Source organism: Sinomonas sp. ASV486 (assembly GCF_030908215.1).
Taxonomy (GTDB): Bacteria; Actinomycetota; Actinomycetes; order Actinomycetales; family Micrococcaceae; genus Sinomonas; species Sinomonas puerhi.
The window spans coordinates 1-113,478 of sequence record NZ_JAVFJK010000011.1 but is presented as its reverse complement, the minus strand read 5'-3'; the positions used below and the strand labels follow the sequence as shown (position 1 = coordinate 113,478).

The 113,478-nt window shown below is 69.3% G+C and carries 104 protein-coding genes and 1 pseudogene (1 of these 105 only partly in view); 47 read left to right on the top strand and 58 right to left on the bottom strand.

All coding sequences use genetic code 11. The features are described from left to right. Together RBS60_RS15690 and RBS60_RS15685 are read right to left on the bottom strand one after the other, a co-directional pair. Positions 1-61, bottom strand: partial view of a hypothetical protein gene (locus RBS60_RS15690; RefSeq protein WP_307958519.1) — the start only. The gene continues 314 nt to the left of window position 1, outside the view; only the first 61 of its 375 coding nucleotides appear in the window; it begins with the start codon at positions 59-61; the stop codon falls past the left edge of the window. Between the two features lie 114 nt (positions 62-175). Beyond that, positions 176-1,432 (bottom strand): FAD-dependent monooxygenase, encoded by a 1,257-nt coding sequence (locus tag RBS60_RS15685; RefSeq protein ID WP_307958518.1) that lies wholly within the window; start codon positions 1,430-1,432, stop codon positions 176-178. Between the two features lie 153 nt (positions 1,433-1,585). On the opposite strand from RBS60_RS15685, the gene RBS60_RS15680 reads away from it, so the two are divergent. Next, positions 1,586-3,814, top strand: a complete 2,229-nt coding sequence (locus RBS60_RS15680; RefSeq protein WP_307958517.1) for a LuxR C-terminal-related transcriptional regulator — start codon at positions 1,586-1,588, stop codon at positions 3,812-3,814. Positions 3,815-3,835: 21 nt separating this feature from the next. Here the strand turns inward: RBS60_RS15680 and RBS60_RS15675 are convergent, their stop codons facing one another. After that, on the bottom strand, positions 3,836-5,059 hold the full coding sequence (locus RBS60_RS15675; RefSeq protein ID WP_307958516.1) for an NAD(P)/FAD-dependent oxidoreductase: 1,224 nt from the start codon (positions 5,057-5,059) through the stop codon (positions 3,836-3,838). A gap of 144 nt (positions 5,060-5,203) precedes the next feature. Between RBS60_RS15675 and RBS60_RS15670 the strand changes: the two genes are divergently transcribed. Further along, positions 5,204-7,429 carry a LuxR C-terminal-related transcriptional regulator gene (locus tag RBS60_RS15670; protein ID WP_307958515.1) on the top strand — a complete coding sequence of 742 codons (2,226 nt, stop codon included), beginning with the start codon at positions 5,204-5,206 and terminating at the stop codon, positions 7,427-7,429. On the opposite strand, the gene RBS60_RS15665 is transcribed toward RBS60_RS15670, so the two are convergent. Beyond that, positions 7,411-8,706, bottom strand: coding sequence for an MFS transporter (locus RBS60_RS15665; protein WP_307958514.1), 1,296 nt, complete (start codon positions 8,704-8,706; stop codon positions 7,411-7,413). The two genes, RBS60_RS15670 and RBS60_RS15665, sit on opposite strands and share 19 nt — an antisense overlap. A 173-nt stretch (positions 8,707-8,879) precedes the next feature. Here RBS60_RS15665 and RBS60_RS15660 point away from each other — a divergent pair, with 173 nt between their 5' ends. Next, positions 8,880-9,320, top strand: a complete 441-nt coding sequence (locus RBS60_RS15660; protein WP_307958513.1) for a hypothetical protein — start codon at positions 8,880-8,882, stop codon at positions 9,318-9,320. A 77-nt stretch (positions 9,321-9,397) separates the two neighbouring features. On the opposite strand, the gene RBS60_RS15655 is transcribed toward RBS60_RS15660, so the two are convergent. From RBS60_RS15655 to RBS60_RS15620, 8 genes are all read right to left on the bottom strand, one after another. Continuing rightward, positions 9,398-10,534: a DUF2891 family protein gene (locus tag RBS60_RS15655; protein ID WP_307958512.1), complete on the bottom strand. Its 1,137-nt coding sequence runs from the start codon at positions 10,532-10,534 to the stop codon at positions 9,398-9,400. A gap of 16 nt (positions 10,535-10,550) precedes the next feature. Further along, on the bottom strand, positions 10,551-11,522 hold the full coding sequence (locus tag RBS60_RS15650; RefSeq protein WP_307958511.1) for a DUF979 domain-containing protein: 972 nt from the start codon (positions 11,520-11,522) through the stop codon (positions 10,551-10,553). Then, on the bottom strand, positions 11,519-12,235 hold the full coding sequence (locus RBS60_RS15645) for a DUF969 domain-containing protein (protein ID WP_307958510.1): 717 nt from the start codon (positions 12,233-12,235) through the stop codon (positions 11,519-11,521). Before RBS60_RS15645 ends, RBS60_RS15650 begins: the two co-directional genes overlap by 4 nt. A gap of 744 nt (positions 12,236-12,979) precedes the next feature. After that, complete coding sequence (locus RBS60_RS15640; RefSeq protein ID WP_307958509.1) at positions 12,980-13,657, bottom strand: GntR family transcriptional regulator; 678 nt, start codon at positions 13,655-13,657, stop codon at positions 12,980-12,982. Positions 13,658-13,713: 56 nt separating this feature from the next. Next, a complete protein-coding gene (locus RBS60_RS15635; RefSeq protein WP_307958508.1) occupies positions 13,714-15,486 on the bottom strand; it encodes a biotin carboxylase N-terminal domain-containing protein in 1,773 nt (590 codons plus the stop codon). Next, on the bottom strand, positions 15,479-17,260 hold the full coding sequence (locus RBS60_RS15630) for a carboxyltransferase domain-containing protein (RefSeq protein ID WP_307958507.1): 1,782 nt from the start codon (positions 17,258-17,260) through the stop codon (positions 15,479-15,481). The genes RBS60_RS15635 and RBS60_RS15630 overlap by 8 nt, the downstream gene beginning before the upstream one ends. Then, positions 17,257-18,012: a 5-oxoprolinase subunit PxpA gene (locus RBS60_RS15625; protein ID WP_307958506.1), complete on the bottom strand. Its 756-nt coding sequence runs from the start codon at positions 18,010-18,012 to the stop codon at positions 17,257-17,259. The genes RBS60_RS15630 and RBS60_RS15625 overlap by 4 nt, the downstream gene beginning before the upstream one ends. Before the next feature lie 82 nt (positions 18,013-18,094). Next, positions 18,095-20,749 carry an ATP-dependent DNA ligase gene (locus tag RBS60_RS15620; protein WP_307958505.1) on the bottom strand — a complete coding sequence of 885 codons (2,655 nt, stop codon included), beginning with the start codon at positions 20,747-20,749 and terminating at the stop codon, positions 18,095-18,097. 186 nt (positions 20,750-20,935) lie between these two features. Here RBS60_RS15620 and RBS60_RS15615 point away from each other — a divergent pair, with 186 nt between their 5' ends. Then, positions 20,936-21,523: a tail fiber protein gene (locus tag RBS60_RS15615; protein WP_307958504.1), complete on the top strand. Its 588-nt coding sequence runs from the start codon at positions 20,936-20,938 to the stop codon at positions 21,521-21,523. A 127-nt stretch (positions 21,524-21,650) separates the two neighbouring features. On the opposite strand, the gene RBS60_RS15610 is transcribed toward RBS60_RS15615, so the two are convergent. Continuing rightward, positions 21,651-21,845, bottom strand: a complete 195-nt coding sequence (locus RBS60_RS15610; protein WP_307958503.1) for a CsbD family protein — start codon at positions 21,843-21,845, stop codon at positions 21,651-21,653. A gap of 473 nt (positions 21,846-22,318) precedes the next feature. Here RBS60_RS15610 and RBS60_RS15605 point away from each other — a divergent pair, with 473 nt between their 5' ends. Continuing rightward, complete coding sequence (locus RBS60_RS15605) at positions 22,319-24,127, top strand: hypothetical protein (protein ID WP_307958502.1); 1,809 nt, start codon at positions 22,319-22,321, stop codon at positions 24,125-24,127. Between the two features lie 100 nt (positions 24,128-24,227). Here RBS60_RS15605 and RBS60_RS15600 read toward each other — a convergent pair whose 3' ends face one another. Continuing rightward, positions 24,228-24,764 carry a flavodoxin domain-containing protein gene (locus tag RBS60_RS15600; protein ID WP_307958501.1) on the bottom strand — a complete coding sequence of 179 codons (537 nt, stop codon included), beginning with the start codon at positions 24,762-24,764 and terminating at the stop codon, positions 24,228-24,230. A gap of 165 nt (positions 24,765-24,929) precedes the next feature. Here RBS60_RS15600 and RBS60_RS15595 point away from each other — a divergent pair, with 165 nt between their 5' ends. The 7 genes from RBS60_RS15595 (at position 24,930) to RBS60_RS15565 (ending at position 32,886) form a co-directional block, all read left to right on the top strand. After that, positions 24,930-25,868, top strand: coding sequence for a Ku protein (locus RBS60_RS15595; RefSeq protein WP_307958500.1), 939 nt, complete (start codon positions 24,930-24,932; stop codon positions 25,866-25,868). Between the two features lie 164 nt (positions 25,869-26,032). Next, positions 26,033-27,106 (top strand): extracellular solute-binding protein, encoded by a 1,074-nt coding sequence (locus RBS60_RS15590; protein ID WP_307958499.1) that lies wholly within the window; start codon positions 26,033-26,035, stop codon positions 27,104-27,106. 2 nt (positions 27,107-27,108) lie between these two features. Beyond that, positions 27,109-28,236: an ABC transporter ATP-binding protein gene (locus tag RBS60_RS15585; RefSeq protein ID WP_307958498.1), complete on the top strand. Its 1,128-nt coding sequence runs from the start codon at positions 27,109-27,111 to the stop codon at positions 28,234-28,236. Further along, a complete protein-coding gene (locus tag RBS60_RS15580; protein ID WP_307958497.1) occupies positions 28,233-30,059 on the top strand; it encodes an iron ABC transporter permease in 1,827 nt (608 codons plus the stop codon). The genes RBS60_RS15585 and RBS60_RS15580 overlap by 4 nt, the downstream gene beginning before the upstream one ends. A 3-nt stretch (positions 30,060-30,062) precedes the next feature. After that, complete coding sequence (locus RBS60_RS15575) at positions 30,063-30,944, top strand: glycerophosphodiester phosphodiesterase family protein (RefSeq protein WP_307958496.1); 882 nt, start codon at positions 30,063-30,065, stop codon at positions 30,942-30,944. Positions 30,945-30,987: 43 nt separating this feature from the next. Next, the gene (locus RBS60_RS15570; RefSeq protein WP_307958495.1) at positions 30,988-32,043 is read left to right on the top strand and encodes a LacI family DNA-binding transcriptional regulator; all 1,056 of its coding nucleotides are present in this window, start codon (positions 30,988-30,990) and stop codon (positions 32,041-32,043) included. A gap of 51 nt (positions 32,044-32,094) precedes the next feature. Continuing rightward, positions 32,095-32,886, top strand: a complete 792-nt coding sequence (locus RBS60_RS15565) for a class III extradiol ring-cleavage dioxygenase (protein ID WP_307958494.1) — start codon at positions 32,095-32,097, stop codon at positions 32,884-32,886. 124 nt (positions 32,887-33,010) lie between these two features. Here the strand turns inward: RBS60_RS15565 and RBS60_RS15560 are convergent, their stop codons facing one another. Then, the gene (locus RBS60_RS15560; protein WP_307958493.1) at positions 33,011-33,313 is read right to left on the bottom strand and encodes a hypothetical protein; all 303 of its coding nucleotides are present in this window, start codon (positions 33,311-33,313) and stop codon (positions 33,011-33,013) included. A 280-nt stretch (positions 33,314-33,593) separates the two neighbouring features. Between RBS60_RS15560 and RBS60_RS15555 the strand changes: the two genes are divergently transcribed. Continuing rightward, positions 33,594-33,806 (top strand): hypothetical protein, encoded by a 213-nt coding sequence (locus RBS60_RS15555; protein ID WP_307958599.1) that lies wholly within the window; start codon positions 33,594-33,596, stop codon positions 33,804-33,806. A 140-nt stretch (positions 33,807-33,946) separates the two neighbouring features. Here the strand turns inward: RBS60_RS15555 and RBS60_RS15550 are convergent. From RBS60_RS15550 to RBS60_RS15525, 6 genes and pseudogenes are all read right to left on the bottom strand, one after another. Further along, a pseudogene (locus RBS60_RS15550) lies at positions 33,947-34,069 on the bottom strand (D-erythrulose-4-phosphate isomerase 1); the annotation flags it as partial. Between the two features lie 53 nt (positions 34,070-34,122). After that, positions 34,123-35,196 (bottom strand): cytochrome P450, encoded by a 1,074-nt coding sequence (locus RBS60_RS15545; protein ID WP_307958492.1) that lies wholly within the window; start codon positions 35,194-35,196, stop codon positions 34,123-34,125. Between the two features lie 200 nt (positions 35,197-35,396). Then, a complete protein-coding gene (locus RBS60_RS15540) occupies positions 35,397-36,425 on the bottom strand; it encodes a PDR/VanB family oxidoreductase (protein ID WP_307958491.1) in 1,029 nt (342 codons plus the stop codon). Between the two features lie 101 nt (positions 36,426-36,526). After that, entirely contained in the window at positions 36,527-37,291 is a 765-nt protein-coding gene (locus RBS60_RS15535) for an IclR family transcriptional regulator (RefSeq protein ID WP_307958490.1), read from the bottom strand. A 193-nt stretch (positions 37,292-37,484) separates the two neighbouring features. Next, positions 37,485-38,396: an NAD(P)-dependent oxidoreductase gene (locus RBS60_RS15530; RefSeq protein WP_307958489.1), complete on the bottom strand. Its 912-nt coding sequence runs from the start codon at positions 38,394-38,396 to the stop codon at positions 37,485-37,487. Beyond that, complete coding sequence (locus RBS60_RS15525; protein WP_307958488.1) at positions 38,389-39,702, bottom strand: SLC13 family permease; 1,314 nt, start codon at positions 39,700-39,702, stop codon at positions 38,389-38,391. Before RBS60_RS15525 ends, RBS60_RS15530 begins: the two co-directional genes overlap by 8 nt. A gap of 277 nt (positions 39,703-39,979) precedes the next feature. Between RBS60_RS15525 and RBS60_RS15520 the strand changes: the two genes are divergently transcribed. After that, the gene (locus RBS60_RS15520) at positions 39,980-40,462 is read left to right on the top strand and encodes a MarR family winged helix-turn-helix transcriptional regulator (protein WP_307958487.1); all 483 of its coding nucleotides are present in this window, start codon (positions 39,980-39,982) and stop codon (positions 40,460-40,462) included. A 144-nt stretch (positions 40,463-40,606) separates the two neighbouring features. Here RBS60_RS15520 and RBS60_RS15515 read toward each other — a convergent pair whose 3' ends face one another. From RBS60_RS15515 to RBS60_RS15500, 4 genes are read right to left on the bottom strand one after another with little or no spacing between them, the layout of a single operon-like run. Continuing rightward, positions 40,607-41,101 (bottom strand): ribose-5-phosphate isomerase, encoded by a 495-nt coding sequence (locus RBS60_RS15515; RefSeq protein ID WP_307958486.1) that lies wholly within the window; start codon positions 41,099-41,101, stop codon positions 40,607-40,609. Beyond that, positions 41,098-42,867: a dihydroxyacetone kinase family protein gene (locus RBS60_RS15510; protein WP_307958485.1), complete on the bottom strand. Its 1,770-nt coding sequence runs from the start codon at positions 42,865-42,867 to the stop codon at positions 41,098-41,100. Before RBS60_RS15510 ends, RBS60_RS15515 begins: the two co-directional genes overlap by 4 nt. A 37-nt stretch (positions 42,868-42,904) precedes the next feature. Then, entirely contained in the window at positions 42,905-43,678 is a 774-nt protein-coding gene (locus RBS60_RS15505; protein WP_307958484.1) for an SDR family NAD(P)-dependent oxidoreductase, read from the bottom strand. A 20-nt stretch (positions 43,679-43,698) separates the two neighbouring features. Further along, a complete protein-coding gene (locus RBS60_RS15500; protein ID WP_307958483.1) occupies positions 43,699-44,559 on the bottom strand; it encodes a sugar phosphate isomerase/epimerase in 861 nt (286 codons plus the stop codon). A 216-nt stretch (positions 44,560-44,775) separates the two neighbouring features. Here RBS60_RS15500 and RBS60_RS15495 point away from each other — a divergent pair, with 216 nt between their 5' ends. The 4 genes from RBS60_RS15495 (at position 44,776) to RBS60_RS15480 (ending at position 48,892) form a co-directional block, all read left to right on the top strand. After that, positions 44,776-46,119 carry an MFS transporter gene (locus tag RBS60_RS15495; RefSeq protein ID WP_307958482.1) on the top strand — a complete coding sequence of 448 codons (1,344 nt, stop codon included), beginning with the start codon at positions 44,776-44,778 and terminating at the stop codon, positions 46,117-46,119. Positions 46,120-46,154: 35 nt separating this feature from the next. Further along, a complete protein-coding gene (locus RBS60_RS15490; RefSeq protein ID WP_307958481.1) occupies positions 46,155-47,096 on the top strand; it encodes a transketolase in 942 nt (313 codons plus the stop codon). Beyond that, positions 47,093-48,100 (top strand): transketolase C-terminal domain-containing protein, encoded by a 1,008-nt coding sequence (locus RBS60_RS15485; protein ID WP_307958480.1) that lies wholly within the window; start codon positions 47,093-47,095, stop codon positions 48,098-48,100. Before RBS60_RS15490 ends, RBS60_RS15485 begins: the two co-directional genes overlap by 4 nt. Positions 48,101-48,211: 111 nt before the next feature. Continuing rightward, positions 48,212-48,892: a GntR family transcriptional regulator gene (locus RBS60_RS15480; RefSeq protein ID WP_307958479.1), complete on the top strand. Its 681-nt coding sequence runs from the start codon at positions 48,212-48,214 to the stop codon at positions 48,890-48,892. Positions 48,893-48,912: 20 nt separating this feature from the next. On the opposite strand, the gene RBS60_RS15475 is transcribed toward RBS60_RS15480, so the two are convergent. The 9 genes from RBS60_RS15475 to RBS60_RS15435 form a co-directional block, all read right to left on the bottom strand. Next, positions 48,913-49,326, bottom strand: a complete 414-nt coding sequence (locus tag RBS60_RS15475; RefSeq protein WP_307958478.1) for a hypothetical protein — start codon at positions 49,324-49,326, stop codon at positions 48,913-48,915. Beyond that, positions 49,323-51,017 (bottom strand): radical SAM protein, encoded by a 1,695-nt coding sequence (locus tag RBS60_RS15470; RefSeq protein WP_307958477.1) that lies wholly within the window; start codon positions 51,015-51,017, stop codon positions 49,323-49,325. The genes RBS60_RS15475 and RBS60_RS15470 overlap by 4 nt, the downstream gene beginning before the upstream one ends. Beyond that, complete coding sequence (locus RBS60_RS15465) at positions 51,014-51,289, bottom strand: hypothetical protein (protein WP_307958476.1); 276 nt, start codon at positions 51,287-51,289, stop codon at positions 51,014-51,016. Before RBS60_RS15465 ends, RBS60_RS15470 begins: the two co-directional genes overlap by 4 nt. Positions 51,290-51,408: 119 nt before the next feature. Then, positions 51,409-52,179, bottom strand: coding sequence for a prolipoprotein diacylglyceryl transferase family protein (locus RBS60_RS15460; RefSeq protein ID WP_307958475.1), 771 nt, complete (start codon positions 52,177-52,179; stop codon positions 51,409-51,411). A gap of 88 nt (positions 52,180-52,267) precedes the next feature. After that, positions 52,268-53,122, bottom strand: coding sequence for an SDR family oxidoreductase (locus RBS60_RS15455; RefSeq protein ID WP_307958474.1), 855 nt, complete (start codon positions 53,120-53,122; stop codon positions 52,268-52,270). 68 nt (positions 53,123-53,190) lie between these two features. Next, a complete protein-coding gene (locus RBS60_RS15450) occupies positions 53,191-54,789 on the bottom strand; it encodes a succinic semialdehyde dehydrogenase (protein WP_307958473.1) in 1,599 nt (532 codons plus the stop codon). A gap of 316 nt (positions 54,790-55,105) precedes the next feature. Continuing rightward, positions 55,106-56,353, bottom strand: coding sequence for a S8 family serine peptidase (locus RBS60_RS15445; RefSeq protein ID WP_307958472.1), 1,248 nt, complete (start codon positions 56,351-56,353; stop codon positions 55,106-55,108). A 23-nt stretch (positions 56,354-56,376) separates the two neighbouring features. Further along, complete coding sequence (locus RBS60_RS15440) at positions 56,377-56,679, bottom strand: hypothetical protein (protein WP_307958471.1); 303 nt, start codon at positions 56,677-56,679, stop codon at positions 56,377-56,379. Positions 56,680-56,937: 258 nt separating this feature from the next. Further along, complete coding sequence (locus RBS60_RS15435) at positions 56,938-57,678, bottom strand: DUF981 family protein (RefSeq protein ID WP_307958470.1); 741 nt, start codon at positions 57,676-57,678, stop codon at positions 56,938-56,940. 116 nt (positions 57,679-57,794) lie between these two features. On the opposite strand from RBS60_RS15435, the gene RBS60_RS15430 reads away from it, so the two are divergent. Next, positions 57,795-58,421, top strand: coding sequence for a TetR family transcriptional regulator (locus RBS60_RS15430; protein ID WP_307958469.1), 627 nt, complete (start codon positions 57,795-57,797; stop codon positions 58,419-58,421). On the opposite strand, the gene RBS60_RS15425 is transcribed toward RBS60_RS15430, so the two are convergent. Beyond that, the gene (locus RBS60_RS15425; protein WP_307958468.1) at positions 58,399-58,704 is read right to left on the bottom strand and encodes a YciI family protein; all 306 of its coding nucleotides are present in this window, start codon (positions 58,702-58,704) and stop codon (positions 58,399-58,401) included. The two genes, RBS60_RS15430 and RBS60_RS15425, sit on opposite strands and share 23 nt — an antisense overlap. A 268-nt stretch (positions 58,705-58,972) precedes the next feature. Between RBS60_RS15425 and RBS60_RS15420 the strand changes: the two genes are divergently transcribed. After that, entirely contained in the window at positions 58,973-59,203 is a 231-nt protein-coding gene (locus RBS60_RS15420; protein WP_307958467.1) for a hypothetical protein, read from the top strand. A gap of 3 nt (positions 59,204-59,206) precedes the next feature. Here RBS60_RS15420 and RBS60_RS15415 read toward each other — a convergent pair whose 3' ends face one another. Next, entirely contained in the window at positions 59,207-60,040 is an 834-nt protein-coding gene (locus RBS60_RS15415) for an SDR family oxidoreductase (protein ID WP_307958466.1), read from the bottom strand. Positions 60,041-60,134: 94 nt separating this feature from the next. On the opposite strand from RBS60_RS15415, the gene RBS60_RS15410 reads away from it, so the two are divergent. The 3 genes from RBS60_RS15410 (at position 60,135) to RBS60_RS15400 (ending at position 64,499) form a co-directional block, all read left to right on the top strand. Continuing rightward, positions 60,135-60,338 (top strand): hypothetical protein, encoded by a 204-nt coding sequence (locus RBS60_RS15410; RefSeq protein WP_307958465.1) that lies wholly within the window; start codon positions 60,135-60,137, stop codon positions 60,336-60,338. Between the two features lie 102 nt (positions 60,339-60,440). Continuing rightward, positions 60,441-63,563 carry a DUF3427 domain-containing protein gene (locus tag RBS60_RS15405; protein ID WP_307958596.1) on the top strand — a complete coding sequence of 1,041 codons (3,123 nt, stop codon included), beginning with the start codon at positions 60,441-60,443 and terminating at the stop codon, positions 63,561-63,563. A gap of 24 nt (positions 63,564-63,587) precedes the next feature. Next, positions 63,588-64,499, top strand: coding sequence for an HNH endonuclease signature motif containing protein (locus RBS60_RS15400; RefSeq protein ID WP_307958464.1), 912 nt, complete (start codon positions 63,588-63,590; stop codon positions 64,497-64,499). A gap of 75 nt (positions 64,500-64,574) precedes the next feature. Here the strand turns inward: RBS60_RS15400 and RBS60_RS15395 are convergent, their stop codons facing one another. After that, complete coding sequence (locus RBS60_RS15395) at positions 64,575-67,148, bottom strand: hypothetical protein (RefSeq protein ID WP_307958463.1); 2,574 nt, start codon at positions 67,146-67,148, stop codon at positions 64,575-64,577. Between the two features lie 136 nt (positions 67,149-67,284). On the opposite strand from RBS60_RS15395, the gene RBS60_RS15390 reads away from it, so the two are divergent. From RBS60_RS15390 to RBS60_RS15375, 4 genes are all read left to right on the top strand, one after another. Further along, on the top strand, positions 67,285-67,938 hold the full coding sequence (locus RBS60_RS15390) for a hypothetical protein (protein ID WP_307958462.1): 654 nt from the start codon (positions 67,285-67,287) through the stop codon (positions 67,936-67,938). Positions 67,939-68,104: 166 nt separating this feature from the next. Then, a complete protein-coding gene (locus tag RBS60_RS15385) occupies positions 68,105-68,737 on the top strand; it encodes a GntR family transcriptional regulator (RefSeq protein ID WP_307958461.1) in 633 nt (210 codons plus the stop codon). A 234-nt stretch (positions 68,738-68,971) separates the two neighbouring features. After that, positions 68,972-69,232, top strand: coding sequence for a hypothetical protein (locus RBS60_RS15380; RefSeq protein WP_307958460.1), 261 nt, complete (start codon positions 68,972-68,974; stop codon positions 69,230-69,232). Positions 69,233-69,369: 137 nt separating this feature from the next. Beyond that, positions 69,370-70,785: an MFS transporter gene (locus tag RBS60_RS15375; RefSeq protein WP_307958459.1), complete on the top strand. Its 1,416-nt coding sequence runs from the start codon at positions 69,370-69,372 to the stop codon at positions 70,783-70,785. Positions 70,786-70,860: 75 nt separating this feature from the next. Here RBS60_RS15375 and RBS60_RS15370 read toward each other — a convergent pair whose 3' ends face one another. After that, on the bottom strand, positions 70,861-72,216 hold the full coding sequence (locus RBS60_RS15370) for an MFS transporter (RefSeq protein WP_307958458.1): 1,356 nt from the start codon (positions 72,214-72,216) through the stop codon (positions 70,861-70,863). 667 nt (positions 72,217-72,883) lie between these two features. On the opposite strand from RBS60_RS15370, the gene RBS60_RS15365 reads away from it, so the two are divergent. The 4 genes from RBS60_RS15365 to RBS60_RS15350 all read left to right on the top strand — a co-directional run bounded on the left by RBS60_RS15365 (position 72,884) and on the right by RBS60_RS15350 (position 77,883). Beyond that, entirely contained in the window at positions 72,884-74,344 is a 1,461-nt protein-coding gene (locus tag RBS60_RS15365) for a cytosine permease (RefSeq protein WP_307958457.1), read from the top strand. A 225-nt stretch (positions 74,345-74,569) separates the two neighbouring features. Further along, the gene (locus tag RBS60_RS15360; RefSeq protein ID WP_307958456.1) at positions 74,570-74,749 is read left to right on the top strand and encodes a hypothetical protein; all 180 of its coding nucleotides are present in this window, start codon (positions 74,570-74,572) and stop codon (positions 74,747-74,749) included. A gap of 179 nt (positions 74,750-74,928) precedes the next feature. Further along, a complete protein-coding gene (locus tag RBS60_RS15355; RefSeq protein ID WP_307958455.1) occupies positions 74,929-76,602 on the top strand; it encodes a serine hydrolase in 1,674 nt (557 codons plus the stop codon). A 9-nt stretch (positions 76,603-76,611) separates the two neighbouring features. After that, positions 76,612-77,883 carry a serine hydrolase domain-containing protein gene (locus tag RBS60_RS15350; RefSeq protein ID WP_307958454.1) on the top strand — a complete coding sequence of 424 codons (1,272 nt, stop codon included), beginning with the start codon at positions 76,612-76,614 and terminating at the stop codon, positions 77,881-77,883. On the opposite strand, the gene RBS60_RS15345 is transcribed toward RBS60_RS15350, so the two are convergent. Beyond that, positions 77,880-78,365 carry a hypothetical protein gene (locus tag RBS60_RS15345; RefSeq protein WP_307958453.1) on the bottom strand — a complete coding sequence of 162 codons (486 nt, stop codon included), beginning with the start codon at positions 78,363-78,365 and terminating at the stop codon, positions 77,880-77,882. The two genes, RBS60_RS15350 and RBS60_RS15345, sit on opposite strands and share 4 nt — an antisense overlap. Before the next feature lie 246 nt (positions 78,366-78,611). On the opposite strand from RBS60_RS15345, the gene RBS60_RS15340 reads away from it, so the two are divergent. Together RBS60_RS15340 and RBS60_RS15335 are read left to right on the top strand one after the other, a co-directional pair. Further along, complete coding sequence (locus RBS60_RS15340; RefSeq protein ID WP_307958452.1) at positions 78,612-78,908, top strand: hypothetical protein; 297 nt, start codon at positions 78,612-78,614, stop codon at positions 78,906-78,908. 34 nt (positions 78,909-78,942) lie between these two features. Next, positions 78,943-79,770 (top strand): phosphotransferase, encoded by an 828-nt coding sequence (locus tag RBS60_RS15335; RefSeq protein WP_307958451.1) that lies wholly within the window; start codon positions 78,943-78,945, stop codon positions 79,768-79,770. 153 nt (positions 79,771-79,923) lie between these two features. Here the strand turns inward: RBS60_RS15335 and RBS60_RS15330 are convergent, their stop codons facing one another. The 3 genes from RBS60_RS15330 to RBS60_RS15320 form a co-directional block, all read right to left on the bottom strand. Continuing rightward, positions 79,924-81,891 carry an FAD-binding monooxygenase gene (locus tag RBS60_RS15330; RefSeq protein WP_307958450.1) on the bottom strand — a complete coding sequence of 656 codons (1,968 nt, stop codon included), beginning with the start codon at positions 81,889-81,891 and terminating at the stop codon, positions 79,924-79,926. Positions 81,892-82,165: 274 nt separating this feature from the next. Next, the gene (locus RBS60_RS15325) at positions 82,166-82,615 is read right to left on the bottom strand and encodes a PaaI family thioesterase (RefSeq protein WP_307958449.1); all 450 of its coding nucleotides are present in this window, start codon (positions 82,613-82,615) and stop codon (positions 82,166-82,168) included. A gap of 98 nt (positions 82,616-82,713) precedes the next feature. Beyond that, a complete protein-coding gene (locus tag RBS60_RS15320) occupies positions 82,714-83,469 on the bottom strand; it encodes an NAD(P)H-binding protein (RefSeq protein ID WP_307958448.1) in 756 nt (251 codons plus the stop codon). A 90-nt stretch (positions 83,470-83,559) separates the two neighbouring features. On the opposite strand from RBS60_RS15320, the gene RBS60_RS15315 reads away from it, so the two are divergent. The 4 genes from RBS60_RS15315 to RBS60_RS15300 all read left to right on the top strand — a co-directional run bounded on the left by RBS60_RS15315 (position 83,560) and on the right by RBS60_RS15300 (position 88,546). After that, on the top strand, positions 83,560-84,780 hold the full coding sequence (locus tag RBS60_RS15315) for an MFS transporter (protein WP_307958595.1): 1,221 nt from the start codon (positions 83,560-83,562) through the stop codon (positions 84,778-84,780). Between the two features lie 76 nt (positions 84,781-84,856). Next, positions 84,857-85,594, top strand: coding sequence for a GntR family transcriptional regulator (locus tag RBS60_RS15310; RefSeq protein WP_307958447.1), 738 nt, complete (start codon positions 84,857-84,859; stop codon positions 85,592-85,594). Between the two features lie 164 nt (positions 85,595-85,758). Then, positions 85,759-87,183, top strand: coding sequence for a cation:dicarboxylate symporter family transporter (locus RBS60_RS15305; protein ID WP_307958446.1), 1,425 nt, complete (start codon positions 85,759-85,761; stop codon positions 87,181-87,183). 10 nt (positions 87,184-87,193) lie between these two features. After that, complete coding sequence (locus tag RBS60_RS15300) at positions 87,194-88,546, top strand: adenylosuccinate lyase family protein (protein WP_307958445.1); 1,353 nt, start codon at positions 87,194-87,196, stop codon at positions 88,544-88,546. A 77-nt stretch (positions 88,547-88,623) separates the two neighbouring features. Here the strand turns inward: RBS60_RS15300 and RBS60_RS15295 are convergent, their stop codons facing one another. Then, positions 88,624-89,334: a response regulator gene (locus RBS60_RS15295; RefSeq protein ID WP_307958444.1), complete on the bottom strand. Its 711-nt coding sequence runs from the start codon at positions 89,332-89,334 to the stop codon at positions 88,624-88,626. Further along, positions 89,331-90,923 (bottom strand): sensor histidine kinase, encoded by a 1,593-nt coding sequence (locus RBS60_RS15290; RefSeq protein ID WP_307958443.1) that lies wholly within the window; start codon positions 90,921-90,923, stop codon positions 89,331-89,333. The genes RBS60_RS15295 and RBS60_RS15290 overlap by 4 nt, the downstream gene beginning before the upstream one ends. A 173-nt stretch (positions 90,924-91,096) precedes the next feature. On the opposite strand from RBS60_RS15290, the gene RBS60_RS15285 reads away from it, so the two are divergent. The 3 genes from RBS60_RS15285 to RBS60_RS15275 all read left to right on the top strand — a co-directional run bounded on the left by RBS60_RS15285 (position 91,097) and on the right by RBS60_RS15275 (position 94,026). Then, the gene (locus RBS60_RS15285; protein ID WP_307958442.1) at positions 91,097-91,933 is read left to right on the top strand and encodes an ABC transporter ATP-binding protein; all 837 of its coding nucleotides are present in this window, start codon (positions 91,097-91,099) and stop codon (positions 91,931-91,933) included. A gap of 26 nt (positions 91,934-91,959) precedes the next feature. After that, positions 91,960-92,859 (top strand): ABC transporter permease, encoded by a 900-nt coding sequence (locus RBS60_RS15280; RefSeq protein WP_307958441.1) that lies wholly within the window; start codon positions 91,960-91,962, stop codon positions 92,857-92,859. Between the two features lie 63 nt (positions 92,860-92,922). Beyond that, positions 92,923-94,026, top strand: a complete 1,104-nt coding sequence (locus tag RBS60_RS15275; protein WP_307958440.1) for an ABC transporter substrate-binding protein — start codon at positions 92,923-92,925, stop codon at positions 94,024-94,026. 104 nt (positions 94,027-94,130) lie between these two features. Here RBS60_RS15275 and RBS60_RS15270 read toward each other — a convergent pair whose 3' ends face one another. The 6 genes from RBS60_RS15270 to RBS60_RS15245 all read right to left on the bottom strand — a co-directional run bounded on the left by RBS60_RS15270 (position 94,131) and on the right by RBS60_RS15245 (position 99,108). Then, on the bottom strand, positions 94,131-94,742 hold the full coding sequence (locus tag RBS60_RS15270; protein ID WP_307958439.1) for a hypothetical protein: 612 nt from the start codon (positions 94,740-94,742) through the stop codon (positions 94,131-94,133). A gap of 140 nt (positions 94,743-94,882) precedes the next feature. Next, the gene (locus tag RBS60_RS15265) at positions 94,883-95,881 is read right to left on the bottom strand and encodes an aldo/keto reductase (protein ID WP_307958438.1); all 999 of its coding nucleotides are present in this window, start codon (positions 95,879-95,881) and stop codon (positions 94,883-94,885) included. Between the two features lie 80 nt (positions 95,882-95,961). Continuing rightward, entirely contained in the window at positions 95,962-96,834 is an 873-nt protein-coding gene (locus tag RBS60_RS15260) for an SGNH/GDSL hydrolase family protein (protein ID WP_307958437.1), read from the bottom strand. A gap of 102 nt (positions 96,835-96,936) precedes the next feature. Next, entirely contained in the window at positions 96,937-97,302 is a 366-nt protein-coding gene (locus RBS60_RS15255; protein ID WP_307958436.1) for a MerR family transcriptional regulator, read from the bottom strand. 514 nt (positions 97,303-97,816) lie between these two features. Continuing rightward, positions 97,817-98,464, bottom strand: coding sequence for a trimeric intracellular cation channel family protein (locus tag RBS60_RS15250; RefSeq protein ID WP_307958435.1), 648 nt, complete (start codon positions 98,462-98,464; stop codon positions 97,817-97,819). A gap of 23 nt (positions 98,465-98,487) precedes the next feature. Beyond that, on the bottom strand, positions 98,488-99,108 hold the full coding sequence (locus RBS60_RS15245) for a TetR/AcrR family transcriptional regulator (protein ID WP_307958434.1): 621 nt from the start codon (positions 99,106-99,108) through the stop codon (positions 98,488-98,490). Between the two features lie 80 nt (positions 99,109-99,188). On the opposite strand from RBS60_RS15245, the gene RBS60_RS15240 reads away from it, so the two are divergent. Together RBS60_RS15240 and RBS60_RS15235 are read left to right on the top strand one after the other, a co-directional pair. Further along, positions 99,189-99,536 carry a cytoplasmic protein gene (locus RBS60_RS15240; protein WP_307958433.1) on the top strand — a complete coding sequence of 116 codons (348 nt, stop codon included), beginning with the start codon at positions 99,189-99,191 and terminating at the stop codon, positions 99,534-99,536. A 64-nt stretch (positions 99,537-99,600) separates the two neighbouring features. Next, the gene (locus tag RBS60_RS15235) at positions 99,601-100,704 is read left to right on the top strand and encodes a glutamate--cysteine ligase (protein ID WP_307958432.1); all 1,104 of its coding nucleotides are present in this window, start codon (positions 99,601-99,603) and stop codon (positions 100,702-100,704) included. 105 nt (positions 100,705-100,809) lie between these two features. On the opposite strand, the gene arfB is transcribed toward RBS60_RS15235, so the two are convergent. After that, positions 100,810-101,265, bottom strand: coding sequence for an alternative ribosome rescue aminoacyl-tRNA hydrolase ArfB (gene arfB, locus RBS60_RS15230; protein WP_307958431.1), 456 nt, complete (start codon positions 101,263-101,265; stop codon positions 100,810-100,812). A gap of 135 nt (positions 101,266-101,400) precedes the next feature. Between arfB and RBS60_RS15225 the strand changes: the two genes are divergently transcribed. From RBS60_RS15225 to RBS60_RS15210, 4 genes are read left to right on the top strand one after another with little or no spacing between them, the layout of a single operon-like run. After that, positions 101,401-103,149, top strand: coding sequence for a dihydroxyacetone kinase family protein (locus RBS60_RS15225; RefSeq protein ID WP_307958430.1), 1,749 nt, complete (start codon positions 101,401-101,403; stop codon positions 103,147-103,149). Positions 103,150-103,179: 30 nt separating this feature from the next. Further along, positions 103,180-103,638, top strand: a complete 459-nt coding sequence (locus tag RBS60_RS15220; protein ID WP_307958429.1) for a ribose-5-phosphate isomerase — start codon at positions 103,180-103,182, stop codon at positions 103,636-103,638. A gap of 2 nt (positions 103,639-103,640) precedes the next feature. Beyond that, complete coding sequence (locus tag RBS60_RS15215) at positions 103,641-104,459, top strand: triose-phosphate isomerase family protein (protein WP_307958428.1); 819 nt, start codon at positions 103,641-103,643, stop codon at positions 104,457-104,459. Then, the gene (locus RBS60_RS15210) at positions 104,452-105,174 is read left to right on the top strand and encodes a GntR family transcriptional regulator (RefSeq protein ID WP_307958427.1); all 723 of its coding nucleotides are present in this window, start codon (positions 104,452-104,454) and stop codon (positions 105,172-105,174) included. The genes RBS60_RS15215 and RBS60_RS15210 overlap by 8 nt, the downstream gene beginning before the upstream one ends. Positions 105,175-105,278: 104 nt before the next feature. Here the strand turns inward: RBS60_RS15210 and RBS60_RS15205 are convergent, their stop codons facing one another. From RBS60_RS15205 to RBS60_RS15180, 6 genes are all read right to left on the bottom strand, one after another. Further along, complete coding sequence (locus tag RBS60_RS15205) at positions 105,279-106,649, bottom strand: MFS transporter (protein ID WP_307958426.1); 1,371 nt, start codon at positions 106,647-106,649, stop codon at positions 105,279-105,281. A gap of 224 nt (positions 106,650-106,873) precedes the next feature. Beyond that, positions 106,874-107,641, bottom strand: coding sequence for an SDR family oxidoreductase (locus RBS60_RS15200; protein ID WP_307958425.1), 768 nt, complete (start codon positions 107,639-107,641; stop codon positions 106,874-106,876). Positions 107,642-107,661: 20 nt separating this feature from the next. Beyond that, positions 107,662-108,639 carry a 3-hydroxyacyl-CoA dehydrogenase family protein gene (locus RBS60_RS15195; RefSeq protein WP_307958424.1) on the bottom strand — a complete coding sequence of 326 codons (978 nt, stop codon included), beginning with the start codon at positions 108,637-108,639 and terminating at the stop codon, positions 107,662-107,664. Between the two features lie 9 nt (positions 108,640-108,648). Then, positions 108,649-109,584 carry a sugar phosphate isomerase/epimerase family protein gene (locus tag RBS60_RS15190; RefSeq protein WP_307958423.1) on the bottom strand — a complete coding sequence of 312 codons (936 nt, stop codon included), beginning with the start codon at positions 109,582-109,584 and terminating at the stop codon, positions 108,649-108,651. A gap of 134 nt (positions 109,585-109,718) precedes the next feature. Continuing rightward, positions 109,719-110,657, bottom strand: a complete 939-nt coding sequence (locus RBS60_RS15185) for an NAD(P)-dependent oxidoreductase (protein WP_307958422.1) — start codon at positions 110,655-110,657, stop codon at positions 109,719-109,721. Between the two features lie 45 nt (positions 110,658-110,702). Then, the gene (locus RBS60_RS15180; protein WP_307958421.1) at positions 110,703-112,193 is read right to left on the bottom strand and encodes a four-carbon acid sugar kinase family protein; all 1,491 of its coding nucleotides are present in this window, start codon (positions 112,191-112,193) and stop codon (positions 110,703-110,705) included. Between the two features lie 158 nt (positions 112,194-112,351). On the opposite strand from RBS60_RS15180, the gene RBS60_RS15175 reads away from it, so the two are divergent. Continuing rightward, entirely contained in the window at positions 112,352-113,071 is a 720-nt protein-coding gene (locus RBS60_RS15175) for a FadR/GntR family transcriptional regulator (protein WP_307958420.1), read from the top strand. A 29-nt stretch (positions 113,072-113,100) separates the two neighbouring features. Here RBS60_RS15175 and RBS60_RS15170 read toward each other — a convergent pair. Beyond that, the coding region (locus RBS60_RS15170; RefSeq protein ID WP_307958419.1) for a hypothetical protein at positions 113,101-113,478 on the bottom strand (378 nt) is incomplete at its 5' end.

The following is a 113,478-nucleotide window of genomic DNA, read 5'->3' as shown; positions in this document are numbered from 1 at the left end:
GGGCGGCGTAGGCAGGGGTGTCAATGGTGACGGGCGCGGTTTCCTTGCGTGCGCTTGGCATGACCGGCTCCTTTCGTGTGTGGCGGGCTCCAGGTCCGCCGGTTCTTTTTACCTTCACGGTAGGTTTGGGCGGCGTTCGCAACATCCGCAGAACTACTGAGCCGCAACGGAGCCGTCAGGCCAGCCCGCGCTGGCCTGACGGCTCAGCCGGCAGGTGCTGGGAGGAGCCGCGGAGCATGTCGGGGCCGGTATCCAGGAGACCTGAGAGTGCGAGTGCCTGACGCTCGCCCGCACCGAAACGTTCCGCGAGACGCACGCCCAGGTAGACCAGCGGTCGGAACGGCGCGGGAGGGAACATGATCCGACTGATGCGATTCGTGACGTCGATGACCCGCGCCGCGACTGCGCGACGGTTCGAGGCGTACGAGTCGAGGAGCGCGTCAGCCTTGTCGGGCTGCGCGGCTTCCTCGGCATCGAGAGCGCCTGCAATTGCGCGGGCGAGATACCATCCGTCGCGGATCCCGAGATTCATGCCCTGGCCGCCCGCGGTGCTGTGGACGTGACCAGCGTCCCCCGCGAGCAGCACACGGTCCGCCCGGAACCGGTCGGCGAGGTGATGCCGGATCCGGAGGTGGGTAGAAGCGACAACCTCATCGACGCTGATCTGGGGACGGTCCGAACGACGCGGTGACCACCGGGTATCGATAAGACTCTGGATGGCGTCGGCAGTGGGAGCTGTGTGACCCTCCGGGAGGTTCGCGACCACTCGGAGCCTGCCCTGAGGAAGCGGTACGAGGGCAAGCATGCCGCCCGGGCCCGTGAGGATGATCGCTCGATCGCGCAGCTCGTATCCGGGGGCCACGACGTCCGCGAGCGTCAAGTTCTCTGCATCTCCGCTGGATGCGCCGGTATCGGGGTACGAGATCCCCGCGGCTCTGCGTACTGTGCCGTGCATTCCGTCTGCGCCGACGAGATACCGCCCGCCAAGAGACGCTCCGCCCTCGAGCAGGGCAGCCGAGCCGCGATGGTCCTGCACCACGCCCATGGCGCGGTCCGTGACGAGGCGCACGCCGAGCTCCTGGGCGCGCGCTCGGAGGATGGCCTCGGTCCGAGCCTGCAGAAGGGTCACGGCAAACGGGTAGGGGCCGGGCAGCGCAGTGAAGCGCGCCGTGGTCAGCACGTGCCGAGGCGTCCGCGTCTCCATGCTGTCGATCGTCGCAGCCTCGGCCACGATGGCGTCGGCACAGCCCATTGTTGAAAGCACCCGGAGGGTGCCGCTGTGCATCATGACCGCGCGTCCACCAGGTCCACGATCGCCACCAGAATCGACGACGATCGCCGTGCGCCCCATAAGCGCAACCCCCACGGCGGCTGCGAGCCCCGCGGGCCCGCCGCCCACAACCACGACATCTGCGTCTGGCTGAGCATTCATGACTGGCTCCCTTCCTCTGGCGAGGGTTGCAGACCCTCCGACCCTTCGCCTTCACGGTAGGTTTCGGGGCCGACCGCAACATCCGCAGAACTACGGAGCCGGTACGGAGACGCCCGCCTAGACACTGCATGAGGGTGCGCACATACTGGGCGCATGGCCACGCGGAATACGACGTCGGCCGCCATGACCGCGCTCGCCGCGCGGATTCCGGTTCCCGCGAGCAGTTTCATCGGTCGGGCCGAGGAGCTTGACGCCCTAGCCCGAGCCCGCGATGCGACCCGGGTCGTGACCCTCGTAGGCCCGGGCGGGGCCGGCAAGACGAGGATCCTGCTCGAGTCCCTGCGGCGCGACCCGCCGCCGCCGGAGCGCATCGCGTTCGCCGACCTGTCGGGCCTGCCCGCCGGGGCGCCCCTAGCGCCAGCCGTTGCGGAGGCGGCTGGCCTCCGAGGGATCACTTCGACGGAGGCAGTTGCCGCCGTAGTGTGGTGGCTCGACCTCGGGGGCGAGTCCATCGTCGTCCTGGACAACGCGGAGAGTATGTTGGGCGAGGCCGCCCGCCTGGCCTCTGAGCTCGTTGAAGGCACCGCCGCCGCACGCATCCTGGCCACCAGTCGGCGGCCCCTGAATGTCGCGGGGGAGCGCGTGGTCAGCGTCGGGCCGATGTCCGCCGAGGATGTCGAGGCACTCTTCTGGGAGAGGGCCCTCGCCGTGCGCTCATCGCTGCCCGACTCGCCCGCCTCCCGGGCGTCCGCCCGCGAGCTGTGCGAGCGCATCGACAGGCTGCCGCTCGCCATCGAGCTCGCCGCGGCCCGCTCGCTGGTCATGGCCCCGGCCGAACTCCTCGCGGAGCTTGAACGGGGCATCGACGCCCTCGGTGAGGGACCCACGACGGCGCCCGCTCGCCATCGCAGCCTCCGCGCCACCATCGAGGGGAGCGTCGGTGCCCTCGACGGGCGTGGGCGCGAGGTGTTCGAGGCGTGCGGGATCTTCGCGGGGCCGTTCAGCGCGAGGGCCGCGGCCGTCGTCGCGCACGCCTCGCTCGGAGACCTGGAGGACCTCGTGTCCCGGTCCCTCCTCCAGGCGTCCTCCGAGCCGGCGGGACGGACGATCTTCCGGATGCTCGGGACGCTGCGCGAGTACGCGACAGAGTCGCTCGCGGCGGCCGGGCGCCTCGACGCCGTGCGGGAGGCCCATCTCGCGTGGATGGTGCAGGAACTCGGCGGGGAAGGGTTCCCGAGCGTCGCGGACCGCCTCCGAGCCTCGCACCGCGACGATGCCCTCCCGGATCTCCGCGCCGCCCTCGACTTCGCCCTCCGGGCAGACCCCGCTGCCGGACTCCGCCTCATGGCCTCGACCGAGGAACTGTGGCGCCTCGTGGCGGCGGACGAGGGCGCGGCCCGGGTTGACGCGTTCCTCGATGCCTACCGGGCCCCGGACGAGGTCCGCGCCGGGGGTCTCGTCGCGGCGACCTGCTTGAGCCTCGTGAGACAGGACGCGGAGTCGATGCGCACTCGGTCCGCGGAGGCCCTCGATATCCTCGACGCGCACACGGAAGCGGCCGGCGCTGTCGAGATCTTCCGTGCTGCTGGGCTCGCCTACGCTGGGGAGGCCGAGCGGGCGGAGGCGGCCGCTCGGCGTGCCCTCGAGGCCTTCGCCGCCGTCGGGGATGAGGCCGGGCAGGCACGCGCGCGCGGAATCCTCAGCGCCGCTGCCCTGTTTGCGGGCAGGGCGGAGGAAGCTGTCGCAGGGTTCGCGAGCGCCCTCGAACTCGCCGCCAAGGCTGGCGACGTGTGGGGACAGGGCCAGATCCTGACCCACTGGGGGATGGCGGAGCACGCGCTCGGCCGCACCGCGTCGGCTCGCGCGAAGCTGCTCGCGGCGCTCGACCGCTTCGGTGTGATCGGCGATGTCGTCGTCTATGGCAGCGCCCTCGCTCAGCTCGCAGCCCTCGACGTCCGCAGAGCGCCCGCGGCGGCGGTCCGCGCGGCAGCCTCTGCTGCCAGACGCCAGGGCGGCAGCGGACGATACGACGCCCGGACCCTCGCCGACATCGCGGGGGTCAGGACGGCCGCGGCCGCACTCATCGGGGAGGGCCCGGCACGGCAGGCCTGGGACGAGGGCGAGCGGATCACCTTCGCCGATGCGGCTGCCGGACTGCGGGCGCTCGACGCCGGCGCCTCCCGTGGCGGGCTGCTCACCGCGCGCGAGCTCGAGGTCGCAGAGATGGTGCGGCGGGGCCACACGAACGCGTCGATCGCTCGGCGCCTCGGGATCTCGGAGAGGACCGTGGAGAGCCACGTCGCGCACGCTACGGCGAAGCTGGGGATCCGCAACCGGGTGGCCTTGGCTGGCTGGGCAGCCGACCACCCGGTCGGGGGCTGAGGGTGGTTCGAAAGAGCGGCTTCACACTCCAGTTGGCGATGAAGCACGGCTCAGGAGCTGCGGCCCGCGGTCCAGGAGCCCGGACAGGCCGAGCGCCTGGCGGGCAGGGGCGGGCGTCCGGGCGGTGATGCGCATGGCGAGGTTCCGAAGAGGCCGGACGGGCGGGGGTGCGAAGAGCATGCGGTGCATCCGGCCAGTTGCCGCGATGACGCCTTGGGCTGCTGCACGCCGGTTCGTCGCGTAGGCGTCCAGAAGGGCGCTCGCCCGCTCGCGCTCCCCGGCCTCGTCGGCCTGCAGCGATGCATCGATCGCTTCGGCGAGGTACCAGCCGTCGCGTATTCCGAGATTCATCCCCTGGCCCCCGACCGGGCTGTGGACGTGGCCCGCGTCTCCGGCGAGAAGCACACGTCCCACCCTGAACCCCTCCGCAAGATGGTGCCGGAAGTGGAACCGCGAGGCCCATTCGAGCTCGTCGACGATGATCCGGCCGGAGGATCCGCGGCGCGGGAGAGGGCCGCGTGAGTCGATGAGCTCCTGGATGGCCGAGAGGTCCTCGGCCCGCTCGCCGTCGCGCACACTGGCGAGCACGCGCAGCCTCCCGTTCGGCAGGGGGATCAGCACCAGCAGTCCGCTGCCCGGGTAAGCGTTCAGGTGGACTCTGTCCACGGAACCCGAGGCGACGACGTCGGCGAGCACCATGTTGGCGTCGTCGCCCCGGGCCGACCCCGTGTCCGGGAACGTGATGCCCGAAGCCTCCCGCACCGTGCTGTGCATGCCATCGGCCCCGACCACCGCGCGGCCCTCGAGGAACCCGCCGACGTCGAGCGCGACTGCTGCCGCGCCCTCGTCCTGATCGACGCCGGTGGCGTGGGCGGTCACGAAGCGGACGCCCAGCTCCTCGGCGCGGCGCCGGAGCGCTGCCTCGGTGCGCGCCTGATGGATGGAGGCGGCGAAGGGGTAAGGCCCCGGAAGGGTATCGAAGGGACTGTGGGTGAGCAGCCCGCGCCGGCTGTTCATGCGCATCGAACGCAGCTGCACCGCTTCACTGAGAATCGGTGCGGCGCAGCCGGCCTTCTCGAGCACGGCGAGCGTTCCCGCGTGGACCACGAGGGCCCGCGAACCCACGCTCCGGTCCTCGCCCGGATCGACGACGGTCGCCGAGCGCCCCCTGAGGGTGAGGGCCACGGCCGCGGTGAGTCCGGTCGGCCCCCCGCCCACGATCACTGCATCTGCTGAGGCGTCCACGGCGCGTCCTTCCTGATGACATTGGCTTGCGGTGGTGCCTTCACGGTAGGTTTCGTGGCTCGGCCGCCGCATCGGTGGAAGTACTCAGGGGGTACTCAGGCCGCGCACTGGACACCCGTTCTCGGCCCCGCCGATACTGTGGGAATGGACGTGGGAGCGCCGCCGGAAGCACCCGAGGTGCCGATCGTTGGGCGTCTACCTGCTCCCGCGAGCAGCTTCATTGGCCGTACTGCAGAGCTTGCCGCCGTCGCCGAAGCCCGCAGCCTCAGCCGACTCGTGACCATCACGGGTCCAGGCGGGGCGGGGAAGACGCGTCTCGCGATCGAGGCCGTGCGGTCGGACGCCGCCGCGCGGACGGTCTTCGTGGACCTCACCCGCATCACGGACGGTGGATCCGTGGGGCTCGCCGTGGCGAATGCCGCGGGGATTCGCGCCGCACGGCGGACATCGGCGCTCGGCTCCATCCTGTGGTGGCTCGAAGCCGACGGCGAGGCTCTGCTCGTCCTGGACAATGCGGAGCACGTCCTCGCCGAGACCGCGGCGCTCGTCGTAGCCCTCCTCGAAGGCGCCGCCACGTGCCGCATCCTGCTCACGAGCAGGCAGCCCCTGCGGGTCGCGGGTGAACGGGTGGTCCCCGTGGGGCCGATGCTCGATGATGAGGCCGCGAGCCTCTTCTGGGAGCGCGCCCTTGCCGTCCGCGCGGCGCTCCCTGTCACACCGGCGTCCCGCGCGGCTGCGGCCGAGCTGTGCGAACGCCTCGACCGACTGCCCCTCGCGCTCGAACTCGCGGCCGCCCGCATGGCGGTACTCACCCCGGCCGAGATGCTCCCGATGCTCGATCGCCGCTTCGAACCGCTCGCATCTGGGCCGCCGACGGCGCCGGCACGCCACCGGAGCCTGCGCGCCTGCATCGCTTCGAGCGTTGAAGCCCTCAACGGGCGGCAGCGGGAGGTCTTCGAGGCGTGCTCGGTCTTCGCGAGCCCCTTCGACGCCCGTGCTGCGGCTGCCGTCGTCGATGCGTCGCTGACGGATCTCGAGGATCTCGTATCGCGGTCCCTGCTCCAATCGGAGACGGACCCGGAAGGCCGCACGACCTTTCGGCTCCTCGAGAGCCCTCGCGAGTTGGCGAGGGAGGGCCTCGACGCGAGCGGGATGGTCCCGGCCACGCGGCGGAGGCACCTCGCGTGGATGGTGGCCGAGTTCGGTGGGGCGCAGTACCCGACGATCGCCGAATCGTCCCGCTACGCGACGCCAAGCTACAGGCTGCCGGAGCTCCGTGCGGCCCTCGACTATGCGTCCGAGGCGGATCCGGCATCGGGTCTTGCCCTCATGGCGTCGAGCCGTGACCTCTGGTTCCGCGTAGCGCAGGACGAGGGCCTCCTCCGTGTCCGCGCGCTTCTGGACAGGTACCCTCGCCCGGACGCCGTCCGGGGCGGCGGCCTCGTCACCGCGGCGCTCCTGCACAACGCCAACCAGCAGACTGACCTGGCCCATGCCGCGAGTCGAGAGGCGCTGACGATCTTCGAGCCGAACACGCTCGGCGCCGCCATGAGCCACTACCTAGGGGCGGTGTCATGCTTTCTGTCCGGCGACGTCCACGGAGCTATCGACTCAGGGACCGCAGCCGTCGAGGCGTTCACCGCGGTGGGCGACGATCCGGGACGGGGACGCGCGATGAGCACGCGCGGCACCGCATTTGTGATCGGCGGTCGACCCGCGGAGGCAGTGCCGGCGCTGCTCGAGGCGCTCGAGGTCTCGGAGTCGGCGGGTGATGGGTGGTCGCAGGGCCAGATCCTCACTTACCTTGGCATTGCCGAGTCAGACCTTCACCGGGATTCCTCGGCGCGGGCATACCTGGCAGGCGCGGTCGAGCACTTCTCCCGGGTCGGAGACATCTCGCTCCTCGGCATCGCCCTCGCACGGCTCGCGGCCATCGAAGTGCGGCGGAATCCACTCGGGGCCGTGCGGGCCGCTGCGTCCGCGGCCCGCCGCGAAGGTGCTGGTGGCCGGTACCACGTGATCACCCTCGGCGACATCGACGCCGTGCGCTCGGCTGCCGAGCGGGAGGCCGGTGCCGAGGCCGTGGCCGCGGCGTGGCGCGAGGGCGAACGGCTCTCGATGGCCGACGCAGCGGCCGCGCTCCGGGCGCACGACGGCGGGCGCTCGCCTTCCGCTCTCACCCCGCGCGAGCTCGAGGTCGCCGAGCTGGTCCGGCGCGGGCACACGAACGGGTCGATCGCCCGAAGGCTCGGCGTCTCCGAGCGGACCGTGGAGAACCACGTCGCGCACGCGACAGCGAAGCTCGGCGTGCGCAACCGTGCGGCCCTTGCCGCCTGGGCCGCGGAGCGGGATCACGCGACTGGCGGCTGAGCCCTTCTCGACGCAAGGCGGTGGTGAAGCAGGAGGGCGCCCAGGCCGACGGCCGTGACTGCGCCGAAGGCAATGGTGGTCGCGGAGATGCCGAAGGCGTCCGCACCCCACCCCAGCAGCGTTGCGCCGATAGGGGTCGTTCCCGCCATGAGGAGCACGAACAGGCTCATGACGCGTCCCCGCAGGCGATCCGGCACGATGGCCTGCAGTGACGAATTCGCGGTGGTCGTGTACACCGTCCCGCTGATGCCGGCGACGGCCATGAGCGCGAGGCTCGCGGGATAGGACCGTGAAATGCCCAAGGCGATCAGCACGAGGGCGAGGACCGCCCCTGCGGTGACCATGCGACGTCGTCCGCCGGGCCCGAGGAGGATCAATCCGGCCCCCGCGACGAGCGAGCCTGCACCGAACGCTCCCATGAGCGCCCCGAAGCCGACCGCTCCGACGTCGAGCAGGTCTTGGGCCATGAGGGGCGCCGCGACCGGCCAGTTGAAGCCGAACGTCCCGACTACCGCGAGCGAGGCCAAGACGAAGACGACGGCGGGCGTGCGGCGCGTGTAGGTCAGGCCCTCCCGCAGGGCGTGGTGCCCCGGGCGCTGGCCCGCCGGCGCGTGGAGTTCAGCCGGACGCATGAGCAGGAGTGCGGCCAACGAGGCGGCGAAGCTTGCGGCGTTGATGAGGAAGACGCCCGCGGCGGACAGCTCTGCGAGGGCGACACCGCCGAGGGCGAACCCGATCATGCGCGTTCCGTTGAACTGGAGGCTGTTCATCGCCACCGCGTCGGGCAGGAGATCGTGGCCCGTGAGTTCGGGGAGGAACGCCTGCTGCGTCGGGTTGTTGAATGCATTGGAGAGCCCGAGGACGACGGCCAGGACGGCGAGCTCCCAGATCTGCGGGGTACCGAGCAGGGTCAGGATGCCGAGCACGAGGGCCTGGAGCGCGGCGAGGCTCTGGGTGGCGATGAGCAGCCCGCGCTTCGGGAGGCGATCTGCCACGACCCCGGCCGGAAGGGTGAAGAGCATCATCGGCAGGAACTGCAGCATGGTGACGGTGCCCAAGATCCCCGGGGAGTGGCTGATCTGGAGGACGAGCCACGCCATGGCGACGGTCTGCATCCATGTTCCCGTGCCGGAGACCAGCTGGCCCGTCCAGAAGAACGCGAAGTTGCGGACGCCGAGAACCCTCACCATGTCACGGGGGTGCCTTCGGGTTGCTTCGCCGGCCCCTGCCGGGGCGCCGCGAGGCTTGCGCCAGCCACCCATCTGGGATTCGTCCACCCTCGCATGCTAGGACCGTTGCGAAGGATCCGCTCGGGGCCAAGGGCCCCGTGCCGGCTACATGCTGCACATGAGCGGGACCTTGGGCTCTTCGCAGTCGGCGTCCAGCCGCGCATCCTGAAAGTGGAGGCCCGCCCGGGCGGGCGGTCCCTCCGCTGGAGGAGGTGGCGACGATGCGGTCGTTGATGTGGAAGCTCCGGATCGCCACGCTGTGGGTGTTCTACGCAGTGGGAATGGTCCTTCTGTTCATCTTGGTGCTCATGGAACCGGGGTCCGTCGACCAGCTGAGGACCGGCCGGATCGCAGAGATGGCGGTTGACAGCCCGATGACGCTGATGATGCCCGGGTTCGTGCTCATTCCATTGGCTTTGGCGTTCCTGACGTTCGTTCTCACGGACACCGTGGCCCGCTGGGTCAACGTGGTCGCGGGCGCGTTCTTCGGCGCCATGATGGTGTGGGACGTCTTCGAGCACTGGGGCGCCGCGGTCATCGCGGCTCCGGTGGTGTCTGAACTGGTGGCGCTCGCTGGGATCCTCGTCGTCGTGATGGCGCTGATGAAGCCCAAGGAGGAGCTCGCCGAGGCACGGCATACCGACAAGGCGCTCGCAGCATAGGGGCTCGGTCGGAATGAGATGACCCCCAGGCCGATCTGGCCTGGGGGTCATCCCTGTTCGGGTACACCTGATGACGGTCAGGCTGGGTCGAGGGCGCCGATTGATTCTGCCGCGTCCCACGCGAAGCTCGCGAGCCAGTGCGTGGACATGAAGTCGCCGCTGTCGAGGCCCCTGAGCCCGGCCTTGAACAGTGGTCGGACAGCCGCGGCGAGCACGGCCTCGGGTGAGCCCGCGGCGGGAGCCGGGCTGCCGCCGTCGTGCGTGCCGCCCGCTCGCCCCGATCGGAGCACAGCCACCACACGCGCGAGCTGTCCTGAGCGGGTCAGGTTGAGGCCGTGGAGGTGGACCATGTAGCCGTCGGTCTCGTCGGTGACGCCCACGGGTGTGAGCATCCGCGAGCCAGCGGCCAGGTTGGGCAGGAACCGGTCGAGCCAGGCGGCGAACTCGGCGGGAGAGAGGACCCGGGCCATCAGGTCGGCCTCGCTCAGGCCGGCGGACAGGAAGTCCTGGCCGGAGAGCTCCCACTCGGCGGCCCAGCCGGCGTCGTCGGCGAACCAACGGCGGGCGGCGGCCTCGCAGGCCGCTGCGGCGTCGTCCCGTCCCAGCGTCCGGAACGCGTCCACGAGCCACGCGAGGCCGAACGCCGAGTTGGTGTGAAGGCCGTGCCGCACCGGGTACTCCGCCTTGTCGAGCCACGCGACGACGAGCCCCTCGACCGTGTCCACGCATCCGCCGAGGTGCACCGCCCAGCTGCGCACCTCGGCGTCGTGCGAGACGGCGCACGCGGCGGCGAGGCGCACGAGCCACGCCCACCCATACGGCCGCTCCCACGTGGGGTTCGCCGCGAGGTAGGCGGCCTCAACGGCGAGCTTCTCCTGCGTGAGGTTGGCGCCGAGCGCGGTGCGGAGCTGCTCGGCCGCCTCGGACTCGAGCTGCCCCGAGCCCAGCACGCTCACGCCGAGCCAGTGCATGTGCACCGACGAGTGCCAGTCGAACGAGGTCCCGAAGGCGGGGTGCAGCTCGCCGGGCATGGCCGTGTCCTCGGCGGATCGCCGCACGTGGTGCGCCGAGTAGGGATAGGGCCGTGCGAGGTTGTCTAGCACGACGGCGGCACAGCGGCCCGCCGCATGCGGGAAGAGGCCGTCAGGGAACGGGCCCTCGGGTAAGCGGTCCGAGGGGGACGGCGCGGTGGGCACGCCGGGGGAGTCGCCCATGGGGAGATCCTTCCGTCTAGTGGAACGCGAGGAAGTACATGAGCGCGACGTTGACCGCGAGGAGCGGCACTGCCGTGCCGATCTGGGCCGTGATCACGCCGTACTTGTTCTTCATCTCGAGCAGCGCGGACGGGACGAGGTTGAAGTTCGCCGCCATGGGCGTGCAGAGCGTGCCGCAGAAGCCCGCGAGCATGCCGATTGCGAACACGATCGCCGGGTCGCCGTGGAACTCCTGGACCAGGACCGGCCAGCCGATGGCCGCCGTCATGATCGGGAACGCCGCGAAGCCGTTGCCCATGAGGATGGTGAAGAGGAACATGCCCAGGCAGTAGACGAGCACACCCGCGAAAAGCGAGCCCTTGGGCATGACGGTGGTCGCGAGCGTGCCCACCGCGGTGCCGACGCCGGCCTTCGTGAACAGGATGCCGAGGGTTGAGAGCATCTGCGGCAGGAGCGCGGCCCAGCCGATCGACTCGAGGAGCCGGCGGCTCTCGATGACCGGGTTGAGCTTGTTCTTCGGCTTCAGTAGCACGACGGCGAGGACGGCCGCCACCACCGCCCCAATGGCCAGGGCCACGAGGGTCGTGTTCTTGGGATCGAGGATTGGGGTGTTGCCGATGGTCAGGGCCGGGGCCGCCAGCACGAGGACCACGGTGACCACGGGGATGGCCAGTGCGGGGATGAAGAGCCTGTTGCCGAACGTGGCTGCGTACGCGACGCGCTCGGTGGGGCTGGAGGTCTTGGCCGGGCCGTGCTTGAGGCGCCCCGTGGCGGCGATGGCGACGAGGACGAGGACTGCGACGCCCAGAATCCACGCGGGGGCTGTGCCTGCCTGGACCCAGGTGCCGAAGAAGAAGCAGAGCCCAAGAAGGCCCCAGAAGGACGAGGCTCCCCAGCGGTGGGGATGGTTCTCATCCCGTGCAATGAGCGATGCCCAGCCAATGAACAGGGCTCCGATGAGCCAGTAGACGGCTTCGACGTTGATCACAGTGCGCCCTCCGCCGCTTCTGCGGCCTCGTCGGTCTTGGTGGTGTTCGCGTACTCGCGGTCCAGGGCCCGGTCGAGACGCAGGAGCCGGAAGCCGTGGATCAGGAAGGCCGCGATGGCGGTCGGGATGGCCCAGACGGCGAGCTGGAGCGGCTCGAGGTGCAGGTGATAGGTCGTGTCCACGAACGTGGTGATGAGCAGGATCGAGCCAACGGCCACGAAGACGTCCTCTCCGAAGAACACGCCCACGTTGTCCGCCGCGGCGGAGTGGCCCTTGATCTTCTCCTTGACCTTCTCGGGCACGTGGCCGTAGCGGCGCATCGCGGCGCCCTCGGCCATCGGGAAGACGAGCGGCCGGACCGTCTGGGCGTGGCCGCCGATGCTCGTGAGCCCGACGGCCGCGGTGATCTGGCGGATGGCGAGGTAGGCCAGGAGGACTCGGCCGGCGGTGAGCCTGGCGAGCTTGCCGATGAGGTTCTTGGCCTGTTCCTGGAGGCCGAAGTACTCGATGATCCCGATCACGGGCAGCACTGCCGCGAAGATCGTCACCGAGCGGCTGCTGGCGAAGCCGGAGCCGAACGCATCAAGGATCTGGATGGGATTCAGGCCACCGAGGAGGGCGGTGACGATGCCCGACACGGTGACGACGACGAGGGGGTTCAGTCGGATGGCGAAGCCAACGATGACCAGGAGTACCCCGATGAGTACAAGCATGATGATCCGTTCCGGTGTGGGACTGCACGGGTCCTGCGTAGGTCCTGCGACAGGGGGTGTAGCGTGCGCCGCGCGACGCTGTGACCTAGAGCATATCTTTTTGTTCAACAATCACGCAAGGGCTTGTTGAACAATCGTGGGGTGCGTCCCGTCCGACCTCCGCAGCTCTCGAGCGGTCCGGCGTGCGATGCGTGAGGAAAGCGCGATTCATGCCGCTGATTGAGGTTAGAGCTGGGGAATGGTGCAGCTGTCACCCGACGACGGCCCGCGGCTGGCGCGTGGCCGGAGTCCTGCATCAACGTCGCACTGGCACCCTCGCGTTGCACGGCCGGTCTTGGGGTGGGCGCCCTGCGGATCCAGCCACGCATTCGGGCTCGTGACCCTGATTCGGATCCTAGGTCGTGTTCGGGCAGATCCCGCATACCGAGCTCCCCAGCTTTCGAACAGCCTGAGGCGCGACACGCCGACAATATGCGCGACACGTCGTGGATTGAAGCCTAAAGCGGGGGAGGGGCGCACGGGGGCGGATGGGCGCCGCGACGGGCGGGGTGGGCGTCCGCAAGGGTAGGGAGGTGACTCCGCAAGGGTAGGGAGGTGGCTCCGCAGCGGTGGGAGGTGGCCCCGCGACGTGGGGAGATGACCCCGCAAGGTTGGGAGGTGGCCCCGCAACCATGGGACATGACCCCGCAACGTGGGGACGTGACCCCGCAACCTTGGGAGGGCGGGGAGAAGTCCGCTCGACGCTCAGGCGGCGATGGCGGCGAGGAGCTGTTCCTCCGCGCGGTCGAGGTAGGCGGTCATGGCGCTGGCGGCCTCGGCGTTCTTCCCGGCCTCGAGGAGGCTCAGGATCTTCGCGTTCTCTTCGATGTAGGGTGCGTGGAAACGCGTGTCGTCCGCCATCGTGGCGAAGACCAGGCGCATCTCCGCGAGGACCTGCCCCATGAGGGTGTCGAGACGTTCGCTGCCCACGCGGGCTACGAGCTTGCGGTGGAATTCCTGATTGGCGTTGGCCATCCTGGGCACATCGCCGGCGACGGCGGCCTCGCGGGCCGCGCGCACGATGTCCTTGAGGGGGTCCGCGGGCGCCGCGGGACCCCACAGGAGGGCCGCCGGCTCCACGAGGCGCCGCACGCGGTAGATCTCCCGGATGTCCTCGGAGGTCGGGTGCGAGACGAACACCCCGCGGTTGGGGATCCGCGTCACGACGCGCTCGGCGTGCAGGGTCGCGAACGCCTCGCGGAGCGTGTTCCGGGACACCCCGAGGGCCTCGCGCAGTGCCTCCTCGGCAAGCTTGGCGCCCGGCGCGAGGAGGCCGTCTGCGATCGCCTGCCGCAGCCGCTCTGCGACCCACGTGCCCGTTTCGGCGTGCTTCGTGTTCTCGGCTGCGGTGCGCAGGCTGTCCAGAACCCCCTCGGTTGTCATGGATCTACCCTATCGACGCGAAGCTTCGGCTCGGCCCAACCACCGGTTCCCCCCGCTCAACCGGCGTGGATCGTCGTCAGGACGGTGCCGGGCACGACGGCGTCGCCCGCCGCCGCGGCAGGCTCACCGACCGTCCCGGGCCGATGCGCAGCCACCGTGGTCTCCATCTTCATGGCCTCGAGCACCACGATGCCCTCGCCCGCGGCCACCGCAGTGCCGGGAGCCACGAGCCACTTGACCACGGTCCCGCCCATCTCTGCGGTGAGCTCTGCGCCGGTGACGTCCTCGCCCGAGGAGGCGGCGCCGTCGTGCGCGGCGTCCGAGGCTGCGGAGCCGGAAGTGGCCGAGGCGAGGCCCGCGAGCAGCGATGCCGGCAGGCCGAGCGTGATCCGCTTGCCGTCGAGATCGATCGCGAACGTGCGCCGGCCCGCGTCCTGAGTGCGGGGTGCCGTGAATTCGGGGCTGGCCGCGAGCTCGTCCATGAACTCGGATTCGATCCACGTCGTGTACACGCTGAATTCATCGGCATCGCCATCGGCGCTGAACGCCGGGGAGTCGACGACCGCCCGGTGGAACGGCAGGACCGTCGCGAGGCCGCGGATCTCGAACTCGGCCAGCGCGCGACGAGCCCGGCGCAGGGCCTGCCGGCGGTCGGCGCCCGTGACCACGAGCTTGGCCAGGAGCGAGTCGAACTGCCCCGGAATGGTCGATCCGTCGCGGACGCCGGAATCGACGCGGATCCCAGGGCCTGTCGGGGCCTCGAACCGCTCCACGGTGCCGGGAGCGGGCAGGAAGCCGCGGCCCGGGTCCTCGGCATTGATGCGGAACTCGATTGAGTGGCCGCGGGGCTCCGGGTCCGTCAGGATGGGAAGCACGCCGCCGGCGGCGATCCGGAGCTGGGCAGCCACGAGGTCGATCCCCGAGGTCTCTTCCGTGATCGGGTGCTCCACCTGGAGGCGCGTGTTGACCTCGAGGAAGCTGATGGTGCCGTGCGCATCGAGGAGGTACTCGACCGTGCCGGCGCCCACGTACCCCGCCTCGCGGCAGATCGCCTTGGCGGATTCGTGGATGCGCGCCCGCTGCTCCGTGCTCAGGAACGGCGCGGGGGCCTCCTCGACGAGCTTCTGGTGCCGCCGTTGGAGGGAGCAGTCGCGGGTGCCGACGACGATCACGTTGCCGTGCGTGTCCGCGAGGATCTGGGCCTCGACGTGCCGCGGGCGGTCGAGGAACTTCTCCACGAAGCACTCCTCGCGTCCGAACGCGGCGCGGGACTCTCGCACGGCGGAGTCGAAGGACTCGTCGATCTCCTCCATGGTCCTGGCGACCTTGAGGCCGCGGCCGCCGCCGCCGAAGGCCGCCTTGATCGCCACCGGGAGGCCATGCTCCGCAACGAACTGGCGGACTTCTGCCGCATTGGCCACGGGCCCGTCGCTGCCCGGAGCGAGCGGCGCGCCCGCCCGCACGGCGACCTCGCGTGCACTCACCTTGTCCCCGAGGAGACGGATGGTCTGGGGCGACGGGCCGATCCAGGCGAGTCCGGCGTCGAGCACGGCCTGGGCGAACCGGGCGTTCTCCGACAGGAAGCCGTAGCCGGGGTGGACCGCGTCGGCGCCGGACCGCTCGGCGACCGAGAGGATCTTGGCCATGTCGAGGTACGTCTCCGCCGGCGAGGTCCCGCCCAGGGCGTACGCCTCGGTGCACGCGGTGACGTGGACGGCGTCGGCGTCCTGATCCGCGTAGACGCCGACGCTCTCGAGGCCGGCGTCGTCGCAGGCTCGGGCGATGCGGACGGCGATCTCGCCGCGGTTGGCGATGAGGACTTTACGCATGAGAGGTTCCTTCGGAGCTGGTCAGGGGGACAAAGCGCACCGTGGCGCCGGGAGGGAGTTGGGCGGCGAGGTCGAGGTCGGCGCTGGCGACGACGCCGATCACCGGGTATCCCCCGGTCACCGGCGCGTCGGCGAGGAACAGCACCGGCAGGCCGTTCGCGGGGACCTGCACCGAGCCGCGTGCTGTGCCCTCGCTCGTGAGCTCGCCCTCGCGGGCCCGCTCGAGGGGAGCGCCGTCGAGCCGGAGCCCGACGCGGTTCGACTGCGGCGTGACGGTCCATTCCTGCCCGAAGAACGCGCGGGCCGAGGCATCCGTGAACCAGTCCTCGCGGGGCCCGGGGAGCACACGCAGCACGGTGGCGCCGCCCACGGCCCCGCCCGGAAGCGGACGGGGGACCTCGGGGAGGCCGACGACGTGCGCGCCGAGCATCGGCCGGATGCGGAGCGTCTGGCCCTCCGCGAGCGGGGCAGGGCCGATCCCGGAGAGGGAGTCGGTGCTCGCACTGCCGAGGACCAGGGGCGCGTCGATGCCGCCGCGTACCGCGACGTACGCTCGCAGCCCCTCGGTGGCGATGCCGAGGGTCAGCGTCTCGCCAGCGAGGAGCGCGAACGGCGTGTCCAGCGGCGCCTCCCTCACAGTTGAGGGGTCTTTGGCGCGCGCTTGAGGGGTCTCTGGTCCGTCCGCCCCCGCGGGTGCTCCGGGCTCGACGACCGCGGCGGGGGCCGCCGTGATGCGCAGCGGAACCCGGGCGCCCGTGACCGCGAGGACCTGGTCCGACGCGGCGCGCAGCTCGAGTCCCCCGAGGAGGACCTCGAGTGCGGCGTCGCCGGGCGCGTTGCCCGCGATCCGGTTGGCCTGCCGCAGCGCGCCACGGTCGAGCGCCCCCGCCGGGCTCACGCCGAGCGAGGCGCGGCCCGGCCGCCCGAGGTCCTGGATTGTGGTCTGCATGCCGGGGCGCACGACGACGAGCCCAGCCTCTGCTGGCCGGCTCCCCTCCGCGGGCCCTCGCTCGTCAGAAGTGCTGGGCCCTGCGGGCTGCGAGGGGCCCGCACCCTGCCCCAGCCCGCCGTCCGCGGCGGTGGCCGCGAGCGAGGTGCTCTCCCGGACCGGGACGAACTGGACCCGGTCGCCGGGCTGGACGAGGGCGGGGTCCTCGCGCGAGAGGTCCCACATGACCGCGTCGGTGTGACCGATGAGCTGCCAGCCGCCGGGCGACTCCCCCGGGTACACGGCGGAATAGGCGCCGGCGAGCGCTACCGAGCCTGCCGGTACCACGGTGCGCGGCGAGGTGCGCCGCGGGACCGAGGGCGCGGCGTCGTGCGTCAGGTAGGTGAACCCGGGCGCGAAGCCGCCGAACGCCGCGTCCCACACCGTGCCGCTGTGCGAGGCGACGAGCGCTTCGGGGGAGAGGCCTGCGAGCTGGGCGAGCTCGTCGAGGTCGGCCCCGTCGTAGACGGTCGTGATGCGCACGAGACGTCCCGGGGTGTGCGCAGCGTCCTCGAGGTGCAGGGAACGGACGTAGGCGGCGGCGCGGGCGACGGCGCTCGCGGACTCCGCCACGATCAGCACCGTGGTCGCGGCGGCCACCACGTCGACGACGTCGACGTCACCGGCGTGCTCGGCCGCCGCGAGGTGCGATGTGAGGGCGAGGACGCCGCCCAGGGTCCGCAGCTCGACGAGCACCGCGCGGTCGCCCGCGGCGCGCAGGCTGATGATCGGGTCCGCGCGCGACTCGGTCCCGGGGTGCCCGGGGGCGCCTCCGAGGGCCGTCACGCGAAGCTCGCGATGTCGAATCCGGCGTCCGTGATCGAGGCCCGGATGCGGGCCGCCATGGCGACGGCGCCCGGGGTGTCGCCGTGCACGCAGATGCTGTCTGCCGTGACGGCCACGTGAGTGCCGTCGATGGCGCGGACCTTGCCGTCGAGGAGGCGCAGGACGTGCTCGACGATCTCATCGAGGTCATGCAGCACCGAGCCCGGCTCGCGGCGGGACACGAGCGTGCCCTCAGGGGTGTACGCGCGGTCGGCGAAGGCCTCCACGACGGTGCGCAGGCCTGCGGCCTCTGCGGCCCGTTGGATCTCGGAGTTGGGCAGGACCAGTAGCGGCAGATGGGGAGCGACCTCGGCGACCGCCTTCGCGACGGCCTTGGCCTGGGCCTCGTGGTGGACGATCGCGTTGTAGAGCCCGCCGTGGGGCTTGACGTAGCGGACCTCGGTGCCCGCCGCGCGGGCCAGGCCCTGGAGGGCGCCGATCTGGTAGATGACCTCGTCGGTCAGCTCGTCCGGCGCGACGTCGATGAAACGGCGCCCGAAGCCCGCGAGGTCACGGTAGGCCGGGTGCGCCCCGACGACGACGCCGGCCGAGGCAGCGGCCTCGAGCGTTGCCCGGATACCGCGCGGATCACCAGCATGGAAGCCGCACGCGACGTTGGCGCTCGAGACGCTCTCGAAGATCGCCGCGTCGTCGCCGAAGGTCCAGTTGCCGTACGACTCGCCGACGTCGCTGTTGAGGTCGATGGTGGCCATGGTAGTGATCTCCGTCTCAGGGGTGTGTTGTATCCAGCATGCATCACTTCCCCAGATTGTTCAACAATTTCCGGATTCGACTTCACCTCCCGGGGGACCTCTCGAGGACCACGTCCTTGGGCTCCTTGTCCGGCCGCCACCCCCGCCACACCGGGTGGCGCAGCCGGCCCGCGGACGTCAGCTCGCCGTACCGCACCTCGGCGACGAGCTTCGGGGTGACCCAGTGGGCATCCCGGGTGTCCTCGCGCGGGATGTCCGCCAGTGGACTCGTCGCGCGCTCGAGGGGGCGCAGGCGTCCGGAGATCTCGGCGAGCATGCGGTCCGTGAAGCCCGAGCCGACCCGCCCCGCGTACCGCAGCACGCCGTCGTCGTCCGGGATGCCCACGAGGAGCGAGCCGAGTGTCCCCTCACGGCCGCCCTTGCCCTCCCGCCAGCCGGCGACCACCACTTCCTGGGTCTGGGTGTGCTTGATCTTGAGCCACGCGCCCGAGCGGCGGCCGGGCTCGTAGACGGAGCCGCTCCGCTTCGCGACCACGCCTTCGAGCCCATGCTCGGCGGATGCGTCGAGGACGTGGTCGATGCTGCCGTCGAAGACGGGGGAGAGCTGCACGTTGGCCGGCAGACCGCCCTCGGCGAGCAGCTCGAGCGCGGCGCGGCGCTCGCGGAACGGGAGACGTGTGAGGTCTCTGCCCTCGTACTCGAGGAGGTCGAACAGGATGATGCGGACCGGGACGCTGCGGCGGGCGCGTTCGACGTCGGCCGGCCCGACCAGGTTCATCCGCTGCTGGAGGAGCCCGAAGTCGGGGCGGCCCCTCGCGTCCTGGGCGACGATCTCGCCGTCCAGCACCGCGGGCCCCAGCTCCGCGAGCCCCGCGAGTTCGGGGTAGGTGGCCGTCTGGTCGATCCCGTTGCGGCTCAAGAGGCGCAACGGCGCCGCCCGGGCATCCACGATCGCACGGATGCCGTCCCACTTCATCTCGAACGCCCAGTCTCCGTCCCGGACCAGCCCCTCGGTGCCGGCCTGCGCGAGCATGGGCGACGGCGGTGGCCCCCCTCGCGCGCCCGGAGCCCCGATCGCGGGCGCAGCGGCCCCGGGCTCGGCGGGGTGGTCTGGCGCACCGTGGGCCCCGCGCCGCCAGTGGCCCTTGGCCTGGTCCTTCATGAGGTGCGCGAGCCAGTTCTCCTTGCCACCGGAAATGCTGCCCGATCCGGTATCGGTGCGGATGAGCGCGAGCCGCACGCCCTCACCCGCCCGGTCGATCCCCTCCGCCACCGACTCGAGGCCGCCGCCGGGCAGCCCGTGCAGGATGACGATGATCTCGTCCTCGCGCCACTTCTCAACCTCATACGTGCCCGTGTCCCATACCGACATCTCGCCCGCGCCGTACTCGCCGTGCGGGATCGTGCCCGAGAACGTGAGGTATTCGAGCGGATGGTCCTCGGTATGGACTGCGAGATGGTTCCGCCCGGTTGCGGTCGGGATGCCCTTCGGGATCGCGAACGACGACAGCACGCCCTCGTGCTCGAGCCGCAGGTCCCAGTGCAGCCGCCGCGCGTGGTGCTCGTGGATCACGAACGCGTCGCCGGCGCGTGGCGTAGCCGAGGATACAGCTTCGGGCGGCACGGGCTCCGGGGTCTTGGCCGCGTCGCGCTTGGCGCGGTATGCGGTCAGCCGGTCGCCGTCCCGTGTCGGGACTTGGGCGGACGACGGCGCGTGGCCCGTACCGTCGTCGTCCTCGCCGGACGAACGCGCGCCGTCACGGGGAGCGCCCGCGGAGGCGCGCGGGCGCGGGCGAGACGATCCGACGGCGTCGGGCGTGCCGGGGAGGGTGGGCGGGTTGAGAGGTGTGGGGTGGAGCGGCGCGAAGAGGTCCCCGAACGTCGAGAGCCGCCCCGCCATCTCGGTGTAGCGCACGTGTGCCAGATCGGGCGCGCCGATCTCCTCCCACGTGCGAGGCGCGGCGACCATCGGCTGGACGCGCCCGCGGAGGGAGTACGGCGCGATGGTGGTCTTCTGGCCGCTGTTCTGGCTCCAGTCGACGAGGACGCGGCCCTCGCGGAGGGTCTTCTTCTGGTCTGCGACCACGAGGTCGGGGTGATCGGCCTCGAGGGACTTGGCCAACTCGCGCGCCACGGCGGAGACCTGCTCCCACTCCTGGCTTCCGTCGAGCCGCGCGTAGAGGTGGATGCCCTTGGACCCACTCGTGACGGGCACGGATGCGAGGCCCAGGTCCTCGAAGATCGGCTTGACGAGGAGTGCGACCTCGACGCACTCCGGCAGCCCTGCGCCGGGGCCCGGATCGAGGTCTATCACCAGACGATCTGGGTTGATCATCGTGTCGGTCTCGACTGCACGCCACTGCGGCACGTGGATCTCGAGTGCCGCGATCTGGGCGAGCCAGATCAGCGTGGGCAGGTCGTTGACGAGGGGGTAGGTGTTGGTGGAATGGCGGTGGTGGAGCGTGACCCGCTGGACCCACTCGGGAGTGGACCTCGTGTCGAGGTTCTTCTGGAAGAAGACCTCGCCGGGCTCGTCTGCGGTGCCGACGCCGTGGACCCACCTCTTGCGCGTGGCCGGCCGGTCGCGGACGGCCGGAATCATCACGGGCGCCACCGTCCGGTAGTACTCGATGACATCGCCCTTCGTGGTCCCCGCAGCCGGGTACATGACCTTGTCCAGGTTGGACAGGCTGATCCTGCGGCCGTCGATCTGGACGGTCTCGCGCTGCGATGCCATGCGGTTACCCTGCCACGCAGGGCGGGAGGGTGGAAGTGCCGGAGGGTGGGAAGGGGCGCGGGGATGGTGGGAAGGGGACCGGCCCTGCGGAGGCAATAGACCTAGGTCTATTCCAGATCCTGGGGAGCGGACGTAGCGTCCAGTGCGGGGAGTAGCCGCGGTCTCAAAGCGTCGAAAGGCACGTCCATGTCGTTCACTGCCCTCGTCTCGTCCCTGAAGCGATCCCGCGTCCGCGCCGTCTCCGTTGGTGCGGCTGCCGTCCTGCTCGCCGCAGGGGGAGTCACGGTTGCCAATGCCGTGACCCCGGCCTCTGCCGGCGGTGTCTTCTATGCCTGCACCAACGGCGCCAACGTCCAGGCAGCCACCATTGAGCTCAACACGCAGCCCCACTGTTCGAACGCCCAAACGCTGACCCAGTGGAACGCCCAGGGCCCGGCCGGACCTGCGGGCCCCCAAGGCCCCCAGGGGATCCAAGGCCCGGCGGGTCCCGGCACGACGGCCTTCGGGACGAACACGAACACCGCTGCTGCGGGGCGCGCCATCGAGTGCTATATCGGCGAGGTGCTGCTGACGGCAGGCAGCGTGGCCCAAGGCACCCCGGCCAACGGCCAGCTCCTGGCCATCAACCAGAACGCCGCCCTGTTCTCGCTCCTGGGAACCACTTACGGCGGCGACGGCCGCGCGACCTTCGCGCTCCCGGACCTCCGGAGTGCGGCTCCGAACAACATGACCTACTCGATCTGCACCGAAGGCATCTACCCGTCCCGCAACTGACGCTCACCGGGTCACAGCGCACGACGCCGCCCTACCGGCTCCCGCTCGAGGACCGACTCCCGCTGGAGGCGAGCGGGCGGCGTCGTGCTTCTGCGCGTCTCTTCGGCGTGCAGGCGAGGGGCCGGGGCTACTTCGAGAAGCCGTCCTTGATGTCCTTGACGGCGTCCTTGAGCTTTTCGCCAGCCTGCTTGAGGCCAGCCGAGGCCTGATCGGCCTGGCCCTCGGCCTCGAGGTCCGGGTTGTCGGTAGCCCGGCCGGTGGTCTCCTTGGCCTTGCCTCCGAGCTCCTCTGCCTTGTTGCTGATCTTGTCGCCGAGTCCCATGCTGCTCTCCTCCCGGCGGACGTTCCCGCCTCGAGTGGTCAGATCGCGCCCGGGCGATCGCCCGGACCGGGCGCGCTGGGTGCGCCGGTTCCTATCCTGCCCAGAGCGGCTGGGTGGGGCAACCCTCACGAGGACGCGGCGCCGCGCGTCCAGCGGACCGCGAACGGCGCGAGGGCTCGGGCCCGACGCCGACGTCCGGCGAATGACCGGAAGATGGCATCCCGGGCCGTTGTCGAGCCCGCGGTCGGGGCCTAGTGTTGGCCGTGGCCTGTCCCGGCGCGACCGGGCATGGCAGGGACTGTGATCTTGGTCGGCGGGATGTCGACGCCGACGCGACGCGGTGCGGGGCGCTGAGGGAAGCGCTCGGCAGCGTGTGCGCACCACCGTCCGTCCGTGCTCGGCGCGGTCGGCGATCCTTTGGCGTCCGTGCCCGACGGCGCGGACCGTACGCCCCGTTCGAGGAGCTTCCTGTTATGCCCATTCATTCGTCCCTGCGGCGTCTTGGGGCTCTGGCTGCGGCCTCTGCCCTAGTGTTCTCGGCTGCCACCGTCGTCAGCGCCGCACCCCCGGCGCCGCCCTCCTCCAGTGACGCCCTGGTGACCTCGGGCAGTCCCTCGACCACGTTCCCGCGCAACAAGCAGAATGAGCCATCCATCGCCCGTGACCCCATCTCCGGAACTCTCATCGCGGGAGCCAACGAAGAGGTCGACCTCGCGCCATGCAGGCAGACCTCGAGTGGGGCCGGGTCCTGCCCGTTCACGCCGGGGGTGGGCCTCAGCGGCGTCTACATCTCGACCGACAACGGCACCACCTGGAAGCAGCCCACGTACACCGGATACTCGGCACGCACCGGCACGGGCGTACAGGGCGGGCCGATCGGCACCCTCCCCAACTACGCCGAGGCCGGCCTCGTTTCCAACGGCGACCCGAATCTGGCCGTCGGCCCGGCCCCTGACGCCCAGGGCCACTTCTCGTGGAGCAACGGCAGCCGCTACTACTACTCGAACCTCGTGGGCAATTTCCCGGGTGCGAACACGCTCGTGACGCCGAACTACGCGGTGGCCGTATCGCACACCGACGACATCGCCAGCGCCCTGGCCGGCAAGAACTCGGCGTGGAGCAGCCCCGCCATCGCGAGCGGCCGCCTCAACCCCGTCGTGTTCAACGACAAGAACAACATGTGGGCCGACAACGCGGCCTCGAGCCACTACTTCGGGCGCGTCTACGCATCGTGGTCCTCGTTCCGCGCGGCCAACAACACGCACTCGCCCTCTGAGCCAGAGCCCATCATGGCGGCCTACTCAGACGACGGCGGCGTCACCTGGTCGAACCCCGTCCAGGTGAGCTCCGCACACGACAACGCCCACAACGGAGGTCGACAGGGCTCCATGATCCGCACCGACTCGAAGGGCAACGTCTACCTGTTCTTCGAGGGCACCGTGGGAACCCAGAGCGTGCAGATGATGGCCGTGTCGACGAACGGTGGCAAGCAGTTCGGCACACCCCGGCCAGTCGCAGACGTGACCGACGTCGGCGTGTTCGACGCGTTCGCGGGCCGCTTCACGTTCGACGGCTTCGCCGGTGCCCGGACGGACAGCTTCCCGAGCGTGGACATCGCCAACGGCGCCCCGACGGGTCAAGGCGCCACTGACCGGATCCTCCTCGGCTGGAGCGATGCGCGCCACGGCGTCGGGGCGGAGGAATCGCTGCTGCAGACGTCCACGGACGGCGGCGCGACGTGGTCGAACCCGAGGGCCGTCCAGGCCCCGGGCGACCGTCCCAACTTCACCGCTGTGGCCATCAGCCCGGATGGCCAATCCGCGTATGCGGTGTACGACGCCTTCCATGCCGTCTACACAGACCTCAGCGCACGCCGCCCCATGGAGGGCGTCGTGATCGCACTCGACGGCGACCTCAGCGGCGCGGTGTCGGTGCTTCATCGCGGCGTGTCTGGCGACGCGCGGGGGTCCAGCTCCAACAGCCTCGTCAGCGAGTTCCTCGGCGACTACAACGCGGCCGTGGCGAGCAACGCGTCGGTCTATCCGGCCTGGAACGACGTGCGGAATGCCGACAGCTGCGCCGCTGTGAACGACTACCGCACCGCGCTGCGTACACCGTCCGGAACGGCGGCGAACCAGTCGGTGGGCACTGACTGGGGCGAGGACAGCCAACCGTCGGCCGTCGCCGACACGACCCCCGCCAGGCCATTCCCGCCCGCAGCCTGCGGCGCGGCATCGCGGTTCGGCAACTCCGACATCTTCTCGGGGGTCTTCACCCGCTGACACACACTGATCGCGGTGGGGGGGGGGGGGGGGGGGGGGCGCCCCCCCCCCCCCCCCCCCCCCCCCCCCTGTGTGCCGCCCGCGCGGCCGCGGGTACCCGCTAGGAGGCCCTGAGCTCGTTGGCGATCGTCTGCGCCCAGGCCTCGATGTCGGCCCAGTCGCGGAAGTCGCCGGACGGCAGAGCGTGCAGCGGATCCCCGGGCAGGTGGCTCATCATCTTCTCCATGGCGCCCACGGGAGCGGACGACGGGTCCCACGCCCCGAAGAACACGCGCTCGTCCCTCACATGCAGCAGGTCGGCGAACTTCTCGAACTCCTTGGGCTCGGACGATTCGAGGATGTCACGGCCCTCCTTGTCGACGGTCTCCTCGCCGACCGGCCCGCTGCTGAAGAGCCACACCGGGCGCTCGGCAAGCTCGGACTGGTGCCGTTTGGCGAAGGCCGTCGCCTCGCGCATCCAGTGATACATGTAGGCGGCGCTGCCGAGGACGACGGCGTCGTAGGGCGTGACGTCGTCGACCTCCTCGACGGGCTTGACGGTCGTTGAGAGCCCCGCGGCATTGAGCGTCGAGCCGATCCGCTCGGCGATGCCCGCGGTAGCCCCGTGCTTGCTGGCGTAGGCGACGAGGATGTTCATGGCTGGTCCTTCGAAGGTGTGCGGATGGGCGGGCCTGGAATGTCGGCTCGCCTCCACGGTGGTCCCGGATCGGCGCGCCCGACAGGGCCGAAGGACACCGGGCGCCGCGCCGAGTCCTCCCCGCGGACCTATCCAAGCCCGCGTTTGTGCGGTTCACTTAGGCACATGCGTTCTATCTGGAAGGGCGCCATCAGCTTCGGCCTGGTCAGCGTGCCCGTCAAGGTCTACAGCGCCACCGAGGACCACGACCTCAAGCTCCACCAGGTCCACGATCGGGACAAGGGGCGCATCCGCTACCAGCGCCGCTGCGAGGTGTGCGGCGAGGTCGTCGAGTACGCGGACATCGACAAGGCCTATGAGGAGGGCGGGCAGACCGTGGTCCTCACGGACGAGGATCTCAAGTCCCTGCCGGTCGAGCGCAGCCGCGAGATCGAGGTTGTCGAGTTCGTCCCGGACGCGCAGATCGACCCCATGTTCTTTGAGAAGAGCTACTACCTCGAGCCGGAGAAGATCGGCGTCAAGCCCTACCAACTGCTCCGGCGCACCCTCGAGGAGACGGAGCTGACCGCCGTGGTGAAGTTCGCCCTGCGGCAGAAATCACGGCTCGGCGCGCTGCGGGTTCGCGGTGACGTCATGGTCCTGCAGGCGCTGCTCTGGCCCGATGAGGTGCGCGAGGCGGCCTTCCCCGTCCTGGAGGACACCGAGGTCAGGATCTCCGACAAGGAGCTCAAGATGTCATCCTCGCTCGTGGAGAGCCTCTCCTCCGAGTTCGAGCCCGAGCAGTTCGCCGACGAGTACCAGGAGCAGCTGCGCCAGCTTGTCGAGGCCAAGCTCGCCAAGGGCGACGCCGTGGACACCGAGGAGACCTTCGGCGCTCCGGCCGAGGAGGGCGAGGGCGCCGAGGTCCTCGATCTCATGGAGGCGCTGCGGCGCTCGGTCGAAAACCGGCGCAAGGCCGCCAAGGGGGCGGAGGAGCCCGCCGCGGTCTCGAGGGCGTCCGCGGCTGGGCGCGGGCGGGCTGGGAAGCTGGAGGCGGCCGACGCCGAGGGGTCACCGTCCGAGGAGAAGGCGCCACCCAAGCGGCGCACCCGCAAAACCGGCTGAGCCTCCGGGGCGCCCGGGCGGCGCCGCGCGTTCGCCGTCTGTTCACCGCGGCGTCATGATGGTTCCACAGGCAGGACGCCTCCTGGGCTGACGATGGGAAATGAAAGCGCGTTCATTGGTGCAAATGAAAGCGCGATCATTTCCCTCTGACCAAGGAGTACTCCATGAAGCGCCGATCTCTGTTCGCCGGAACCGCCCTTGCGGTGGCCGGTGCCCTGCTCACCGCCTGCACGCCGCCCGGCCAGACCGCATCCTCCGTGGGCGGCAGCGATCAGGCCTCCCTCGTCGTCTACAGCAACTCGGTCTCGGACGGGCGCGGCGACTGGCTCACCAAGGAGGCCTCGGCCGCGGGCTTCAAGCTCCAGCTCGTGGACCTCGGTGGCGGGGACGTCATGAACCGACTGAGCGCGGAGAAGAACAACCCCGTCGCGGACGTAGCCTTCGGTCTCAACAATGTCTACTTCGAGAAGCTCAAGGGGCAGAACGTCCTCGAGTCCTACACCCCCGCCTGGGCGAGCGACGTGGACCCGGCCCTCGGCGACAAGGCGGGCAAGACGTTCTGGCCGATCGTCCGGGAACCCATCATGCTCGTCTACAACAAGGCCGCCTACGCCAGCCCGTCGGCCGCCCCGCAGGACTGGACCGACCTCTGGACCAAGCCCGCCTTCAAGGGCCGCTACGAGGTGCCGACGTCGCTCGGCGGCGCCACGACCCAGATGGTCCTGGCCGGAATCCTCGCCCGCTACGCCGACCCGAACGGTACCCTCGGAGTCAGCCAGCAGGGCTGGGACGCAGTCAAGGCGTACTTCGCCACGGGCTCCCGCGCGGTCAAGGGCACCGACCTCTACGCCCGCATGAAGGACGGCACGGTAGACGCCGGCCAGATGTGGCTCGCGGGCAAGGCCAGCCGCGAGAAGCAGTACGGCATCGCGACGGAGGCCGTGAAGCCCGCCGTCGGGGTGCCCTACGCGGTTCAGCAGGTCGCGCTCGTCAAGGGCAGCAAGAACGCCGAGGCGGCCAAGAAGTTCATCGACTGGTTCGGCTCGGCCGAGGTCCAGTCGAAGTGGTCCAACCAGTTCTTCACGGCCCCGACGAACACCAAGGCCGCCGCGACGGCCAATAAGGACGCTATGGCCCAGACGGAGGCCTTCACGCGCCAGGACATCGACTGGCAGCTCGTGGCGAAGAACATCGACAAGTGGGTCGAGAAGATCGAGCTTGAGGACCTCAAGGGCTGATCATGGTCGATTTCCACAACGCGATCGAATTTCGCGGTGTCCGCGTCTCCTTCGGCGACTTCGTGGCGCTGCCGGACTACGCGCTCGAGGTCGGGGAGGGCGAATTCTTCACCCTCCTCGGCCCCTCGGGCTGCGGCAAGTCCACTGCGCTGCGCACCCTCGCCGGCTTCATCGCCCCCACCTCGGGCCAGGTCCGCATCGCGGGCCGGGACGTCACCAACCTGCCCAGCCACCGCCGGGACATCGGCATGGTGTTCCAGAATTACGCGCTGTTCCCGACCCTCTCCGTCGGCGAGAACATCGCGTTCGGCCTGAAGACTGCCAAGGTCCCGGCGGCCGAGGTCCGCGAGCGGGTCGCCGCGATCGCCCGCCAGGTCAACCTCACCCCCGAGCAGCTCGAGAAGAACGTCGCTGACCTCTCGGGCGGCCAGCAGCAGCGCGTCGCGATTGCCCGGTCCCTCGTGCTGCGCCCCAAGATCCTCCTCCTCGACGAGCCCCTCTCCAACCTCGACGCCGCCCTGCGCCAGCAGCTGCGGATCCAGCTCAAGGACCTCCAGGAGCAGTTCGGCATCACCACCGTCTACGTGACCCACGACCAGGACGAGGCCCTCATGCTCAGCGACCGCATCGCCGTCATGAACCAGGGCCGCATCGAGCAGGTGGGCACCCCGCAGGAGGTGTACCGGCGCTCCGCCACGGAGTTCGTGTGCGCGTTCGTGGGTGACGCCGTCCGCCTCGGCCCCGCACTCCTCGAGCGCCTCGGCACCGCCGGCGCGCACCTCGACCCGGCGCTGCCGTCCTACCTGCGCGTCGAGCGGATCCGCCTCGCCGGCCGGGCCGCACACGCGCACGACGCCGGTCCGGTCGCCTCGGGCGTCCGGATCCCTGGCCGCGTGGTGGGCCGCCGCTACCACGGCACGGCCAGCACCTACCGGATCGAGACGGGCACCGGTGAGCTGCGGGCGATCGTGCAGGAGTCCGGCGGCCACGATTATGCGCCGGGCGACGCCGTGACCGCCCTCATCGACCCGGTCGACGTGCTGCAGTACGGTCCGGACGGCCGGCTCCTGATAGCCGGAGCCGTGGCTCCTGAGCCGGCCGGGGCCCTGGTCACCGGAGTCTCGGCATGAGCGCCAATGCCCCGGTGCGGCAGCTGCTGCGCTCGCCGCTGTTCGTCGTGGTGGGCATCGTGCTCGTGTGGTTCTCGGCGGCGTTCCTCGTCTACCCCACCCTGAGGGTGCTCACCACCGTGTTCGCACCTGAGGGGCAGGTCAGCTTCAGCGCGTTCGAGCGGCTCCTCTCATCCCAGCGGGCGATGACGTCCCTGCGCAACAGCTTCCTGCTCGCCGTCGTGCTCTCGGTGACGGTCAACGCCGTCGGCATCGCGATCGTGCTGCTCACGCGGTACTTCGCGATCCGGGGCGCGCGCCTGCTGTGGCTCGGCTACGCGACCACGCTCGTGTACGGGGGAATCGTGCTCGTGGCCGGGTACAAGTTCATCTACGGCGAGCACGGTTTCCTCACGCAGCTAGCCGTGAACATCGTCCCGGGCCTCGACCCGGGCTGGTTCTCGGGCATGTTCGCGGTGGTCTTCGTCATGACGTTCGCGACCACGGGCCACCACCTCCTGTTCCTCGGCAACGCTCTGTCCAAGGTGGACTTCGGCACGATCGAGGCCGCCCGCATGATGGGCGCCTCGGAGTGGACGGTCCTGCGCCGCGTGGTCCTGCCCACCCTCATGCCCACGGTCTACGCCCTGACGATCCTCACGTTCCTCGGCGGCCTCGGTGCCCTCGCAGCCCCGCAGGTCCTGGGCGGGACGGACTTCCAGACCATCACCCCGATGATCCTGACATTCGCCAACGCACCTGCCTCCCGCGACCTCGCGGCCACGCTCGCACTCGTCCTAGGCCTCGCGACGGTGGTGCTCCTGGCACTGCTCAACCGGCTCGAGAAGGGCGGGACCTACTTCTCCGTCTCCAAGGTCCCAGCACCGATGCAGAAGCAGCGGATCGCCAACCCGTTCGCCAGGGCCGCCGCGCACGTGCTCGCCTACGCTTTGTTCGTGGTCTACGCCGTCCCGCCCGTGCTGATCGTTGTGTTCTCCTTCACGGACGCCGCGTCGTTCCAGAGCGCCTCCCTCACGTGGGGCTCATTCACGCTGGACAATTACGTGCGCGTGCTCACCGACTACGCCGCCCTGTGGCCGTTCCTCGTGAGCATCGGGTACGCGGCGGTCGCGACCGCCGTCGTCGTGATCGGGGTCCTGTTCGTGGCGCGGGCCCTCACACGGTTCCGCGGGCCCGTCGCCGCGGCGATCGAGTACGTCCTGCACATCCCGTGGATCCTGCCCTCCACGCTCATCGCGCTCGGGCTCATCCTCGCCTACGACCACAAGGAGTGGATCGTCGGGAACATGGTGCTCACCGGGACCGTCGGGCTGCTCGCGATCGCGTACATCATCCACAAGATCCCGTTCACGCTGCGCATGCTCAAGGCGGCGTTCACCGCGGTGCCGGACCAGCTCGACGAGGCGGCCGCGATCCTCGGCGCGGGCCAGTTCACCCGCTTCCGCCGCGTGATCCTGCCGATCGTGGCTCCGGCGGCCGCAGCCATCGCTGCGCTGAACTTCAACAGCCTGCTCGACGAGTACGACACCGCGGTGTTCCTCGCGCACCCGCTGTACCAACCGCTCGGCATCGTCATCAAGAACGCCACGAGCGAGGACACCATGAGCGATGCCACGGCGCTCACGTTCGTCTACACCGTGATCCTGATGGTCATCAGCGGCATCACCATGTGGCTCGTCTACGGGCGGGGAGCATCCGGCCCTGCTAAGCGGCGGCGTCGTGCGCCCGCGCCGGCCGAACCACGAGCCGAGCGGGCCGCCGAGGCCGCCGTCGAGCCCGCGCCCCACACCGAGCCGGCCCTCGCCGGCGCCCCGAAGGAGTAGAACATGTTCGGACAGGCCCGATTCGCCGAGGCCAACGCCCCCCTCAACGCCGCGCTCGCCGCAGCGCGGCCGCTCGTTGCCGTGCACCGCGGCACGGGCCTTGGGACGATCGCGGAGAACACCTCCGCCGCCGTGACCGCGGCACTGCGGCAAGGGGCCGAGATGGTCGAGATCGACGTCGTGCAGTCCACGGACGGCGAGTTCTTCCTCTTCCACGACGGCTACGAGCCGATGCACTTCGGCGTGGAGAAGAACATCCGCACGATGAGTGCCGCCGAGATCCGCGCGCTCGAGTACCGGTGGTGCTCGGACGCCGCCGGCGTGCGGTACGGCGTGGCGGAGCTGGCCGACGTCGTGCGCGCCCACCCCTCGGCCCTGTTCAACGTGGACCGCTCATGGTGGTTCTGGCCCGACCTCCTGCCGACCCTCGACCGGCTCGACGTCCTCGGGCGCGCCGTCCTCAAGTCCCCGGTCGAGGACGAGTGGCTCGGGCTGCTCGATGCGCACCCGGTCAAGCACGCGTTCGCGCCCATGGTCCGCAGCCACGAGGACGTGATCCGCGTTCTCGCCCTGCCGGAGATCAACACCGTCGGGTTCGAGCTGCTCGCCGAGTCCCCGGACCATGAGTTCGCGCAGGCCGGCTACATCGAGTGGCTCCACTCGCGCGGGTGCTTCGCGCTGCTGAACGCGATCAACCTCAACAACCGCGTGCCGCTCTTCTGCGGCTGGGACGACGAGACCTCGGTCCTCGCCGATCCGGACCTCGGGTGGGGCCGGCTCGCCGCCCTCGGCGCAGACGTCATCCAGACCGACTGGCCAGGCCTGCTCGTGCCGTGGCGCGATGCGCTCGGAGTGGAGCGCGCGAGCGAGCCGGCGACGGCGTGAGCCGGGGCGGCCGATGAGGACGACGGCCAGTAGAGTGAAGCGCATGCCGCGCGACGCCGAGACCCCGGGTGCCGCCGTCGGGTCGCCGCTTGCCGTGCGCATGGACGACGTCGCCGAGCGGGCACAGGTCTCGCGAGCCACCGTCTCGAGGGTCCTCATGGGAACCGCACGGGTCTCGGAGGCCACCCAGGTGCGCGTCCTCGACGCGATGCGCGAGCTCGGCTACGTGCCCAACACGATCGCCCAGGGGCTCGCCGCCCGGCGCACCGATCTCGTCGGGCTGCTCCTGCGCGACCCCCGGAACCCGGCCTACGGCCTTCTTCACGCCGAGGTCCAGACGGAGTCCGCGCGCCATGGACTGCAGCTCATCAGCGTGGTGCCCACGCCCACCGAGGGGGTCGAGGACGAGCTGGCAGGGCTGCGTCGGCTCCTCGGCCTGCGGGTTGGGGGGCTCATGGTCTCTACGGGGGTGATCCGCGCGGCGGATCTCGAACCGTTCCTCGACGCCGTCCCTGTGGTCTCCGTTGGAAGGATCGAGGAGCACCCTGGAATCTACGGGGTCAGCTACGACGAGGACGCGAACGCCGCGATCGTTGCCGGGCGGGTGGCCGAAGCGGGCCACCGCTCCGTCGCGGTGATCATCCCGGGCATCAGGGTCTCGACCGCCGAGAACCGGCGGGGGCACGGGATGGCGGCCGATCTCGAAGGCCGTGGCCTCGATGTGCACCGCGTCGAGGCGAACAGCTTCGGAACGAACGTCGACGGGTACGACGATGTCGTGTCCCTCGTGCGCGCAGGATCCATCACCGCAGCACTCTTCCCCTCCGACTGGCGGGCCCTTGGCTTCCTGGACCGTGCCGACGCCGAGGGGCTCCGCGTGCCCGAGGACGTGTCGGTCACCGGCATCGACGGCGTCATGCCGGGCATCGAACGGATGGGGCTGACGTCACTGCGCATCCCGGTGCACGAGGTGGCCGTCCGCGGCGTCGAGGTCCTCGGCCGAATGGTCCGGGACCGGGGGAGTGTGGAGATCCGCCATGAGCGCTTCCCCGGGACTTTCCTTCCAGGGCGCACCCTCGGGGCGCCGCCACTACGCTGAGCTTGCCTAGAACTATTGAAGCTTCAACTAAAATAGGCGTATCATAGATCTATGACCGCCGAGAAGCCTCCCGTCCTGTTCCTCTCCCACGGCGCCCCGCCGCTCGCCGACGATGCGCTGTGGACGCGCCAGCTCGCCGACTGGTCCGCGACCTTCGGCAAGCCCAAGGACATCCTCATGGTCTCGGCCCACTGGGAGAACGCCCCGGTCTCGCTGAGTGCCACCGAGCGCCGCCAGGAGCTCGTCTACGACTTCTGGGGCTTCCCGCAGAAGTACTACGACGTCCGGTATGACGCGCCGCTCGCCCCCGAGCTGGCCAATGAGGTCGCGAAGCTCACCTCGGACCACGGGCACCATGTCGAGCGGGACGAGAGCCGCGGGCTTGACCACGGCGCCTACGTGCCGCTCAAGGAGATGTTCCCCGGCGCCGACGTCCCCGTGGTGCAGATGTCCATGCCGACCCTCGATCCGCGCGGGCTCTTCGAGCTCGGCCGCACCCTCGCGCCGCTGCGTGACCGCGGCACGCTCATCGTCGGCTCGGGCTTCACGACCCACAACCTGCACTGGTTCAACCCCGCCGCGGGCCCGGACGGCACCCCGCCGGCGGCGTCCTCCGAGTTTGACCACTGGGCCGAGGAGACCATGGCTGCCGGAGACGTCGACTCGATCCTCGACTTCATCCACAAGGCGCCCGCCGCCCGCCAGGCGCACCCGCGCTCTGAGCACTGGGCCCCGCTCTATGTGGCCCTCGGCGCGGCCTCCGAGTCCGGCGGGATCGAGGCGAAGACGGCGATCGAGGGCTTCTGGTTCGGCCTGTCCAAGCGGTCCTGGACGCTCAGCTGATCTGATCTGATCGAAGCGAGGGGGCCGCAGCGCGAGGCGGCATGACGCACGACGGCGAGTGGTCGCCGTCGTGCGCCATGTCCGCCGGTGCGGTGAGGTGCTTCGCGAGGCGCCTGACGCGAGGTTAGACGTCGAGGCACCAGTCGATCTGGATGGTCGCGCCGCGGGCAAGGTAGGGGTGGCCCGCGAGGAGGTCGCGCGCCTCGGCGAGTGACTTGGCCTCGAGGATCGAGAAGCCCGAGATCTCCGCCGGTGCGGCGGCGGCGCCGGACGCGAGCTGGCCGGCGAGGTACACGGGTGCCCCGGGGTCTACCAAAGCGTCGCCGAGCGCCTCGTCGGCCCAGGCATGGAAGGCGGCGCGGTTAGCGGCGACGACATCCGGTGAGGGGTGAGGCATGTTGTGGTACGTGATGAGGAAGCGTGCCATGGTGATCGTCCTTCCGCGGTGGTGGCGCCACACTATCGTCACGGACGCCGTGCCGGTCAGCCGCCGCGCCGCGGGGTGTACCGGTGCTGGGCGAGGCTGCGGCGGCGAGGGCGTCGAGCACCGCGCCCTCGGTTACGGTGCGGGACTTTGTGAGCTGCACGGATGCGGGCAGGAGGTGTCTGCGTGGAGTGATGCATCTGTTCGTCACATCGGCGCCACGTCGCCCCGTTAGCATGTCCCCCGCGGGATCCCGCGAACACCCGAAGAGGAAGTTGCACCCATGAGCAGCGAGACGATCGAGTTCGACAACAAGTGCGCCTTCGCCGTGATGGTCGGCGGAGCCGCCAAGGCGCCGGAGGCCAAGCCGGCGCACAGCGTCTCCCGGGACGGTAAGACTTTCGGCTTCAGCGGCGCCGTGCCGAAGGCCCTGTTCCAGATCATCCCGGGCAGCGCCAACCGTGCGCAGCGCGCGTGGGCCAAGGCCCAGGCCTGATCACAGACGCCTTCAGTGCGCGGCCAGTCGGCAGGGTGTCTACCCTGTCCGCCTGGCCGCGCATGCGTCTGTGCGCGCCAGTGCACCGGGGCGATCGGACGCGGCGCACGACGGCGGTTCCTCGCCTGGTGCGGTCGGCGGCCCTCGTAGTCGCTGAAGACCTGGACCTTGGCGGCGGAGGCAGAGGCCGGGTCGAACGTGTACCCGATCCACTCGCGGGCGAGCCGGCGGGCGAGCTCGAGCCCCACGACGCGCTGGCCCATGTTGAAGTCCTCGGTGAGCAAGGTCCCGGCCCCGTTGCGGCAGTGCCGGCGGCCTAGGCCACGGTGAGCCGCAGGGGCAGGCTGGACCACGAGCGGAGGGTGTTGTTGAGGTGCCGCCGCGGGGTCCCCGCGAGCTCGATGGCCTCGACGCGCCGGGCGAGTGCGCCCATGACGGCGGTGGCCTCGGCCCGCGCGACGTGCTGGCCCACGCATTGGTGGAGGCCGAAGCCGTAGCCAACGTGCCCGGACGGGTCGCGGTCGACGTCGAACACGTCCGGGTCCTGCCAGCGACGGGGATCGCGGTTCGCGGCGCCCAGGAAGAGGACCGCCTTGGAACCTGCCGGGATGACTGTCCCGCCGATCTCGACGTCCCGGGTCGCGGTCCGGAAGAAGCTCTGTACGGGGGACTCGAGCCGGACGGCCTCGTCGAAGGACCCCCGGATGAGTGCGGGCTGGCGGCGCAGCCGCTCCCACGCACGGGGATGGGTCGCGACGGCGTGGAGGAACGCGGCGATCCCGTTGACGGTCGTGTCCACGCCTGCCGTGAGGAGCGAGCGGACTATGAGGGGTGCCTGCTCGTGGGTGATGTCGCCGCGGTCGGCGGCCTCCCAGATCTGCGCCCCGAACCCGCTGTCAGAAAGGGCCTCCCGGGCGCATCGCGAGGCCACCCAGCCGGAGAGCGGGCCGACTCTCTCGGCGTCGCGTTCGACGAGCGCGTTCCGCGGCCCGAAGGCGTTGAACGCCATGTCCCCGTAGGGCAGCAGATTCTCGCGGCCGTCGGGCCCGATGCCCACGGCGTCGGGGAAGACGCGCAGGGGATGGGCCCCGGCGAGGTCCGGGACGGCGTCGAACTCGAGGGTGCCGCCGGAGGCCCGGGCGAGCAGGGTGTCGACGAGCTCGGCGGCGTCCGCCTCCCACGCCTCGCGCAGCCTGGCGAGCTGCCGCGGCCCGAGGATGGTCGTGAGCACGGCACGGGGCGCGTCGTGGTGCGGCGGGTCCGCCTCGAGCAGGAGGCTCGGCGGACGCCACGGGGCCTCGGTGCGGAAGTTGGCGAGGCCTACCCCCGCGCCGGACTCGAACGACTGCCAGTCCGTCAGCGCGGCCTGCACCTCCGCGTGCCGGCCCATGGCGTAGACCCCGTACTTGGCGAGGACGACGACGGGCCCCGCCTCCCTGAGCTCGTGCTGGAACGGCAGGGGGTCGGCGAGGACGCGCGGACCGAACGGGTCGGCTCGAGGTTGGGCAGGGTGGTGGCAGCGGTGGGCATGGTGGGGGGGCTCCTGGAGTGGCGAAGGCTGAGGGAACGGATAGGGGCGGCTGGATCGCGCTAGACGTCGAGCACGAGCCGGTCGGAGCACGAGCGCGAGACGCACGGGAACATGCACGTGTTGGCCCGCCGCTCGGCGGGGCTGAGGATGGAGTCGCGGTGGTCGGGGGCGCCGTCGAGCACCGCCACCTCGCAGGTCCCGCACGTGCCCACTCGGCATGAGCTCAGCACGGCCGCGCCTGCCGCTTGGATGGCGTCGAGCACCGTGGTGCCCGGTGCTACGGTGACAGTCGCGCCGGAGCGTGCCAGCACGACGTCGAACGCCTGCGCCCGGGCGGGCTCACCCTGTTCCGCCGCGGCGAAACGCTCTACGCGGACCCAACCTTCGGGCCAACGGTCCGCCTCTGCTGCGGCGAGGACCCCATCGAGGAGGCGCTGTGGGCCGCACGCGTAGACCTTGGTGTCAGCGCGAGCTGGACCGATGGTCGCCCTGATGTCCGAGGGCCCGGCCTCGTCCTTGGCGAGGACCGTGACGCGTTGGCCGTGGGGCACGAGCTCGTCGAGGAACGCCATGGTGGAGCGCGAGCGGCCCAGGTAGAACAGGTGCCAGTCGGCGCCCAGGAGTTCTGCCTGACGGATCATCGGCAGCAGCGGAGTCACGCCGATCCCTCCCGCGACGAAGACGTACCGGGGCGATGGGACGAGGCGGAAGGTGTTCCGTGGGCCGCCGAGTCCCACGGTGTCGCCTGCGCGCAGCGTGTCGTGGATCGTCGCCGATCCACCCCGGCTCGCCGGGTCGCGCAGCACGCCGATCCGGTACGCGTGGGCATCCCAGCGGTCCCCGCACAGGGAGTACTGGCGCATGGTGCCGTCCGCGAGCACGAGGTCGACGTGCGCCCCGGGCGTCCAGTCCGGCAGCCGCCTGCCCTCGGGGTGGGCGAGAGTAAGCGCAACGACGCCGTCCGCGGCGCGTTCGACGGCGGTGACGACGGCCTGCTGGTCGGCGGCACGCTGGTCGGTGGTGCGGGCCGTGCCGGACGGCTTCGCTGCTCGGTTGGGGCGCGGAGCGGCTTCGGCTGTCAGTGTCATCTCGGCTCCTTTGCTCGAGGTCATCTGAGCCGATTCTGAGATGCGGGTCACATCCGCTGCCAGTCAGTTCTCAATGGTTGAGAATTGCAGGCTGCGGAGCGTTAGGAGGAGGGTGGCGCCGCCGTCCGCATGGCGCGAGTGATGGTGAGGGCCGCGGCCTGGAGGAGCGGCACGCGGGCGAGGGCGACGTCGTCGTTCGGAACGATGAGCGAGAGCGCCGCGACGACCGTCCCGTCGGGATCCCGGAGCGGGACTGCAATGCCCGCGGCGTCCTCGTGGACGTGGCCGCGGAGGAGCGCGAAGCCCTGGCGGCGGGCTTCGGCGATGGCCCGTCGGAGCCCCTCGGCGCTCGTGATGGTCGCCTCCGTGAACCGTTCGAGGCGGGCGGACACGGCTCGCTCCCGCACCTCCGGCGTGGCGTGGGCGAGCAGGACCAGCCCGGACGACGACGCGTGGGCGGGCAGGCGTCCGGCCGTGCGGGAGTAGTTGATCACCGCGCCGGGGGCCCCGAGGCGTTCGAGGAAGAGCACCTCCTCACCGTCCAGCACCGCGAGCTGGACATGATGGCCCATGACCTTGCGGAGGTCCTCCATGACCGGCAGGGCAGCCTCGCGCAGGCTCAGCGTGGGCGCGGCCCGTGTGGCGACCTCCCAGAGCCGCATGCCGAGCCGGAGGCGGCGCTGGGGGTCACGGGCGAGCCAGCCCAGCTTCACGAGCTCCTCGGCCAGGCGGGACGCGGTGGCGAGGTGCAGGCCCGTGCGCTGGGCGATCTCGGTGACGCTGAGCACCGGGTGCGCGGCGTCGAACGCCTCGACGACGCGGGCGCCGCGGGCGAGGACAGACTCGCCGGTGGGGGTGCGCGGCACGGCTACACGCAGTGGGATGTGACGCTCATGAACGGAATGCTAGCCGCACCGACCGGGAGGTTCCGTGGATTGGATCTCGCGGCTGATGGAAGGCGGAGACGGTGGAAGACAGAGAGCCTCCCCGGGAAGCGGCCCTGGCGGGCCGCTTCCCGGGGAGGCTGCGCCCAGCCGTCCTTCGGTCAGGCGGCTCGGCTCACTTGGCCTTGGGTTCCTTGCCCATGGAGTGGAAGAGCTGGGTGGAGGAGAGGGCGTTGAAGGGCATGGGGATGTTGTGCTCGAGGCCCTTGAGGTGGGCGGCCTTGAGGTCCTTCAGGAGCACGGCGAGGGCCGTGTCCGCGGTCCATTCGGAGACGGAGTCCCAGTTGCGGGCGACCCAGCTGTCCCCGGTGCTGGCCTTGAACAGGTTCAGCAGCTCGTCCTGGGGCAGGCTGTAGTGCGCACCGAAGGTGAGCCCTTCGGCGACGGCGTTCATGGTGATGCCCAGGACGAGGTTGTTGACCAGCTTCGCGGCCTGGCTGTTGCCCGGCTGGGCGCCGTAGTAGAAGACGTTGGAGCCGACGGCGTCGAAGTACGGGCGTGCCGCCGTTACTCGGTCCTCGTGGCCGGAGGCCATGATCGAGAGGGTGCCGGCCTGGGCTCCGGTCGCGCCGCCGCTGACGGCTGCGGCGATGAGCTTGACGTCCCCGGCGGCCTCGACCTTCTGGCCGAGCTCGTTCATCGTGTCGGGGTCCAGGGTGCTCATGACGATGATCGTCAGGCCCTTCGGGACGGCGGAGAGGAGCCCGTCCTCGCCGAGGATGACGTCCAGGTTCTGGGCGTAGTCGCGGACCATCGAGATGACGGTGTCCTCGGCCTGCGCGGCGACGTCCTTCAGGCTCGCGGCGATGGTGATGCCGGCGGCCTTGGCCTTGACGCGGCTGCCCTCGAAGGCGTCGTAGCCGATCACCTCGAACCCGGCCCTGTTCAGGTTCACTGCCATGGGAAGTCCCATGGTCCCCAGTCCGACGAAACCGATTCTCTTGCTCATGATGAGGTGCCTTTCAGTGGGTGTTGTGTTTTGATCTCGGCTGTCATGGTTCCCTGTGAACGCTGACCGCTCAGGCAAGGCCAGTGCTGGCCAGGATCACCAGGATGACGATTCCGATGTAGTGGGGTACGTGGAGGCTGATGAAGGCTCGGACGAAGGACTGTCTGAGCGTGAGCCGTGCCAGGCCGTTGAACACGGCCAGGAACCCGTTGTGGGGGAACAGGGACGTTCCAGCGGAGATCGCGATGGCGCGGTGGACGGTCTCGGGGCTGAGACCGAGGTGCAGATACGCGGGGGCGAACGACTTGACGGCAATCCCCTCCGCTCCCACGGATGATGCGCTGATCCCTGCCAGGACCATGGTGCCCACGCTCAACGAGATGTAGGGGTTTCCCGGAATGGACAAGATGGCGTGGAACACCGAGGAGAAGGCCGGAACGCCCACGGCGAAGCTGCCGAACGCAATCGTGCTGCCGGTGGCCAGGACAGAGGTCAGCGAGTCGGCGGTCCCCTGGTTGATGACGTCCTTCTGCTTGATGTATCGACGGAACAGCACCGCACTCAGCACGATCGCGGCGAGGAGCGCGTAGATGATGATCTGGCTCACAAAGCTCAGGGCAAGGATGAGGGCCAGAAGGACGACGATCGGAAGGATGCTCACCAGGAAGGACGGGCGCTCGCGGGCGAACATGTCAGTGCCGCCCATGCTTCCCTCGTCGCCTTCGAACTTTTCGTTCTTCCTCAGGCTCCGGGCCAGAGCGACCTTCATGTAGATGAGGAGGAAGGCGACTGCCGCCACGCTCGTGAGGGCGCCGACCAGTGGTGCCGCGGTCAGCGGTGTCCCCAGAGCGTTGGAGAGAACGACGTTGTGGAGGGAAGGGGACCCGGGGATCATCGTCATGGTGTAGGTCGCGCCGCCGCCGAAGATCGGGATGATGACGAGGCCCCAGGAGATGTTGTAGCGCTTGAAGATCGGCAGTGCCATGGGGATCAGGATGAAGATCACGACGAAGACGTTGATGCCGCCGAAGGTGAGCACCGAAGCGATCACGAACAGCGAGACCAGCGCTCGGTAGGGGCTGCTGGTTCCTACGAGGGACATGAGCTTCTCTGCAATGGAGAGCGCGGCGCCGCTCTTGTCCATGTACTTCGCCAGGATGGCCCCGAAGAGGAACACCGGGAAGTTGCTCAGCATGAACGAGGCGAGCCCCGACATGTAGGACTTCTCCGGTCCGAACATGCTTCCGATGAAGGGCATGCCGTTGAACAGGATGACGACCATCGTGGCCACGGGAGCGGCGATCACGAGGCTGTACCCCTTGTAGATGGCGTAGACAAGAAGGGCCAGGCCCACAACGATGCCAATCAAGCCCAGTGCGGTCATCGTGACTCGCCTCTGTTCACAGTGCTCATGACTTCCTCAGTTCAGGGGCCTCTTTGGTGGGGGCCCGACTCCGCGTGGCCGGCTGGATGGGTTGCCTTCCAGTCGCTTCCGCGCCAATTGCTTCCGTAGAAGATAGTTGCACTACGTAGCGTTTCGAAACAAGGAAATATGCCGTGATGTTGGCCATGGGATCCTGTCTGGCGCGCCACAATGGCCGGTTCTGCGGTGCCATATTGCTTCCAAGGAAGCTAATGTGGTGGGGGTCAGCGAGCGATAGATGGGAGACACGACACCGGTGGACATCCAGGCATCGACTGGCAGCGAACCCGTGGAGCTCTGGGGCCGTGTGATCAACGGCTTCGATGTCACCAATAGGCGGATCCAGCGGGCCATCCAGCGCGAACTGTCCCTGAATGAGGCGGAGGCGCAGGTCATGCTCAACCTGCTCAGGACTCCGGACCGCCGCGCGCCGATGGCGAAATTGGCCCGCGCCTCGTCCTTCACCACGGGCGGGTTCACCAAGCTCGCCGACAAGATGGCCCGCCGCGGGCTCGTTGCCCGCGCCGCCTGCGACGACGATCGGCGCGTCACCTTTCTCGAGTTCACGCCGGAGGGGGCCAAGGTGGCGGACGATCTGCTTCGGCTGGTGGAGCGGATCAATCACGAGGCATTCATCGACGTCCTCGGCGAGGATCGGGCGCGCCAGGTGGCCCAGGCCATGACCGAGCTCTTCCGCGCCAACTCGGAGCACGCATCCTGATCGCCGCCAGTGCCTCAAGCACTCCACGCAACGCAGTGCAGCGCCGCACCGCGGCACGCCATTCTCCCTCAGAGGGAGAGGCATGCTGCGGTGCGGCGCTGCGGGGCTCGGTGCCGAGTCCGACTCAACCGCCGAGGTCGGCGGTCAGCAGCCCTCGTAGTCGCTGAGCACCTGGACCTTGGCCGCGGAGGCAGAGGCCGGGTCGAACGTGTACCCGATCCACTCGCGCGCCAGCCGGCGGGCGAGCTCGAGCCCCACGACGCGTTGGCCCATCGTGAGGATCTGGCAGTTGTTGGACAGGACCGAACGCTCCACGGAGAACGAGTCGTGGGCTGTCGCGGCCCGGATGCCCGGGACCTTGTTCGCCGCGATCGCGACGCCGAGCCCGGTCCCGCAGAACAGGAGGGCCCGGTCTGCCCGGCCCTCGCTGATCATCTGTCCGGCCGCGAGGCCCACGTACGGGTACGGGCGGGTGAAGTCGTCGGCCTCGCGGCGTACGCCGATGTCGATCACCTCGGCCACGCGAGGGTCCGCCTCGAGATCCGCCAGCAGGGCGTCCTTGTAGTCCACCCCGGCCTCGTCGGAGCCGATGACGATGCGCAGTCCGCTCGTCGCGAGACCTGTGTTCTGCCCGCTCATGCGGACACCTCCTCGTAGTTGGCAGCAGCGATAAGTGCCGGACCGAGTGCCGCGAACACCGCGGCGAGCGATGTCGCGCCAGGATCCGGCGTGCCCACGCTCTTCTCGGCGAGCGGTCGGGCCCTGCCCTTGAGCGGCCTGAGCCCCGCGGTTGCCGCCGCGGCGGACTCGGCTGCGCCGCAGGCGTCCGCCCACGCATCGGCAAGGCTGGCCCCGCGCACGACGGCGCGCTGCAGCTCGGTCTCGAACGGCACCAGCGCGTCCACGAGCGTCTTGTCGCCCGGCTGCGCCCCGCCGAGTGCGGCGATCCGGGCGGAGAAGGCGGCGACCCCGACTGAGACGCCCGCGGCGTCCGGCACCTCGAGGTCCCCGATCGCCTCGCCCCACGCGCGCAGCCCGGCGCCCCACAGGACCCCAGAGGTCCCGCCGGCCCGGTCTGCCCACGCGTCCCCGGCCGCGGCCAGGACCGATCCGGCCCCTCGCCCGGCTTCGAGCGCCCCACGCGCAGCCAGGAGCGCGGCCCCCGCCCCGCGGACCATGCCGCGGCCGTGGTCGCCATCGCCCGCAACGGCGTCCAGCGCCCCGAGCTGCGCCTCGAGCTCCACGAGCCGCGCGGATGCCGCGCGGAGAGCCTCGACGCACGCCGCGGCGTACCCGCGCGAGTCTTCGGAGGACGGCGCGACCTCCTCAGCGGCGGCCGGCCCGGCGCCGTCGTCCGCGGACTCTACGGCAGTACCGGCGGCGACCGATCCTCGCCGGAACGCAGGCGTCTCGGCGGGCGCGAGCCAGAGCTCCTCGAGCTCGTCGTCGAGCCAGGTGACCGTGAGCGAGACCCCGGCCATGTCGAGGCTCGTGACCAGCTCGCCGACCTCCGGCGCGACGATCTCGTACCCAGCCTCGCGCAGCAGTGGCGCAACGGTGGCCCACAGGACGAACAGCTCCTCGTGCTTCGTGCTGCCGAGCCCGTTGAGCAGCACGGCGATCCGCGCGCCGGCGCGATCAGGTGCGGCGCCTTCGGGCGCGCCTTCGGGCGCCTCCGCGAGGACGCCCTCCACGAGCGTGCGGCCGAGCTCCGCGGCCGTGGGCAGCGGAACGTCGCGCAGGCCGGGCTCGCCGTGGATCCCGAGGCCGAGGCCCATGTGCCCCTCCGGCAGCGTGAACAGCGGGGCGTCGGCGCCGGGGAACGTGCAGCCCGAGAACGCGGTGCCGAGGGTCCGGGTGCGCTCGTTGGCCTTGCGGCCCACGCGCACCACCTCGTCGAGGTCCATCCCCGCCTCGGCGGCCGCGCCCATGGCCTTGAAGACCACGAAGTCGCCCGCGATCCCGCGACGGCGTTCCGACTCGGCGGCGGGGGCGGATGCGATGTCGTCCGTGACGAGGACGTTCTCGGCTCGGATTCCCTCGGCAGTGAGACGCTCGGAAGCGAGGCCGAAGTTCATGACGTCCCCGGCGTAGTTGCCGTACGTGAACACGACGCCGGCGCCGGACTCCGCGGCGCGGGCCACGGTGTAGGCCTGCTGGGCCGAGGGCGAGGTGAAGATGTTGCCCACCACGGCTCCGTCGGCGAAGCCCGTGCCGATGAGCCCGGCGAAGGCGGGGTAGTGGCCCGAGCCGCCCCCCGCGAGGACGGCGACCTTGGGCTCGGCGGGGCGGCGCCGGCGGACGGCGCCGCCGGGCACCTGGCGGACGAGGCCCGCGTGGAGGTCGCAGAAGCCCGCGAGGGCTTCGTCGGCGAAGTCCGCGGGGTCGTTGGAGAGGCGCGTCATGGGTGTCTCCTGAAGGACAGAGTCTGGCGGGGACGGATCAGTGGATGTGGCTGCCGCCGTTGATGTCCACCGTGGTGCCGGTGAGGTACGAGGCGCCGTCGGACGAGAGCCACGTGATGACCGAGGCGATCTCCTCGGTGCTCGCGGTGCGGCCGAGGGGGATGTCGCGCGCGATGGCGGCCTCCTGCTCGTCGGTGCTGCCCACGCGGATGTTGGTGTCGACGGCGCCGGGCGTGATCGCGTTGACGGTGATCCCGGTGGGAGCGATCTCACGGGCGAGAGCCTTCGTGAAGCCCAGGATGGCGGCCTTCGCGGCCGAATACGGGACCTTGCCGAACACCCCGCCGCCGCGCTGGGCGGACACCGAGGACATGTTCACGATGCGGCCCCAGCCGGCCTCGATCATCGCCGGCAGGAACGCCTTCGTGACGAGGTAGGTGCCCGTGGCGTTGACGGCCATGACCTTGTTCCACAGTGCGAGGTCCGTCTCGAGGAACGGCACGGGGGAGGTGATCCCGGCGATGTTCGCGAGCGCGCCGACCACGGGCAGGCGGCCCGCCCCGACCTCGGCGGCGACAGCGGCTGCGGCAGCGGCGACCGAGGCCTCGTCCGCGACGTCGACCTCGTGCCCGAACGCGGGCACGTTGAACTCGTTCGCGATGTCCTGGGCGGTCTTCGCGGACTTCTCGCCGTCGAGGTCCAGGATGACGACGCCCCAGCCCTCGCTGGCGTAGCGGCGGGCGGTGGCGACGCCGATGCCCTTCTCGGACGTGGCCCCGGTGAGGATGGCAGTGCGCTGGATGCTGGTCATGGTGGTTCCTTCTGGTTGCTCTAGATGAGATCGGTGATGAAGCTCGCGGCCTTCGCGGCTGCTGCGGGGCGCTCGTCGTGGGTGAGGTCGTGGGCCTCGAGCTCGAGCGAAAAGTGCCCGTCGAAGCCCGTCTCGCGCAGGGCGGCGAGCGCGCCGGCGAAGTCCACCGCGCCGTTGCCGATGCTGAGGTTGATGTTCCCGGGCACGGCGTCGCGGAGGTGGACGTGGGAGATCCCGTTCCCCGCCCGGCCGGCGAGGGCAGCGATCGCGTCCTCCGGCGGGCTCCCCGACGCGACCACATGGGAGAGGTCGACGACGTGCCGAACCCCGGTGCCCTCGAGCCGGTCGGCGAGGGCGAGGGCCCGGTCGAGGGTCCCGCACAGGCGGTAGTAGTGCAGGGACTCGGTCCAGAGTTCGACGCCGAACGCGGCCGCGCGCCTGCCGGCTGCGGCGAGCTGGGCTGCTACGAGGTCGAGGTCGTCGTCGAGGGTGCGCACGGGCTCGGGGCTCAGCGCCCCGCACGGGAGCACGAGGGCCCGGGCGCCGACCGTCCGGGTGAGGGTGAGGAGACGGTCGAGGTGCGCGGCCCGCTCGGTCAGGGCGCCGGCGTCGTGCGCAGAGTCGAGCGCATCTTCGAGGACCGCGTTGAGGTCGCCGATGTCCCCGTTCACCGAGCGGACGCGCAGGCCAGACTCGGCAACGCTGGCGGCCACCTCGTCGATATCGGCGTCCGTGAGTCCGTACGGCACGTGGTCGCACACTCCGGGCAGTGCGCCGAGGTCGATCTCCTCGAAGCCGAGGCCCGCCATAGTGCGCAGCGCGTCGGCGAGTGGCAGGTGCCGGAAGCTGATCGACGAGCAGCCGAGTCGGTCGTGGAACATCAGTGGTCCTTCTGGGGGAAACAGGGCGGGGGACACAGGGCGGTGGGCGGGGGAACAGGGGGCGGTGTGACCTCAACCACGGTACGGCCGCTAACTGTCAACAGTCAACCCTTAAAGTTGACTGTTGACATTGAAGGGTGATGCACCGCACACTGGCATATCATGTCGACTGTCAACAACGACGGCGGCAGAGTATCCCCCTCCGGAAGGAACGCAATGAGCAACGAGGCTCTGGCCATGCGCGGCCCGGTCCACGGCACCAAGGACGCCAAGCGCGTCGCCGTGGGCTCCGCCGTAGGTGCCGTCATCGAGACCTACGACTTCATCGGCTTCGGCACCGCCGCCGCACTCTACTTCGGCACGGCCTTCTTCCCCGGCGCGGATGCCGTCACGGGCACGCTGGCGTCCTTCGCCACGCTCGGCGTGGGCTTCGCGGCCCGTCCGCTCGGCGGCATCATCGGCGGCCACCTCGGCGACCGGCTCGGCCGCAAGCCCGTCCTCGTCGCCTCCCTCGTCCTCATGGGCCTCGCGACGTTCCTCATCGGCCTCCTGCCGACCTACGCCGCGGTGGGCGTCCTCGCCCCGGTGCTGCTCGTCACGGTGCGCATCATCCAGGGCCTCGCGTTCGGCGCCGAATGGGGCGGCGCGATCCTCATGAGCTACGAGCACGCACCGTGGCGCCGCAAGGGCGCCGTGACCGGCATCGTCCAGGCCGGCTTCCCCGTGGGCCTCCTGCTGGCCAACCTCGTCTTCCTCTTCAGCGTCCAGCTCGGCAACGAGTGGGCCTGGCGCATCCCGTTCCTCTCGAGCATCGCCCTCGTCATCGTGGGCCTCATCATTCGGTCCAAGGTGCCGGAGTCGCCCGTGTTCGAGGAGGTCAAGGAGCGCGGCGAGATCGCCAAGTCGCCCATCGCCCAGGTGGTCCGCGAGGACTGGCGCAACATCCTGCGCGGCATCGGCCTGCGCATCGCCGAGACCGCGGGCTACGCCGTCTCGATCACGTACATGATCTCCTACATCAACTCCACCAAGCTCGCGGACAAGAACCAGACGCTCATCGCCCTCTGCATCGCCGCCGCGATCGGCATCATCGCCACCTGGAAGTGGGGCGCCCTGACCGATAGGGTCGGCCGCCGGCCCGTCTACATCTGGTCCACGGCGTTCGCCGTCCTGTTCGGCGTCCCGATGTTCCTGCTCGTCAACACCGGCATGTTCATCTTCATCGTGGCGACCATCGTGATCGCCTACGCCGTCTGCCAGAACTCCCTCGCCGGTGCCCAGGGCGCCTGGTTCCCAGAGCTGTTCCAGGCCAAGACCCGCTCCTCCGGCGCCTCGCTCGCCTACCAGATCTCGGCCATGGTCTCCGGTTTCACCCCGTTCATCACGACGCTCCTGTTCGTGAGCTTCGGCTGGATCGGCCCGGCGCTGCTCTTCAGCCTCTACGGGGCGATCGGCCTCTGGGCCGCGCTCGCGACCCGCGAGACGTGGGGCCAGCGCGAGCGCGAGGCCGCCGAGCGGATCTCCGCCGAGACGCCGCTGCCCGAGCACATCCACGCATGAACGCTGCCACGACCACGATTCCGGAAGGACACCCCATGACCCCGAGCACCGCCGTCGAGGCGAGCCGAGGCACCCACCCGGGTGGCGGCGTCGAGCGCCGCACGGCCGTCGAGGCCGCCGCCTACCGCATCCGCCGCAACGCCCTGTTCATGGGCGAGGTCCAGGGCCAGGGCTACGTGGGCCAGGCCCTCGGCGCCGCGGACATCCTCGCCACGGTGTACGCGGACCAGCTCCGCTTCCGCCCCGAGGACCCCGAGTGGGAGGGGCGCGACCGCTTCCTGCTCTCCACCGGCCACTACGCGATCGGCCTCTACGCGGCGCTTGCCGAGGCCGGGATCATCCCGGTCGAGGAGCTCGAGACGTACGGCTCGGACGGCTCTCGCCTGCCGATGTCCGGGATGTCCACGTACACGCCCGGCATGGAGATCTCGGGCGGCTCGCTCGGGCACGGGCTCACGATCGCCGTGGGCCTCGCCCTCGGGCTGCGCTACCGGGGCAACCAGGCCCGGATCATCAACTTCCTCTCCGACGGCGAGCTCGACGAGGGCTCGACGTGGGAGGCCGCGATGGGCGCCGCGCACCATCGCCTCGGCCGGCTCACCGCCGTCGTGGACATCAACGCGCTCCAGGCCGACGGTGCCACCGAGGGCGTGCTGCGCACCGAGCCGGTCGCGGACAAGTGGGCCGCGTGCGGCTGGCGCGTGTTCCGCGTGGACGGGAACGACGTCGGCGCGCTGCTGGAGGCGTTCGACGCCGCGGGGTCGACTGCCGCGGACGACGGCGACGGCGCACCCGCCGTCGTGCTCTGCGACACGAAGGTGGGCCGCGGGGTTCCGCTGCTCGAGCAGCGGGAGAAGGCGCACTTCATGCGGATCGAGGAGCACGAGTGGGCCATCTGCAATGAGCAGCTGGACGCCGGCTGGGCAGCACGCCGCGACGGCATCGAGGGCGCAGCGCGTCAGGAGGAGAAGGCATGAGCACGGCAGCAGTGGCAACGGGCGCGACGCCGAGGCTCAAGACCTCGGCCATGATCGCCTCGTTCGCGGACGCGGGCCAGAAGACGGCCCCGGCCCCGTTCGGACACGCGCTCGCGGCAGCCGCCGAGGCGGATTCCCGGATCGTCGGCCTCACGGCGGACCTCGGCAAGTACACCGACATGCACGTCTTCGCCGAGGCCCACCCGGACCGGTTCTTCCAGATGGGCATGGCCGAGCAGCTGCTCTTCGGGGCTGCCGCAGGGATGGCCGAGGCCGGGCTCGTACCGTTCGCCTCGACGTACTCGGTGTTCGCGGCGCGCCGGGCCTACGACTTCATCTGCCTGGACATCGCGGAGCCGAACCTCAACGTCAACATCGTGGGCGGGCTGCCCGGCCTGACCACCGGGTACGGTCCCTCGCACCAGGCGACTGAGGACATGGCGATCTTCCGCGGCATGCCCAACCTCACGATCGTGGACCCGTGCGACTCCTTGGACATCGCCCAGGCCATCCCGCAGCTCGCGGCCTCGGAGGGGCCGACGTACCTGCGGCTCCTGCGCGGCAAGGTGCCCACCGTCCTGGACGAGTACGACTACACGTTCGAACTCGGCAAGGCCAAGGTCCTGCGGGGCGGGCGCGACGTCGTGCTGGTCTCTTCGGGGCTCATGACCATGCGGGCGCTTCAGGCGGCGGCCGAGCTCGAGAAGCACAAGGTGGATGTCGCCGTCGTGCATACCCCTACGATCAAGCCGTTCGACGAGGCGACCGTCCTCGCCGAGCTCGCGGGGGATCGGCTCGCGGTGACGCTCGAGAACCACACCGTGGTCGGCGGGCTGTTCGAGACGGTCGCGTCGGCGCTGGTCCGTTCGGGCCAGACCCGCCGGGTGGTGCCGATCGGCCTGCCGGACGAGTTCCTCGACGCCGGTGCGCTCCCCACGCTGCACTCGAAATACGGGCTGAGCGTGGACCGGATCGTCGCGAAGGTCCTCGCGGAGCTCGGCTGACGCGAGGTCATGAACGCGGGCATGCGTGGATCCGAAGGGGGCCCACGCATGCCCGTATCATCACTGTTAACGACTGCCGGATGACAGTCGACAATCTCCCGGGAGGGTGACATGGCCGTTGCAGCATCCCTGCTGGGGCTCGAGAAGAAGAGCCTGCGCGAGCAGGCCGTAACAGCCCTGCGCCGCGCCATCACGTCCGGCGAGCTCACGCCGGGCCAGCACCTCGTCGAGACTGAGCTGTCCGAGATGCTCGGCATCAGCCGCGGAACCCTCCGCGAGGCCTTGCGCCAGCTGGAGCAGGAGGGCCTCGCCACGGCCGGACCGCGCGGGCGGCTCAGCGTGCGGCATCTCGACGCCAAGGAGATCCGGGACATCTTCGCCGTGCGCGGGGCCCTCGAGTCGCTCGCCGCCCGCACGCTCATCGAGCAGCCGCGGCGTGCCAAGGCCGTGGGAGAGCTGCGCGACGCGCTCGAGCACATGGACGCGGCGGCGGGGTTCTCTCTCGAGGACCGGATCGAGGCCGACCTCGACTTCCACCGCCTCCTCTGCAGGCTCTCCGGGAACGAGACGCTCCTGCACCAGTGGCAGTCCCTCGAGGGCTCGATCCGCATGTCCATCATGTTCGCGGGCCTCGAGCGGGCCACGAGCAACATGAGCGTGGACCGCCATCGCGCCATCGTGGACGCTGTCGAGTCCGGCGACGCCGCGACTGCCCGCGAGACGATCCTGACCCACATGGACTCCGCCTCGGACAATCTCGTCAGCGAGACTCGGGAGCCGGCGGTCCGCTGACCGCAGGCCCCTCCCGGGGCTCAGGCGATAAGCGAGTGTACCGCCGCGTAGACGCCCCACAGCCCTGCCGCCGTGAGTACCGCGAGGTACGCGAGCACGAGCCGCGTGTCCCGGAGATAGCACTTCGAGCGCGTGAGCCCGGCCCGGCGCGCCTTCCAGTACCCGGCGAACCCCACCGCCCCGAACACGACGAGCGCCACCGGCCCCGCAATCCACCCGAGCAGCGCGATCGTCGCGAAGATGCACAGCCGGAGGGGGTCGAACGGCGCGGCGGTCGCCGGTGCGGTGTCGAGCTCGGACGACGCCGGCGGGTCGCCTTCCGCGCCGATCGCGGGCGACGGCGGCTTCGCACCTCCCGCTTCGACGAGGCGTGACGGCGTCGGGCCGGCCGCGATGCGGCGCGCGGCAGCGGCCCGCTCGTCCTGCTCGCTCACGGGGTCTCCAAGGTCGAGAAAACCGGCTCGTGACGGATCACGGGGAGCCCCAGGCCGGTGGCCTGGCCGCCGGCGCGATGCCCCGTCGCTGTGCTCATCCGCTGCCGTGACAGCTGCGGCCAGGCCTGGACGGCGCAGAACGGAGCGCACTGGTGGGCGCCGTCGTCCGACTTCGTGCCCACGTGCACGCAGCACTGCATGAGCCGCTCCTCGATCATCGTCGAGATGTCCATGAACGGCTTGACCGTGATGCGCGTGACCCGCTCGGCGAGCAGCTTCCGCAGCCGCTGGTACTGCCCGGGGAGCGAGCCCACCGCGAGCGTTGTGAGCGTGCCGATGCCGAGATCGCACTGCGTGCAGATGTTCTTCCACAGCTCCGCGGTGCTCGGGTGGGACAGGGAGGACTGCTCACTCAGGAGGTCGAGAAGGGAGGACTTCATCATCGAGCGGAGGCCGAGCGGGAGCGCGCTGTCGGCAATGCGGTTCGCGATGCTGTCCGGATCCAGTTCGAGCCACTGGAGCAGGCGGTCGTGCCCGATGAGCTCGGTCAGCGAACGCCACACGCCGGAGTCGTCCTTGAGCATGTAGCCCACCGAGGCGCAGTGCGGGTGCGAGCACGGAAGGGCGGTGAGGTCGTGCCACGAGACCGCGCCGCCGGTCTGCTCCTCGAGCCGGGCCAGCACGCCGCCGTGGGTGAGCCGGTCCATCGAGTCGATGCCGTGGCCGCGGCCGGAGCCGAAGACCGGCTGGAGCGCGACCCCGCCCATGAAGGGGGTCTCGAGGGCGCGGAGCACGACGTCGCCGATCTCGCCGTCGTTCACGCCGAGGGTCGCGGTCATGGTGAGGGTCGTGAAGACGCCGGCCTCGGAAAGCCGCGAGATGGCGGCGTCCTTGATGCGGGTCAGGTCCCCGCCGCGGTGGTACACGGAGGACTCACGGGATGGCCCGTCGTACTGGAGGTAGACCTCGACGCGCTCGCGGTGCTTGGCGAGGAGGTTCAGGAGCCCGTCGTCGTTCGCGATGAGGACGCCGTTGCTGTTGACCATGATGCGCACGATCGGCCGCGCCACGAGCTCGTCGAGCAGCTCCTCGAGGTACGGGTAGAGCGTGGGTTCGCCGCCGGAGAGCATGAGCACATCAATGCGGCCGTTCTCGCGGGACAGCCGCGTGTCCACGTTGGCCAGGACCTCCGCCAGCGGGGCGACCCCCTGCAGCTGCGGGCCCGACGCCGTGAAGCACGTGGGGCAGCGGAGGTTGCAGTGCTCGATCACGTCCTGCAGGAGGATGCACGTGTGCTGAGTCTGCATGGCCGGCAGCCCGTAGGCGTAGGCCTCGGGGATCGGGCGGTAGTTGCCGGCGGCGTCCGGCACGTGTTGCTTGGTGGGCGCCTGCCACTTCTCGAGGTACGTGAGGATCTCGGGCGACTCGTCGTACATCGTCCGGACCAGGCCGTGGTCGGGGCACCCGCGTTCGAGCCACACGCGCCCGTCCCGCACCATGAGCGCCCCCGCGAGCCTCCTCACCTCAGCGAGGGCAGGGTTCTCCTGATGGCACTCCGGGCAGAAGGCGGTGACATACCGGTGGATCCGGTCGCCGCGCAGCGGCTGCCCCGGGCCGAGCGGCGCGCGGCTGGCTGCGGCATCCTGTCTCGCCGGTCTTCCCCAGCGTCCCCGCGGCTCGTCGCCGCTCATGCCTGCCTCATCTGGACGAGGACGCCGACGCAGACCTCGCCGCCGAGGAGGAGCCAGATGCCGAAGGCGATCAGCAGTCCCGAGCCCGTCCGCGAGGTCCTCCGCAGCACCGCGAGCACGACGGCGAGGACCAGGTACGCGATGAAGATGCTCCAATACGTGACCTCCACCGACACGGGAGCGCTATACGGGCCCCTCGGCCCGATGGCGGGAAGCATCGAGAGGCCCACCACATACAGGAAGATGAGGCCGAGGGCGGCCGCGGCCGGCATGGAGCCGCCTCGCGGAGGCTTCGGCCCATCGCCCCCGGGAGGCCGCGACCCCTCGGAGGGTGGCTCCGACGGGGGAGGAGCGGGAGGTAGGGCCTCGCCGTCGTCCGGGGGCTTCTCGGTCACGCGGTCTCTCCTTCCATTCCGGCCAGGGCCGGAATCGTGGCCGGGCGGGTGAACACCTTCCACACGCGCCACGCGAGCAGCGGCAGCATCGCGAGCAGGAACCACTGCGGCCGGCTCATGCCGAGCCACAGCTCGTCGTTGCCCCGCACAAACTCGACGCCGAAGCGGAACAGCGCGTAGGCCGCTACATAGCAAACGAACAGGTCGCCCGAGCGGCGCACGCGGTCCCGGTAGCGGAGCATGAGCGTGAAGGCCACGGCGTGGAACGCGATCTCGTAAAGGAACGAGGGGTGGAGCCCCACCCCGGCCTGGGCACCGAACATCGCAGCCTGGTCAGGGGTGAGCACGAATCCCCAGTCCCCGCCCGTCGGCGTGCCGGGCAGCTCGGTGAGCAGGCACCCGATCCGGCCGATGGACATGGCCAGCGCCACGGACGGCGCGAACAGGTCCCCGGTGGAGATGCGGTACCCGATGAGCCGTTTGCCGAGGTGCACGCCGAGCCAGGCCCCGACCAGCCCCGCGAGGATGCTGCGGTCGCCGTCGACCCACCACTCCACCGGTGAGACGGGGCGTGTGGGGTCCCACGTGATACGCGAGCCGATGGCCCCGAAGGCGAGTGCAAAGCCTGCGAGCGTCCACAGCCGAGGGTCGCTGAGGCCTCGGCGCCGCTTCTCGAATGCGTAGAAGACGAGTGCGGCCGCGATGCCGAGTCCCATGAACACGCCATGCACCAGACCGTTGCCCGCGAACGGCAGCCCCGTCGTCATGCGCACAGACTAGGGCCCCGGAGCCTCAACGGGTAGTACCAAGCGGCCGCGTCCTGACGCGGCTTCGGGCCGAGTCGTCAGCCGACCTTCACTTCCCCGCCGCAGCCCCGGCCTTCCCCGCTGCAACCCGCTTCGCCCCGGCCCGCCCCACGAAGTGGTCCATCGTGTGGTTGATGCCGAAGAAGTCTGCCACCCGGTCGAACGCCCGGGTCGGCAGGAAGCGCATGAGCGGCACGAGCCGGGCGAACGGCGGCAGGATGATCTGCTCGCGGCCGGACTCGATCCCGTCGATGACCTTGAGGGCTACATCGTGTTCCTCGAGGATCGGCAGGAGAGCGGGGAACTTCGTCTCGACGCCCTCGAACATGCCGGTGTTGATGTAGTACGGGCACACCACGAGCGTGCCGACGTCATGCCCGTCCGCGCGCAGTTCCGCCCGCAGCGACTCCGTGAAGCCGAAGGCGCCGAACTTGCTCGCCGAGTAGTCGGTCTGGCGGGCGACGCCGACCAGCCCGGCCGCGCTCGCGATCGTCACCACGGTGCCCCGGCCGCGGGCGATCATTCCCGGCAGGAAGGCCCGCGTGACCCAGTAGAGGGCCAGCACGTTGACCTCGAGGGTCCGGCGCAGGGCGGACTCGCTCGCCTCGAGCAGCGTCTGCCCGGACACGACGCCGGCGTTGTTCACGACGACGTCCACGTCACCTGTCTGCCGGGCAGCCTCTGCGACGTGGGCGGTGTCAGTGACGTCCACGGGGTACGAGCTGGCGAGGCCCCCGGTGGCGACGATCTCCGCGACGACCGCTGCGGCGCCGTCGGCCGAGAGGTCCCAGATGACCACCTCGGCGCCGCGTCGGGCGGATTCCAGAGCCATGAGGCGGCCGATCCCGGAGGCTCCTCCGGTGATCAGGACGCGGGTGCCACGCAGGCGGGTTCCTCGGTACATGTGATGTAGGTTACCAGCGAGTAGCATCGGTCGCGCCCTGCATGCGGAGGAAGTCCGGCGCGGGCCCCTCAGCGGAACCGGTTGAGGATGCCTGTGGCCCGGGTGAAGAGGTTCGCGAAGCGCTCGTTGCTCATCCCGGTCCAGGGGGCGATGGGCAGGGCGTGCTGCACCGAGACGGTCTGGGCCTCGGTGTACTTCAGCAGGCCCTCCGCTCCGTGGCGGCGGCCCAGTCCGGACTCCTTCCAGCCGCCCATCGGCGCCGAATGCGAGGCCCACGCGGCCGCGTAGCCCTCGTTGACGTTGACGGTTCCGGCCTCGATCCGGGAGCCGAGCGCCCGCCCGCGCGACGGCGTGGTCCACACGCTCGCGTTGAGCCCCAGGACGCTGTCGTTGGCGCGGGCGATGGCCTCGTCCTCGGTCCGGACGGGGTAGATGGCCACGACGGGACCGAAGGTCTCGGAACGCACGAGGTCCGCGGTCTCGGGGACGTCGGTGAGCACGGTGGGGGCGAAGAAGCCCGGACCCAGATCGGGCCGGGCGGCGCCGCCGGCGAGGATCCGTGCGCCCTTGCCCACGGCGTCGTCCAAGTGCGCCTGGACCCGCGCGAGGTGCGCGGGGGAGATGAGCGAGCCCATGTCCGCGTCCCAGGACGTCCCGGGCGCGACGCGAATCCTCGAGACCTCGTCGAGGAACGCCTCGGTGAACCGCGAGCGGACGGCCTCGTGCACATAGATCCGCTCGGGCCCCACGCACAGCTGGCCCGCATTGGCGAAGCAGGCCCGTGCGGCGCCGGCCGCGGCCGCGGGGATGTTCGCGTCGGGCAGCACGATGAGCGGGTTCTTGCCGCCCAGCTCCGCAGAGAACCCGATGAGCCGCCCGGCGGCGCGCTGCGCCACAACCCGTCCGGTCGCCGTCGAGCCTGTGAACATCACGAAGTCGACCGCGTCGATGAGCTGCGGCCCCACCACGGCGCCGGGTCCGAGCACCACCTGCGCGAGCCCGTCGGGGAGCCCGGCCTGCCACAGGAGGTCCAGGACCATCAGGCCCGAGTACGGGGTCTGGTGGTCCGGCTTGATGACTACGGCGTTGCCCGCGAGCAGCGCGGGGATGGAGTCGCTCGCCACGAGCGTGAACGGGTAGTTCCAGGGGGTGATGACCCCGACCACGCCCTTCGGATGGCGCAGCTCGGTGGTCTGCGTCAGGAGCGGGAAGGTGCCGACATGGCGCCGCGGACGCAGGAGCCCGGGGGCCGTGTGCGCGTAGTGCGAGGCCGTCATCGAGGCGTCCACGACCTCCTCGAGGGCGGCGAGACGCGACTTGCCGGTCTCTGCCTGGACCACGTCGAGGATCTCGTCCCGCCGGTCCAGCACGAGCTTCGCGAAACGCCGGGCCACGGCGGCCCTGGTCCTCGCGGGGGTCGCCGCCCAGCGCTTCTGCGCCTCCCTGGCGCGCTGCACAGCCGCCGCGACCTCGCCCTCCGCGGCTTGGCGCACGACGCCGAGTGGCTGCCCGTCGAACGGGGCGGTCACCTCGAGCGCGGGGCCGGTTCCCGTGGCGAGGGAGGCCAGCTGCTCGAAGGAGGCGCGCGGAGCGTCGGGCGCGGTGGTGGGCCCGCCGGCAGGCGAGGTGGATGCGGTGGCGCCGGGCGCCGTTGTCCGGGATGTCATGAACTGGGAGTCTGCCATTGTTACTCTCCGGTAGCCAGTGCTGTCTCGACGGCTGGGACGGCGGCGGCCACCTCAGCCTCGACGAGTCACCTTCTGGGGGCATCTCGTGAGGGTCGTCGCCGGAGGCCTGGGCCGACACCGTGCCGTCGTCCCCGGCTTTCGTGCGATCTCACTGTCCGACACGCCGCGAGAGGCCCGCGACACCCCATAACTTGAAGCCTAAAGCTGGGGAGGAGGGCTGGCAACAGGACGACGTGACGTCCAGGTTAGCAGGCTGAGCGCGCCCGTGCGCCCAGCCACAGTGTGGCCGCGCGGCCTAGTGGACGGCGCCGTTCGCGTTCACGCGGCCATTCGCCCAGTAGGACCCGGTTCCGGCGATCTTGTCGGCAGTGGACTCGACGTGCGCTCGGACATCGGCGTTCGTGTAGGCGGGATGCGCGTTCCACGCCAAGGCCACGGTGGCGGCGACGATGGGAGAGGCCATCGACGTGCCGCTGCCGATGTCGTAGTCCAGCGAACGGTTGTAGGTGGTCTGCAGGCCGAACGGGTGATTCGGGAAGGTCGAGTAGACGCTGACCCCGGGCGCCGCGAGATCCACCCACTTGGCACCGTATGTCGAGAAGGATGCCTTCGCGTCGTTGTTGTCGGTGGCCGCCACGGCGATGACGTTGGTGTAGGCGGCCGGGTACATCTTGGCCTGGGAGCCGGAGTTGCCCGCCGCGGCAACGATGACCACCCCGTGGTTCCACGCGTTGTTGACAGCGGTTTCGAGGGTGAGGGACGAGAAGCGCATCGCGAGGCTCATGTTGATGACCTTCGCGCCGTTGGCAACAGCCCAGTCGATGCCCCGCGCAATGGCCGAGGAAGAGCCCGATCCGCTGTCGTCGAGGACCTTGCCGTTGAGGATCACGCAGCCCGGGCACACGCCCGCGACCCCGATCGTGTTGTCGGCTATGGCGGCGACGATGCCGGCCACGTGCGTGCCGTGCCCGTAGAGGTCATCCGTTGTCGAGGACGTGCTGAAGTTGGCTTGCTTTACGACCTTGGGCGCGATGTCGGGGTTATCGCCTGCGACGCCCGTGTCAAGGACGGCGACCTTGGTCCCGACGCCCGTCGTGACGGTCCAGGCGTCGACGGCGTCGACGTCGGCGTGCGGCGTGCCGCCGGCCACCGTGATCGTTCCGGCCGTGTTGGTGAACGATTGGCCTGTGTTCTGGAGTGCGTATTGGCGCGGGAAGTACTGATCGTTCGTCACGGCGGTCGCGATCGCGTCCGGTTCGGCATACTCGACGGCCGGGTTGCTGCTGAGCGCTGCAACGAGCCGGAGTTCCGAGCCGGCCGGGACCGTGATGAGGCGGGCGCCCGTGCTGCCGATGCTCGGGCCATCGCTCAGCCCGTGCTCGCGGAGCACACCGGCGGACGCGCGATTGTCGCTGAACTTGACGAGGATCTGCCCCGCGACGTGTGAAGGCGGCTGGTCTCCCGCGCTCGCCGCAGGCACAGCCGTGAGCGGACTGACGGCGATGATCGCCGCGGCGATGCTGGCAAGAATGGTCTTCTTCATGCTTTTTCTCCCTCTTTTCGGCGTCACATCGCCACGCACTCGTTGATCTGCAGGGTCCCGCCGCGTGCCAGATACGGGTGGTCCGCGAGGATGTCGCGCACCTCGGAGAGTGAGCGTGCCTCGATGATCGTGTACCCGTCGATCTCGACCGGATCTGTAGCCTGACCGGCGGACAGCTGCCCTCCGAGAAGCACGGGCGCCCCGAAATCGACGAGCGCGGCGCCGAGCTTTGCATCCGCCCAGGCACGCAGGGCGCGGCGGCTCTCGGCGACGACGTCGGTCTCCGGATACGGCATGCCGTGGTAGGTGATGAGGAAGCGTGTCATGGCCGTCCTTCCGCGGTGCGTGCCGTAAAGGTACCCCCGCAGCGCGCGCCCGGGTAGGCTCCGCACCGCGCTGTTGGCAGGACCTCCATCGCGCCGAATGGGCTCATCCCGAGGTCGTGTCCGTGGTAGTTGCCGGTGCCAGGCGGGCGGCCCGGCCGCGCGGTGAGCCGGGCCCTCTCCGCGCGGGCCCCGAGCACACCCGACACGGCACGGCGCCCCGCAGACCTGGTCTACGGGGCGCCGTCCGAGCCTGACGGCTCACATCGTGTTGACGATGAGCCCGATGTGCGTGAAGAAGTTCATGGCACCGAAGAGCAGGAAGACGATGCCCGCGATCATCCAGAGTGCGCCGATCCAGCGGACGATCACCTGGTGCTTGTAGCCGGAGCGGAGCTGGCGCGCGGCAAACGGAAACAGGACGGCGCCGAGGCCAACGAGGGCGAAGAGGCCGGACATGAACGTGGCCTCGAGCCACGGCCACTGGGCAAACGCGCCGGAGATGGGCTCCTGCGGGGGAGCGGCGAAGAGCTGGTAGGTGATGCCGGCGGCGGCGATCCCGAAGAGGCTCAGGCCGAGCCCGCCGACGAACCATGAGATCGGCCGGGCCACGCGCGCTGCCGCGGCGACCGGGTCGGCGGCTTCGCGAAGTACCGTGCCGCGCTTCCAGAGGTAGAACGCCGCGCCGAGGAGCAGTGCGCTCAGGCCTAGGCTCGTCTCACCGAAGATCACGTTGTCGAACGGGAAGCCGCCCTTGGCGAGTGGCCATGTGAGGGTCATGTGCAGGCCGGTCGGGAACAGGACGAGGCCGAGGATGCCGAGGGCCACGGCCCAGCCGTCTGTCTGCAGGGGCTCCGATCCGGGTCCGTTGGTGCGGGCCTTGATGAGGTCCTTGCCGAGGACGACGAGCGCGATCAGCGCGGCGCCCGCGGCCACCGACATGATGGTGTTGTAGGTCGGCATCGTCGACCAGTCGATCTTCAGTCCCATGGGAACCGACATGTCTGACTCCTTGGTCATGGTGCGGGGGATTGCCCGCCTCTCTAAAACCTATACACGTGTATAGACATGGAGTGGAGCAACGGGCCCCCGGGATTTATTCCTGCACAATGGGCAGGGTGGAGGGGAAGCAGGAGCGCAGCCGCGAGCGGCGCCGCCGGATGGCCGACGCCGCGGCCCGCCTCCTCATCTCCGACGGGCCGGCGGCGATCACGCACCGCGCGGTCGCGGAGGCCGCCGGGCTCGCGCCGGGATCGGGCAACTACTACTTCCCGACCAAGCAGGCGCTCTATGCGGCGGCGGTGGAGGGTGCGGAGGACCTCCGGTCACGTGCGGCCCAGACGAGAGCCGCCGAGTTGGACGCGCAGCCGCGGACCCTCGAGGAGATCGCGGGGGAGCTCATGGACGTGTTCTTCGCGCCGGGGCTCGCCGCGGACGTCGTAGTGCTCCGACTCCTCCCGATGCTCGACGCCGGGCGCGACGCCGGCCTGCAGCGCATCATGCAGGCCCACCGGCCGCTCCTGGCCGAGGCGGTCAACGCGGCCCTCGAGCGCATGACCGGGCGCCGCCTCGCGGACCGCGACGTCGAGCTTGTCATGCAGGTCATCGCGGCGGGCCTACTCCACGCCGACGGGACGGAGGCCGACGCCGGCCTCGCCGCGGCGACCGCGACCGTCGCGAGGGTCCTCGAGCTCCTCGGCTTCCGCGGGGCCACGGGCCAGGTCACACGTCGAAGCACGCGTTGATTTGGATCGTGCCTCCGAGGGCGAGGAATGGGTGGTCCTCGAGGAGAGCGCGGACCTCGGACACGGAACGCGCCTCGATGATCGTGTAGCCGTCGATCTCGACCGGCGGGAGAGGCGGCCCCTTGGTGGACATCTGCCCGGCGTCATAGACCGGCGCACCGAAGTCCACCATGGCCTGTCCGAGGGCCTTCTGGGCCCATGCCCGGAAGTCGCGCCGCTGGGCGGTGAGGACGTCCATGTCCGGGTAGGGGTAGCCGTGGTAGGTGATGAGGAAGCGTGCCATCACAGTCCTTCCGCCGCTCGTGGCGTAACGGTACCGCCGCTGGGCCCGCGGGTGTAGAGCCCGTGGCCCACGGTCGGCCCACCTCTGGGACCAAGGCACGACGGCGGCCTCCCGCGCCTTCGGGTCGAGGTGCCTGGCCGGGACTCGCCGCACCCCAGCCAAAGCCGCGTTCGCCCCACATTGCGGGGGTGATGGCCCCACATTTCGAGCCTATCCTTGACTATCGGCGCCGTAGGGGCGCCGCCCAGCACCCGAGGCGGTGGGGATCATGAAGAATCCATTCGCACCCAAGTCCGAGGCCTCCTCGCATGCGGTCCCGCCCAAAGAAGGTCCGCACAAGAGATGGCACACCCGGGAGGGCGACGGCATCGCCCACGGCCGGAGCAGCCTGTTCGTCAGCCAGCATGACGCGCCCCTCGCGCCCGAGAGGACGTGCATCCAGGGCCACGACATCCTTCCTGGGCAGGATGTCTGCAGCCACGGCCACCCGGTCGGCTGATGCTTACTCGGCCAGCAGGACTTCCTTGAGGCTCATGGGCCGACGTCCGGTGAGGGTCTCGACGTCGTCCGTCACGTGCTCCATCTCGCCGGCTGCGACGGCTGTATAGGTGGAGACCCAGGCGTCGTACTCCCAGTCGGGCGCCGGCCATTTCCTGCGCGACTCGTAGGCCTCGGGGACGGTCTCATTGTGGAAGGTCACGTGGGTGCCGCGGATGGCGGAGATGATGTGCGCGATCTGGGCCATGGTGAGGGCCTCGGGGCCGGTGAGGGTGTAAGTCACGCCGGCGTGGGCGGCCGGGTCGCGCAGCACGGCGGCGGCGCACCTGGCGACGTCCGCCTGGGCGACCACGGCGACGGCGCCGTTGCCCGCGGGCCCGCGGATGACGCCGTCGTCCCCCACCATGCCCTCGAGGAAGTCGGAGTAGAGGCAGTCGCGAAGGAACGTATAGGCGAGGCCGGCGTCCTTGATGTACTCCTCGGTGGCGAAGTGGTCGCGGGCGAGGGTGAAGGTCGCGTCGGGCTCGGCTCCCATGAAGGACGTGTAGACCACGTGCCGCACCCCGGCCGCGGCGGCTGCGTCGATGAAGCTGCGGTGCTCGTCCATACGCGTCTCGCTCTCCCGCCCGGAGACCATGAAGAGCGTCTCGACGCCCTCGAGCGAGCGCTCGCAGAGGGGGCGGTCGCCGTAGTCGGCCGGGCGCACGACGGCGCGTGGCAGCTTGGGTGCCTTCGCTGGGGTTCGCGCGAGCAGAACGAGCGGGAGGTCGTCGGCGGCGAGGAGCCGGGCGACCTGCCCGCCGATCGTCCCGGTGACGCCGGTGATGCCGATTGTCATGCTGTGAGCGTACCGGGACGGTGGCAGAGTGAAGCCGAAATCCGCCGTGGAGTCGAAACCCCACATCCCACTCCAACGGGTTTACAGTGTGGCCATGACTGAGCAGCGTGCCACCACCCCCGAACCCGCCGACGACGACGCCGAGTTCCCTGCCGAGCAGGAGGCAGACGGCTCGCGCGACTCCGTCGACGACGCCAACGCCCTCCGCTTCACCGAGGAGGAGCAGCTCATCCAGGCGGAAATCCGCCGCCACCGCGAGGAGTCGGAGCGGCGGAAGCGGGAGCAGGGGAAGGGGTAGACATCTCAGCCCCGACTCTCTCGGCCGTGCCCGTCGTGGAATGTCTGATGGTGGCCATAGGCTGAGCGGGTGACTGATTCTGGGGGAATCGACGGGGCAGAGCTGCCGAATGGGCTGTACGAGACTCTGAGGACAGAGGAACTCCAACAGCGAGTGACTGCATTGCCGGCAGGGCGCGCAACGACATTTCAGCCCGTTTCCGCAGATGACGTCTCAGACCTCCTAGCCCGTCATATTGAAAAGGTTGCAAGGGCGAAGCTTTCCTCGGCTCCGGCCGAACACCGTGTGGCGACGGCCAATCGGCTCCTTCGCTCGATTGCGGACGATCAAGATCCGGATCTTGTTCTGGCCGGTCCGGAAATCCTTCACGCGGTCTATGACTCCACAGACATTCGCCGCAGGGAGCTGCGCCGCCCGACCACGCCTTTCAGTGATGCCGCCCTTCTGACGGCGAGCCATGAGGACCCCAACCTCGCCCACGAACTGCGTCGGGAGCTCGAATCAGCCAGTTCGGTGGACCTCATCTGCGCCTTCATAAAGTGGCGTGGCCTGAGGCTTCTGGAGGCCGAACTTCGTGCGCTCAGGGACCGCGGAACTCGCCTGCGGGTCATCACGACCACGTACATGGGAGCCACGGAGCGCCAAGCGATCGATGAACTCGTCCGACGCTACGGTGCTGAGGTCCGGATCAACTATGAGACCAACGCGACGAGACTTCACGCCAAGGCATGGCTGTTCCGCAGAGTGACAGGGTTCAATACGGCGTACGTGGGAAGCTCGAACCTCAGCCAACCCGCACTGCTAGACGGTCTGGAATGGAACGTCCGGCTGTCGGGCGTCGGGACCCCGCGCCTCCTGCAGAAGTTCCAGATCACCTTTGACTCGTACTGGGAAGACCGGCGATTTGTCCCCTACGACCCCGACACCGACGCGGAGCGCCTCGATGAGGCTCTCCGACGGTCTGGAAGCACCGAGCGGCAGCGAGATCTTGGCCCCACAGGCCTCGAGGTAATGCCCTACCTCCACCAGCAGGAAATGCTCGACGATCTCGAATCCGAGCGCTCGAAGGGTTATCACAGGAATCTTCTCGTTGCGGCTACTGGCACGGGTAAGACGGTCGTGGCGGCACTCGACTACAAGCGTCTGGCCGAGGGCAAGCCCGAGAGGCCGACGCTGCTATTCGTGGCGCACCGCAGGGAGATCCTCGAACAGTCCCTAGCGACATACCGTCGTGTTCTCAATGACGGAAGCTTTGGCGAGATCCTGGTCGGTGGGGACGTCCCGCGCGATTGGCGTCATGTTTTCGCATCGGTGCAGTCGCTGGGCGAAGAGCGCCTCGACCAACTCGGTCCGGAAGCTTTCGACATCGTCGTCATCGATGAATTCCACCATGCCGCCGCGCCCACGTATCGACGCATCCTCGAGCGTCTCGCGCCCCAGGAACTACTCGGCCTGACGGCGACGCCGGAACGCGGGGACGGCGTCAGCGTCGCCAACGAGTACTTCATCGGTCGGACAGCGAGCGAGATGCGCCTCTGGGACGCGTTGGGCGAGGACCTTTTGGTCCCATTCCACTACTTCGGTGTGGCTGATGATGTGGACCTGTCGCGTCTTGAGTGGCATCGGGGAACCTACGACCTATCGCAACTCAGCGCGATCTACACGGGAAACGATGCTCGGGCCGCCAAGGTGATCAGCTCTGTGCGGGACAAGGTGCTGAGCACCGCGGACATGCGTGCGATCGGGTTCTGCGTCTCGATTCAGCATGCGCACTACATGGCAGAGGTCTTCAACCGGGCGGGAATCGCCTCCCTCGCGGTCAGTGGTTCGACGCCGGACGACGAGCGGGCCGAGGCTCTTCGCAAACTGAGGGATCGAGAAGTTAGCTGCCTCTTCGCCGTCGATTTGTTTAACGAGGGACTTGACGTCCCTGAGATCGATACGGTCCTCCTGCTGCGCCCGACCCAGAGCTCGACAGTCTTCCTGCAGCAACTGGGACGAGGCCTCCGCAGAGCGCCTGGCAAGGCCGTATTGACCGTCCTCGACTTCATCGGGCAACAGCACCGGCAGTTCCGCTTTGATGTGAAGTACCGAGCACTTCTCGGAGTGGGTCGCAAACGCCTCGAGCGGGAGATGACCGACGAATTCCCGACGCTGCCGTCCGGCTGTCAGATCCAGCTGGATCGCGTCGCCCAGGACATCGTCCTGACCAACATCCGGACGCAACTTGGCTTCACACGCAAGGCGCTGGCTCAAGATGTCCGTTCACATGGGACGACGTTCTTGGCGGAGTACCTTCGCGAGTCGGGAACGGAGATCAGGGACCTCTACCGCGATACCAAGGACTCCTGGACTGGATACCTCCGGGCAGCCCAGCTCATCAGCCCGGACTCAGTCTTCGAGCAAGTTCTCTCGACTCGACTTGTGGATCTAGCCAGTTCGGCCGAGAAACGGATTCTCAGCAAGATTTCGAGGTTCTTACATGTAGACGATGCGGAACGGGCTGAAGTCTACGCTCGCCTCCTGCGGGAGGATTCGCCAAGGTACGAGGCGATGGATTTTCGGACCAGGGCATTTGCTCGCATGCTCTACTTCACGCTTGAGCTTCAGAAGGAGTCTGCGCTGGGTGGCTCCGACATCGATACAGGACTCGACTACGTACGAAGCTTCCCGTGGGCCTCGTCCGAAATCGCGCAAGTCAGCGCAATTGGCGCAGATGCTGCCCGCCACTCGCCAAGGTCCCTCGGCATGGATCTTGCCCGTGTTCCGATCCAGTCGCACGCCACATACACCCGTCAGGAGATTCTGGCTGCGTTCGACTTCCCCGGGAAGGGAATTGGAAACCACCGCGAAGGTGTGGCGTGGTGCCAGGAGGCGGGTGTCGATGCCTTCCTCGTGACACTCGACAAAGACGAGCGCGACCACTCGCCGACGACCCTCTACAAGGACTACGCAATCAGTCCCGAGATCTTCCACTGGGAGTCGCAGAGCCGCACGACGGTTAGCTCCGCTGATGGGCAGCGATACCTCAACGGCGGATCCCAGGTTGTGCTCTTCACACGCGCAGCGGCGAAGGATGACCGCGGAATGACTCTGCAGTACACCTGCCTCGGAACTGCGCGCTACGTGAGCCATTCGGGTGAGAAGCCGATCGGAATCACGTGGAAGCTCCAGCGTCCAATGCCTGCTGACGTTTTCGCGGTTGCCAATGCGGTGGCTGTGTGACGTGGCCAGCCTAGGCTTACGCTCGTGATCGAGAGATTCGGGCTTGATGAAGACGTCATCCGTGCACAAATCATGGAGTGGCTCGCAGCCCGGACCCACGATGGTGCAGGCGCGGTCACCTGGGCAGAACTTCGGGACTTCACCTTGGCTGGGGAATCCCTTCCGCTCAAGGACCGTGTGAAGGGGATCTGGAAGCCATCGGGCTTCAGCTCCGCACTCTCGATAACGACGACGTTCAGACCTGAGGGTGCAGAACGGCCATACGATGATGGCGTCATCGACAAGGAGATCCTCCTTCGCTACAAGTGGAACGGGACCGACCCAAATGAGGCCACGAATCGCGCGCTCCGTGCCGCGATGGACCTTCGGGCCCCGTTGATTTGGTTCGTTGGCATTGCCAAAGGCCTGTTCCAGCCGTACTTCCCGGTCTATGTGGTCGGCGAGGAGCCTGAAGGCCACCAATTCCTCGTAAGCGCTGACGCGGCCGAATTGGGATCGGACAGTTACGCCGAGGAACACATCAGACGCTATCTTGACGTCAAGACACGACATCGCCTGTTCCAGGGGATCTTCAGGACCCAGGTCTTGCTCGCCTATCGCCAGCGGTGTGCCGTCTGCAATCTTGGTCATCCGCCGCTCCTGGATGCCGCTCACATCGTGCCAGACCGAGATGAGGCCGGGATTGCGTCAGTGGTCAACGGCATGGCAATGTGCAAGATCCACCACGCAGCGTTCGATTCCCAACTTCTCGGCATTCGGCCGGATCTTGTCGTGCAGATCAAGGCCGATCTCCTGCTCGAGATCGACGGTCCCATGCTGAAGTACGGCCTCCAGGAGATGCACGGCCGATCTTTGATGTCCGTTCCGACATCGAGGTCGCTCAAGCCGAGATTGGATCTCTTGGAGATGGCATGGGAGCGCTTCAAGGCTGGGTAGGTTGCGGACGCTGCCTTCCGATCCGACAAACCGCACTTTGCGGCGGTGACCACCACCCGCCGTCGTGCGTGGGGTTCAGTCCGGAGGCGTGATCCTGTCGCACATCGCGTTGATCTCCCGCCACAGGCTGGCGTCGAACCAGTAGCCGGTGTGGCTGAGGATGCGCGGCAGCGGCTGACCGTAGACGTACTTGTCCGACGGCGGGTCGAGGAAGCACGCGTCCACCGCCCCGGTGGCGATCACGTCGTCGCCCGGGAAAGCGCTCGCGGCCCAGTGCGACTCGACGGGGCCGCCGATGTAGTCCGTCTCGTAGTAGAGGTTCCGCCACAGCACGGGCGCGAGCCCGCCCCGGCCCGCCGCGAGGGAGCGCAGGAGCCCGTCGCTGAACAGAGAGGGGAACGCCCAGCGGTTGAGCTTGCCGAGCGGCGCGCCGAACGTCACGAGCCCCACCTTGGGGTCGGGGCGGCCGGATCGCCTCAGGAGCGTCGCGGCGGCGATCACGCTGCCCTGCGAGTGGGCGCTCAGCACTACCCGGCCGCCGTTGTCGTGGATCCACCAGATGCGCCGGGTCAGATCCGGTACCGCACGCTCCGCGTACGAGGGCGGCGCGAACGGGTGGAACGAGCGCGGAAAGAACGTTCCGACGTCGAACGGCACCATCAGCAGCCGGCGCTTGCGCTCGTCCCGCAGCGCATAGCGGGCCGCGAACCCGTAGGCGACCGGCAGCAGGCCCACGAGAGCCATGATCGCCGTGGCGAAGAGGACGGGCGGCTTCTGGGCGAACAGCAGCACGTAGGCGGGAAACACGACGGCGCCCACGAGGCTTCCGAGGGCGATCACGATGGTGAGTGCCGCGGCGAGGGCAGGCGTTGACCCCGCGAGGACACGCACGAGGGAGATCCGGCGGACCCACTGCGGGGGCTCGCGGTGCGGGTGGCGGGGGTCCGCGTCCGGGCCGAGCGCCGAGTAGATCCACGCCTCCCTCTTTGCCTCGGCTTCTGCCTCGGCGGCGGCCGGCAGGGCGGACGGGCGGGCCCCTGATTCTGGCGGCGGCACCTTGCTGTACTCGGGGGCGAGCGTCCCCGTGAGCCCCACGGCGCCCTCCCGGGCGCGGACGAGGAGCCGAAGGCCAGCCACGAGGAGCAGGCCGATCAGGACGACGCCGAGCCCGAACACCAGGATCGTCTGCACCGAGAGCACGGCCACCGGGACGCAGAGCGTTGACGGGTCGGCGCAGCCGTCCTCGGGGCCTTTGCCGTAGTCGACCGGGCCGAGCCAGGTGGCCACCAGCAGGGCAGCGGAGACAAGCACGCCGTTGGCCAGGACGAGGGCGACGGCGTTGAGCACCACCGGGGCAGACCAAGGGAAGACGGGGATGGCCGGGGCGGGCTCCGTGCTCGCGGAAGCCCGGCGGCGTTCGTACCGGCGCCGGGACAGCCACGCGGCGACCTGCTGGGCCACGAGCGGCGCGAGCAGCGCGATCGAGTAGGCCCAGCCCGCGTTGACGGCGGTAACGATGCCCGGCAGGACGCCGCTGCGCGGCGCGTACGGCCCGGCGGGCAGGAGCAGCGCGCCCACCACCGCGGCCCCGAGAGACACCAGTGCGGCCGCGAGCAGCGTCCACGACAGCGCTTGGTTCGCCTCGTCACGCGCGAGCGCGAAGACGAGGGCCATCAGCTCCACGACCGTGAGGAGCAGCCCACCGAAGGCCCACGCCGCCGGGGCGCCGTGCAGCTCGCTGGCCTCTGCGACGCACCACCCCAGCATTCCGGCGGCCACCGCGATCGCCGCGGTGAAGTGCAGCCTCGAGAGGTGCGAGTGCCACAGCCGCCCCGACCAGAACTCTGGGCTGCGCAGCCCGCCCCGCTGCGCCGCCGCGCACAGCGGCGACGGCTCTGGCAGGGAATCCTTGTCAATGGGCGGCTCGACGCGCTCGTACCGGTTCCTCGAGACCCGCGCCAGCCACACGAACAGGCCCGCGATGACGACCGACGGGACCACGCCCCACACCAGCCGCACCCCGAGCAGGTCCCGCGGAGCGAGGATGTCGATCCACGAGGCGACCCACAGGCGGGCGCGGCACCCCGTCTGCCCGAGGCACTGGTACGCCACCGTGTCCAGGCTCGGCAGGGTGACCATGACCGCCACGCTAACCGTCAGCGCGAGGGCGGCGAGCCGGGCGCACCACCGGAAGGCCCACGTCGAGGGCTCCATTCGGGCTTCGACCTCGACGGGCATGGCGCGGCGCCGGCCGGTCCACCCTGCCATGTTCGCGAGCATCGCTGGGGCGAGGAGGGTCCACAGCACGCGCACCAGCGAGCGGGATGTCAGCCCGCCCCACGCGTACGCCTCGAGGTGCCGGCCGCGATCATCCGCGGTCCGGTAGAACCCCGCGATCCGATCTCCCCACACCGTCGTGGGCGCCGGGTCGCCGAGAATCTCCTGTGGCGTGAACCCGCCCACGCCGTGCACCCGGATCTCGGTGAGGCCAGTCAGGTCAGGCGCGTCGGGAAGTATCCCGCCGGAGCCGTTGGACTCGTTCCCCTCGTTCATGGCCCACCCCGCGATGACGTCGGCGCCCGGCCGGAAGTATTTGTCACGAGCATCGGGGTGGGCGCGCAGCGTGTCAATGTTCCGAGCTTCCTCCACGAATGCGTAGTCACCAATGAGTGGCGGTATGTGGCCGCCTCGCTCCCGATAACGGCGCAGTAATGCCGCGAGGCGATAATCCGACCTGCAAGCTCAGCACTGCGTCCGCTGAGCAATAGGGCCGAGGAGAGGAACTATGAAGAAGATAGTGCTTGTGTTCGTCACAGCGTTCGCCCTGATGTTCGCCCCACCGCTGGCGGCCAGTGCTGCCACCGGCGGCTCCAATGACTACAGCACGCTCGCCGCGCAGTGGTGGACTTGGGCGCTCACGCAGCCCAAGTCGTCGAACCCCCTGCTCGACACCACAGGAGCGTTGTGCGCGAACCAGCAGAGCGGGAAGATGTGGTTCCTTGGGGGTGCGTTCAACTCCACTGCGCCTGTGACCCGCAGCTGCACCATCCCGGCAGGCACCTCGTTGTACTTTCCCCTGGTCAACGCTGTTGACGTCGAGTACGCCCACGACAACGTCCCGGCGAAGACAGTGCGTTCCTACACGGCATTCGTCCAAGACTCGGCGAGCAACCTCTACGCGACCTTGGACGGCCAGAACCTCTCATCCAACGCAATCCAATTCGAGCATTCAGACCTGTTCAGTTTCAACATGCCCACAGACAACGTGTTCGGGGCTCCAGCGGGCTACATGAGTCCCTGTGCTGACTCCGGGTACTACGCGCTGCTCAAGGGTCTCTCGGCTGGCTCCCACATCTTGAAGTTCGGCGGCACATTGGCCCAGCCGGACGGGACCGTGTTCACCGAGACTGTCACCTATAGCCTCACCGTCTCCGGTTAGGGCTGACCCGACGCGCAGACGATCCTGGGGACCCTCGGCGGGCCCACACCGCAAAAGGTGCGGGCCCGCCGTCGTGCGTTGCGGCACGGCTTGGGCTTAGGCCCACTCGACGGCCTCCGGGTAGATTGAGCCTTTGGGCTCTGCGGGAGAGGCGAGGTGGTCTGGCATGGAGTCGCTGGCGGAGATCGCCTACAAGGTGATTGCGGACCGGCTCATCATGCTCGACATCCGGCCCAACGAGTCCATCAACGAGTCGCAGCTCTCGAAGGAGATGCAGATGGGCCGCACGCCCATCCGCGAGGCGCTGCACCGCCTGGAGAACGACAGGCTTGTCGTGACGCAGCCGCGCAAAGGCTCGTTCGCGGCACCCATCGATATCACCGACCTCTCGGAGGTCGGCCAGGTGCGACAGATCCTCGAGCCGGCTGCCGCGCGGCTCGCGGCACGGAATATCCGGGATGCCCAGAGCCCCGAGATTGGGCAGTACGTAGGGCTCATCGAATCGGTGGGGGAGCGCGCCGTCGACCAGGGCGATCTCATGCGCCTCGACCTCTCCGTCCACAACGCCATCTACTCGTTGACGGGCAACGGCCACCTCGAGCACACGCTCCGCCACTACGGGAACCTCTCCACCCGCATCTGGCTCGTGGTCCTCGAGAGGCGCCCGCTCGTCGTCGAACACATCGCCGAGCTCGGTCCGATCCTCCGCGCCATCCTCGCCAAGGACCCGGATGAGGCCGGCGCCCTCATGGATGCGCACGTGCGCAACTTCAGCCGGTACATCGCCAGTGTCGTCTGAACTGTTCGCGACGGCCCCCGAGCCTTGACGCTGGTGCGTCCCGAGCGGACCCTTGGTGCTACAGGCGCGCTGGGAGCCTCAGCCAGAGGGGATCCCATGCGCCTACGTTCTGCAGCCGGACCAGTGGCTCGCCGCGCGGCAATCACCGTATTCTTGCCGCGCGGGCATTCACTGCAGCAGGCCGCCGCGGCTCGCCGGGGCGCCACGAACGGGATCACCTCGGACCATAGCCGCTTGGCGACGTCGGCGTCGGCCGCCCTCTGCGCGCTGGCCGTCCTGTCCGCGGCCCTCCTCGGCGGCGCGCAATACGGGACGTCGTCCTCGGCTCCGGCTGTATTCCCCGGGCGGTATTGGGCCTCGGCGCCACTCCCTGCGGTGGTCGGGACGCGCACAGTGCCGCTATGGGCCACGCCGCTGACCACGCCTCCGCTGACCAGGCCGCCGCTCGTGCTGCCCGTCGGACGGTTCATCCATCGGCCCTACCGGCAGCCATAGGTCTGCGGGCGTAACGCAGAGTTAACCCCAGGACGTTGACAGTGCGCCGGATCACACTCTAGGTTCTGATATATCAAGTGTCGTCAGGTAGTCATCAGATACCGTGACGAGACGTCGCCCCGCCACGAAGGAGTTCGATGGACATCCATGCCGCCATTGACGAGGCCAGATTTACCCGGTTCCACAAGAAGCTCGTCGCCGCCTGCATGGGCGGACCGATCCTGGACGGGTACATCCTCAGCATCATCGCGATCGCGCTGATCGGCATCAGCGCCGACTTCCACACCACCCCACTCGAGACGAGCCTCATCGGCGCGGCCGCACTCGTGGGGATCTTCCTTGGCGCGGTCCTCCTCGGTCCGCTGACCGACAAGATCGGCCGCCAGCTCATGTACACGATCGACCTCTGGGTCCTCGTGCTCGGCTCGGTCCTCCAGTTCTTCGTACAGGACGCCCTCCAACTCGTGATCGCCCGCTTCATCATGGGCCTCGCGATCGGCGCCGACTACCCGATCGCGAACTCCCTCCTGGCCGAGTGGCTCCCGCGGAAGCGCCGCGGCCAGATGCTCGGTGTCCTGAACGTCGGCTGGTTCATGGGGGCTGCCCTGGCCTCAATCGTCGGGTATGTGATGTTCGAGATCTTCGGGGAGGAGTCCTGGCGCTGGATGCTCGTCTCCTCGACCTTCCTCGGCGCCATCGTCATGCTCCTGCGCCTCGGCACCCCCGAGTCCCCGCGTTGGCTCCTCCACCACGGCCGGGTCAAGGACGCCAAGGCCGCCCTCCGCGCCGCCCTCGCGGACCAGATGAGCGTCGATCACGTCGTCTTCGAGACCGCCCGCCCTGACAAGTCCAAGCAGGGAAAGCTCGACCTGAAGATCCTCCTCAAGCCGATCTACCTTCGCCGCATCATCTTCTGCGCCGGCTTCTACGCCTTCCAGGTCGGCCCGCTCTTCGCGATCTACACGTTCGGTCCGACCATCCTCTCCTCGTTCGGGCTCGCTCAGGGCAACGTGTCCAACCTCGGCTCAGTCGCGATTGACATGGTCTTCCTCATCGGCTGCCTCCCCGCCCTCAAGCTCATCGAGACTTGGGGCCGCCGACCGCTGATCATCTGGTGCTTCGCCCTGATGTCCATACCGCTGTTCGTGCTCGGCTTCGCGCCCTCGGCGCCCGTTGGCATCGTGGTGGCCTGCTTCCTCGCCTATGCGCTCTTCTCCGGCGGCCCGAGCATCCTCGAGTGGGCCTACCCGAGCGAACTCTTCCCCACGAACGTCCGCGCGAGCGCCGTCGGCATCACCACCGCGGTCAGCCGCATTGGCGCGGCCCTCGGCACGTTCGGCCTCCCGTTCGCCCTCGAGGGCTGGGGCATCGGCCCGACGATGATCGTCGCCGCCGTCATCACCTTCGCAGGGTTCCTGCTCTCGCTCTTCCTAGCCGAGGAGACCAAGGGCATGTCCCTCGCCAAGGCCGGCGGACAGCCCGCGGACGACGACGCTACGCCGGCTACCGCTGCCGCTCCGGCTCTGGCAGTCCGCACCTCAGTGGCCGACTGACCCACACCGAGCGAAAAGGCGGGCCCGCACCGGGAAGGTGCGGGCCCGCCGTCGTGTGTTCGGCTGCTGTGCCGGTCAGTCCTCCGCCGCGACCGTGACGGCCTGGGCGGGGATCGGCTCGATCTTCCCCATGAGGAAGAGGTAGGAGGCCAGGCCACCGATGAGCGCGACGCCTCCGATAATGAACGCGTAGAGGAAGTGCCCGGTTGTGTCCACGATGAAGCCGGTCACGATCGGGGCTGCGACGCCCGCGAGCAGATTCACGCAGTTCACGATCGCAGCGAGCGAACCAGCGCTGCCCTCGGGAGCGATCAGGGCTGGCAGGGAGTTGCTCGTTACGTAAACCAGGGCGATGCCGGCACTGCCGATTGCGATCCAGATGATCGCGACAACCGGATTGTTGCTGAATGCGGCGCCGACCGTGAATAGCGCCACGATCATGCCAGCGACGAGTACACCCTTACGGACCTTGTCAGGGTTCGCACCGCGGCCGATGACCCGGTCGACCCACCAGCCCCCGATCGTCATCTCCGAGACGAACATCGCGAAGGCGGGAACGGCGGCATAGATGCCGCTCTGCAGGATGCTCTGGTTCATGCTGGTCTGCATGTAGCCGGGCAACCAAGTAAGGAGCATCCACAGGACGTATCCGGCGCCGGCCAGACCGAGTGAGAGACCCCAGACTTTGCGCTGGCGCAGGAGGTAGCCAATGGTCTTCCAGTCGCTCGCCGGGCGGATGTCCTCGCTGGTCGCGCCTCCTTTGATGATGTAGTCGTACTCCTCGGCCGAGAGCTTGCCCTTCGCGAGGTGGTGCTTGGGGCCCCTATACCGCCAGAGGAAGGCCGCGAGGAACACGAGGGAGAGGACTGCCTGAAGCCAGAACGCCTCGCGCCACCCCCACGTGGCAACAGTGAAAGCGATGAGCGGCAGGCCCAGGACATTCGCAAGGCGTGTGCCGCTGTCGAAGATGGCCGTGCAGAGGCCCCGTTCGTGCCGCGGGAACCAAAGGCCGGTGGCCTTCATCGCTCCTGGGAACGCAGGGGCTTCGGCGACGCCGAGGAAGACGCGGGCGAGGATGATGACCCACGCGCCGGACGCGATGGCGGTCAGGACCGAGGCCACGGTCCACAGGACGGCACTGGCTCCCCAGACCTTCTTGACCCCGAACCGGTCGAGCATCATTCCCGACGGAATCTGCATGATGGCGTAGGACCAGAGGAAGGCCGATGAAAGGACGCCGAATTCCGTTGCCGTCAGCCCGAACTCGTCGGTGAGGGGCTTCTGGGTGACAGAGATAGAGAGGCGGTCCACGTAATTGATGAGAATTCCGAAGCCCATCAGAAGGGCGATGCTCCACCGCGCCTTGCCCCGTGGTCGTGCGGCCTTGATGGCGGGGTCGTGATGGACGTTCTTGGATGCCTGAGACAACAAAGGAAGCTCCTGGACAGTGGTGAGTTGGACTCAAGGCGCGTGCCGGGAGGTGGTGCCTTCCCGAACCCGTGCGTGGCAGGCCCCCGCAGGAGGGCCGCGATGGTTCAGCTGTGCTGGAGGGCTCCGCGTCCGGGGTGGGCTTAGGCGATCCCGAATGGCAGCCGCGGGCGGCCATTCGGATTCTGCCGCCCATGGACGATCAGAGTCTCGGGAAGCCGGCGACTTTGCCGTCGCCTCCCGGCGTGCACTGAACTCGTCTTCAGCGCGGCGCCAGCAGAGATGTTCATCGGATTGCCGTTTCTAGGTCAAAAGAGGGAGTCGAGTGGGCTACCTCACATTGGATTGATGGATCCAGCGTAAGTGTCCCATCAGAATTTCACAACAGGGAAATCAACTTCCACATCGCGAAATCATCTGGACAGCATACGCGTGCTCGATCGCGGGTGTGCCAGCTCGCGCGGTGTGGGTGAGGCCTTGGGGGGCCAGTGCGCCGAAGACCGCGGATGCCGCGCCCGCCTGTGCGCGTGACCAGTCGACGCGGCGGGTTTTCTGGTGCTTTGCACATCGGAGATTGCCGCTTTCCGCGAATAGCTTGGAGCGCCGGTGTTACGCGAGTCACAGGGTCTCGCCCGAGCGGGCACCGCAAGAGATCACAGAGGAGAAGCGCATGACCAGCTCCACAGGTCAAGCCCAGGGCAGCCGAGGACTCGAAGTCCGCTCGATCGATTACGTGCCCCTCGATGAGCGGCACGGAAAGGTCTCCAGCATCGGTCCGCTCTGGTTCATGAGCAACGCCCAGATCGCGACTCTGGCCGTGGGCCTGATAAGCATCACCACTGGCGGGAACCTCATCTGGTCGATGGTCGCCATCGCCGTCGGGGTCCTCCTTGGGACCCTCTTCATGGCGGCCCACTCCTCTCAGGGCCCCCATCTCGGCCTGCCCCAGATGATCCAGTCCCGCCCGCAGTTCGGCTACATCGGTGCCCTCCTGGTCTGGCTGTTCGCCTACCTGCAGTACGCCGGCTTCAACATCTTCAACACCGTCCTGGCCGGGCAGGCGATCGGGGCCTCCCTGCACGTCGGGTCCGACGCCATGTGGTTCTGGGTGGTGACCATCGTGGCGGTGGTCGTCGCAATCTTCGGGTACGACCTGATCCACCGGTTCGAGCGGTACCTGACCTACCTCACGGTCGCGATGCTCGCGCTCCTGACCATTGCCGTCCTCACCCATCTGGACCTGCCCGCAGGGATGTTCGACCTCGGAGGCTTCCAGCTCGTGCCGTTCCTCGCCCAGCTCGGCGTTGCCGCCGGCTACCAGATCTCCTGGGCGATCTACGTCTCGGACTACTCCCGGTACCTCCCGCCGGCCACCGCCGGCCATGCCTTCCGGTACACCTTCTGGGGCAGCGCCCTCGGCGGCATCTGGGTCATGTTCCTCGGGGCCTTCATCGCCGCCGCCGCGGGCACGGACTTCGACACCATCCCGTCGATCCAGGCCACCGCCGAGAGGCTCTTCCCGGGCTTCGGCTCGATCGCCCTGGTCATCGCCGGCCTCGGACTTGTGTCCGTGACCGCGCTGAACATGTACGGCGGGTCCCTGACCCTCATCTCCTCCATCGACAGCCTGCGCAAGATCAAGCCCACGCTCACGCTGCGAATCGTCACGATCGCCGTCACCGCAGCGATCTCGGTGGTCCTGGCCAACATCGCGTCCGCGGACTTCCTGGCAGACTTCAACGACTTCCTGCTGCTCGTCCTGTACTTCTTCATCCCATGGACCGCCGTGAACCTCACCGACTACTTCATCGTGCGCAAGGGCCACTACGCGATCGCGGAGATCTTCAAGCCGAACGGGATCTACGGCCGCTGGGGGTGGCCGGGCATCGTCTCCTACCTGGTCGGCTTCGTGGTGATGATCCCGTTCTTCTCCGCCGGCACCCTCTTCGTCGGGCCGATCGCCCAAGCCATGGACGGAGCCGACATCTCCCTCTTCGTCGGGCTGCCCGTCGCCGCGATCCTGTACTGGCTTCTCAGCCGCAACGTGAACGTGGCGGAAGAGGCCAGGCTCGGCGAGGCCGAGTACGCAGGTCTCGACGCTGCAGCGCACAGGCACACCCTGTCAGAGTAGGCGGCCGGATCGGGGAAGCGCGGCGAACCGAGCTTCCGGTGACCTACGGCACAGCGAACGGCGGGCCCGCACGGGGAAGGTGCGGGCCCGCCGTCGTGCGTGAAGCTCCGGCTCCCTCAGCCATCCCGGGCCAGGGGCATGAGCGACGGCGGTCGGCTCCTGATACACTCGGGGGTATACGTAATACCCCAGGGGGTATTCGACCGACGATAGAGGAGTTTGCCGATGTGCTACCCAGTGACGTGCAAGACGTGCAAGAAGACGACCTGGTCCGGTTGCGGCCAGCATGTGGATCAGGTGAAGCGCGGTGTCGCGAAGGCTGACTGGTGCAACGGCCAGCACTCCCAGGCGGAAATCGACGCCGCGAAGGGCCCGAGCCTCCTCTCCCGCATCTTCGGCCGCTGAAACCCTGATAAGCGGACGACGGCGGGCCCGCACCTCGAGGATGCGCGCCCGCCGTCGTTCCCGCTTACTTGGCCGTCTGGCCGGCCCGAGACACGCGACTTAAGTCCATTCCGGGGGAGCGGACCGCGTCGCTAGGTTGCTGTCATGCACGCTTGTGAACGACGGCACCCCTCAGAGCGATGACGTCCCCCGGACCGGACACGGCCGCGAACCACGTGGCCGGGCGGCGCACCCTGCTCAAGGTGTTGGGAGCCGGCGCGGCGGGAGTCGCAGCAGCTCCACTCCTCTCCGCCTGCGTCCCGGCCCGGGACGCAGCCTCGGCAACCCCCACGGCCTCGCTCGCGCCGAGCCCTGCGCGGGAGGTCCCGCCCCTCCTTGACCAGGAGAAGGTCAAGAGCGCCCTGGCGAAGCTGGACGGGATTGTCCAGGATGCGATGAAGAGCACCGGAGTGCCTGGCATCGCCGTGGCGGTCGTCTACCGGGACCAGGTCGCCTACCTCAAGGGCTTCGGCGTGCGCGAGGCAGGCAAGCCCGAGAAGGTGGGCCCGTACACGGTGTTCCAGCTCGCCTCGGTGTCCAAGCCCCTCGCCTCGACCGTCATCGCGGCGGTTGTGGGACGCAAGGCCGTGCAGTGGACCGATCCGCTCATCAAGCACAACCCGGGATTCGCGCTGAGTGACCCGTTCGTCACCCGGAACGCCACCTTCGAGGACATGCTGTCCCACCGAGGCGGCCTCAGGACCGGGTCCGGCGACCTGCTCGAGGACCTCGGCTTCGACCAGTCCTACATCCTGGCGCACATCGGCCAGCAGCCCCTTGATTCCTTCCGCGCGAGCTACAACTACAGCAACTTCGGCTTCACCGAGGGCGGCGTCGCAGCGGCAGCGGCCATGAAGATGCCGTGGGAGGACCTGGCCGACCAGGTCCTGTTCAAGCCACTGAAGATGAACTCGACCAGCTACCGGCACCGGGACTACCTCAATGCGGCGGACAAGGCGCTCATCCACGTCCGGGATGGGCAGGGCTGGGTGGCCAAGTACGCACGCGACGCCGACGCGGAGGCCCCGGCCGGCGGCGCGAGCTCCTCGGTCCGGGACCTCGCCGAGTGGATACGCCTGCAGCTGGCGGCCGGCTCCTATGGCGGCCAGACCGTCGTGGACCCCGAGGCGCTCGCCGCCACCCACGTCCCACAGATCGTGTCCGGGCCGCCCTCCGGGCCCGCCGCCCGGACCCGCTTCTACGGCATGGGCTGGAACGTCTCCTATGACGACCACGCCCGGGTCCAGCTCGGGCATTCGGGCGCCTTCAACCTCGGCGCGGCGACGGCGGTGGCCCTGCTGCCCGGCGAGCAGCTGGGAATCGTGGTCCTGACGAATGGCCGGCCCGAGGGCATCCCCGAGGCGATCAGCGCGGGCTTCCTCGACGTCGCCCAGAACGGAGACCCCACTGTCGACTGGATCAGCTTCACGGGTGGCGTCTTCAGGGCGATGGACGAGTCCGAGAAGCCGGCGGTCGACTACTCCAAAGCCCCCGCCCAGAGCACCCCGGCCCGCGCGAACTCCGCTTACACCGGGAGCTACGCCAATCCGTACTACGGCCCACTGGCCGTGGCCGAGGCGGGCGGGGCCCTCACCCTGCAGATGGGCCCCTCCGGCAAGCCCACCACGTTCCGGCTCACGCACTTCGACGGAGACACCTTCTCCTTCGAATCGGTGGGCGAGAACGGCAACGGCCTGGCCGGAGCGATCTTTGCCCTCGGGGCCGACGGAGCCGCCTCGAGCGTCCGGCTGGACTTCTACGACAAGACCGGCCTGGGGACGTTCGTCCGGCAGGGCACCGGGAACCATGGCTGAGGGGGCCGTGTGACGTCCGGGCGCGTGCCCAGACGATGGGCGCACGCATCCGCGGTCCTCGGCGTCGCCGCGCTCCTCGCCCTCACCTCGTGCACGCCCCGGCCGACCGCGGACGCCGCCGCGACCACGGGAGGCGCCAGCGCGCCGTCGTCCGTGAATCCCGAACTCGCGGCGAAGGTCCGGGCGATCGTCACCGACACGATGGCCAAGGACCGCCTCAGAGCGGTGATCGTGCGGGTCACCGTGGGCGGCCAGGCTGTCATCACCGAGGCGTTCGGCGAGTCCATGCCGGGGGTGCCCGCCACCACGGACATGCACTTCCGCAACGGAGCCGTGGCGATCTCGTACATGTCCACGGCGCTGCTCCAGCTCGTCGACGCGAAGAAGGTCAGCCTCGACGACAAGCTCTCCAAGTGGCTCCCGGAGGTGCCCCACAGCGACAGCGTCACGCTCGGGCAGCTCGCCCAGATGACCTCCGGCTACGCCGACTACGTCCAGGACCAAGGCCTCATCGACGCGCTGTACAAGGACCCGTTCCACACGTGGACGCCGGAGGAGCTCGCCTCGATCGGCGCGTCCAAGCCGCTTTTCTACAAGCCCGGGACCAACTGGGACTACGCCCACACCAACTACGTGCTTCTCGGTCTGGCCCTCGAGAAGATCACCGGCATGCGGCTGGATGCGCTCCTGCAGGAGAAGGTGCTCGGGCCCCTCGGGCTCCGGAACACGCGCGATCCCGGCTCTCCAGCGATCCCTGAGCCCGTCCTCCACGCCTACACGTCGGAGCGCCGGGAGCCGCTGAAGATCCCGGCTGGCATCCCGTTCCTGGAGGACTCGACGTACTGGAATCCGTCCTGGACGCTCGCCCGCGGCGCCATCCAGACCACAGACATTGCGGATATGGCCGCGACCGCGGACGCGATCGGCTCGGGCACGCTGCTCTCGCCGGAGTCCCACGCGCTGCAGGTCAGCCCGAGCCTGCGCGGCAAGGGCAGCAAGATCGACGGGTGCCCCACCTGCGCGCAGCAGAGCGTCGGGTACACCTACGGGCTCGGCGTGGTGATCAGCGGTGACTGGCTCCTGCAGAACCCGATGTTTGCCGGCTACTCCGCGGTGGAGGCCTCGCTCCCATCCCAGAAGATCGCCGTCGCCGTCGCCGCCACCTACAGCGCGGACGCCTTCGACAGCTCGGGGAACACCCCCAACCGGGCGCAGGATCTCTTCCGTCTCATCGGCGCCGCAGCCGCGCCCGACGACGCCCCTCCCGTCCCGCCGTCCTAACGCCGGCCGCTTGGGCCGCCGGCAGCTCCTTGGCCGGCGGGAACCTGCTCCTCGCTCCGGTACATCGCGGCCTCGGCATGGGCGCGGGACCTCCATCTGGTCCACGCGCGGACGGTGGCGACCAGCGCGACGACCGTGACGGCGCCCGCCAGCCACCACCCCACCACGGGAACGGTCGAGAGCAGGACGGCGGCGAGCAGGAAGTACGGCACCGTCCGGAGGCCCTCGCTCACCGCACGGGCAGGCAGGGCCAGCGCGATCGTGAACCACAGGAGCGCCGCGGGCCACGTCGTCGTGGCGTACCAGACCCCGATTACGGCGCTGATGGCGCTCGCGAGCAGGGTGGTCAGCCACCAGTCGCGCCCGGGCCTGGACCGCTCGACGGGCGGGCCCATCGTCCCCTGGGTCACCGCCGACGCGACGTCCGCCGCGATGCGCGCGGCAGGCTTGACGAACAGGCGGTAGCCGAGGCGGAAGAGCACGTCGAGTCCCAGGATCGAAGGTGTGGTGCCGGGGTGGGGCGGTGAACGTCCCCGAGGATGCTATCGGGCCGATCACCTTCGGCCACGCACCGCCACAGCTACGTCCTTAGGTCCCTCGCAGGGCCCGGATCTGCGCCAAGTGGTCGTCCGCAGGACTGGCCGCGCCCGGGCGCCGTCCGTAGGCTAGGCGACAAGCGTTCGGCGAGATGCCGGGCCGCGGAACCCGAGGCGAAGGGGCTTGTCACGATGACGAAGACGCACGTCCACGAGAGCCACACTGTCACCGAGCATGAGCACGGTGACGGCTGCGGACACGAGACGGTAGAGCACGGCAACCACGTCGATTACGTGCACGACGACCACCGGCATGCCCTCCACGTGGACCACTACGACGATCACGAGCACGTCGCAGAGCACAACGTCCACGACCACAGGCACGAGCCCGGCTGCGGCCACGCGGAAATCCAGCACGGCGACCACGTGGACTACCTCCACGGCGGGCACAAGCACGCCGAGCACGAGCACCACTACGACGAGCACTGAACCCGCCCGGGGGGTTCGACATCGCTCAGCCGCCGTGACCAATGAAGTCCCGCTCCCCGGCGGGGACGTCACCGAGGGGATCGTGCGCGTCGGGGGCACCGTGCGCCGGCCGCTCGGCCCGCACTCGCCGCTCGTCCATGCCGTCCTGGGGCACCTTGAGTCCGTCGGGTTCGAGGGTGCCCCGCGGTTCCTCGGCCTCGACGACCGCGGCCGGGAGGTGCTCACCTTCGTCGAGGGCGAGGTCGCCGGCCGCCCGCACCCGGCCTGGCTCGCCGATGATGCACGCCTCGCCTCGGTGGCCCGGCTGCTCCGCGCGTACGACGACGCCGTGGCCGGGTTCGAGCCTCCGGCCCACCTCCTCGACGCGGTCGCCCCGCCCGACCTGCCGGGCATGCCGCCCGAGCCCTCCGTGCCCGACGGGGCCGAGCGGTTCATCGGACACCTGGACGTCACGCCCGAGAACGTCGTGTTCCGCGGCGGCCAGGCCGTGGCCCTCATCGACTTCGACCTCCTCAGGCCCGCCACGCGGGTCGACGAGGTGGTCAACCTGTGCCTGCATTGGGCCCCGCTGTCTCCCGAGCAGGACCGCAGCGATCCGCTCCGGCGAGCGGACGCCGTCGTGCGCACCCGCCTCGTCGCGGATGCCTATGGCCTCGACGACCCCGCCCGCGCCCTGCTGGTGCCCACAGCGATCCGGAGGACCGAGCGGTCCTGGCACCTTATGCGCCACCGCGCCCAGACGCTCGGAGGCGGCTGGGCGCGGATGTGGGCGGACGGCGTGGGGGAGACGATCCTCCGCCGGCTCGAGTGGCTGAACGCCGAGGGGGAGCGGATCACGGTGGGCCTCGGTGTGGGGCGGTGACGCCGGGGCGCACGCCGGGCGCACGCGATAACAGGCCCTGACCGGCACAACAGGTGCGCGCGCGCACCGGTCATGCCGGTCAGGGCCTGCCATGCGGCGGGCGCTGGGCTCAGCCCGACGGGCACCGGCCCTCAGCGCGAGCCGTCGTGCGGCTCAGACGAGGACAGCCGTCGGCAGCATGAACCCGGCGAAGAAGTCGGCGAGCTCCTGGTGCGCGTCCAGGGGGAGAACCTGTGCCACGTACTGGTCGGGGCGGACCACCACGATGGCCCCGCGGGTGCGGTCGATCCCGCGCTCCTCGAAGATGTCCGATCCGGCGGCGTCCGCGGTGAACATCTTCTCGTAGTCCACGAGCCCGAGCGGGCCCTTGCGCGGCATGAGGAACTCCGGCAGCTTCTCCAGGGCGAGGTCGCGGTGGCCCTGCTGGAAGACGGCCCTGACGTCGAACACGGCGTCCGGATCCGCGCCGTCCGGCGTGAAGCGGCGCACCGGCGAGTCCTCCGACTCGGCGAGGAACCGGCTGAAGGCCGCGATGCCCGACTCGGGGGACTGCGGGTCCCCGGCGCCGGCGAACGCGTAGATGCGCCAGCGGCCGTCCGCCTGGGCCACGTGCCCGAGGCCCACGGGCCTCGCGTCGGCCAGCCGGACCACCGGTGCGGAGTAGAAGCGCTGGCCCACGGGGAAGCCCGTCGCAACAGCCTGGTGCTCGGCGGTGCCGGTGAGCAGCGCGGGCGTGTACTCGGTGGCGAACCCGGCAGTGAACCGGCCCGCCTCGGTGAAGATCTGCTGCTTCTCGGCGGGGTCGACGCCGCCGGCCTCGGCGTGCTCGGGGTCCTTCGGCTTGGCCGCCATCATCGTGGAGAAGCGCAGGTCGAAGTCGATGAGCTCCTGCGCGATCGCCTTGCGCTCGCCGGCGTAGGTGTCCAGGAGCGACTCGGGGCTCCGCCCCTCGAGCACGGCAGCGAGCTTCCAGCCCAGGTTGAATCCGTCCTGCATCGAGACGTTCATGCCCTGACCGGCCTTGGCGCTGTGGGTGTGGCACGCATCGCCGGCAATGAAGACGCGCGGGGTGCGGGTCCCTCGCTCGGCGTCCAAGACGTCGTCGAACCGGTCCGCGATCCGCTGGCCCACCTCGTAGACCGACCACCAAGCGGTTTCCTTCACCTCGAGCGTGTACGGGTGCAGGATCTTCTGCGCCGCCTCGACGAGGGACTCACGGGTGAAGCGCTTGCGCGCATCGCGGTCGGCGGGATCGAGGTCGCCGAGGTCCACGTAGAACCGCACGAGGTACCCGCCCTCGCGGGGGATGATGAGGATGTTGCCGCCCGAGGGCGACTGGATGACCGACTTCACGCGGACGTCCGGGAAGTCGGTGACCGCGAGGACGTCCATGACGCCCCACGCGTGGTTGCGCGCATCGCCGCGCAGCTCGATCCCGAGCGACTTCCGCACTGCCGAGCGCGCGCCGTCGGCCCCCACCACGTACTTGGCGCGCACGACGACGGTGCTCGCCTCAGCGGGAACGGCGGCAGCGCCTGCCTCGCCGTCAGCCGCGCGGCGCAGGGTGACCTTCACGGGGTAGTCGCCACCGTCGGGGAGGACCTCGACGTCGGTGACTTCGAGGCCGTACTCCGGCTCGAGGCGCGCGGGGGAGTTGCGCATGTGCTCGAGCAGGTACTCCTGCATGCGCGCCTGGTTGACGATCACGTGGGGGTATTCGGAGAGGCCCTCCGCCACGTCCTGGACGCGTCCCGTGCGCACGATCCCGCTGCTGTCCGCCGATTCCGGGCCCCAGAACGTGGTCTCGTTGACCCAGTACCCCTCGCGCATGAGCTTCTCCGCGAGGCCGAACGCGTTGAACATCTCCACCGTGCGGCATGCGACGCCGTCCGCCTGGCCGAGCTCGAGCGGTCCGTTGCGGCGCTCGACGACCCGCGTGGTGATTCCGGGGAATTCGGCGAGCTGGGCCGCGAGCACCACACCGGCAGGGCCGGTGCCGACGACGAGGACGTCGACTTCCTGGGGCAGTTCGCCGCTGCCTGAGCGGGGCTCCACGCCGCCCGGGGCCGCGGGGCGGAGGTCGGGGTCTCCGGGGCGGTAACCGTCAAGGTAGAACTGCATGGCTGCTCCTCGTTGCTCGCGTTGATCGCTCGGGTCCGTAGACCCCGGGCTGGATCCCGCGGGCGACATTGCCGGGCGGGACCCCTGTCACCAAGGCTAGTGACACGGCTCACGAAAGTGCTAATAAGTTCTTCTGTGCAGAAGAATCGGAGCCAAGATCGGCAAAGAAGCCCATATCTAGGCCTTTCGCTGATATGTGCGTTCTGCTTTGCAGAATACTACTGACCGCGTGAGGGGGTCGGCGGCTCTCTGCCCGGAGGGCCTCAGCCGCCCGTCAGTCGCCCTTCGGGCTGAACGGCTTCGGCACGTACGTGAAGCTCGAGGTCGCCAGGAGCTTGCCGTCGGCGTCGGCCACGTCCACCGAGGCGACCACGATCGTCCGCCCCGCCCGCACGAGCCGCGCCGTCGCCACCGCGGGGCCGCTGCGCGAGTTGTCGATGAAGTTCAGGCTGGACTGCACCGCAAGCGGGAAGAGCCCCGGTTCGAGGGCCTGCATCGCGAGGAATGTCCCCGTGACGTCGGCGGCGCCGAAGAGCGCCGTGGCGGAGAACATGCCGCCTGCCTGACGCAGGCGCGGGGCGAGGGGGATGCGCATGGCAAGCGTCGCGCCGTCGCACGCGTGCGGCTCGATCCCCAGCGTGTCCGTGATCTCCTCGAAGCCGATGCCCGCGCGGAACGCGTCCCACGCGGTCAGGAATTCTTCGAGGCTGGCGGGCAGGGGCACGCGGGGGTCCTTTCGCTGGGACGGCGGTGGAGTGAGTGGGCGCAGTACGCTTCCATCTCCTGTACCGACGCGGTCGGCGCCGAAGTTACGCGCCCTGTTCACGCCAGCTGGGACCGCCTTCCCGCAATCCAGCCCGCAACGTTCGGGCCGAGGATCTCCGTGCCCGGTCCGGCAAGCAGCGCCCCGTTCGCGAAGCCGGGCAGTGGGGGCTCGACGACGGTGACCGGCCTCCCGTCGCCACGGGCTGCCAGGAGCCGCCGCACGAGGTCGGGGAGGCGGACGGCCTCCGGGCCCGCGATGGTGACGTCCCGGGCCCGCCTGCGGGTGGCCTCGCGGACGAGGACCTCGGCCACCGCATCCACCGCGATCGGCTGGACGTACCAGTCCTCGGCGGTCACGCGGTCCGGCTCATAGCTGACGGCGCTCGAGCGCTCGGCGAACTCGAACCATTGCGCCGAGCGGACCACCGACACCTCGAGTCCGCTGTTCCGGACGGTCTCCTCCTGATCGCGCTTGGCCACGTAGTAGCTGAACGTGTCGAAGTCCGGCTTCTCGACATTGGCGATCGAGAGGGCCACGAGCCTGCGCACCTCGGCGTCCACGCACGCGTGCACGAGATTCCGGGCCGAGCGCACGACGGCGTCGAAGCGGCTCATGCTCTCATCCGGCGGTGTGGGGCTCGAGGTATCGATGGCGACCTGCGCGCCGTCGAGCGCCTCCGCGAGCCCTGCGCCCGTGACGAGATCGACGCCGCTGCTGCGCGACATCACCACGACATCGTGCCCCTGCTCCTGCGCGAGCGCTGCGACCCTCGATCCGGCCGTGCCGGTTCCACCCACAACGGCGATCTTCATGCGCCCAGCCTACGGTGGTAGGGCTGTCCGGTGGTTGAGCGGAGTCGAAACCTGTGTGGTCTGACCGATACCCTCTGACACGTGGCACGAGTGACAGCACCAACAGACGCACCGCCCGCGGGCAGTTCCCGGCACAGCCCCGGGCGGCTTGCGTTCCTGGGCCTGTGCCTCGTGCTCATCGGGGTGAACCTGCGGACGGCCTTCTCGAGCTTCTCGGCGGTGCTGACCGAGATCCGCGCGAGCGGCTCCGTGCCGGACTGGGCCGTCTCCCTGCTCACGACGGCGCCCGTGACACTCCTCGGGATCTTCGCACCGCTCGCTCCGGTGCTCGCCCGACGTTTCGGGCCGAAGCGCGTGCTCCTGGGCGCGATGGCCCTCCTGACGGTGGGCCTGTTCGTCCGGCCTTCCGAGTGGGGCGCCGCCGGGCACCTCCCCGGCCTTATCCTCGGCACGGCCCTGTGCGGTGCGGCGATTGCGCTGTGCAATGTGATCCTGCCGAGCGAGGTCAAGCAGGACTTCTCCCACCGGCTCGGCCTCATGGGCGGCCTCTACACCGCGGCGATCGTGGCGTCCGCGGCGCTCGGCGCGGGCATCACGTACCCGCTCTTCCGGGCGACGGGGAGCTGGAGCTCCGCCCTCCTGTCCTGGGCGTTCCCCGCCCTCGCCGTCACGCTCCTGTTCATTCCCGTAGCGGTGCGGGCGCGCCCGGTCCGCCGCAGCGTGGAGGGCGGCGGGACGAACGTATGGCGGTCCTCCACCGCGTGGCACGTGACCCTGTACATGCTGTTCCAGGCAATGACCTCGTTCAGCGTGTTCGCGTGGCTCGCGCCGATCCTGCGCGACAGGGGGATCGACGGGGTGACGGCGGGGCTCATGGTGTCGGCGTCGATCGGGCTCCAGATCCTCGGCTCGCTCTTCGCCCCCACGCTCGCGGCGCGCCTGTGGGACCAGCGCGCCCTCAACGTCACGCTCGCGGTCATGACGTCCCTCGGCTTCGCGCTGAGCGTGCTTGGGCCCCTCGAGCTCATCTGGGTCTGGATCGCGCTCCTGGGCCTCGGCCAGGGGGCCTTGACCGCCGCTGCGCTGACGATGATCATGCTCCGCACCCGCGATTCGCACACCGCCGTGAACCTGTCCGGCATGATGCAGGGCGTCGGATACGGCGTCGGGTCCGTGGGAACGCTCATGGTGGCGCAGATCCACCAGTCGACGGGGAGCTTCGTGCCGGCCGGGTACGCGTTCCTCGCCATCGGGGTGGGCGCGTCGGTGTTCGGATACCTCGCCGGGCGGCGGCGCAACGTCGACGCCTGAGGCGGGGCTCGACGCTCGCGCTCGCGGACGGGTGTCTAATATGTCCAGACAGGTGGGCACGCGGGGAGGCATCGGCATGACGATGAGGTACAAGGCCATTGCGGCCGATCTGGCGAGCAAGATCGAACGGGGGGCCTGGGACGTCGGGGCCTTCCTGCCGGCGGAGCCGGCGCTCGCCGCGGAGTACGGCTGCTCGCGCGAGACCGTCCGCTCCGCCCTCGCCCAGCTCGAGGACCAGGGCCTCATCGCCCGGCGCAAGGGCCAGGGGACGAGGGTCCTGCGCACGACGCCGGCCAACGAGTTCCACTCTCGGCTCACCTCGATAGAGGAGCTCGCGCAATACGGCCAGGAGGCCAGACGGCGCGTCGAGTCGGTCGAACGGCTGCCGGCGCGCGGCGCTGCGGCCAGCTGGTTCGGCGTCAACGAGGAAACGCGCCTCGTGCGCATCGCGACGACGCGCCGCCTGCCCGGGCAGCACTCGGGGGAGTACGGCGCCCCGGTCTCCGCGGCCGACGTCTACCTCCTCGAGTCTGACTTCGACGCCGTCTCCGGTGAGCTGGGAAGCGGCGAACAGCTCATCGCGGACATCGTTGCCGCCCGGACCGGACGGCGGTTGGTGCGCGTCCTCCAGAGCATCCAGGCGATCGAGATCCCGCCGCACACGGCCGCACTCCTCGGCCGCGAGCCCGGGAGCCTCGGCCTGCGCCTGACCCGCCGCTACGTCGACGGGGACGGTGCCGTGTTCGAGGTTGTCGAGAGTGTGCACCCGGGCGAATCGTTCGTCTACGAGTCGGTGCTCGAGCGCGCGGGCTGAGGTTTCGGTCGGAGCTCCGGCCCGCTCCGCTTCGTCCCGCCGCCCGCCCTCGCCGCGCTGAGGCAGCAGAGGCCTTGACACCCGTCTGCGGCATGCCTCACATTTGTCTAGACAGATTAAATGTCTAGACAGGTGAGGCGTCAATGAAGTCGCAAGAACAGCTCATGTCCACGGCCACCGCGCCGCGGCCCAGGAAGGCCTGGTACCGGGGGCTCGGCGCCCAGGTGATGATTGCCATGGTCCTCGGCATCGCCGTCGGATTCGCGTTCCCGGACTTCGCGAAGTCCCTCAAGATCGTCGGTGACCTGTTCCTGGCGCTCATCAAGACCGGCATCGCGCCGCTCGTGTTCCTCACCGTCGTGACGGGCATCCTCTCTGCCGGGAACCTCAAGCGGGCGAGCCGCATCGGGTTCTCGGCCCTCATCTACTTCGAGATCATCTCGACGCTCGCCCTCGCGATCGGCCTCCTCGCCGGAAACCTGCTCGGCGTCGGCCAAGGCGCAGGCGCGCTGACGTCGTCGTCCGGCAAACCCCCGGCCACGAACGGCGACCACTCGCTCGACGGATTCCTCACGCAGGTCTTCCCCAGCAGCTTCGTCGGGGCGTTCACGTCCACCCAGCTGCTCCAGGTTGTGATCCTCGCGATCATCTTCGGCGCGGGCCTCCTGGCCATCAAGCCGGACGTCCTGGCCAGGATCAGCTCAGGCCTCGACACGATCTCCGAGGCGTTCTTCGGCCTCGTCAACGTGGTCATGAAGCTCGCCCCCATCGGCGCCTTCGGCGCCATCGCCTACTCCGTGGCGTCCAACGGCTCATCGATGCTCGTGGCCCTGGCTGCCCTCGTGGCCGAGTACTGGATCGTCGTCGCGGTGTTCATCACCGTGGTCCTGGGGCTCGTGGCACTGGCGGCCGGGTTCAACCTCTTCCGCCTGCTTGTCGTCGTGCGCGACGAGATGAGCATGGTGCTCGGCACGGCGTCGTCAGAATCGGCACTCCCGGGGCTCCTCCGGAAGCTCCCCGCGATGGGCTGCTCGCAGCAGAGCGTGGGCCTCGTCGTCCCGACCGGATACGCGTTCAACCTCGACGGCACGAGCATCTACATGGCCGTGTGCACCCTCTTCCTCGCCAACGCCTACGGCGTGCACATGGGCTGGCCCGAGCAGATCGGGCTCCTGCTCATCATGCTCCTCACCTCCAAGGGTGCCGCGACCGTCTCAGGCGGAACGTACGTCGTCTTCGCCTCGACAGTCGCCGCGACCGGCTACCTCCCGGTCGAGGGCGTCGCGATCCTGTTCGGGGTCTACCGCTTCATGTCCATGGCCACCGCGTTCTGCAACACGTTCGGCAACGTCGTCGCGACCGTCGTGATTTCCCGGCTCACCCGGGAACTCGACCGCGACCGTTTCGCCTGGGCCCTCGCCAACCCGAGCGAATTCCTCGCCGAGCTCGACGCCTCGCCCTCCGGCCACGACATCGCCGGCCCCCGTAACCCCTCTCCCGTCCCGGCCCCAGCCGCGGCGACGCACGACGCCGCCCGGCCGCCCGCCGTCGTCCGCGCATCCGCCGCCTCGGTCACCGCAGAGAAGTAAAGGAACCACCATGAGCAGCACCGTCTACGACTCCCTCCTGTTCCGCGACATGTTCGGCACCCCCGGCATGCGCGACGTCTTCAGCGATGAGGCCTACGTGCGCCGCATCATTGACACCGAGACGGCGCTCGCCCGGGCCGAGGCCGCCGTCGGGCTGGTCCCGGCCGACGCCGCGGCGCGGATCACCGCGACCGCCTCGTTCGAGGGCCTCGACCAGGAGCGGCTGCGCCGCGAGACGGACATCGTGGGCTACCCGATCCTGCCGATCGTCGAGCAGCTCAGCGAGCAGTGCGGCGACGACGGCGGCTTCATCCACTGGGGCGCCACGACGCAGGACATCATGGACACCGCCACGATGCTCCAGTGCAAGGAGGGCCTGCGGATCGTGGGGGAGCAGCTCGATGCCGTCCGGGCCGCCGTCGCAGGGCTCGCCGAGGCGCACCTCAACACCATCACCGCGGGCCGCACGCACCTCCAGCACGCGCTGCCCGTGACGTTCGGATTCCGGGCGGCCGTCTGGCTCTCGGCGCTCGACCGCCACTCGGAACGGCTCGCCCAAGTGGCTCAGAGGGCGCTCATGGTCCAGTTCGGAGGGGCGGCGGGGACGCTCGCCTCGCTCGGTACCGGGCCCGAGGGGCTCGAGGTGCGCGCCGGGCTTGCCGCCGAGCTGGGCCTGCGGGATCCGGAGATCACGTGGCACGTGGCGCGCGACGGCGTCACGGAGATCGTCACGCTCCTCGCCTCCGTCGGTGCGTCCCTCGGCAAGATCGCGCTCGACGTCATGCTCATGTGCTCGTCGGAGTTCGGCGAGGCCGCGGAGCCGTTCGTCATGGGCCGCGGCGCGAGCTCGACCATGCCGCAGAAGCGCAACCCGATCTCGTGCGAGCTCATGCTTGCTGCGGCAAAGATGCTGCGTGACAAGTCATCCACGATGCTCGATGCCATGATCCAGGACTTCGAGCGCGCCACGGGTCCGTGGCATCTCGAATGGGCCACTGTGCCGGAGTCGTTCCTGCTCATCTCGAGCTCGCTGCACCAGGCCGAGTTCATGCTCTCGGGCCTCGAGGTCGACGCCGACCGCATGCGCGCCAACACCCGACTGACCGGCGGCCTCATCGTCGCCGAGGCCGTCATGATGGCCGTCGCGCCCGCGCTCGGACGGCAGCGCGCGCACACCGTGGTGTACGGGGCGTGCAAGGCGGCCATCGAGTCCCGCACGACCCTCGAGGAGCAGCTCCTCGCCGAGCCCATCCTCGTGGAGAAGCTCGGTGCCGCTCGGATCCACGGGCTGTGCGAGCCGTCGGGCTACCTCGGAAGCGCGGGGGAGATGACCAAGCAGGTCCTCGCGGCCCACGGGCGCTGACGTTCGCCTTCCGCCCGACCCCCGCCCGCCCGCCCGCCGGGCGGGGGTAGGCGGGGGCGGGAAGTGCCCACGCCAGATCAGTCCCGGCCCCTCGGGACGTAGGTGTTGACCGGCCGTCCCGTAGCGCCGTACTCGAGGTGCAGCGCGAGCCGGCCCTTCCGCTCGAGCTCGCTCAGGTAGCGCTGGGACGTCGGACGGGAGATGCCCACGAGGTCCGAGACGTCCTGGGCGCCGAGCGGATGCCCTGCGGCGAGGACGGCGTCGAGCACCTTCTGCATGGTCGGCGGGAGGCGGCGGGGCGCCGTGGGGCCCGTCCCGCCCCACGCCGCGGCGGCGCGCTGCGAGGCGAACAGCGCGTCAACGTCGGTCTGGCCCGTGATCCCGGTGGCGCTGCGTGACTCGGCGTCCGCGCGCCACCGCCGGTACGCCCCGAGCTGCTCGGCGAGCTGCCCGAACCCGAACGGCTTGACGAGGTAGTAGACCGCCCCTCCGCGCATCGCCGCCCGCACGGTGGCGACGTCGCGCGCCGCCGTGATGATGACGACGTCGACGTCCTCTCCCGCCTCGCGCAGCGACGTCAGGAGCGAGATGCCGTCCTCGTCCGGCAGGTACACGTCAAGCAGGAGCAGGTCTGGCCTCTCGCGCGCAATGGCTGCCCGCGCCTCGGCGGCAGTGTGTGCCTCCCCGACGCACTCATACCCCGGGATCCGCGCCACTTGGGCGGCGTGCAGCCGGGCCACCCGGAAGTCGTCGTCGACCACGAGCACCCTGATCGCCAGACTGCTCACCGTGACTCTCCCTTCGGGATCCAGACCTCGAACCGGCCTCCCGGACCGGCGAACACGTCCATCGTGCCACCCGCGCGGCGCACGATCCGCGCCACGAGCGCGAGCCCGATCCCACGCCGCATCCCGGTGCGCGGCTCCTTCGTCGTGTACCCGTCGCGCACGACGTCGTCCACCGCCTCCGCGGGCACGCCCGGTCCGCTGTCGGTCACCGCCACGAAGACCCCCGAGGAGTCGTCCAGCGTGAGGGTGACCTCGCGCGGCCCCGGGAGCCCCGCAACGGCGTCGACCGCGTTGTCGAGGAGGTTCCCCACGATCGTCAGGAGGTCCTGCGTGGCGAGGGCCGGCTCGCGCAGGCGGGACTCGTCAGACACCCTCACCAGGACATCCTGCTCCGCGGCCACGGTGATCTTGGCGAGGATGAGCGCCGCGAGCTCGGGCGGCTCGATGCGGCCGCGCAGCCCCTCGCCGAGGGAGCGTGACGTGTCCCCGACCCCCGAGATGAACGCGCGGGCCTGCTCGGCCTCGCCGAGGTCCAGCAGGCCGCCCACGGTGTGCAGCCGGTTCGCGTACTCGTGCTCCTGTGCGCGCAGCGCCTCCATGAGGCCCTCGAGCGAGCGCAGGTCCCGCACGAGCGCCTCGACCTCGGTGCGGTCGCGCAGGGTGACGACGGCGCCCACGCTCCGTCCGCCCACGCTCACGGGCATCCGATTGGCCACGAGCAGGGCGTCCTCGGTGATGACGGTCTGGTCTGCGCCGGCGTCGCTCCCCGTGAGCACGTCGCGCAGCCGCCCGGGAGGGATGAGCTCCTCGACCGGGCTGCCCAGGACGGTGTGCTCGAGGTGGAGGAGGCGGCGGGCCTCGTTGTTGATCACCGTGACCCGCCCGGCGTCGTCGAGCCCCACCATGCCTTCGCGGATCCCGTGCAGGAGCGCCTCGCGGTCCTGGAGGAGGGAGGCGATCTCGGAGGGTTCGAGGCCGAAGGTGGCCCGCTTGATGCCGCGTGCGAGCAGGAAGGATCCGGCCCCGCCGAGGAGCACGATCAGCACGGAATAGGCAGCGATGGTTCCGACGTCGCGGGTGAACTCGGTGCTGACCGCGGCCTCGAGGATGCCGACCGAGACCTGTCCGATCACCCGGCCGCCCGCGTCCAGGATGGGAGCCTTCGCGTTCGCTGAGTCGCCGAGGCTGCCGCGGTTGATGCCGACATGCGTCTGGCCGTCGAGGACCGCGACGGGTTCCTCGAGCCGCTGCCCGATGAGCGCGGAGGTGGGATGCGAGTAGCGGATGCCGTCCCGGTCGGTCACCACGACGTAGTCCACCTGTGCCCGCGTGCGCACGAGCTCAGCGATCTCCTGGATCCGGCCCGTGGGGTCCTCCGCGGTGACGCCCGCGGCGACCTCGGGCATCTGCGCCACCACCTCCGCGACGCCGAGGGCCCTGAGGCCGTACTGGTCGTCGAGGACCTGTCCTGTCGTGCGGCTCGCCACGAGCCCGCCCAGCGCCACCGTGACCACGAGCAGCCCGAGCGTCCACACGAGGATCTGCGAGGCGAGCGGACGCGCCTGCCACCAGCGGCGCATCTTCTTCATGGCAGTCTCCCGGTCCCGTGAGCAAAAGCTTCAAAACATGAATGAAGGCTAATAACCCTCGCAAGAATCGCAACGGTTCCTGCAGGGGCGTGCCGTTTTCTACGGTAGGGGCATTCGCTGTGATCCAGCTCACTGGGCATGAAGAAAGGATCTACCACAAAACCATGAATGTCATGAAATCCCATCCGCTGCCTGCCGGAGAATCCGCGGGACGGATCGAGATAGCAGGGCTCACAAAACGCTACCTGACACCCAAAGGCGAGACCTTCACAGCCATCCGGGACGTGACCCTCTCGGTGGAACCGGGTCAGTTCTGCTCGATTGTCGGCCCCACCGGCTGCGGCAAGTCGACGACGCTCGCCCAGGTCTCCGGGCTGGAGCGCCCCAGCGAGGGCTACGTCCGGGTGGCCGGTCAGACGGTCGACGGCGTCACGAACGGCGTGAGCTACATGTTCCAGGCGGACGCGCTGTTCCCCTGGAAGAGCGTCCTGGCGAACGTCATGATGGGCCCCATCCTCCTCGGCACACCGAAGCGCGAGGCCACGGAGCTTGCCCGGGACTGGCTGCGCCGTGTGGGCCTGGCCGGGTTCGAGGACCGCTACCCGCACCAGCTCTCGGGCGGCATGCGCAAGCGCGTCGCCATGGCCGCTGCGCTCATCAACAACCCCCGGATCCTGCTCATGGACGAGCCGTTCGGCGCCCTCGACGTGCAGACCAAGGCGATCATGCAGAACGAGCTGCTCAAGCTCTGGGAGGAGCTGCGCCCGTCGGTCCTGTTCATCACCCACGATCTCGACGAGGCCGTGGCGCTCTCCGACCGCGTGGTGATCATGACGAGCAGCCCCGGAACGGTGAAGGACGTCTTCGACATCGATCTGCCCCGGCCTCGCGGCAACGTCCAGGAGATCCGGCACGAGGACCGCTTCCTCGAACTGCAGGGCCGCATCTGGGAGTCGCTCAAGGATGAGGTCACCCGGGCCTACGCCAAGACGGCAGGTGCAGCAGCATGACGACTCAGGTCCACGAGGAGAAAGATGTGAGCACGCAGGAGAAGCGGGAAGTGGCCCCCGTCCCAGGGCCCGTGCCGACGCCCGCGGCCGCCGGCAGGGCAGCCCATCGTCGCCGCACAGCTTTGATCTGGGTGGGAAGGATCGTCCTCGCCGTCATCATCGTCGGCGGGTGGCAGCTGTGCACCAACGTGAAGCCGGACGGCAAGCACCCCTTGGTAGATCCCTTCTTCTTCGGCATGCCGACGCAGATCTGGGATAGCCTCGTGACGCTTTTCACCAATACGGAAGATGCCTCCTTCGGTTCGATCTGGGAGAACATCTGGGTCACCGGCCAAGAGGCGATCTTCGGCTTCCTCCTCGGAACGCTCGTGGGAATCGTGCTCGGTCTGCTTCTCGGCTCGAACAGGTACCTCTCCGCGGTCGTCGGCCCGTACATCCGGATCGTCAACTCGATCCCCCGAATCATCCTCGGCTCGATCTTCATCGTCGCCTTCGGCCTCGGAACCTTCCCGAAGGTCCTGCTCGCGGCCGTGCTGGTCTTCTTCGTGGTCTTCTTCAATGCATTCCAGGGCGTCCGCGAAGTCGACCAGAACCTCGTTGCGAACGTCCGCGTCCTCGGGGCCTCTCCGCTTCAGGTCGCGATCCACGTGACCATCCCGTCCGCCATGACGTGGATCATCGCCAGCCTGCACACGGCTTTCGGTTTCGCGATCATCGGCGCCCTGGTGGCAGAGGTGCTTGGCGCGCAGCAGGGGCTCGGCCTCATCATCAGCCAGGCTCAGGGGAGGTTCGATCCGGACACTGTCTTTGCCTGCATGATCATCATCGCCGTCTTCACCCTCTTGGCCGAATTCCTCATCGGACTTCTCGAGCGCACGCTCCTCAAATGGCGGCCACCGAACAAGTCTGAAGCCCAAGCCATCTGACCGCAGATATCTGTCCACTCAACAATGCAAATCTCCAATTGATCAACAAGGATGCGTAAAACAATGATGAAGCGCAGTATCTTTGCCGCCGCCGCAGTCACCGTGGCGGCGCTCAGCCTCACCGCGTGCGGCGGCTCCGGCAGTTCCGCCGCCGGCGCCGTAGGCAGCTCAGGGGCCTCCGGCCCGATGCCCACGGTGAAGATGATGATCGGTGGCATCGACAAGCAGATCTACCTCCCCTACAAGCTGGCGGAGCAGCTCGGCTACTACAAGGAGCAGGGCGTCGACATGCAGCTCTCCACCGAGCAGGACGGCGGCGTGGGCGCGGAAGACGCGATGATCTCCGGCCAGGTCGACATGTCGGGAGCGTGGTACAACCACACGTACGACTTCCAGCTCCAGGGCAAGGACATCATCAGCGTCGTCCAGCTCTCCGGCGCTCCCGGCGAGCGCATCATGTGCAACCCGAACGCCAACGTCCACTCGGCTGCCGACATCAAGGGCAAGAACATGGGCGTCACGGACCTCGGTTCGGGCACGGACACGCTCACGCAGTTCATCGCGTCCAAGGCCGGGCTCAAGTCCGGCAAGGACTACAAGACGGTCAAGGCGGGCGCCGGCGCAACGGCGATCGCGGCCATCAAGAACGGTCTGGCGGACTGCGTCATGACCACTCAGCCCACGGTCACTGCGCTCGAGGGCCAGGGCGTCGCCGAGTCGGCGATCGACCTCGCGACGACCGACGGCGTCACGAAGGCCTTGGGTGGCGCGTGGCCGGCTGCGAGCATCATTGCCAAGAAGGAGTGGGTCGACGCCAACAAGGACACCGTCCAGAAGGTCGTCAACGCCATGGTCAAGACGATGCACTGGATCGCCACGCACTCTGCTCAGGAGATCGCGGACAAGCTGCCCTCGGACTACACCTCGAACAAGAACATCACGAAGGCGGACTACGTCAAGGCCCTCACGGCGGACAAGGCGCAGTTCCTTCCCGATGGGCTGATGCCGGCGGGCGGTCCGAAGACCATCGCGGACATGTTCACGACCCTCGGCAAGGACGTCTCGAAGATCAAGTACACCGACACCTTCGACAACAGCTTCGCCACCAAGGCGAACGAGACCCTCGGCGAGAAGACCACCACGACGCCGGCTGGCTCGGACGGCTGACCCTGCGGCCGGGGGTTGAGCGAAGTCGACCCCCTCACGACGGCGGGCCCGCACCTTCAGCGCGAAGGTGCGGGCCCGCCGTCGTCCGCCCGAGGTCAGCTGGCTCAGTTGCAGCTGACCTTGTTGAACGAGACGACCGCCGGGTCGACGAACGGGATGGCGCCACGGTTCCAGTTCATGTGGGATGCATAGTGCACGCCGAGGCTCGATCCGCTTGCGAGGGTCCCCGTGATGTCGACGGTTCCGGTGACGACAGCCGAGGAAACGTTCGCCGAGATCCCGAACCAGTCGGTCAGATGCCCGGTGAGGATCTGGTCCGGCGACCCCTTGGGAGTGATGCTCCCATCAGGCCAGAAGATTACGTTCTGCGGCGAGTACAGAGTGAGTGTCCCTGTGCCCGTGAAGGTGCTCGTCGTCCAGAAATCCTGGGCCTTGTCGACGTTCACGTGGGCCACCCCGTTTCCGGAGAAGTCCAGAAAGCCTATGTCGTTGATGAACCAGTCCGGGCACGTCGAGCTGTTCGTGGGTGTGCCGACGGGCGTCGTCGCCCCCTGCTGGCTCGAGAAATGCACGGTCTGCGAGCACGGGCCTTGCTGGGTGACGCCGCACGTGATCGTGGGAGGGGAGTCGGCCCATCCGGCCGCAGAGCCGAGCGCTGTTGCTGCGGCGACGGCGGCTGCTGCGGCAAGGAGCCTGAGGGTGTGCTTGTGCTTCATGGGAGTGCCTTCGATCTGTAGATGGCTCTCACCGACGGCCCGCCCACCCAGCATGCAGGTCGCTGGAAAGCCGCCCGCTTGTGCAGCGGACGTGACGCCTCGAGGATAGGACCCCCCGGGGTGGCCTTCAAGCCCCGCCGTCAACCTCTGTCGATGCTGCCCATGTCCCCGTAGCGCGGGCCCGCGACGGCGTCCTGCGGCACGGCCTCGGCGAGGGCCAGGACCTCGTCGTCGGTGAGGACGATGTCCCGTGCCGCGGCATTCTCCTCGAGGTAGGCCACGCGCTTGGTGCCGGGGATCGGGACCACGTCCTCGCCTTGGGCGAGGACCCATGCGAGGGCGATCTGGCCCGGCGTCACGCCCTTGGCAGCGGCGAGGGCCTCGACGTTCTCGACCAGCCGGAGGTTGGTCGCGAGGGCGTCGCCCTGGAACCGGGGGAAGTAGGGGTGGCTGCGCGCATCGCCTTCCTGCGCGACGGACTCCGCGGTGAGCTTCCCGGTGAGGATGCCGCGGCCCAAGGGGGAGTAGGGCACGAGGCCGATCCCGAGCTCGCGGAGGGTCGGAAGGATCTCGTCCTCGAGGTCCCGAGTGAAGAGCGAGTACTCGGTCTCGAGGGCCGTGATCGGGTGGACGGCATGGGCGCGGCGGATGGTCCCGGCGGCGGCCTCCGAGAGCCCGAGGTGGCGGACCTTGCCCGCCGTCACGAGCTCCGCCATCGCGCCGACGGTGTCCTCGATGGGGACCTTCGGGTCCACGCGGTGCTGGTAGTAGAGGTCGATGTAGTCCACGCCGAGCCGCTGGAGCGACGCGTCGCACGCGGAATGCACGTATTCGGGGGCGCCGCTGATGCCGAGGCGCTCACCGTTCTCGCCGCGCACATTCCCGAACTTCGTCGCGAGCTGCACCTCATCGCGGCGCCCGGCGATCGCCCGGCCCACGAGCTTCTCGTTCGTGAACGGGCCGTACATGTCCGCGGTGTCGAGGAATGTGATCCCGAGGTCGAGGGCGCGGTGGATGGTCTCGAGGCCCGCGGCCTCGTCCGGGGCGCCGTAGAACTCGGACATGCCCATGCAGCCGAGGCCCATGGAGGAGACAGTGAGGGGAGAGGCCGTGCCGAGGGTTCTGGTCTGTTCAGTCATGGTTCCACTCAACTGCTTAGAGCGCGCTCTAAGTCAAGGCCCTTCGCCACGGAGGCGGCCGGGCGCATGTGCCGTATCCCCTAGTCCCGCGGATCGTTTCCGATTGACGTCCCCGGTGGCATCGGTGCGCCGAACACGGGGCCAGCGACCGGGCGCTTGGCGTGTGGCTCTTCTGCGGGGATTCGTGCTGTGAGGCGTCGCAGGGCCCACGGGACCAGATACTCGCGGGCCCAGACGATGTCATCTGCCTTTGCCTCACGCCAGCTGCGCGGGGGCAGCTCCTTGGGCGACATTGGTTCCAGGGCGTGGGGGACGTTGAGGGTTTCGAGCACCATGATGGCGATAGTGTGCTGGCCCAGCGGAGAGAAGTGCAGACGGTCCGGATCCCACATGAGCGGGTGGGTGAGCTCGCGCAACGCCCAGAGGTCGGCCACTACCGCATCGTGGCGCCCCGCGATAGTGCGCAGGTTCTCGTTGAAGATGGCCAGCTTGCTGCGAACCCGCCCCAGCACGGGCGTCGCGCCCCAATCCGGGCCGACGAACAGCACAATCGTCGCCCCAGTCGACGCCAGCAGCCCCACCGCGGCGTCCATCCGTTCGGCGAGCTTGTCGGGATCGCTCCTGTGGAAGATCAGATCGTTGCCGCCTGCGTTGAGAGTGATCAGATCCGGTCGCAGTGCCAGAGCCGGGGCCACCTGCTCGTCCAGGATCTGGGGGAGCAGCCGGCTCCGGACTGCCAGGTTCGCATACGCGAAATCCTCGTGTCCGGCGCTGAGCTCTTCCGCGACCCGATCCGCCCATCCCCGTAGGCCGCCCGGGCTGCGGGGTTCCGGGTCACCAACCCCTTCGGTGAACGAATCCCCCAGGGCCACATAACGAGTCCATGGGTGCAGGCGGGCGCCGAAGCCCACCGAGACTCCCTGCCCCGGACCGTCGGCGCTGGGAGCATTCATCTCCCAATACTGCCCCTTCGAACGGCTTAAGAGAACGGACCGCGTCTCCGCCTCCAGTGGCGACCGTGGGGACTAGGACCGGCGTCTGGCCGCAGACGGGCCCTAGCACCCGACGCTGCTGCGGTAGCCGTCGATCTTGGCCTCGATCGCGCGGAGGTTGTCCCGGACCTCCTCAAGCTGCACCAGCACGCGTTCGCGGTGCGCCACGAGCAGCTGGAGGCGTTCGCCCTCGGTGCTCTTCCCAGCGCGCACGAGCGCCGCGTACCGGCGAATCTCCCGCACAGGCATGCCGGTGGCGCGGAGCCGGGCGACCATGATGATCCCAGTGACGTCCTGGTCGGAGTACTCGCGGCGTCCCGACGACGTGCGCGGCACGTCGTGCAGCATGAGCCCGTCCCGCTCGTAGTAGCGCAGGGTGTGGGCGCTGAGGCCCGTCTGCTCGGATACTTCCGCGATGCTGAGGCCCATCTGTCCATTTGAAACCCTGGGTCGGGCGAGGCGCAACGCGACGGTCTCGCAGCGCGGTCACACTGGGAGGGCCCGCGGAGTCGTGTCCATCGGCCCTTCGTCCGCACGCGGGCTGAGCGACTCATGTGCAACCTCCCGGCCACTATCTCGCGGGGATCTACGCGGAACTCACAGTTCGCTGACAGCAGGGTCGGACTTCAACGCTTTGTGGTGGGGCTGTGTAGTCGCTGGGTGTCGCAACCCCGGTAGCATGCAGCTTCAACTCGTCTTGCATGGCATCCGTTTCGAGACACCGAGGTTTTGAGACACCAACTCGGAGAAGGAATTCGCCGCGTAAAGGGGGATCGATAAGCTCACAGTGGCCAGGTAATGCTAGCCGAGCATCCCGAGATATTGGGGGCGGCATTTCATCGCGTGGATGAGTTCTTCGCTTCCGTCGTCCCAGACCAGCACCACGAGTTCCAGCGGCCGGCCGCCTGTAGGGCAGCGGGGGCCAGCGCACGACGGCGGCGGGTCACCGCGCGCTGGCCCGTTTGCTCTCGTGGCGGCTCGACGCAGCGAGGGGGACGCGCCAGCGGAGCCGGAGGGCGAGGACGCGGAAGGCGAAGACCGCGACCGCGACCAGGAAGCCTGCGGTGGTGGACATCGCGCCGAGCCACGAGAGCAGGGCGACGAGCCCCGCGCCGAACATGGCCGGTACGGCGTAGATGTCGTGCCGGTCGAACAGGCCGGGGCGCACGTTCGCGACGGTGTCCCGCATGAGGCCACCCCCGATCGCTGTGACAGTACCCAGGACCGCCGCAGAGACCGGATTGATCCCCGCCCCCAGCGCCGTGAGTGTGCCCGTGACGCAGAACAGGGCGAGGCCGCCGGCATCGAAGAAGAGGACTGTGCGTCGGAGCTTCTGCACGGCCGGCATCAGGAAGTAGACGACGATCGCGGCGACCACGGGCGGCGCGAGGTAGATGGGCTGCGCGAGCGAGTTGGGGATGCGGTTGAGCACCAGATCGCGTATTACTCCGCCGCCGATCCCCGTGAGCGCTCCCAGCAGCACCGACCCGACGATGTCGTAGCCCTTCTGGGCGGCCATCATGCACCCGGAGACGGCGAAGAAGAAGACGCCCAGAAGATCGACGGCCAGTGCCCATTCGGCGGGATTCATGGCACCAGCCTAGGAGAGAACGTTCAGCGGCCGCTCGGCAGTGGATCGCGTGCCATCGCCGCGCGGAGAATGTCCAGAGCATTCTCGCGCATGACGGCGTCGGCCTCGTCGGAGTTGAGCCCGCCGACCCCCGTGAGCCACACCTTGGACTCGATGCCGGCCACTGCACGGAGTCGGACCGCGAGGGCATGGCGGTCAAGATGCGGGTGCGTCTCGGCGAGGGGTGCGAGAGCCTCCTCGTACCAGCGCACGGCCCGACCGCCGCGGAGGCTGGGCTGCTGGGCCCCGGGGGCGATGGATGCCTTCAGTGCGGCACGCAGCTGGGGATCCCACCTGCGCATGAAGGCGAAGTGTGCGTCGAGCGTGCGGGCCATCCTTTCGACGACATCCAACGGCGGGTGCTCGCCCAGGAGCGACCGCTCGCCGGTCTGAGGCATCGCCGCATTGAGCAGGGACTCCTTGTCGGGGAAGTAGCGGTATGCCGTGGTACGTGAGATCCCGGCGGCTTCGGCGACGTCGGATACCGAGGGGTCTTCCCCGCGTGCCATGAGGTCACGCACTGCATCGATCAGCGCGTCCCGAGTCCTTGACTTCTGCCGCGTCCGGCCGGTGTCCGCGTAATGGTTGTTGTCGGGAGGGGCCATGCGCTTTATGCTACTCGCATACCGTTATGGGACGACAGTCCCATAAGTCCCAGTCTCGACCATCCCGAAGGAGATGTCCCATGTCAGATCCAATCGAGGTCAGCCCGAACCTCTACCGCGTCGTCTTCGAGAACGACCGCGTCCGCGTTCTCGAGTATGTCGACCAGCCCGGCGATTCGACGGGCACCCACTCGCACCCGGACAGCGTCATGATCACGCTGTCGAGCTTCACGAGACGCCTGTCCTCGGGTGGCCGTGAGGTCGAGGTCGAGATGCCGCAGTTCCAGGCGCGCTGGCTCGACGCCCAAGAGCATTCCGGCACGAATATCGGCGCTACCACGACGCACAACATCTTCGTCGAGCTCAAGGAGGTCCGGACCGATGCCGCCGCGACCGCTCCAGCCCGGCTTGGCCCGAGTAAGTCCTGACCCCCTGCGGACATAGGGTCGCCAGCCCCTCCACCCACACGCTGCGGCTTGGCAGAATGGCTGCATGCGCACCTTTGGGGTGGAGGAAGAGTTGCTGATCGTGGACCCGGACACGGGCGACCCGCTCGCGCTCGTCGACAGGGTTCTCGCCGTCATGGGCCGGCCACGCGACGTCGAACGCGAGTTCAAGCTCGAGCAGGTGGAGATCCAGACGCAGCCGTGCATCACCCACGAGGAACTCCTCGGCCAGCTCTACCACGGGCGGCGTGCGCTGGACCGCGCCGCCCGGCAGGTGGGCGCGAGGATCGCGGCCCTCGGCACGTCTCCGTTTCGCTCTGCGACCCATGTGAGCCCGGGAGAGCGGTTCGCCGCGATGGTCGAGGAGTTCCGCCTCACCTCGCAGCAGCAGCTCACGTGCGGCCTGCACGTGCATGTCTCCATCGATTCCCCAGACGAGGGCGTCGCGATCCTGGACCGCATCCGAGAATGGCTCCCGCTGCTCGTTGCCCTGAGCGCCAACTCGCCGTTCTGGCACGGCTCGAACACCGGTTACGCGAGCTTCCGGACGCAGGTGTGGAACCGCTGGCCCACGGCCGGTCCCCAGCAGCTGTTCGGGTCGGCTCAGGCCTACGAGCGACTCGTGGCCGCCATGGTCGGCACGGGCGCGATCCTCGACGAGGGGATGGTGTACTTCGACGCGCGGCTCTCGCGCCGCCATCCCACCGTTGAGGTAAGGGCACAGGACGTGTGCCTCAATGCCGCGGACGCGGCCCTCATCGCCGTCCTCGTCCGCGGTCTCGTCGAGACAGCCGCGCGTGACGCCTCCGACGGCCGACCGCCCCTCGGGACGCAGGTAGCGCTCCTGCGCCTCGCCTCGTGGCGCGCGAGCCGCTCCGGGCTCAATGGGGCCCTCGTCCACCCGCTCGAAGCCCGACCCGTTCCCGCAGCGGACGCGATGGGCGCGCTCCTCGAGCATCTTGGACCCGTGCTGCGGGAGAGCGGAGAGCTGGCGCCGGCCGAGCGCGCCGTCCACGGACTGCTGGCAGGCGGCTCGGGGGAGCGGGCCCAGCGCGAAGCGGCGTCCGACGGCGACGGGCTGGCCGACGTCGTGCGCGCCGCCGTCGAGGCGACCCAGCAGCGTGACGGCGGGTGGGACGACGGCGCGTAGCCCGCGGACCCCGCGCGCCCGTTCCCGTGAGGGGTCATGTCCCTGAGTTGAGGGGTCATGTCCCCAGGTTGAGGTGTCAGGTCCCTGGGTTGTCGTGTCAGATCGCTAGGACGACGGCGGCCGGCGCCGAGCCGACTTGATCTCGCCCCGGCGCTTCTTCGATTCGAGGCGGCGCATCTGCGACCCGCGGGTGGGGCGCGTCGCGCGCCGCGCGGGCCCCGGCGGCAGGATGGCCTCGGACAGCAGGTCGATGAGTCGCTCACGGGCCGCTTCCCGGTTCCGCAGCTGCGACCGTTCGCCGGACGTGACGATGCTCAGCCGGCCGCCCACGAGACGCCCGGCCAGCCTCTTGAGGATGCGCTCGCGCTGAGCGTCGGAGAAGGCCGTGCTCGAGCCGGGGTCGAAGAGCAGCTCGACCCGGCTGTCGGTGGTGTTGACCCCTTGACCGCCTGGCCCACTCGAACGGCTGAATCGCTCGACGAGCTCGCTGGCGGGGATCACGACGCCGTGCCGCGCGCCGGGCTGCGGCGGCAGTCGGAGGTCTCGGCCCGGCGTGTCCATGGGCCCATTCTCCCGCACGGAGGCCGCGGCGTCTGAGCCGTGCTTGACGTGGGGTCCCCTTTGTCAAATATCCTATAGGAAAGATGACAAGGAAATCCTTCCCTGGAACGGTGGCTCAATGACGAGGAGAACCAGATGACCCGGCTGTGGAATGATCCGGCATCGTTCGCGGATGACATGGTGGAGGGATTCGTTCGCGCCAACGGCCGGTGGGTCCGCAGGGTGTCCGGCGGCGTCTCCCGCTCAACGCGCTCGCCCGAGCCGGAGGTTGCAGTTGTGATCGGCGGCGGATCAGGCCACTACCCGGCCTTCGGCGGCCTCGTCGGTCCGGGCCTGGCCCACGGCGCGGCGATGGGGAACCTCTTCGCCTCGCCCTCGGCCCATCAGGTCGAGTCCGTGGTCCGCGCTAGCGAGCAGGGTCGTGGGGTACTCCTGAGCTTCGGCAACTACGCGGGCGACGTTCTGCATTTCGGGGCGGCGCAGGAGGCCATGCGTCAGGATGGCGTCGACTGCAGGACCGTCGTCGTGACCGACGACATCTTCAGCGCGCCGCCGTCTCAGAAGGCCAGGCGCCGCGGCATTGCCGGGGATCTGACCGTGTTCAAGGCCGCTGGCGCCGCGGCGGCGGCCGGGTACGGCATCGACGACGTCGAAAGGGCCGCGGTCCTTGCGAACGCGCGAACTCGCTCGATGGGCGTTGCCTTCACCGGCTGCACGCTGCCGGGGGCGGAGGAGCCCCTCTTCACGGTCCCCGAGGGGAAGATGGCGGTGGGCCTGGGCATCCACGGCGAGCCCGGAATCGACATCACGGACATCCCGAGCGCCGACGGGCTCGCCGAGCTGTTCGTCGACCGACTCCTCGATCCCGCCGAGGTCCCGGAGGGCGCCACCGTCAAGGGTGGCCGCGTGGTTCCGATCCTCAACGGCCTCGGATCGGTGAAGAACGAGGAACTGTACGTTGTCTACGCGCGCATCGCAGACCTCCTCACGGCGGCCGGGCTGACCCTTGTCGACCCGCGGGTCGGGGAATTCTGCACGAGCTTCGACATGGCCGGAGTCTCGTTGACCCTCCTGTGGCTCGACGAGGAGCTGGAACGCCTGTGGCTCGCACCCGCGGATACCCCGGCGTTCGCGGCGGGCTCCGTTGACTCCTCGGCGCTCGAGGCAGTCACGATGGACGGCGGGTACGGCGAGGACAGCGAGTACGGCGAGGAAGCCGAGCTGCCGGCGTCGTCCGAGGAGTCCCGGAGGGCCGCAGGCGTCATCAGCCAGGCGCTCGCCGTCATGCGCGACGCGATCGACGCCCAAGCGGCCGAGCTGGGGCGGATCGACGCGATTGCCGGCGACGGGGACCACGGTATCGGGATGCAGCGCGGCACCGTTGCCGCTGCCGAGGCCGCGATGGCCCTTGCCGGGCAGGGCGCGGGAGCCGAAAGCCTCCTCACCCGATGCGGAGACGCCTGGTCCGACCGCGCCGGCGGCACCTCCGGCGCACTCTGGGGCCTGATCCTGAAGACCGTCGGCTCTCACCTGGGCGACACCAGCCCCGCAACGGCAGCGACCCTCGCAGCCGGCATCTCGGCGGCCAAGACCGCAGTCATGGACTACGGCAAGGCGAAGGTCGGCGACAAGACCATGGTCGATGCACTCGTCCCGTTCGCCGACACGCTCGCTGCGCGGGTGACTGCGGGCGAGAGCCTCGCGGAGGCCTGGCGGAAGGCCGCCTCCGCGGCGGCCACGGCGGCGGAGGCGACCGCGGATCTCATGCCCGGCATGGGTCGGGCCCGCTCGCACGGCGCGAAGTCCCTCGGCACCCCGGACCCCGGCGCCGTCTCCCTTGCCCTCATCGCCGAGCGCGTCCACACCGTCATCGCCGCTGAGTGACACCAATCCCATCTATCTGAAGGAGAACCCATGCCTGCATGGCGCATCGTCGTCGGCTCGGACGACGCTGGCTTCGACTACAAGGAAGCCATCAAGAAGGACCTTGAGGCGAGCGATCTCGTGGCGTCTCTCGCAGACGTCGGCGTGGCTGCCGACGGCGGCACCAACTATCCGACGATCGCCACCACCGCAGCCGAGATGGTGGCCCGCGGCGAGGCGGACCGTGCGATCCTCTTCTGCGGCACGGGGCTCGGGGTGGCCGTCGCTGCCAACAAGGTCAGGGGAATCCGCGCCGTGACTGCCCATGACAGCTTCTCGGTGGAGCGCAGCATCCTGTCCAACAACGCCCAGGTCCTGTGCATGGGCCAGCGCGTCATCGGCATCGAGCAGGCCCGGCGCAACGTGCGGGAATGGCTCACCTACGTGTTCGACGAGACGAGCGCGTCCAATGACAAGGTCCGCGAGATCTGCAGTTACGAAGGCATCTGAGCATGGCGGCTTTCCCGCCGGTGCTCATCGGCGCGAGCACCAAGATGTACTTCAGCCATGAGTCCACCGTGCACTGGTGCCATGCCGTCGCGGCGATCGCCCGGAGCCATCCCGCAACTCGGGACGGACTTGCGGGGCTCTTCGTGGTGCCCGGATACCTCTCGATCGCGGCGGCGCGCGAGGCGCTCGGCGGCCTTGCGATGGTGGGCGGCCAGGACCTCGCCACCGAAGACTTCGGCCCGTTCACCGGGGAGGTCAGCGGGGCGCAGCTCGCCGAGGCAGGCTGTGACCTCGTGGAGGTTGGCCACGCCGAGCGGCGGCGCCTCTTCGGGGAGGACGAGGCTGTGGTCAGGACCAAGACCGAAGCGGCCCTGCGCAATGGCCTGATCCCGCTCGTGTGCATCGGCGAGCCCGACCGGTGCGACCCGGCGGACGCGGCTACTGAATGCATCCGGCAGATCGATGGCGCCCTCGCGGGGGCCGGTGCGGCTGGCCTGTCCGGCAAGGTTATCGTCGCCTACGAACCGCAGTGGGCCATCGGGGCCACGGAACCGGCCGAGCCGGCGTACGTCCGCGCTGTGTGCGGCCCGCTGCGAGAGCACGTCCGCGCCCTTCCGGGGCACGAAGGCTCCGCCGTGATCTACGGCGGCAGCGCCGGCCCCGGGCTCCTGACCCAGATCGCCGATGCCGTGGACGGCCTGTTCCTGGGCAGGTTCGCCCATGATCCGGCCGCCGTCGAGGCGATCCTCACCGAGGTTTCGGCCCTCGTCGGCCAGACCCCGGCTGATAGGATCAGGGGCGCAGGAGGAGCCCATGTCTGAGACCGTCTACCCTCTGGCCGGGGCTGCCGCTCTGGAGCGGAGGGGCCTACGCGACCGCGTCTACGATCTTGTCCTCGACATGCTCATGACGGCAGACATCGCGCCGGGCACGCGGCTGTCCATCGACGCCATTGCCCGGGACCTCAAGGTCTCCCCGACTCCGGTCCGCGAGGCCCTCGTACAGCTCGAGAGGACCGGCCTCGTGACCCGCGAGGCGCTCAAGGGCTATCGCGTTGCGCCGCCACTGGCGGCCGGGCAGCTCGAGGCCCTCTTCGACGCGCGCCTCGTCCTGGAAGGCGGGGCCACCGAACTTGCGGCACGCCACGCCGAGGAGCTGGTCCCGCGGCTAGAACAGGCGCTCACGGAGCACCGCGCCATCTCGCGGATCGTGCACAAGAGCGTTGCCCACGGTGAGAAGCTGTCCGTCGGCCTCATCCGCGAGTACTTCGCGATCGACTGGAACTTCCACCACCTCATCTTCGAGGGCACGCACAATCCGTTCCTCCTCGACATGTCCGAGGCGATCTCTACCCGCGTGCACCGGATGCGACAGACGGTCAAGTCCGGAGTCAGCGATGCAGATGACGCCGTGGTGGAGCACTCCGCGATCCTCGACGCCTTCCGCGGCGGGAGCGCCGAAGAGGCCGCCGCCGCGATGCGCGCTCACATCAACAGGGTGCGGGAACGGGCTCGCCTGGACGTCGCCTCGCAGTGAACTGAGCTGAACTGACACCCGCACGACGTCGGGGGGGGGGCCCCCCCCCGCGGGGGCGGCCCCCCGGGGGGGGGCCCCCCCCCGACGTCGTCTGCAGGACGCTGTCAGTGCGCGAGCGCCTCCTGCTCGAGGAGCTCATCCGACTTCGCACCCTTGAAGAACTTGGTGGCGAAGACCATCCCGGCCGCGACGAACGCGAACACGCCCAGCGACACGACGCCCCAGACCCCCGAGCTCGTCGGAACCGCTGCATTGATGCCCGTGCGCATGAGCGGGGCCACGAATCCGCCGAGGTTGCCGAGCGAGTTGATGAGGCCGATGCCCGCCGCAGCGGCGGTGCCGGTGAGGAAGGCTGTCGGGTACGCCCACGTGATCGGGCCGACCGAGAGGAAGCTCGCCACCGCGAGGGTGATGAACACGATGCCCAGGAACGGCTGGCCGTTGGCGCCGGCCCAGCCCGAGGCGAGGATGAACACACCAGTGCCGATGTAGAGCAGCGAGCCCCAGTTGCGACGACGCGTGAGAGTGTGAGCGGCCTTGCCGAGGAAGTAGCAGGCGAAGAGGCCCACGAGCCAAGGGATGGCAGAGACCAGGCCGACCTCCCAGCCGACCTTCTTGCCGAGCAGCCCGGCCACCTGCTGGGGAAGGTAGAACGTGGTGCCGTAGACCGCGATCTGCAGGGCGAAGTAGATGACCGTGAAGTACCAGACCTTCCAGTTGGCCATGGCGCGCCAGATCCCGTTCGGGCCGTCCTGGGTGCGGACATGGTCCTCGAGCGCCATGGCGTCCGAGAGCGCGGACTTCTCGCTGTCGTTGAGGAACTTTGCCTTGGCCGGGCTGTTCGTGAGGAAGAACAGCGCGGCGATGCCGGCCACGATCGCGAGCACACCTTCCCCGAAGAACATGACCTGCCAGCCCCGGGCGAATCCGAGGGAGTCGCCGAAGCTGATGAGGCCGCCGGACAGCGGAGCACCGATCATCTGCGAGAACGGCTGCGCGAGGTAGAAGATCGCGAACATCTGCACGCGGACCTTGTTCGGGAACCACTCCGAAAGGAACATGATCACGCCGGGGAAGAGGCCGGCCTCGGTCACGCCGAGGAGGAACCGGAGCGCCGTGAACATGGTGTCGTTCGTGGTGAATGCGAAGGCCGCAGCGACGATGCCCCACGTGATCGCGATGCGTGCGAGCCAGAAACGGGCGCCGAAGCGCTTGAGGAGCAGGTTACTCGGCACCTCGAAGAGCGCATAGCCGATGAAGAAGATCCCGGCGCCGAGGGCGAACGCGCCGTCGCTCACTCCGCGGTCCACCCTGAGGGCGGCTTCCGCGAAGCCCACGTTCGTGCGGTCGAGGAAGGCAACGAAGTAGAGGATGACCAGCATCGGCATGAGGTGCCGCGCGGCCTTCGAGATGGCGGACTTGAGGGTGGTCTCCTGCGCCGACGGCGCAAGGGTTCTCTGATCGGGTGAGGACACGTCAGCTCTCCTTTGAGTTGAACTGCTGAGTTGAACTGCTGAGTTGAACTGCTGAGTTGAACGGTTGGGTGCGGGTGATGCGGTGGGACGGTGCGACGGCGGGCCGGGATTCAGCGGCCCTGGACGATCGTGAAGACGCCGATGGCGGTGAACACGATGCCTATCGCGAGGAAGGCGATCCGTGATTTGGACCAGGTTCCGAGGAGGGATTTCATGGGGTCCTCTCAGTGCATGTAGAGGCCGCCGTCGACGTTCAGGGTCTGGCCCGTCACGAAGCCGGCATCCTCGCTGATGAGATAGGCGATCGCCGCGGCGATGTCCAGCGGCGTGCCGATGCGCGGCAGCACGCCGTCGGCCGCCATCTTCTCCTTGCGCTCGTCCGTGAGCGTCCCGCCCATGATGTCCGTGTCGATCGGCCCGGGGGAAATGACGTTGACGGTGATGCCGGCATGGCCGAGCTCACGGGCCACGCTGCGTGAGAAGCCGATGACTCCGGCCTTCGCGGCCGAGTAGACCGTCTTGCTGAACGTCCCGCCGCCACGCTGCGCGGAGACGGAGGAGAGGTTCACCACGCGGCCCACACCGTGGGTGACCATCGATTCGACGGCGCGCCGCGTCGCATAGTGCACACCGTTCATGTTGATTCCCATGACCCTGTTCCACTCCTCGGGGGTCACCTCGAGGTAGGACACGGCGGAGGAGACGCCCGCGAGGTTCACGAGTGCCACGATCTGGGGGAGCGCGCCCTCGAGCTCGTCGAAGGCGGCCCGCACCTGGGCCTCGTCCGAGACGTCGGCGCCGGCTCCCGCGGCGACGACGCCGTGTTCGAGGGCGATCTCCTCGGCAACCCTCTTCGCGGCGTCGGCGTCGACGTCGATGATGCCGATGTTCCAGCCGAGCTCGGCGAGGTAGTGCGCCGACGCGCGACCGATGCCGCGCGGCGATGCTGCGCCGGTCAGGATGACCGTGCGGGATGTGGGGAAGGCAGTCATGGTGTTTCTCCTTGTCGGGGTTAGTTGGCGCCGTGCGCGGAAGCCGCCGCGATGGGCGCCGGGCCGAGCTCGTCCATGAGCTTCTTGATGGCCGCATACGCCTTGTTGCGGTACGCGACGAGTTCAGGGGTGCGCTCGGCGGGGACGTCGAGATAGCCGGCTCCGGACTTCGTGCCGAACTTGCCGGCGTCCACGAGGTCCTGGAGCGATGCGGGAGTCGCGAAGCGCTCGGGCCAGCGGCTCTGCAGGGACTCGTAGCAGAAGGAGTACACGTCCAGGCCAGCCATGTCCGCGATGGCGAAGGGCCCGAACACCGGCAGGCGGAAGCCGAAGGTCGTCCGGACGATCGTGTCGATGTCCTCCGGGGTGGCGATGCCCTCCTCGACGATCTGCGTCGCCTCGTGGAACAGCGCGTACTGGAGCCGGTTGAGCACGAAGCCGGTCGCGTCCTTGACCCGTGCGGTCTCCTTGCCCGTGGAGGCCACGAGGTCCTCGACCAGGGGCAGCACGGATGGGTCGGTCCCGGGATGCGGGATGAGCTCGACGCCCGGGATGAACGGGGCCGGGTTGGAGAAGTGCACGCCGAGGAAGCGCTCCGGGTTGGTCACGGCCTCGGCGAGGGACGCGATGAGGATCGTCGAGGTGTTGGAGCCGATGACGGCGTCGGGCCGGGCCGCGGCGGAGATGCGGCGCAGCGTCTCGTGCTTGACCTCGATCTTCTCGGGCACGGCCTCCTCGATGAAGTCGGCTCCTGCCACAGCGTCCTCGATGGACGGCGCGGGCGAGAGATGCGCCTCGAGGCGTTCCACAGCGTCCTCCGGGAAGAGCCCGTCGGCCACGAACTGGCGGGCCTCCTCGAGGAGGCGCTCGAAGTTCTTGGCTGCGATCTCCTCGGAGACGTCCGCGATCCGGACGGTGGCTCCGCCCAGGGCAAGGACCTGGGCGATGCCGCCGCCCATGTAGCCGGAGCCTACGACGGCGACGGTGAGTTCAGACATGGTTTCCCCCTAGCCCTTGGGCAGCAGAGTGCGGATGTACTTCTGGTTGGTGGCGCAGACGCCGAGGCTGTCGCCCCCGTAGTGCTCGGCCAGGATGATCCCGTCGAAGCCGGTGGCGATCGCGTCCCGGAACACCTCGCGGTAGTTGATGAGGCCGGTCTCCATCGTCGAGGGCACGGAGGTGGCCCAGCTGCCGTCCGCGGCCTCGTCGCGCGAGTAGTTCTTCACGTGCCAGTAGTTGGCGTAGGGAAGCGTCTTGGCGAAGAGGTCCCGCCAGTCCTCGATGGGGCGGTGCAGCCGGATGAGGTTCGCGATGTCGGGGTTGAGGCCTACGTTGTCGAGGCCCACCTCCTCGACGAAGCGGACGGCACTGTCTCCGGTGCCGAGGTAGGTGTCCTCGTACATCTCGAGCGAGACGCGCAGGCCCAGGTCGGCGGCGTGCTTGCCGAGCTCGCGGATGCGCCCGACGGCGGTGTCCCACACGTCGCGATCATCGGGGTCCTGAGGGCCTTGGGCCGTCCAGAACCACAGGGCATTGCGCTGGGCCGCGCTGAAGGGCTGGTGGAGCCCAGTGGAGAAGACCTGCATGCCCCACTCGGCTGCGGCGTCGATCGTGCGGTGGGCGTACTCGAGGTTGCGGTCCTCGTGGCCCGGCATGATCACGCTCTGGCGCTGGAGGTGCACGGACGGGATGCCGACCCCGTGGGACCTGGCGATCGAGAGGAACTCGTCGCGGCGCGAGGGCTCGAGGTCGGCGGGGCGCACGTGGCTGTCGGCGAGCTCCGCAAGGGTGAAGCCGACGTCGGCGATCTGGGCGAACATGTCATCCCAGACCTCAGCGGGTGCATCGTGCAGCGCCAGCCCGTTGCGGTCCACGGCTCGGAATCCGTGGAGGCATGTAGCGATGGGCCACGATTCGGCGGTGAACGCTGGTTCGGTCGACATGGTGCTCCGTTGCAGATGTTGGGGGTCGAAGGGGGTAGACAACTGCCGCGTGATGCGGCTCACGAAAAGATCCTATAGGAAATATGAGGTCTGTCAACGGGATTGGCAGCCCCCGCCGACGCCCTCCGGAAGGGCTAGGCGGTCCTCCGGGCGGGCGCCACGACCTTGATGACTGCGGAGTCGTCCGCGGCAGCGAGGCCCTGGGCCTGACCGAGGAGGTAGAGCTGCTCGGCGGCGGCTGCGACCGGGGCGGCGAGGCCCGCCGAGCGTGCGGCCTTGCCCACGATCCCCATGTCCTTGACGAAGATGTCGAGCCTTGAGAGCACCTCGGCACCGCTCTCGGTGTAGGCCTCGAGAATGCGCGGGCCGCGGTTGGAGAGCATGAAGGAACCGGCGGCGCCTGCCTCGAGGGCCGCGAGCGTCTTGGCCTGGTCCAGGCCGAGCGCGTCGGCGAGGGCGAGTGCCTCGGCTGCGGCGGCGATGTGTACCCCGCACAGGAGCTGGTTGACTGTCTTGAGGGCCTGCCCGTCGCCAGGCCTGTCACCGACCACGGTCAGCGTCGAGGCGAGCAGCGCCAGAACGGGGTGTGCCTTCTCGTAGTCCGACGGCGTCGCGCCGACGACGATGAGGAGGTCGCCCTCGCCGGCCCGCACGGGACCGCCGGAGAGCGGTGCGTCGACGAGGCCCACGCCGAGCGCGGCCAGACGCGCGACTGTGCCGGGGATGGCGTCGGTGCCGACCGTGCTCGTGAGGATCACGACGGCGCCGGGCTTGAGCGAGGCGGCAACGCCGTCCTCGCCGAAGAGGACCTCGTCGAGCTGCTCGCCATTGCGCACGGCGAGCAGGAGCGCGTCGGCGCCCTCAGCGGCTTCCTTGGCCGTGCCGAACGTCTCGATGCCCGCGGCGGCGGCGAGCCCGAGGCGGACCGGGGCGATGTCGAAGCCGTGGACCGTCAGGTCGGTCGCAAGCCGCGTGGCCATGGGCAGGCCCATGGCACCGAGGCCGAGGACGGCAACGGTCTCGGTGGTGGCCGGGTGGTCGCGGTCAGATGTGGTCGGGGTGGTGTCGAGCATGGTGGTCCTCCTGTGGACTCTGGGCCTGAGGGGCTGCGGAAGGGGTCAGAAGGCGCTGAGGGTCTTGGTGACCTGGGCGAGCGACTCGTCGTCGCCGACGTTCCCGGCGAACACGACGTAGGGGATGCCGCGGGCGGGACCGCTCACGGGTTCCCACAAGGAGACGATGCCCGGGAGCATCGGACCGCGCACGATCGCGTGGCGGATCTCGAGTCCGTGGGCCGCGACGTCGGACGAGGTGATGCCGCCCTTGGCGATCACGAAGCGCGGGGGCGTTGCCTTGAGCGTGCGGTTCACAACGCTCACGACGGCGGCACTCACCGTCCGCGCGATCTGCAGGCTCTCGGCGGGGTTGCCCGTCTTCACGAGCGCGCGGGACGTGTGGATGATGACATCCCCGGAGGCCAGGGAGTCGATGACGGCGGCCACCGTCGCGTCGAGGTGGAAAGGAGCGGTTCCCGGGTCGAGGAGCCGGTTGACGTCGATCTCGATCGTCCGTGCAGACGCATGCTCTTCCCTCAGTCTCGCAAGCTGACGGGTCGTGAGGCCCACATGCGAGCCGACGACGATGAGGCCCCCGGGCGCGAGGTCGGTGCGTGCACCGCCGGGAACGCGGCCGTAGACCTCCTCCGCTGTGAGGGGCTCACGGACGTCCTGGCCGATGCGGCCGCGGACGAAGGGCGGCCCCACCCTGTAGAGGAGGTGCTTCCCCCGCCCCTCAGCCTCTTCGAGCCCGAGGGCGAGGGCCCGGAGGTCGTTCTCGCCCGTGATGTCCACGACGATCGGGGTCGAGTCCGCCGCGGGGGAGATGGCGTCGGCGATGGCGCCCGCGCCCGCGCGGATGGTGGCGAGGTCGAGCACGATCACGTCGCCGGCGGACCGGCGTCCTGAGGTCTTCTCCTCGACGTACGCGGGCAGGTAGGAGCTTGAGAAGCCGAACGTCGCATCCTTGGCGAACTCGGTTTCGCTCACCGGGGTGAGTGACGCCTCGGGCGAGCCGGCGGGGCCACCGCCGCCACCCGCCGTCGTGCGCACGTAGTGGTGGCCGCCGATCGTGACGCGGCCGGCGTCGGGGAAGGCCGGGACGATGACGACGCCGTCGACCGCTGCGCCGCCGTGCGCGGCGATGGCCTCTGCGAGGACGTCCGTCTCGAGGGGGAAGTGTCCGCGGAGGGTCGAGTCGCTCCGGCTGACGAAGGCGAGCCGGATGCCTTCCTCCTGCGCGGCGCGGCTTGCCGCCGCGACAACCTGACGGTTGCGCTGCGCTGCCTCGCCGGGGTCGAGGCTGCGCGTGTTCGTCAGGACGTACACGGCGGCCGGGCGTGCGCCGTCGATGCGGCAGCCGAACGCCCAGCGGAAGTCTTCGGTCTCCCAGGCGGTGAGGACGGGCAGATCGGCGACCGACTGGGTTCCGGTGGGGTCGTCGTCGAGGACGACGAGCACACGGCCGGACAGGGCAACCCGTTCAGCGACCTCGTGCGCGGCGATGTCCCGCTCTGCGGGGTAGCTGGCGAGGGCCTCGGCTTCGAGGAGCATGCGAACACTTCCTTGTGTGAATCATGAATGTAAGATGTCAGACATCTGATGTGAGTATGCCGGGCGGACTTCTCCAACGCAAGAGGGGCCCGTTCGTAGACTTGGCAGTAATCTGTCGCGAGCTGCGACAACTTGACGGTGCGGAAGATAGGGGCCAAGTGGCGCGGAGATCACTCGTTGTCGAGGTAGCGGACGAACTCCTCGACCGGATCGTAGCCGGCGAGTTCGCGCCCGGCGCGCCGGTTCCGGGCGAGCTCGACCTCGCCGCGCGGCACGATGTCAGCCGCATGACGGTCCGTGAGGCAATCAAGACCCTCACAGCGCAGAACATCCTGCGGGTCGAGCGGGGCAGGGGGACCTTCGTCAACCCGATCAACCACTGGAGTTCGCTCCACGCCGTTCTGCGCGCCACCAACGAGGGCGCGGACGCCCGGAACTCCGCGGTGCAGCTCATCGAACTGCGCCGCATGCTCGAGACCGGCGCATCCGAGCTGGCCGCCGAGCGCATCACCGATGAGGAGCTCTCGGAACTGGGCGCGATCGTCGACGAGATGCGGGACGCCCACGCGGCCGGGGACCTCCGCCGATTCGTCGAGGCGGACCTTGCCTTCCACGACGTGGTGCTCCGTGCGTCCGGAAACCCGTTCGTGGCGGTCCTGCTCGAGCCGCTGAGCCAGGTCCTCGCCGAGCGCCGCTCGGAGACGTCTGCCGTTCCCGAGATCCAGGAGCACGCGATTGAGATGCATGCAGCCATCTGCGCTGCTCTGAACAGCCACGATCCAGAAGCAGCACGCACCACGATGGATGCGCACATGCAGCAGACGCTCGATGACCTCAGGACCTACATCCTGGCGGGGCAGCAGAGTCCGGCGGAGTAGCGGAGGCGAAACCGGGTTTTCGGCCGCGCTCAGCCGCCGCGCAGGAGCCGACTGAGCATCGTCCGGTACAGAAAGGGGACCACGGCCGAGGCGGCCCACCTCACGGGCCGCACGAACCGGCCCAGACCGAAGTGCTGCACCCAACGGACGGTCGACCCGCCGTCGTGCGCGGTGACCGTGACGTCGATCGAGCCGAGGACGAGGCGCCCGCTCTTGACGATCCGCGCCCGGCCCGGGGAGGCGCCCGCGGGCGGCGAGATGTACTCGACGGTCATGACGTCGTTGAACCCCACGCGCCCGAGCATCGTACACGCGGTGAAGAGGTGCCCCGGATGCAGCTCCTCCGCGCTGGCGAGCCCTTGGGTGATGCGGGTGAACGGGATGAGGCGGTCGTGGGGGGGGGGGGG

Bases quoted from the DNA above. Each gene is read 5' to 3' on its own strand.
- RBS60_RS15465 (WP_307958476.1), bottom strand. From the start codon at position 51,289: ATGCCGGCCGCGGCCGCCCTCGGCCTCATCTTCCTGTATGTGGTGGGC.
- RBS60_RS15565 (WP_307958494.1), top strand. From the start codon at position 32,095: ATGACCGCCGAGAAGCCTCCCGTCCTGTTCCTCTCCCACGGCGCCCCG.
- RBS60_RS15660 (WP_307958513.1), top strand. From the start codon at position 8,880: ATGCGGTCGTTGATGTGGAAGCTCCGGATCGCCACGCTGTGGGTGTTC.
- RBS60_RS15655 (WP_307958512.1), bottom strand. From the start codon at position 10,534: ATGGGCGACTCCCCCGGCGTGCCCACCGCGCCGTCCCCCTCGGACCGC.
- RBS60_RS15275 (WP_307958440.1), top strand. From the start codon at position 92,923: ATGATGAAGCGCAGTATCTTTGCCGCCGCCGCAGTCACCGTGGCGGCG.
- RBS60_RS15600 (WP_307958501.1), bottom strand. From the start codon at position 24,764: ATGAACATCCTCGTCGCCTACGCCAGCAAGCACGGGGCTACCGCGGGC.
- RBS60_RS15420 (WP_307958467.1), top strand. From the start codon at position 58,973: ATGAAGAATCCATTCGCACCCAAGTCCGAGGCCTCCTCGCATGCGGTC.
- arfB (WP_307958431.1), bottom strand. From the start codon at position 101,265: ATGGACACGCCGGGCCGAGACCTCCGACTGCCGCCGCAGCCCGGCGCG.
- RBS60_RS15250 (WP_307958435.1), bottom strand. From the start codon at position 98,464: ATGAATCCCGCCGAATGGGCACTGGCCGTCGATCTTCTGGGCGTCTTC.
- RBS60_RS15635 (WP_307958508.1), bottom strand. From the start codon at position 15,486: ATGCGTAAAGTCCTCATCGCCAACCGCGGCGAGATCGCCGTCCGCATC.
- RBS60_RS15215 (WP_307958428.1), top strand. From the start codon at position 103,641: ATGGCGGCTTTCCCGCCGGTGCTCATCGGCGCGAGCACCAAGATGTAC.
- RBS60_RS15220 (WP_307958429.1), top strand. From the start codon at position 103,180: ATGCCTGCATGGCGCATCGTCGTCGGCTCGGACGACGCTGGCTTCGAC.
- RBS60_RS15365 (WP_307958457.1), top strand. From the start codon at position 72,884: ATGACCAGCTCCACAGGTCAAGCCCAGGGCAGCCGAGGACTCGAAGTC.
- RBS60_RS15490 (WP_307958481.1), top strand. From the start codon at position 46,155: ATGACCCCGAGCACCGCCGTCGAGGCGAGCCGAGGCACCCACCCGGGT.
- RBS60_RS15615 (WP_307958504.1), top strand. From the start codon at position 20,936: ATGTCGTTCACTGCCCTCGTCTCGTCCCTGAAGCGATCCCGCGTCCGC.
- RBS60_RS15195 (WP_307958424.1), bottom strand. From the start codon at position 108,639: ATGTCTGAACTCACCGTCGCCGTCGTAGGCTCCGGCTACATGGGCGGC.
- RBS60_RS15200 (WP_307958425.1), bottom strand. From the start codon at position 107,641: ATGACTGCCTTCCCCACATCCCGCACGGTCATCCTGACCGGCGCAGCA.
- RBS60_RS15355 (WP_307958455.1), top strand. From the start codon at position 74,929: ATGACGTCCCCCGGACCGGACACGGCCGCGAACCACGTGGCCGGGCGG.
- RBS60_RS15310 (WP_307958447.1), top strand. From the start codon at position 84,857: ATGACGATGAGGTACAAGGCCATTGCGGCCGATCTGGCGAGCAAGATC.
- RBS60_RS15265 (WP_307958438.1), bottom strand. From the start codon at position 95,881: ATGACTGAACAGACCAGAACCCTCGGCACGGCCTCTCCCCTCACTGTC.
- RBS60_RS15670 (WP_307958515.1), top strand. From the start codon at position 5,204: ATGGACGTGGGAGCGCCGCCGGAAGCACCCGAGGTGCCGATCGTTGGG.
- RBS60_RS15305 (WP_307958446.1), top strand. From the start codon at position 85,759: ATGTCCACGGCCACCGCGCCGCGGCCCAGGAAGGCCTGGTACCGGGGG.
- RBS60_RS15390 (WP_307958462.1), top strand. From the start codon at position 67,285: ATGAAGAAGATAGTGCTTGTGTTCGTCACAGCGTTCGCCCTGATGTTC.
- RBS60_RS15510 (WP_307958485.1), bottom strand. From the start codon at position 42,867: ATGACGCGCCTCTCCAACGACCCCGCGGACTTCGCCGACGAAGCCCTC.
- RBS60_RS15320 (WP_307958448.1), bottom strand. From the start codon at position 83,469: ATGAAGATCGCCGTTGTGGGTGGAACCGGCACGGCCGGATCGAGGGTC.
- RBS60_RS15585 (WP_307958498.1), top strand. From the start codon at position 27,109: ATGGTCGATTTCCACAACGCGATCGAATTTCGCGGTGTCCGCGTCTCC.
- RBS60_RS15555 (WP_307958599.1), top strand. From the start codon at position 33,594: ATGAGCAGCGAGACGATCGAGTTCGACAACAAGTGCGCCTTCGCCGTG.
- RBS60_RS15505 (WP_307958484.1), bottom strand. From the start codon at position 43,678: ATGACCAGCATCCAGCGCACTGCCATCCTCACCGGGGCCACGTCCGAG.
- RBS60_RS15590 (WP_307958499.1), top strand. From the start codon at position 26,033: ATGAAGCGCCGATCTCTGTTCGCCGGAACCGCCCTTGCGGTGGCCGGT.
- RBS60_RS15575 (WP_307958496.1), top strand. From the start codon at position 30,063: ATGTTCGGACAGGCCCGATTCGCCGAGGCCAACGCCCCCCTCAACGCC.
- RBS60_RS15435 (WP_307958470.1), bottom strand. From the start codon at position 57,678: ATGTCGGTTCCCATGGGACTGAAGATCGACTGGTCGACGATGCCGACC.
- RBS60_RS15640 (WP_307958509.1), bottom strand. From the start codon at position 13,657: ATGACAACCGAGGGGGTTCTGGACAGCCTGCGCACCGCAGCCGAGAAC.
- RBS60_RS15485 (WP_307958480.1), top strand. From the start codon at position 47,093: ATGAGCACGGCAGCAGTGGCAACGGGCGCGACGCCGAGGCTCAAGACC.
- RBS60_RS15455 (WP_307958474.1), bottom strand. From the start codon at position 53,122: ATGTACCGAGGAACCCGCCTGCGTGGCACCCGCGTCCTGATCACCGGA.
- RBS60_RS15480 (WP_307958479.1), top strand. From the start codon at position 48,212: ATGGCCGTTGCAGCATCCCTGCTGGGGCTCGAGAAGAAGAGCCTGCGC.
- RBS60_RS15385 (WP_307958461.1), top strand. From the start codon at position 68,105: ATGGAGTCGCTGGCGGAGATCGCCTACAAGGTGATTGCGGACCGGCTC.
- RBS60_RS15180 (WP_307958421.1), bottom strand. From the start codon at position 112,193: ATGCTCCTCGAAGCCGAGGCCCTCGCCAGCTACCCCGCAGAGCGGGAC.
- RBS60_RS15445 (WP_307958472.1), bottom strand. From the start codon at position 56,353: ATGAAGAAGACCATTCTTGCCAGCATCGCCGCGGCGATCATCGCCGTC.
- RBS60_RS15685 (WP_307958518.1), bottom strand. From the start codon at position 1,432: ATGAATGCTCAGCCAGACGCAGATGTCGTGGTTGTGGGCGGCGGGCCC.
- RBS60_RS15625 (WP_307958506.1), bottom strand. From the start codon at position 18,012: ATGGCCACCATCGACCTCAACAGCGACGTCGGCGAGTCGTACGGCAAC.
- RBS60_RS15225 (WP_307958430.1), top strand. From the start codon at position 101,401: ATGACCCGGCTGTGGAATGATCCGGCATCGTTCGCGGATGACATGGTG.
- RBS60_RS15260 (WP_307958437.1), bottom strand. From the start codon at position 96,834: ATGAATGCTCCCAGCGCCGACGGTCCGGGGCAGGGAGTCTCGGTGGGC.
- RBS60_RS15255 (WP_307958436.1), bottom strand. From the start codon at position 97,302: ATGGGCCTCAGCATCGCGGAAGTATCCGAGCAGACGGGCCTCAGCGCC.
- RBS60_RS15645 (WP_307958510.1), bottom strand. From the start codon at position 12,235: ATGCTTGTACTCATCGGGGTACTCCTGGTCATCGTTGGCTTCGCCATC.
- RBS60_RS15210 (WP_307958427.1), top strand. From the start codon at position 104,452: ATGTCTGAGACCGTCTACCCTCTGGCCGGGGCTGCCGCTCTGGAGCGG.
- RBS60_RS15540 (WP_307958491.1), bottom strand. From the start codon at position 36,425: ATGACACTGACAGCCGAAGCCGCTCCGCGCCCCAACCGAGCAGCGAAG.
- RBS60_RS15190 (WP_307958423.1), bottom strand. From the start codon at position 109,584: ATGTCGACCGAACCAGCGTTCACCGCCGAATCGTGGCCCATCGCTACA.
- RBS60_RS15185 (WP_307958422.1), bottom strand. From the start codon at position 110,657: ATGCTCGACACCACCCCGACCACATCTGACCGCGACCACCCGGCCACC.
- RBS60_RS15620 (WP_307958505.1), bottom strand. From the start codon at position 20,749: ATGGCATCGCAGCGCGAGACCGTCCAGATCGACGGCCGCAGGATCAGC.
- RBS60_RS15545 (WP_307958492.1), bottom strand. From the start codon at position 35,196: ATGGGCCGGCACGCGGAGGTGCAGGCCGCGCTGACGGACTGGCAGTCG.
- RBS60_RS15460 (WP_307958475.1), bottom strand. From the start codon at position 52,179: ATGACGACGGGGCTGCCGTTCGCGGGCAACGGTCTGGTGCATGGCGTG.
- RBS60_RS15360 (WP_307958456.1), top strand. From the start codon at position 74,570: ATGTGCTACCCAGTGACGTGCAAGACGTGCAAGAAGACGACCTGGTCC.
- RBS60_RS15270 (WP_307958439.1), bottom strand. From the start codon at position 94,742: ATGAAGCACAAGCACACCCTCAGGCTCCTTGCCGCAGCAGCCGCCGTC.
- RBS60_RS15410 (WP_307958465.1), top strand. From the start codon at position 60,135: ATGACTGAGCAGCGTGCCACCACCCCCGAACCCGCCGACGACGACGCC.
- RBS60_RS15570 (WP_307958495.1), top strand. From the start codon at position 30,988: ATGCCGCGCGACGCCGAGACCCCGGGTGCCGCCGTCGGGTCGCCGCTT.
- RBS60_RS15340 (WP_307958452.1), top strand. From the start codon at position 78,612: ATGACGAAGACGCACGTCCACGAGAGCCACACTGTCACCGAGCATGAG.
- RBS60_RS15515 (WP_307958486.1), bottom strand. From the start codon at position 41,101: ATGAGCGGGCAGAACACAGGTCTCGCGACGAGCGGACTGCGCATCGTC.
- RBS60_RS15525 (WP_307958488.1), bottom strand. From the start codon at position 39,702: ATGACCGCACTGGGCTTGATTGGCATCGTTGTGGGCCTGGCCCTTCTT.
- RBS60_RS15560 (WP_307958493.1), bottom strand. From the start codon at position 33,313: ATGGCACGCTTCCTCATCACGTACCACAACATGCCTCACCCCTCACCG.
- RBS60_RS15500 (WP_307958483.1), bottom strand. From the start codon at position 44,559: ATGTTCCACGACCGACTCGGCTGCTCGTCGATCAGCTTCCGGCACCTG.
- RBS60_RS15450 (WP_307958473.1), bottom strand. From the start codon at position 54,789: ATGACATCCCGGACAACGGCGCCCGGCGCCACCGCATCCACCTCGCCT.
- RBS60_RS15605 (WP_307958502.1), top strand. From the start codon at position 22,319: ATGCCCATTCATTCGTCCCTGCGGCGTCTTGGGGCTCTGGCTGCGGCC.
- RBS60_RS15595 (WP_307958500.1), top strand. From the start codon at position 24,930: ATGCGTTCTATCTGGAAGGGCGCCATCAGCTTCGGCCTGGTCAGCGTG.
- RBS60_RS15440 (WP_307958471.1), bottom strand. From the start codon at position 56,679: ATGACACGCTTCCTCATCACCTACCACGGCATGCCGTATCCGGAGACC.
- RBS60_RS15425 (WP_307958468.1), bottom strand. From the start codon at position 58,704: ATGGCACGCTTCCTCATCACCTACCACGGCTACCCCTACCCGGACATG.
- RBS60_RS15610 (WP_307958503.1), bottom strand. From the start codon at position 21,845: ATGGGACTCGGCGACAAGATCAGCAACAAGGCAGAGGAGCTCGGAGGC.
- RBS60_RS15495 (WP_307958482.1), top strand. From the start codon at position 44,776: ATGAGCAACGAGGCTCTGGCCATGCGCGGCCCGGTCCACGGCACCAAG.
- RBS60_RS15245 (WP_307958434.1), bottom strand. From the start codon at position 99,108: ATGGCCCCTCCCGACAACAACCATTACGCGGACACCGGCCGGACGCGG.
- RBS60_RS15375 (WP_307958459.1), top strand. From the start codon at position 69,370: ATGGACATCCATGCCGCCATTGACGAGGCCAGATTTACCCGGTTCCAC.
- RBS60_RS15235 (WP_307958432.1), top strand. From the start codon at position 99,601: ATGCGCACCTTTGGGGTGGAGGAAGAGTTGCTGATCGTGGACCCGGAC.
- RBS60_RS15240 (WP_307958433.1), top strand. From the start codon at position 99,189: ATGTCAGATCCAATCGAGGTCAGCCCGAACCTCTACCGCGTCGTCTTC.
- RBS60_RS15285 (WP_307958442.1), top strand. From the start codon at position 91,097: ATGAAATCCCATCCGCTGCCTGCCGGAGAATCCGCGGGACGGATCGAG.
- RBS60_RS15300 (WP_307958445.1), top strand. From the start codon at position 87,194: ATGAGCAGCACCGTCTACGACTCCCTCCTGTTCCGCGACATGTTCGGC.
- RBS60_RS15330 (WP_307958450.1), bottom strand. From the start codon at position 81,891: ATGCAGTTCTACCTTGACGGTTACCGCCCCGGAGACCCCGACCTCCGC.
- RBS60_RS15580 (WP_307958497.1), top strand. From the start codon at position 28,233: ATGAGCGCCAATGCCCCGGTGCGGCAGCTGCTGCGCTCGCCGCTGTTC.
- RBS60_RS15470 (WP_307958477.1), bottom strand. From the start codon at position 51,017: ATGAGCGGCGACGAGCCGCGGGGACGCTGGGGAAGACCGGCGAGACAG.
- RBS60_RS15290 (WP_307958443.1), bottom strand. From the start codon at position 90,923: ATGAAGAAGATGCGCCGCTGGTGGCAGGCGCGTCCGCTCGCCTCGCAG.
- RBS60_RS15415 (WP_307958466.1), bottom strand. From the start codon at position 60,040: ATGACAATCGGCATCACCGGCGTCACCGGGACGATCGGCGGGCAGGTC.
- RBS60_RS15520 (WP_307958487.1), top strand. From the start codon at position 39,980: ATGGGAGACACGACACCGGTGGACATCCAGGCATCGACTGGCAGCGAA.
- RBS60_RS15680 (WP_307958517.1), top strand. From the start codon at position 1,586: ATGGCCACGCGGAATACGACGTCGGCCGCCATGACCGCGCTCGCCGCG.